Genomic DNA, 91,473 nt, shown 5'->3' with positions numbered 1-91,473 from the left:
ACTACGCAGGCACTGGTGATACTGGCCCGCAAACTTGCCCGGATCGTATTTGCACTGCTGAAAGGGCAGAGCGAATACCAACCAAAAGCAGGTTGAGGGCTTTCCCTCAACCATAGAATCTCCCACAGGGATTGTGTTGTTTAGTTAGCGGGGCTGTAACGCCGGACACCGGATTCGGCCACCGGAATCTGCGCCGCCGTGCTGCCGGACGCCTGGAACAGCACCAGGTGTTCAGCTGCGACACGAATACCCACCTCCGTCCCAACCTGACGATCGACATGGCTCGGGAAAATCGATTCCAGCTGTGCGCCTGTCGGCAGTTGCAAGCGATACAGGGTCGATGCGCCCAGGAACGTCTTGCCGGCGATTCGTGCCTTCAGTGCGCTGTCCGGTGCATAGACGATATCGTCCGGGCGCAGCAGCACGTCCACAGCGCCGCCTACCGGCCAGGTGTAGGCCCGATTGCCGCGCAACTCACCCAGCTCGGTTTGCACCGATTCGGGGCTGCTCAACTGACCGCGAATGAAATAGCCCTGGCCGATGAAACTCGCCACGAAGGGGGTCAGCGGTTCGTGATACAGGTTGTAGGGCGTATCCCACTGCTCCAGGCGACCTTCCTTGAACACGCCAACGTGGTCGCTGACCGCGAAGGCTTCTTCCTGGTCGTGAGTCACCAGAATCGCGCTGGTGCCACGGGCTTTGAGGATGTCGCGTACTTCATGGCTGAGCTTGCGGCGCAATTCGCCATCAAGGTTGGAAAACGGTTCGTCGAGCAACAGCAGTTGCGGTTCCGGCGCCAGGGCGCGGGCCAGGGCGACACGTTGCTGCTGACCACCGGAAAGCTCGTGGGGGAAACGCTTGCCGAGGTTCTTCAGGTTGACCAGTTCCAGCAACTCTTCGGTCACGCGATCCTTTTGCGGATGCTTGCGAATGCCGAAGGCAATGTTGTCGGCCACGCTCAAATGCGGAAACAGCGCGTAGTCCTGGAACACCATGCCGATGCGACGCTTCTCCGGAGCGAGGGTGAAACCGGCGCTGGAGATGGTCTCGCCAGCCAGCTGGATTTCGCCTTCGTGTACCGGTTCGAAACCGGCAATCGCCCGCAGGGTGGTGGTCTTGCCGCAGCCCGACGAGCCCAGCAGGCAACCGATGTCGCCTGCGTTCAGGTGCAGGTTGAGGTTCTGCACCACGCGCTGGTCTTGATAGCCGCAGGCGAGGTTGCGCAGGTTAAGCAGTAATGGCTGGCTCATGCGTGGTGATACGCCGGTTCGACGAGGAACTCGAGCAGGGCTTTTTGCGCGTGCAGACGGTTTTCGGCTTGATCCCAGGCCACCGAGCGTTTGTCGTCGAGCAGGTCGACGCTGATTTCCTCGCCACGGTGCGCCGGCAGGCAGTGCATGAACAGCACGTCTTCAGCGGCCAGGTCGAGCAGGGCGCGGTTGACTTGATACGGTGCGAACAGTTGCAGACGCTTGGCGGTTTCCTCTTCCTGGCCCATGGAGGTCCAGACGTCGGTGCTCACCAGGTGTGCACCACGCACGGCTTCCTTCGGGTCGCGAACGATGGTGACCCGATCGCCGGCCTTGGCCAGGAACACCGGGTTGGGTTCGTAGCCTTCAGGGCAGGCAACGCGCAACTGGAAGTCGAACTGGATCGCCGCTTCTATATAGCTGTTGCACATGTTGTTGCCGTCGCCGATCCAGGCCACGGTCTTGCCCTGGATGGAGCCGCGGTGTTCGAGGAAGGTCTGCATGTCCGCCAGCAACTGGCACGGGTGCAGGTCATCGGACAGGCCGTTGATCACCGGCACGCGGGAGTTGGCGGCGAATTCGGTCAGGTTGCTGTGGGCAAAGGTACGGATCATCACCGCATCGAGCATGCTCGACATGACGATGGCGCAGTCGCCGATCGGCTCGCCACGGCCTAGTTGGGTGTCACGGGGCGACAGGAAGATCGCCTGGCCACCGAGCTGGATCATGCCGGCCTCGAAGGAGATCCGGGTACGGGTCGAGGATTTCTCGAAAATCATTCCCAGGACGCGGTTTTTCAGAGGCTCGAACAGTACGCCGCGGTTACGCAGGTCCTTGAGCTCAACGCCTCGACGGATCACGCTGACCAGCTCTTCGGGCGTGCAATCCATCAGGGAGAGAAAGTGCCTTGCGCTCATCATTGACTACCTTTTTGCTACAAACCGCAGATGCTCAAAGCCTTGTTTAACGGAACAACGGGCGAGACCTGCGGCGTAAGCCGCACGGGGCGACGAAATAGGGGAAGGCGCGATCTTATAATTAAATGTCGCGCCTTACCAATAGGGCTACAGTTTTTAGGGAGTTTCAGAGGTGCTACGGGTTCACCGAGGTAGCGCTTTTGAAGTCTGTTTCCTGATAGCAGTGGTTCATTTGTACACCGGCCTCTCGGGGCTTGGCAATCAGGCGGGGCGGCAATGGTGCGCTGACAGTCGGTTTCTGACCTGTCATTCATCAGCACCGGGCTCGACGAACGCTGGCGCCTGATCGACGAACTGAGCGGCGTGCAGGGCCCCCACGGGCCGATTGAAACCCTTCAGGAAATCCAGTTGCAGGCGCTGCCCAGGCGGCCTTCGAACTGAACTCTGATGGCTATCGGCTGGCCTGATAACCCTCGATTCACAAGACGAACGTCGCTGGCGCGGTGTCGGGTCTGGCGCCATAGTTTTGTTTCCGCGGCCAACGCTGCCCGCCCATAACAAGACAGAAACTGGCCATGACCAAGACTCTCCATCACCGTGCGTGCCATTTGTGCGAAGCCATCTGTGGCTTGACCATCGAAACCACCAGGGGCGAAGGCGGTAACGTCCAGATCATTTCGATCAAGGGCGACCCCCAGGATACGTTCAGCCGTGGGCACATCTGTCCCAAGGCCGTGGCGTTGCAAGACATTCAGAACGATCCGGATCGCCTGCATCAGCCGATGCAGCGGGTGGGCAATGAGTGGCAGCCCATCGAGTGGGAAGCGGCATTCAATCTGGTCGCCGAACGCCTCGCCGCCATTCAGGAGCGTCACGGGCAAAACGCCGTGGCGGTCTATCAAGGCAACCCGAGCGTGCACAATTACGGGCTGATGACCCACAGCAATTACTTCCTCGGCCTGCTGAAAACCCGCAATCGGTTTTCCGCGACGTCGGTCGATCAATTGCCCCATCACCTGACCAGTCATTTGATGTATGGCCACGGTCTGTTGCTGCCAATCCCGGACATCGATCACACTGATTTCATGCTGATCCTGGGCGGCAACCCGCTGGCTTCGAACGGCAGCATCATGACCGTGCCGGATGTGGAAAAACGCTTGAAGGCGATACAGGCCCGGGGCGGCAAAGTGGTGGTGGTCGATCCGCGCCGTAGTGAAACGGCGGCGATTGCCAACCAGCATCTGTTCGTGCGCCCGGGTGGTGATGCCGCGCTGTTGTTCGGCATGCTCAATACCTTGTTCGCTGAAGGTCTGACCCGCGACAGCCATCTGCCGGTGGACGGCCTGGAGGACGTGCGGGAGGCCGTCGCGTCGTTCACCGCCGAGGCCATGAGTCCGTTGTGCGCCGTACCGGCCGAACAGATCCGCCAGTTGGCGCGGGACTTCGCCGCGGCACCGAGTGCAGTCTGCTATGGCCGCATGGGCGTTTCGACCCAGGCCTTCGGTACGCTGTGCCACTGGGTGGTGCAGTTGATCAATCTGGTTACCGGTAATCTCGATCGCGTGGGGGGGGCCTTGTGCACCGAGCCGGCGGTGGATCTGGTGGCGTCGACCTCGGGTGGGCATTTCAATCTGTGGCAGAGCCGGGTCTCCGGGCGCCCGGAATACGCCGGAGAATTACCTGTCTCGGCGCTGGCCGAAGAGATGCTCACCGAAGGGGAAGGGCAAGTCCGGGCGTTGATTACAGTGGCAGGCAATCCGGTGCTGTCCACGCCCAATGGCCGAAAGCTCGAGCAGGCGCTGGACGGGCTGGAGTTCATGGTCAGTATCGACCTGTACATCAATGAAACCACGCGTTACGCCGACCTGATCCTGCCGTCCACATCGGCGCTGGAAAACGACCATTACGACACCACGTTCAACCTGTTTGCGGTGCGCAACGTCAGCCGTTTCAACCGCGCCATCCTCGCCAAGCCCGAAGGTGCATTGCACGACTGGGAGATCTTCGTCGGGCTGGCCAAGGCATTTGCCGCCAGGACCGGCAAAGAGTTGAAGCCCACCATCGCCCCTGCGCAAATGATCGATCGCGGCCTGCGCATGGGGATGTACGGCGACACGTCAGAGCACAAGCTGTCGTTGGCGACTTTGTTCGATCATCCCCATGGTGTCGATCTGGGAGCGCTCAAGCCTAACCTGGCACCACGCCTGAAGACTGCCAATCAACGCATCCAGGCCGCGCCGGCCGCGATTCTCGCTGACCTGGCGCGCTTCGCAGCCTTGCGGGCGCCGGCTGCCGACGAGTTGTTGATGATTGGCCGTCGGCATGTACGCAGCAACAACTCATGGATGCATAACTATCATCGGTTGGTGAAGGGCAAGCCACGTCACCAGTTGCTGATGCATCCGGACGATCTGGCCAGTCGCGGGCTCAGCGATGGGCAACGTGTGCGGGTCAGTTCACGGGTGGGGGTGATTGAGGTCGAAGTGCTTGGCAGTCTGGACATGATGAAAGGCGTGGTCAGCCTGCCCCACGGCTGGGGTCACGCGCGGCCGGGCGTGCAAATGACGATTGCCAGCAGCCAGCCGGGCTCCAGCGCCAACGACCTGACCGACGACTGCCAGCTTGACGAGCTGTCGGGAAATGCTGCACTCAATGGTGTGCCGGTGACCGTGGCGGCGGCTTGAATCAGTCTGACGGAGAGACCGAGCAGGGCGCTCGGCTTTCCGTTACAATGCGCCACCGTGCCGACCCATGAGTCGGAAAGTTCAGCCGAGGTGCTCCATGGATATCATCGAAACGATTAAAGAGCAGATTGCCAACAACACCATTCTGCTTTACATGAAAGGCTCGCCGAATGCCCCGCAGTGCGGCTTCTCCGCGAAAGCCGCGCAGGCCGTGATGGCGTGTGGCGAAAAGTTTGCGTACGTGGACATCCTGCAGAACCCGGAAATCCGCGCCAACCTGCCAAAATACGCCAACTGGCCAACCTTCCCACAGCTGTGGGTTGCCGGTGAGCTGGTCGGTGGTAGCGACATCATGACTGAAATGGCTGCTGACGGTTCGCTGCAGAGCCTGATCAAGGACGCTGCCGCCAAGGCCGCTGCTCCAAAGACCGAAGCCTGATTCGCTTCTGCCCGGGTTTCGGTAAACCTGAATCCCGGGTAACAAAAAGCCCCGCCACTCGAAAGAGGGCGGGGCTTTTTATTGCATCGAGATTAATGACGTAGAACTTACTCGTCTTCGCCCATCTGCGATTGCAGGTAGTTCTCAAGACCCACTTTATCAATCAGGCCCAACTGGGTTTCCAGCCAGTCGATATGTTCTTCTTCGGACTCGAGGATATCTTCAAGAAGTTCACGGCTACCGAAGTCGCCGACTGTTTCGCAATGAGCGATGGCTACTTTGAGATCCGCGTGACCGATGCGTTCGATACGCAGGTCGCACTCAAGCATTTCCTTGGTGTGTTCGCCGATATGCAGCTTGCCCAGGTCCTGGACGTTCGGCAGGCCTTCGAGGAACAGGATGCGCTTGATCAGCTTGTCCGCGTGCTTCATCTCGTCGATGGATTCGTGGTACTCGTGCTTGCCGAGCTTGTTCAGGCCCCAATCTTCATACATGCGCGCATGCAGGAAATATTGATTGATCGCGACCAGTTCATTGGCGAGGATCTTGTTGAGATGCTGGATGACTGTAACGTCGCCTTTCATGATGGGGTCCTGCCCTGTATTAGCTGTCAATAGAGCAGAGTTTGAGCCGGGTATTTAAGAGTGTCAAACCTAAGTTATTGAAACTTAAATGAAAATTAATCGGAATAAGAATGTTTGTGTTCCGCGTCTAGAGCATAACTAGTTGATTTTGAGGCACAAAAAAAACCGGACATATGTCCGGTTCTTTGAAATTCGATATTTAAGCCGCGGTAAATTCTGCTGGAAAAGGAATTGCAGCCTGGGCCGTTTGCAGTTTGGTCAGGGTCTCGCGGACCACTTCCTTGGCAAGGCAGGCACATTTGCCGCATTGACTGGCAACGCCGGTAGCCACACGGACTTCCTTGTAGCTGCAGCATCCTTCATAGATCGCATCGCGGATTTGACCGTCGGTGACGCCAGTGCAGAGGCAAACATACATAAGGAAGGTCCGTCGCTGATTGTGACTCAATTGCGATGGATCTTAATGTTAACGAGAATGATTGTCAAAGTGGTTTCAGAACACTTTTCGCCATAAGCGGGTATGGCTGACGAACGGTCGGCCTGGCAAATCAGTGATACAAAACCGTCGGGGATTTCATCGTACAGGGAAAAAACAGCTAAGCCAGCTCAAACACGCGGTGTATGATGGCCGGTCTTTTGCGACCGGGGATCGTGTCACAGGGCTGTCGCCTCAGGGTGGCAGGCTGATGCGAACCCTGTTTCTCACGCTATTACACCAGGAGATATCCAATGAGCGTACTCGTAGGCAAGCAAGCCCCTGACTTCACCGTACCGGCCGTACTCGGCAATGGCGAGATCGTTGACAGCTTCACCCTGTCTTCGGCGATCAAAGGCAAATACGGCCTGGTGTTCTTCTACCCACTGGACTTCACCTTCGTTTGCCCGTCCGAGCTGATCGCTCTGGACAACCGCATGTCTGAGTTCAAGGCACGCAACGTTGAAGTGATCGCTGTTTCGATCGACTCGCACTTCACCCACAACGCATGGCGCAACACTCCAGTGAACAATGGCGGTATCGGCCAGGTTCGCTACACCATGGCTGCCGACATCAAGCAGGACATCATGAAGGCCTACGACGTTCAGTCCGCTGACGGCGTGGCTTTCCGTGGCGCGTTCCTGATCGACGACAAAGGCGTTGTCCGCTCGCAGATCATCAACGACCTGCCGCTGGGCCGTAACATGGAAGAGCTGATCCGTCTGGTCGACGCTCTGCAATTCCACGAAGCGCACGGCGAAGTCTGCCCTGCCAACTGGAAGAAAGGCGACAAAGGCATGAACGCTTCGCCAGAAGGCGTTGCGGCTTACCTGACCGAGCACGCTGCCGCTCTGTAAGGCGCACGCTCCAGCTATAAAAAGCAGGTACAAAAAAACCGGCCATCGAGGCAGGTTTTTTTATGGGCGGGATAACGCCGGGACTGTGTAGGAGCAAGCTCGCTCCTACAACACATCAATCGTCGAAATCTTCCCAGCCACCCATCTGCTTCCAGCGATTGACGATGCCGCAGAACAGCTCTGCCGTCTTCTCGGTGTCATAGCGAGCCGAGTGAGCCTCGCGACCGTCGAAGTCGATGTCCGCTGCCTGGCACGCCTTGGCCAGTACGGTTTGACCGTAAGCGAGGCCGGCGAGCGTTGCGGTATCGAAACTGGAAAACGGATGGAACGGATTGCGCTTCATGTCCAGCCGCGCAACCGCCGCATTCAGGAAGCCCAGGTCGAAGCTGCTGTTATGCCCGACCAGGATCGCCCGTTTGCAACCATTGGCCTTGAGGGCCTTGCGCACGCCGCGGAAGATATCGTTCAGGGCAGACTCTTCACTCACGGCCATGCGCAGCGGGTGATCGAGCTTGATCCCGGTGAATTCCAGGGCAGCCGCTTCGATGTTCGCGCCTTCGAACGGCTCGACACGGAAGAAGTAGGTGTGATCCGGATAAACGAAACCCTTTTCATCCATGGCGATGGTGGTCGCAGCGATTTCCAGCAGGGCGTCGGTGGCCGAGTTGAAGCCACCGGTTTCTACGTCGACGACAACCGGCAGGTAACCACGGAACCTGGCAGCCATTGGATGACGAGGACCGCCTCCGCCGCCATTGCCTTCCAGTTCGTCGTCGAAATGGTCTTCACTCACGCGTGTTCCTCCAGCAGGCGCCAGCGCAGTTTTTCACCGGCGCGCAGCGGGATAACGGTCAGCTCGCCAAATGGCAGGCTGGTCGGGGCGGTCCACTCTTCGCGGACCAGGGTGATGCGATCGGTGTTGGCCGGCAGACCATAGAACCGAGGGCCGTTGAGGCTGGCGAAGGCCTCGAGCTTGTCCAGCGCATTGCGCTGTTCGAAGGCTTCGGCGTACATCTCGATGGCCGCATAGGCGGTGTAGCAACCGGCACAACCGCAAGCAGCTTCCTTGGCGTGCTGGGCATGGGGCGCCGAGTCGGTGCCGAGGAAGAACTTCTCGCTGCCGCTGGTGGCGGCGTCGAGCAGGGCTTCCTGGTGGGTATTGCGCTTGAGGATGGGCAGGCAATAGAAGTGCGGCCGGATCCCGCCCACCAGCATGTGGTTACGGTTGTAAAGCAGGTGGTGAGCCGTGATGGTCGCGCCGACGTTGGCCGAAGCCGAGTTGACGAACTGCACGGCGTCCGTGGTGGTGATGTGTTCGAAGACCACTTTGAGGGTCGGGAAACGTTCGACCACACGGCGCATGTGTTCATCGATGAAGATTTTTTCGCGGTCGAACACGTCGACATCACCACGGGTGACTTCACCGTGAACCAGCAACGGCATCCCGACTTCGGCCATGGCCTCGAGTGCAGGGAAGATCTTGTCGATGCTGGTGACGCCAGAGTCCGAGTTGGTGGTCGCGCCGGCCGGGTACAGCTTGGCGGCGTGAATGAATCCGCTGGCCTTGGCCTCGCGAATTTCTTCAGGCTGGGTGCGGTCGGTCAGGTACAGGACCATCAGTGGCTCGAACAGGCTGCCGGCCGGGCGGGCAGCGAGAATCCGCTGGCGATAGCCGTCGGCTTCGGTCGCGTTGCGCACCGGTGGAACCAGGTTGGGCATGATAATGGCGCGGCCAAAGGTGCGCGCGACATCCGCGACGGTATTGGTCAACACGGCACCATCGCGAAGATGAATATGCCAGTCGTCGGGACGCAGCAGGGTCAGGCGGTCGGACATGAGGGGATTCCAGGCGGGTCAAACTCAAGGGAATGCTACCGGAAAAGACTCTTGCAGGCACTCGCTATCAAGTTTTGCAGGAAGCTTCCGATATCCAACGGGTATGCCGTAAACATGTGTGTGTCGGTCTTTTTGTTGTAGAAGCCAGTGGAGCCTCCCGTGCGCCAGCGTTTTTTAGCCTTGCTCAGTGTGTTTGCCAGCCTTCCCGCGATGGCGCTCACTTTCCAGACCCGTCTGGAGAGCATTGAGTGGACGGTCGAGGGTGACAAGTTCGAATGCCGCCTGACTCAGCCGATTACCGACTTCGGTTCGGGCGAGTTCGTGCGTCGTGCCGGCGAACAGGCGACGTTTCGTCTGAAAGCCTACAACCCGATGATTGGCGGTGGCTCGGCGACGCTGCTGGCCGCTGCCGCGCCGTGGCAACCGGGGCGTGACGATATCAACCTGGGCACGGTGAGAATCGGCAGTGGCAACGTTTTGTTCAACAGCTCACAGGTTCAGGCCGGGCGTCTGATCAGTGGCCTGATGGACGGTCGCAGCCCGGTCGTTCGACATTCCTCGGGGGATGGGCGGGTGTCGGAAGTACGCTTGTTGCCGGTCAGGTTCACCAAAGCGTTTGCGGACTATCAGGGTTGTGTGGCGAAACTGTTGCCACAGAATTTCGAACAGGTGAAGCAATCCGAAATCGGCTTCCCCGGCGGCGGAATCGAACTCGACAGCGCCGCGAAGGCCAGGCTGCAGGTGATGCTGGAGTACATGAAGGCCGATCCGACGGTCAATCACATCGAACTCGACGGTCACTCCGACAACAGTGGCAACCGCCTGACCAACCGCGATCTGTCGCGGCGCCGAGCCCTGGCAGTGCTGGAGTTCTTCAAGGCCAACGGCATCCAGGAGTCGCAAATCACCGTGCGTTTCCATGGCGAACGTTATCCGTTGGCGCCTAATACCAACAACACCAACCGCGCGAAGAACCGTCGAGTAGCGGTGCGCCTGGAGCGTGGAGCACCAGCGGAACAAGTCGCCCCGCAAGCGACGAAAGCGGCCACTACGGCCACTTCCTGACCCGGCTGTAATCGTCGCGCCCTCGACAGAATCTGTCGCTTCGTCGTCATAAGCTGTCGCGCCCCTGTAAATTATTCTGTATGAGCGGTAGACTTCCCCGCTTTCCGTAGAACCCCGTGGAGTGATGGCATGGCGGACGTAAACAAGGTCGTTCTGGCGTATTCCGGCGGCCTGGACACTTCGGTGATCCTCAAGTGGCTGCAGGATACTTATAACTGTGAAGTGGTGACCTTCACCGCTGACCTGGGTCAGGGCGAAGAGGTCGAACCTGCACGCGCCAAGGCTCAGGCCATGGGCGTGAAAGAGATCTACATCGACGACTTGCGCGAAGAGTTCGTGCGCGATTTCGTTTTCCCGATGTTCCGTGCCAACACCGTTTACGAAGGCGAGTACCTGCTGGGTACTTCCATCGCTCGTCCGCTGATCGCCAAGCGCCTGATCGAAATCGCCAACGAAACCGGCGCTGACGCCATTTCCCATGGCGCCACCGGCAAGGGCAACGACCAGGTTCGTTTCGAACTGGGCGCGTACGCCTTGAAACCTGGTGTGAAAGTGATTGCCCCTTGGCGCGAATGGGACCTGCTGTCCCGTGAAAAGCTGATGGATTATGCCGATAAGCACGCGATCCCGATCGAGCGCCACGGCAAGAAGAAGTCCCCGTACTCCATGGATGCCAACCTGCTGCACATCTCCTATGAAGGCGGCGTGCTGGAAGACACCTGGACCGAGCACGAAGAAGACATGTGGCGCTGGACCGTTTCCCCGGAAAACGCTCCAGACAAGGCGCAGTACCTGGAACTGACCTACCGCAACGGCGACATCGTCGCGCTGGACGGCGTCGAAATGACTCCGGCCACCGTGCTGGCGACCCTGAACCGTATCGGTGGCGAACACGGTATCGGCCGTCTCGACATCGTCGAGAACCGCTACGTGGGCATGAAGTCCCGTGGCTGCTACGAAACCCCTGGCGGCACCATCATGCTGCGTGCCCACCGTGCGATCGAATCGATCACCCTGGACCGCGAAGTGGCTCACCTCAAAGACGAGCTGATGCCCAAGTACGCCAGCCTGATCTACACCGGCTACTGGTGGAGCCCAGAGCGTCTGATGCTGCAACAGATGATCGATGCTTCCCAGGTCAACGTGAACGGCGTTGTGCGCCTGAAGCTGTACAAGGGCAATGTGATCGTCACTGGCCGTAAGTCCGACGACTCGCTGTTCGATGCCAACATCGCTACTTTTGAAGAAGATGGCGGCGCGTACAACCAGGCGGATGCTGCGGGCTTCATCAAGCTCAACGCCCTGCGCATGCGCATTGCGGCGAACAAAGGCCGGAAGCTGTTCTGAGACCTTTGAAATCGTGATGGATACCTGACCTCGTCCTCGACGAGGTCAGGTACCTGAAAACGGGGTGTGACGCCAGTTACTACGTTGTCGGGTGTTTTCGTTTCCGCGGATGATTTCCTGTTTTTCTCCTTCTCGATGGTCTGACCTGTACTACACGTTGTTGTTCGCCGGTTGCCCGGCCTGATCAATGACCGACAACCTGTGCGAGTCCAGATTGTAGGCAACATAAAAGGCGGCACAGCGCTTCCTGGTCTGCTTTGAATATTTAAGCGCACTGGCTTTCAGTAAAGTCTCCGAAACGGCACAAGTGACAAACAGAGTCACGTACGCCGTCTTTTCCCGTGGCCTCTGGAGGTTTTCCAGCAGCGCTCCAAACTCGACCTCCTTGCTCATCCAGCGTGCATCAACGATGTACAGGTCTTTTATAAGCTCCGGTAACTGAAGCTGATGCTGAACAGAGACAGTGGTTTGCAGACCAATCTCGGTTGGCGGGTCCTGTGCGCCGCAGGGCGTCCGAGTTGACTGCGGGTCATTCATTGATGTTTCCAGTGCGGGATTTTCAGACGACTTCCCGGCCGCTTTTTTTTCCGGCCGCCCAGCATCATCCATGACCTTCATGAAGTGTTTTCCCTTTTCAAAGTCGGAGGGCGCATAAAGGGATTTGTAGTTGAAGTTGAGTGTCGCGAAAAAAAGCAAAAGTAAATAAAACGGAAAGCTGATCAGAAACCAGACGTAGAGTTCTCTTTCCTCTTGGTCGAGGAAAGGTAGAGAAACAGCTGCCGAAGTTTCAGAGAGTGCTGCGAATATCGCGATAATTGTCATTGGGTTGGTGATTCGTTTTTTTATCATGTTCTGTACTCATGCCGGGTTGTCTTTTCTCGAATGGTTTATGAGGTTGGTTTGATGTGGTAATTATTGTAGTGTTTTTTATTGCTTGTTGGTTTTGATAAGCGTTTTTATTCGTTTGTTGTATTGCTCTTCGTTTTTTGGAATGTTAGTGGTGTTTTAATGATTGCTCAAAAAATATTATTTGCTGTAAGAGTAATTGGATGCTTGGTGTGTGATATGTCTGGTGTGAGTGTTTAGTGCGTAAATATCAGTTACGTTTTAACAGAGGGGTAGAGGCTTATGTTTGTCAGGGCGCTACCGCTCAGGCTGACTCTCGGAAAATTTTGGTCGTAAATCGATAGAGGTGACGGCTGGAAAGTGCGACACACTGACGCTGATACAGTTTTCAATTCATTCCGTTCGAGGGATTTTTGTAGGAGGAATCCGTGTTGTTTGTAGGGGATGTCTCTTGGTGTGGGTGGCTGGGAGGGGCGACATGCCATGGGTGAAACGACTAGGCTATTGTGCGGGCTCTAAAAATTCGAACAGCGAAAATTGGACTTGCCCATGAATAAAGTGCTGATCGTGGATGATCACCCCGTCATTCGTCTTGCGGTACGTATGCTAATGGAGCGTCATGGCTACGAAGTTATTGCAGAAACCGATAATGGTGTGGACGCACTGCAACTAGCCCGTGAACTTATGCCGGATATTGTCATTCTGGATATCGGGATTCCGAAGCTGGACGGGTTGGAAGTCATCGCGCGTTTGTCTTCGACCTCAATGCCTATGAAAGTGCTGATTTTGACTTCCCAGGCGCCGGGGCATTTTTCCATGCGTTGCATGCAATCCGGTGCAGCCGGTTATGTCTGCAAACAACAAGACCTGACGGAGTTGCTCAGTGCAATAAAGGCGGTGTTGTCAGGCTACAGTTACTTTCCTAACCAAGCCTTGCATACCGTGCGTTGCAGTTTGGGAAATGCCAGTGAGGCTGATATGGTTGATCGCTTGTCAGGACGGGAAATGATGGTCTTGCAACAGTTGGCCCGAGGAAAGACCAATAAAGAGATTGCCGATGGAATGTTTCTCAGCAATAAGACAGTCAGTACTTACAAGACCCGCCTGTTGCTCAAACTGAATGCGCGGTCTCTGGTCGATCTGATCGAGCTGGCACAACGCAATGGTCTGGTGTGATGACGTAACTGTGCGACAAGGGGCGTCTACCGGAGTATGGCACTTAGAAAAAAAGCCTCCGTTTCGGGAGGCTTTCAGGTGTCATAAGTCAAAATCGTAATCGGCCAATTGCTTTTGCAGTCGGCGCTCCTCCAGCAGGTTGTCGATGGTGCGGCGTTTGCTCAGATTAGTTTTCGCTACTTCAACCACCGGCTCAGCGTCATCGGTTTCGGCGGTGGTGAAGTCGTCTTCTACGTCCAATTGCTCTTTGCCAGTACTCATTTAGTTACTCCAGGCTAAGAAGGCCTTTGGCGCTCCTTATATCGACAATCTCCCGGCGGGTAAAAAAGATTTTTTCAATCGATAATTCAATAAACCTAATAGCGCCTCAATCGTCGGAGGTTTTGTGCTTGTATTCGCACAAGTCCTCGATCCGGCAGCTCCCGCATCGGGGCTTGCGGGCCAGGCAAACATAGCGGCCGTGAAGGATCAGCCAGTGATGGGAGTCGAGCAGGTATTCCTTGGGCACGAATTTCATCAGTTTTTTTTCGACTTCCACCACATTCTTGCCGGGAGCAATGCCCGTCCGGTTGCTGACCCTGAAAATATGCGTGTCGACGGCCATAGTCAGCTGGCGGAATGCCGTATTGAGTACCACATTGGCGGTCTTGCGGCCGACGCCGGGCAGTGCTTCCAGCTCTTCGCGGGTTTGTGGCACTTCACCGGCGTGACGCTCGACCAGCAAGCGGCAGGTTTCGATCACGTTTTTCGCTTTGCTGTTGTACAGGCCGATGGTCTTGATGTACTCCGACAGCCCTTCGACACCCAGGGCATGGATCGCTGCCGGGGTATTGGCGACCGGGAACAGCCTGGCTGTGGCCTTGTTGACGCCGACATCGGTCGACTGCGCCGAGAGAATCACGGCAATCAGCAATTCGAACGCTGAGGAATAGGCCAACTCGGTCTTTGGTTCCGGGTTGTCCTCGTGCAGTCTGCGGAAAATTTCCAGACGTTTTGCGGCATTCATGGGCGGTGCGTTTCCTCGAAGGCAATCAATGTGTAGGTGTGGGGCGCCAAGCCTGCCAGGCGGCGATCAGCAGTCCGAGCAGTATGAACCCGCCAGGGACCAATGTGGCCAGGCGCAGACCGCCATCAGCCACCAACACCCAGCCTTGCCAGTCAGTTGGCGTTGCGCCGATCGGCCACGATAGATGGTTTCCAAGTGTTCCGTTGCCGATGAGTTCGCGCAGCAGGCCCAGCGCAATCATCAGCGTGGCAAACAGGCCATTGAGTCGCAGGCGTTGGCGCCAACCGTTCTGAAAGAACCCGGTGTGTTCCAGTACGACGCATTGCAAGGCGATCAGGGCGCCATAAAACCCCAGATGCTGCTGCCATTGCAGCGACCAGGCTTGTGCCATGAGTTCCGCGCAACTGGTGAGCGTGGCCGCCAACAGGATGCTGGCCAGCAAACGGGTCGCCGGGACCAGTCGGGTTCGCAGGGCGCCCATGGCCAGACCGAACAACTGGGTCACCACCATGAACATCAGGCACAGGCCAAGTGCAGCCATCAGCGAGTGGGTGGCGCCGATCAGCGGCGTCAGCATCAAGGCGTTGCGCAGAGTCGATGAGTTATCCATGGGCAGGGATTCCGAGCAGTTGTTGCCGGTGTTCATCGAAGTAGCGCAAGGCATCGTGGACGGCATTGATCACCGCTCTTGAGGTGATGGTTGCGCCTGCGATCTGATCGAACTGCCCCTGATCCTTTTTCAGCGCCCAGCCGCCGTCAACGGGTTCTGTTCGAGACTTGCCGGAAAAAACCTGGAGCCAGGTATTGGGCCAGTCGGCGATCCGAGCCCCCAGTCCAGGTGTTTCCGACTGTTTGAGGGTTTTGACGCCCAGCAACCTGCCATTGGCGTCGACAGCGATCAACAGGTCGATGGTACCGGCGTAGCCAAGGGTTTGACTGCGCAGCAACACCGCGATGGGTTGATCGGCCCGGGTCGCCAGATAACCACCCAGCAAGGTGCTGTTGGCCAGTGCGGTTGCTTCAATCTTTATGGGGTGTTCGAGTGGTTGATTGTCGTAGCTGTCCGGCGCGATCAGGTCCAGCAGATTACGGCTGTCGATCAGGCGCTGTTCGGCTGCAATGCGTGGCGCGCTGCCGAGCTGCACGAAGTACGTTATGCCAAGGCCGATCACGGCCAAAAGCACCAGAAGCGCGATGCTTGATGTCCGGCTCATGGCGCCTCCGGCTGTTGCCTGGCCGCCACGAACCGCTCCAGCGCTGGTACGCACAGGTTCATCAACAGCACGGCGAAGGCGATGCCGTCCGGATAGCCACCCCAGGTACGAATCAGATAAGTCAGGAGCCCGACGCCAGCGCCGAATAGCAGGCGCGCGCCAGGGCTTCTGGCGCCGGACACCGGTTCGGTGATGATGAAGAACGCCCCCAGCATGGTCGCGCCGGTCAGCAGATGAAACAGCGGTGAGCCATGGGAGTCGGAGCCCGAACCGTTCCAGCACAGCAGGCTGATGATGAACAGACTGGCCAGCATGCCGACCGGTGCATGCCAGCTGATCACCCTTCGTTGCAGGAGAAACATTCCACCCGCCACAAAGGCCAGATTCAGCCATTCCACCCCTCGGCCGCCAAAGTGGCCGAATGCCGGGTTGCCGGCAAACAGTTCATCCATGGTCAGGCTTTTGTTGATCCGCAGACTGTCCAGTGCCGTGGCCTGTACCCATGCATCCGGCGCATAGCCGACACCGAACACTTGCTGCAAGCCGCTCAGTAGATCCATGCCATGGGAGGATGGCCAATGGGTCATTGATTGGGGAAAGGTCACCAGCACCAGAGCAAAGCCGAGCATCGCCGGGTTGAAGGGATTCGAGCCGACACCGCCATACAAGTGCTTGCCAAACACCATCGCAAAAGTGGCAGCACTGAGGGTCAGCCACCATGGGCAGTAAGGCGGGAGCGCCAGAGCGAGCAACGTGGCACTGACCAACGCGCTGCAGTCACTCAAGGTTGGCCCCGGCGGTCGCTTGCGCAAATGCACGACGGCGGCCTCGACGGCCAACGCGGCAGCGGCCGCCAGAACCAGATTGATCAACACGCCCCAGCCATACAGCCAGAACGCCGCCAGCATTCCCGGCAGCGTGGCCAACAGCACCAGTTTCATCGCCTGTTGCAGGCGATCATCAACTGCGTCAGGGGCTGGCATGGGCGTCCACCAGGCGTTCGGCTTCACCGAGTGCGCGCTCCAGGGCTTCGATTTGCTCCGCCGGTGCTTCGTTGGCCTGAGCCTTCTTGAGTTCGGCGCGGCGCATGGCCACCTGGATCTTGGCCCGTTTCAGATCGGCATCATTTGACGGCGCAGCAATTGCGACTTTCTGCGCTGGAGCGGGTGGGGTGGCGCTTTCCAGTTGCGCCAGGCTTTGTTCGGCGGCTTCGAACTGTTGTTGCAGGACAATCAACTGCGATTGCTGCTCGAAGGTCGGCGGATGCCCAAAGGCCTTCAGCGATTTGTGCAACTGCGCCCGACTCATCGCCACATCGATCTTGGCCTTTTTCAGCGCGGCATCGGCATTGGCGGTTTTCTGTGCGCGGACGCGCTCGAGGGCCGCCTGCACCGGGTCGGCTGTCGTCTCGGCAGGTTGCGCGGCACGCTGCCTTGCCTGTCGCTCGACGATTTTCTGTTGCTCCTCACGCTGCAAGCGGGCATTGCGCTGTTCGAAGCGGCGCCGTGCGTGATCGCGCTTGAGGGTGCGGGCCTGCCGCGCCTGTGGTGTGAGGGCCAGCCCCCCGACAACGGGCAGTACCGTGTTCGGCGGCAGGGGGCGCATTTCGATGCAGTCCACCGGGCACGGTGCCACGCAGAGGTCGCAACCGGTGCACTCATCGATGATCACCGTATGCATCAGTTTGGCCGCGCCGACGATGGCATCGACCGGGCAGGCCTGAATGCACTTGGTGCAACCAATGCACTCGGCCTCGCGGATATAGGCGATCTGCGCAGGTGCCGAGCCACGGCTGACATCAAGCTCCAGCACCGGCACCTTCAGCAGTTCGGCCAGGGCATTAATGGTTTCGTTGCCGCCTGGCGGACACTTGTTGATCGGCTCGCCATTGGCGATGCCTTCGGCGTACGGCTTGCACCCGGGGTGGCCGCACTTGCCGCATTGGGTTTGCGGCAAGAGTGCGTCGATGAGTTGAATCAGACTCATGTTTTGATCAGTCCGCTGAATCCGAGAAAGGCCACTGCGATCAGGCCGGCGCCGATCAGGTCGATCGGCAAGCCGCGAAAGGGCAGGGGAACATCGTTGTCGGCCGTGCGTTCACGTAAATCAGTGAACAGGCTCAGCACCAGCCAGAAGCCCAGCCCTGCACCGAGGCTCAAGGCTGTGGCGTGAAAAAATCCCTTGTCTTCCTGTGCATTGAGCAAGGCCACGCCGAGCACGCCGGCATTGCCCAGCAGCAACGGCCAGAGGCCCTCGAACGGCAGTGTCGAAAACACTCGAGCCAACAACTTCAGCAGCGGGCTGATCAGCAGCACGCTCAATGGCAGAAACACAAACAGACGCAGCGCTGTCAATTGCAGTGGCACCAGCAGCCATTGATAGAGCGCGTAGCCAAGCATGCCCACGCCCAGCATCAGGCAGGTCGTCGCAATGCCCAAGGCATGGACCTGACGGCGCTGACCGGCCAACAGCGGATCGACGGCCAACGGCCAGTGCAACACGAGGTTGTTGATCAGGGCGGTGCTGATAAGCGTAAGCAAGATCTCGGTCATTGTTCGTGCCGGCAAGAACAGGGCTTTTTTAGCGCAGTTGTCTAAAAAGAGTAGGCATTATCCGGCAAGGCGGGAGGGTGGGCCAGACATGAAAATCCCACAGCCGCGCCAGGCACGACTGTGGGATCGATTTGCCGCAGACCTTACTTGATGCGCTGGCCCGGCTTGGCGCCGCTGTCAGGGCTGAGCAGGTAGATTTCTTCACCGCCAGGGCCGGCCGCCATCACCATGCCTTCGGAGATGCCGAACTTCATTTTCCGTGGCTTGAGGTTGGCAATCATCATGGTCAGTCGACCATCGAGCTTGGACGGGTCCGGGTAAGCGCTCTTGATCCCGGAGAACACGTTGCGTTGCTCGTCACCGATGTCGAGGGTCAGGCGCAGCAGCTTGTCGGCGCCTTCCACGTGTTCGGCTTTTACGATCAGGGCGACACGCAGGTCGACGGCGGCGAAGGTGTCGAACTCGATTTCCGGCGACAGCGGATCCTTGGCCAGTTCACCATTGCCGGCAGGTGCGGCTGCGCCGGTGTCGGTCTGGCTGGCGGTCAGGTCTTCCTTCGAAGCGTCGGTCATGGCTTGCACCTTGACCGGGTCGATTCGGGTCATCAACGGCTTGAACTCGTTCAACTGATGGTTGCTGAGCAAGGTCGCGTGGTCGTTCCAGGTCAGCGGCGCGACGTTCAGGAACGCCTCGGCGTCGGCGGCCAGCAACGGCAGCACAGGCTTGAGGAAGATCACCAGTTGGCGGAACAGGTTGACGCCCGTGGCGCAGATGGCCTGGACTTCATCCTGTTTGCCTTCCTGTTTGTTCAGCGACCACGGCGCCTTGTCGGCGATCCAGGCGTTGGCGCGATCGGCTAGGCCCATGATCTCGCGCATGGCGCGGGCGAAGTCGCGGGCTTCATAGGCGTCGGCGATGCTTGGCGCGGCGGCCAGGAAGGCTTCGGTCAGTTCAGGCGCGGCGTTGGTGTCGACCATCACACCGGCATTGCCCTTGTTGATGAAACCGGCACAACGGCTGGCGATGTTGACGACCTTGCCCACCAGGTCGGAGTTGACCTTCTGCACGAAGTCTTCGAGGTTCAGGTCGAGGTCATCAACGCCACGGCCCAGCTTGGCCGCGTAGTAATAGCGCAGGTATTCCGGCGACAGGTGGTCCAGGTAGGTCCGGGCCTTGATGAAGGTGCCGCGGGACTTGGACATCTTCTGGCCATTGACGGTCAGGTAGCCGTGCACGTTGATCCCGGTCGGCTTGCGGTAGCCCGCGCCTTCGAGCATGGCAGGCCAGAACAGGGCGTGGAAGTTGACGATGTCCTTGCCGATGAAGTGGTACAGCTCGGCAGTGGAGTCCTTGCCCCAGAACGCGTCGAAATCCAGCTCCGGCGTGCGGTTGCACAGGTTCTTGAAGCTGGCCATGTAGCCGATCGGCGCATCCAGCCACACGTAGAAGTATTTGCCCGGCTCGTCGGGGATTTCAAAACCGAAATACGGTGCATCGCGGGAGATGTCCCACTGTTGCAGGCCGGCATCCAGCCATTCGGCGATCTTGTTGGCCACGGCATCCTGCAGGGTGCCGCTGCGGGTCCAGGTCTGCAGCATTTGCTGGAAGTCTGGCAGTTTGAAGAAGAAGTGCTGGGAATCCTTGAGCACCGGGGTGGCGCCGGAGATCGCCGACTTCGGATCCTTCAGGTCGGTCGGAGCGTAGGTCGCGCCGCATTTTTCGCAGTTGTCACCGTACTGGTCTTCAGTGCCGCATTTCGGGCAGGTGCCCTTGATGAAGCGGTCGGCCAGGAACATTTTCTTTTCCGGGTCGAAATACTGGGTGATCGAGCGCGTGGCGATGTGCCCGGCGTCGCGCAGCTTCAGGTAGATCTGGCTCGACAGCTCACGGTTTTCTTCGGCGTGAGTGGAGTGGAAGTTGTCGAAGTCCACCAGGAACTCGGCAAAGTCGGCGCTGTGTTCAGCCTGGACATTGGCGATCAGTTGTTCCGGGGTGATGCCTTCCTTTTCCGCGCGCAGCATGATCGCCGAACCGTGGGCGTCGTCGGCGCAGACATAAATGCATTGATTGCCGCGGTGCTTCTGGAAGCGCACCCACATATCGGTCTGGATGTATTCCAGCATATGGCCAAGGTGGATCGAACCATTGGCATAGGGCAGGGCGCTGGTGACGAGGATCTTGCGTGGCTCGGACATGGGGCTCGGCTACTTGATGAAACGGAGGTCGGCCACTATAAAGCGCCGGCGCATATTTTTCACCCTGTGAGCCTGTTTCCGGATGCATAGCTGGTGAAACCTGTGGCGAGGGGATGCGTTCACAACAAATGATCTACAAGCATGCCGCCTCGGGCGCGGAACAGGTACGATACCCACTATCTTTTCCAGTCCTGTTTTCGGAGTTGCCCATGAGCGCCGTCAATCGCGCAGCGGTGGAAGCCGTCCTTCGCCAATACACCGACCCTTACCTGAACCAGGACCCGGTCAGCGCCGGGTGCGTGCGCAACATCGAGATCCAGGGTGACCGCGTCAGCGTTCAGCTTGAACTGGGTTACGCCGCCGGTCTGTTCAAGAGTGGCTGGGCGCAGATGCTGGAAATGGCCATTCAGGGGTTGGATGGCGTGGCAAGTGCCAAGGTCGAAATCACCAGCGTGATCGCTGCGCACAAGGCTCAGGCGCAGATTCCGGGCCTGGCGAACGTGAAAAACGTGGTGGCCGTGGCATCCGGCAAGGGCGGCGTGGGCAAATCCACCACGGCGGCCAACTTGGCCCTGGCCCTGGCCCGCGAAGGCGCCAAGGTCGGGATTCTCGATGCGGACATCTACGGTCCGAGCCAGGGCATCATGTTCGGCATCCCCGAGCGTACCCGCCCCGAGGTCAAGGATCAGAAATGGTTCGTTCCGCTCAAGTCCCATGGCGTCGAAGTGATGTCCATGGCGTTCCTCACCGACGACAACACGCCGATGGTCTGGCGTGGTCCGATGGTCTCCGGCGCCTTGCTGCAACTGGTGACCCAAACCGCGTGGGGCGATCTGGACTATCTGGTCATCGACATGCCGCCAGGCACCGGCGATATCCAATTGACCCTGGCGCAGAAAGTCCCGGTGGCCGGTGCGGTCATCGTTACCACCCCGCAGGACCTGGCATTGCTGGACGCGCGCAAGGGCGTGGAAATGTTCCGCAAGGTCAACATTCCGGTGCTGGGCGTGGTGGAAAACATGGCCGTGCACATCTGCTCCAACTGCGGACATGCCGAGCATCTGTTCGGTGAAGGCGGTGGCGTGAAGCTGGCCAACCAGTATGGCGTCGAGCTGCTGGCTTCGCTGCCGTTGTCGATGGTCATCCGCGAACAGGCCGATGGCGGCAAGCCAACGGTGATCGCCGAACCTGACAGCCAGATTGCGATGGTTTACCAGGAATTGGCCCGCCATGTCGGTGCGCGGATCGTGTTGCAGGAAGCTTTGACGCCGGCGATGCCGAATATCAGCGTCAGCGACGATTGATATTCGCCAGATAAACGCTGACCAAATGTGGGAGCGGGTCGGGCTTAGATGCGCAACCCGCCATCCATCTCCAGAATCCGACCGGTGTAATAGTCGTTCTCAAAGATGTAAGCCGCCGAATGGGCGATTTCCTCAGGCCTGCCCATGCGCTTGAGCGGGATCCCTGCAGTCATTTTTTCCAGTGCTTCAGGCTTCATGCCCAAGGTCATTTCGGTTTCGATGAAGCCCGGTGCAATGCCGGCGACGCGAATGCCGTAGCGCGCCAGCTCCTTGGCCCAGGTCACGGTCGCCGCAGCAACACCGGCCTTGGCGGCCGAGTAGTTGGTCTGACCGACGTTGCCGGCGCGGGAAATCGAAGAGATATTGATGATCGCGCCGCTGTTGTTCAGCTCGACCATTTTCGCCGCGACTTCACGGGTGCACAGGAACACGCCGGTCAGGTTGACGTCGATGACCGCCTGCCATTGGGCCAAGCTCATCTTGGTCATTTCGCCATCCTTGACCTTGAGCAACAGGCCGTCGCGCAGGATCCCGGCATTGTTGATCAAGCCATGGATCGCGCCGAAGTCTTCAGCGACCTGGGCAACCATGTGGGTCACTTGCTCTTCGTTGGCCACGTTGCACAGGTAGGCGCGGGCCTCGACACCTTGGGCCTTGCAGGCCGCGACGGCGTCGTCGAGTTTTTCCTGGTTCAGGTCCACCAGCGCGAGTTTCGCGCCCAGGCCTGCGAAATACTCGGCCATGGAGCGGCCTAAACCCTGGCAACCGCCAGTGATAATGATTACTTTGTCAGTGAGTTGCATTCGCATGCCCCGGTAGCAGGTCTGAGTGGTTTCCTTTAGAGAGCCTCTCGATCTGCGCCTGACCTGGCTTGGCTGCACATGAGAACTGCCCCGATGGCTTGCTGGGACTTTCACCAGCAGCTCGTCCGTTTTTCTGACGGATTCTATTTAAGGAGTCATAAATTGAGCGTTGAAGCGGCTAAGCATGCACGAGAATTGCTCCTCAAGGAATACCGTGGGGTGCTCTCGACGCACTCCAAATCAATGCCCGGTTTTCCGTTCGGCTCCGTGGTTCCGTACTGCCTGGACGAGCAGGGCCGGCCGCTGATCCTGATCAGCCGCATCGCCCAGCACACTCATAATTTGCAAAAAGATCCGAAGTGCTCGCTCTTTGTCGGCGAGCGTGGCGCCGAAGATGTCCAGGCCGTTGGTCGACTGACTTACCTGGCTGAGGCGCAGCAGCTCGAAGACGAAGCCGCCATCGAAGCCGCCTCCGAGCGTTACTATCGCTACTTCCCTGAGTCGCAGGGTTATCACAAGGCCCACGATTTCGATTTCTGGGTGCTCAAGCCTGTACGCCACCGTTACATCGGCGGTTTTGGCGCGATTCATTGGGTCAACGAGCTGACCCTGGCCAACCCGTTCGCTGGCAAGGCCGAAGTGAGCATGGTCGAGCACATGAACGCCGATCACGCCAAGGCCATCGCCCATTACGTCGATCTGGCCGGGCTGCCGAAAAACGCGCTGGCGCAAATGGTCGGTATCGATACCGAAGGCATGCACCTGCGTATCGGTCAAAGCCTGTACTGGTTGCCGTTTCAAGTGCCTTGTAATACGCCGACACAAGTCCGCGAAGCCTTGGTTTCTCTGGCTCACGCCGAGCATTGGCCGAAAAATGAAGTGGCCGACGCTTGAATTCACGAAACGGCGACGTCATCTAAGGTGAACTGGCAAGGCATTCTTGCGTTGAGGAACCATTTGATGCGCCCTTTTTTGTTGCTCTTTCTGCTGTTCCCGGTGTTGGAGCTGTTCGTATTCGTCAAGGTGGCAGGGTCCATCGGGTTTTTCCCGGCCCTGCTGCTGATCATTCTCGGCTCGATGTTCGGTGTTTTCGTGCTGCGCGTCGCCGGCCTGGCCACGGCCCTGCGTGCCCGTGAGAGCCTGAACCGCGGCGAGCTGCCGGCCCAGACCATGCTCGAAGGCCTGATGCTGGCATTGGCTGGCGGCCTGTTGATTCTTCCGGGTTTCATCAGCGATGTGATCGGCCTGTTCATGCTGCTGCCGTTCAGTCGTCGTCTGCTGGCCAATAAAATGCGCCAGCGCGCCGAAGAGCAGGCCATGCGTCAGCGAGCGTTCGCCGACGACCTCCAGGCCCGTGGCGGCCCGGCGCCTCGCGAGCCGCTGGGCCGCGAGCCCAACGTGATCGAAGGCGAGTTCGAACACCGCGATACCAAGTAATGCGCACATCGACACGGCACCTTCGGGTGCCGTGTTCGTTTGCGGGGCAGCGAACTGAAAATTTTTCGATCCCCGCCCTTGTAATAAGCTTATGTGCCCTTATGTAACGGTCACCGCAAGGTTTCTGGCGATTACGCCAGACAGACTTCCGCGGTTCGCTTGACGAACCGCAACCGGCACCGCCGGCCTTTGTTAAACCCGCCGGGACTACACCGGCCGATGAAAACCACAATTAGGAGAGATCGACAATGAAGCTTCGTCCTCTGCATGACCGCGTCGTCATCCGTCGCAGCGAAGAAGAAAAGAAAACCGCTGGCGGTATCGTCCTGCCAGGTTCGGCTGCTGAAAAAGCCAACAGCGGCGAAATCCTCGCTGTAGGCACCGGCCGCGTACTGGAAAACGGTGAAGTGCGTGCACTGTCCGTGAAAGTGGGCGACAAGGTTGTGTTCGGTCCTTACTCCGGCAGCAACACTGTGAAAGTCGACGGCGAAGACCTGCTGGTAATGAGCGAGAACGAAATCCTCGCTGTTATCGAAGGCTGATTACCCGTTCATTTTCCGCTACTACAAAGTATTTAAGGAATATCGATCATGGCTGCTAAAGAAGTTCTGTTTGGCGATTCCGCCCGCAAGAAAATGCTCAAAGGCGTCAACGTCCTGGCTGACGCGGTAAAAGCGACCCTGGGCCCGAAAGGCCGTAACGTGATCATCGAGAAGAGCTTCGGCGCTCCGACCATCACCAAGGACGGCGTTTCCGTCGCCAAAGAAATCGAACTCGAAGACCGTTTCGAAAACATGGGCGCGCAGCTGGTCAAAGACGTTGCCTCCCGTGCCAACGATGACGCTGGTGACGGTACTACCACCGCTACCGTTCTGGCTCAGTCGATCGTCAACGAAGGCCTGAAAGCCGTCGCTGCCGGCATGAACCCGATGGATCTGAAGCGCGGCATCGACAAGGCGACCATCGCCATTGTCAAAGAGCTGAAAAACCTGTCCAAGCCATGCGCTGACACCAAGGCCATCGCTCAGGTTGGTACCATCTCCGCCAACTCCGACAACTCCATCGGCGACATCATTGCCGAAGCCATGGAAAAAGTCGGTAAAGAAGGCGTGATCACCGTTGAAGAAGGCACTGGCCTGGAAAACGAACTGTCGGTTGTAGAAGGCATGCAGTTCGACCGTGGCTACCTGTCCCCGTACTTCGTCAACAAGCCGGAAACCATGGTTGCCGAGCTGGACAACCCGCTGGTTCTGCTGGTCGACAAAAAGATCTCGAACATCCGCGAAATGCTGCCAGTGCTGGAAGCCGTTGCCAAAGCCGGCCGTCCACTGCTGATCGTTTCCGAAGACGTTGAAGGCGAAGCCTTGGCGACTCTGGTCGTGAACAACATGCGTGGCATCGTTAAAGTCGCAGCCGTCAAGGCTCCAGGCTTCGGCGACCGCCGCAAGGCCATGTTGCAGGACATCGCCGTTCTGACCGGCGGTACCGTTATCTCCGAAGAGATCGGCCTGAGCCTGGAAGCAGCCACCCTGGAAAACCTGGGCAGCGCCAAGCGCGTGACCATCTCCAAGGAAAACACCATCATCGTTGACGGTGCTGGCGTAGCAGGCGACATCGAGTCCCGCATTGCTCAGATCCGTGCTCAGGTTGCCGAAACTTCCTCGGACTACGACCGTGAAAAACTGCAAGAGCGTCTGGCGAAGCTGTCCGGCGGCGTTGCAGTGATCAAGGTTGGCGCTGGTTCCGAAGTAGAAATGAAAGAGAAGAAAGCCCGCGTTGAAGACGCCCTGCACGCAACCCGTGCAGCCGTTGAAGAAGGCGTGGTACCTGGCGGTGGCGTTGCGCTGATCCGCGCTCTGGAAGCAATCCTCGACCTGAAAGGCGACAACGCCGACCAGGACGTGGGTATCGCCGTTCTGCGTCGTGCCATCGAAGCACCGCTGCGTCAGATCGCTGCCAACAGCGGTGACGAGCCAAGCGTTGTGGTCAACGAAGTCAAGAACGGCAAAGGTAACTTCGGTTACAACGCTGCGACTGGCGAATACGGCGACATGATCGAAATGGGCATCCTGGACCCAACCAAGGTCACCCGTTCCGCGCTGCAAGCTGCATCGTCGATCGGCGGTCTGATCCTGACCACCGAAGCTGCTGTTGCTGATGCACCGAAGAAAGACGGCGGTGCTGGCGGCGGTATGCCAGACATGGGCGGTATGGGCGGCATGGGCGGCATGATGTAAGCCAGCCTTACCCCTGTACGAAAAAACCCCGCCTGCGAAAGCAGGCGGGGTTTTTTATTGCCTTCAATTTGGGGTTGGCTGGAGATCGCGTCGCGCCCATCGCGGGCAAGCCACGCTCCTACAGGATCTGCATCGTCTCTGTGGGAGCGTGGCTTGGTCCGGGCGGCGCTCCGACGAAGGCGTCAGATCAGGCGCTGACAGGTTCTGCAGTGGTCCCGCGTTCAGCCCTCAAAGCCGGTCGATACAGAACGTAGTAGTACGACCCCAAACAAATCAGCCAGCAGAACACCGCCGTCCACACGTTGTGCGAGAAGAAGTGCGCGCCCTGCATCATCCGCCCGATGGAAAACACCGAGCCGAGGGCGAAGGCGAAGACAAACGCTGCGCGAGCCATGCGCGGGCGACGGTCACGCAATACGAAAAACAGGGCAAACAGGGTGAAGCCGGTGGCCGCATGGCCGCCGGGCCAGCAACGACCTGGTTTTTCGGTAGCCGGGCGATGGCTCAACAATTCGCTGTAGGTCTCGTGACCGCCAAATTGCTCAAGGCTCCAAGGACATTGCACCGCGGTCACCGCTTTCATCGGGGTGACAAAGGAAGTCGCCAGACCCAGGGACAGCACCAGGCAACCCAGTTCCCGCTTGAACGGTTTGAGCTTGACCATGAAAAACGAGGCAACGTAGACAATGATCGCGAACACCGAGAAGGCAATGACCACTTGCTTGGCGCGGGTATGCAGGATGTTTTCCAGGAAGTAACTGTGCCGTCCGATGAAGTCACCCGCGACCGGGTCGTAGAACAGCTTGGCAAGGTCCATGTCCAGTGAAGTCAGTTCGAGCAACACCAGAATGATCGCCGCAACGGCGGGAACCCCCAGGCACACCCAGAAGTTGAGCGGGCGCGGGGCAGGGCGGACAGCGGTTGATGACATGGTGGATCCTGAACAAAGGAAAAAGCCCCGGGGCATCAGCCCGGGGCGATTCGGTTAACGTTCGCCGACTTGACCGGCACCCTCCTTGGGCGCCTTCCAGCCAAGCAGCTGTTGCTTGAAGCCATAACTGGCGGTTTGGTAATAGGTGATGGCGCGGGTAATCAGCGGGTCATCGGCGGTCGACCGGGACTCGCGGCTTTCGGTCAGTGCGTCATCGTGACGACGCAATCCCTGGCGTGGGCTCAGAATCGCCAGGTCCTTGCCGTCGAACAACCCCAGGTGCTGGTAGTTGCCGACCACCACCCGTGGCGGCAGCGGGTTATCCTGCAACAGGTTACGGCCAAAGAACGTCGACTCATAATCCAGATTGAGCAAACCGAGCAGCGTCGGTGCCAGATCGATCTGGCTGGCCAGCTGTGCTGTTTCCCGAGCTTCGATCAACTTGGGCGCATAGATGAATAGCGGGATCTGATAGTTGGCGATAGGCAAGTCTTCCTTACCGGCGCTGCCTGCGGTGTGGTCGGCGACAAAGATGAAGATTGTATTGTCAAACCAGGGTTTTTGACGCGCCTGATCGAGAAACTGACCGATGGCGTAGTCGGTGTATTTCACCGCGCCGTCACGACCGTTGCCGGACTTGATGTCGATCCGGTTGTCCGGATAGGTGTAAGGGCGGTGGTTGGACGTCGTCATCAGCTGCAGCAGGAATGGCTGCTGCTTGGCATAGTCGGCATCGGCCAGTTTCAGTGTCTGGTTGTAGAGATCCTCGTCTGCCATGCCCCAGGCATTCTTGAAGTGAATCTCCGACTCCTCGACGCTGCTTTGGTCCACGACGCGGTAACCATTGCCGCTGAAGAATGCATTCATGTTGTCGAAGTAACCGCGGCCGCCGTAGACAAACACACTGTCGTAGCCCACGGCATTGAGTTGCTGACCAAGGCTGGCAAAGCCGCTTTCACGACCCACACGCTTGACGATCGAGCGACCGGGGGTTGGCGGGATCGCCAGGGTAATGGCTTCCAGGCCGCGGTCGGTGCGGGTGCCGGTGGCGTAGAAATTATTGAAATACAGGCTCTGCTTGCGCAAGGCATCAAGGTTGGGGGTCAGGTTACGGTTGTCACCGTTGCTGCCCATGTACTTGGCGCTGAAGCTTTCAATGGTGACCAGCACGATATTGGGTTTGCGCGGTGCGCCCGGGTTATCGATCTGCCGGCGTATGTCCTGCGGGTCTTCACCTACGAAGCGGGCATTGGGTTCTGCCAGTTCGGCGCGAATCTGTTGGGCAACCACGGCCGCCGGCAGTGTGCTGTAGAACTGCGGGTAGTCCAGTTCGTTGTTACGGAACGCGGCGAAGAACTGGTAGGGACCGTTGCTCGCCAGTTCGTTCTGATAGGCGTTGCCGCCCTGGGCGCGCGGGGCATCCTGGCTGAGCAACTGCATGCTCAGGCCGGCGACGATCAACAAACCGAGTGCATTCAGCAAGCGGCCACGTAGCGGCGGCAACGGCGCAGCGAGCGCAGCGTTGAAGGGTTTGCGCAATGCAAGACTCAGGACCACGGCCAGCACGGCGAGAATGCTCAGCAGCGTGCCGATCGGGTATGACTCCAGCAGGTTGTTCAGTACTTCGTCGGAATACACCAGATAGTCGACGGCGATGAAGTTGAAGCGCACGCCGAATTCATCCCAGAACAGCCACTCGGCCACCGAGGTGAACAGCATCGCGAACAGACTGACCGTCAGCAGACCCTGGAGAAACCAGCGGTGGCCACGAGTGCGCCAAAGGGCCGGTGGGCACAGTAATAGGTAGAGCCCCATGGGCAGTGCCGCGTAGGCAATGAAACCCAGGTCGTAGAGCAGGCCGATACTGAAGACGGACAGAAACCCGCTACCGGCCTCATCCAGATGCGTGAGGAGCAGGACGGTTCGAGTCAGAAAAAAAATTGCCAGCCAGGAGCCGGTTACCAGCAGCAAAAAGCGCATGGGTGCCGTCTTCAAATAGTCCATTTTCTATATTCCTTATTATCAATCGCGTGACAGTCTTCACCGCCTGCTGTAGGCAGCGTGTGAATCGATAGTGAAAAACTTGTCAATCATACCTGTTGGTTGAGCGAATTGATCCATGCACAGCCTTCCCCTAGCCGTGAGCCACACTTGGCCTTAAGCTGCGCGGGCCATGACGGCCGTTACTGTGGACGGAGAGATACCCATGCGAATTCTATTGGTTGAAGACAACCGCGATATCCTGGCCAACCTGGCCGATTACCTGGGGCTCAAAGGCTATACCGTGGATTGCGCGCAGGATGGTCTGTCTGGCCTGCATCTGGCGGCCACCGAGCATTACGATTTGATCGTGCTCGATATCATGCTGCCCGGCATCGATGGCTACACCCTGTGCAAACGCCTGCGCGAGGATGCCCGTCGCGAAACGCCGGTGATCATGCTCACGGCCCGTGATCAACTGGATGACCGTCTGCAAGGCTTCAAGTCCGGCGCCGATGACTACCTGATCAAACCGTTCGCCCTGTCTGAACTGGCGGCGCGTATCGAAGCGGTCATGCGCCGAACCCAGGGCGGCGGGCGGCGGACGTTGCAGGTCGGCGACCTGAACTATGACCTCGACACCCTGGAAGTCACTCGCGAAGGCCGGTTGCTGAAACTCAACCCGGTCGGCCTGAAGTTGCTGGCCGTGTTGATGCAGAAAAGTCCTCATGTGCTGCGCCGTGAAATTCTTGAAGAAGCGCTCTGGGGCGACGACTGCCCGGACAGCGACAGCCTGCGCAGCCATGTCCACCAACTGCGCCAGGTGATCGACAAGCCGTTCGCCAAGCCATTGCTGCAAACCGTGCATGGTGTGGGGTATCGCTTGGCCGAGGGCCGTGATGGAGTTTAAGCAGAGCCTTGCTCAACGCATCATCATTGCCTTTGCGCTGATGAGCGCACTGGTGGCGGGTGCCTTTGCCATGGGCATCGTGGCGACCGTGCACCTGGTGGAAGAAAAACTGATTTCGGCAGGTCTGGGTGGCGATTTGCAGCGCCTGTTGCTGATGGATAATGTCACGGACTGGAGCCATCGTCCCGAACCGGACCAATTGTTCTACTTCAGCGGTGGACCGGGCGATTTCCAGCTGCCCAAGGATTTGCGGCACCTGGAACCGGGTTTCCACGAAGTGTTCCGTGAAAACCTGTCGTACCACGCCATGGTCGAAATCGTCGACGGCCGGCGTTATGTGTTATTGCAGGACCAGAGCGACTTCGAAGAGCGTGAACGGGTGCTGTTTGCCGTGGTGCTGGTGGGTTTCGTACTGAGCCTGGCGCTGGCGGTGTTTCTCGGCTGGGTCCTGGCGCGCAAGGTCATGGCGCCGGTGGTGCGGCTGGCCCGCCAGGTACGCCATCGCGATCAACTGCTGGGTTTGGCTCCCCCTTTGGCGCCGGATTATGCCGCCGACGAAGTGGGCGAACTGGCCGTGGCCTTCGACGCCACCCTCGGGCGCTTGCGTCAGGCCCTGACCCGCGAGCGGTTGTTCACCAGCGACGTCAGCCACGAATTGCGTACGCCCCTGATGATCCTGGCCAGTTCCTGCGAACTGTTGCTGGAAAACCCAGGTCTCGATCAGCGCGGTCGAGCCCAGGTCGAGCGCATTGCCAGGGCGTGTGAAGAAATGCGCGAGCTGGTGCAAACCTTCCTGATGCTGGCCCGCGCCCAGCGCGAAGACGCCAGCATGTCGCCGCAGCAGTCCCTGGGCCAGATAGCCGAGGGCCTGCTCGGTCTGTGGCGCGAGCCCATAGAAGAAAAAGGATTGAAGTTGATCTTCGAACCGGGCAACCCTGAGGCCAAGGGCTACAACGCGACATTCCTGCATGCGGTGATGGGTAACTTGCTGCGTAATGCCTTGCATTACACCGAACAGGGCTTCATCCGCTTGACCCTGACGGGTACAGGCTTTCTGGTCGAAGACAGTGGCGTGGGCATTCCCGAGGAAAAACGCGAGGCGATGTTCGAACCCTTCGTTCGGGGCACTGAAAAACGCGGTGAAGGCTTGGGCCTGGGGCTTTCACTGGTGCAGCGGATCTGTGAAAACCAGGGCTGGAGCGTCAGCCTGACGACCATGGAACCCAATGGCTGTCGTTTTCAGGTGGAATTGTCCCGAACTTGATCGGTTGAGTCAGGCGTTCAGCAAACCCTGCCAACTCTGTAAAACCCTGTAATACTTCTTGGTTTCCCATCATAAAATTTTCACAAGTGGATCACCTGTCACCAACACCACGAAACCTAAGGTAGTTGCTATCAGAAGTTCAGGAGACCTGATGATGGACGGTCCGATCAAACTCGATTTTTCGGAAAAATACGACGATCAACACGCCCAACGCTATTTGCGCAAACACCAGGAAGGTCTCGGCCGTCGATTGTCCCATTGGCGTGACGAACAACTGGCACGCAAGGCGCTGTCCCTGGCTGGCGAGCCTGGCCTGGTCCTCGATTTGCCTTGTGGTGCAGGGCGTTTCTGGCCCTTGTTGGCGGAAAAATCCAACCGCGTGATCATCGGTGCCGATAACTCGCAGTCCATGCTGAAAATCGCAACCCAGGCGCAACCTGCCGATGTGGTGAAACGGGTACAACCCTTGCCCACGTCTGCATTCGACATCGCCTTGCCGGACAACTCCGTCGACAGCATTTTTTGCATGCGCTTGCTCCACCACATCGGTGAAGCCGAGCATCGCATGGCTATTTTGCGTGAATTCGAGCGGGTTTCCCGTGACAGCGTGATCATTTCGCTGTGGGTCGATGGCAACTTCAAGGCTTGGAAACGCAAGCGTTCGGAGAAAGCCCGTGGGCAGGTAGGTTACCAAAACCGGTTTGTGTTACCGGCCGCTACCGTAGAAAAGGAATTTGAGCAGGCGGGTTTCCGCATCCAGGAACAACTGGACTTTTTACCGCTCTATGCCATGTGGCGAGTTTACGTATTACGCAAGAGGTAACAGGATGGCAGTGCAGTGTGCAGCAGAAACGGAAGTCGCTCCCCCGGACCGCTTCGATTACTTTTGGAATCAGCGCGGTGAATGGGTAGAAGAACCCAACGTCCGTCGCGGCGGGGAAAGCGGCGTTCAACGCCTGATGGGCAGTGATGGTCAACTGCTCTACGTCAAGCGCCAGACCGGGCATATCCATCGTAGCTGGCAGCACCCATTCGGGCGGCCTACGGTACTGCGCGAGCATGCTGCGCTCATCGGTGTGACCGCGCTTGGCGTACGGGTTCCTGAAATCGTTTTCTGTGGCGCACAGCGCGATCCTGTGCACAAGTGGCGTGCCTTGCTGGTCACCAAGTCATTGGACGGCTACGAGGAAATCGATCGCTGGTACGCCGGTGGCGGTCGAGAGCGTCATGGTGAAGCCATAAACGAACGAGTGCTTAAGGACCTGGCCGAAAACCTGGCTCGCATGCACAAGGGCCGCTGGCAGCACGGTTGCCTTTACGACAAGCACGTATTCGTTCGCGTGACCGGTGAGGGCGAAACGGCCAAGGTCGAGGTTGCCCTGATCGATCTGGAGAAATGTCGACAGCGTTTGACCGCCAATCGCGCAGCTGTCCATGACTTGAAGCAGTTGCGTCGCCACTCGTCGTTCAGCGACGCAGACTGGAAAAAACTCATCTACTTTTATGAGACGGCGTTTGGCAGCGCTATCAAGGATTTATAGCGATGAAACTCGAAATTGCACGAGGTTTGTTTCTGGTAGGAGCCTTGGCAGTTGCATCGATCGCGATGGCAACCTGGGAGCAACCGCGCCCCCAGGTTCTCAGCTCGATAAGCGCAGAAGAACATTGTCCATTACCACGGGTTGCAAAGGCATCCGTGGCCACCCGACCCGATCATGACTTATTGTTGTTCATGTTCGGACTTTCTCAGGGATTGAGGCCGCAAAATTGAACCGATTGAAGCCCAAATGAAAGGCCTCGCTGATGCGAGGCCTTTTTTTATTGCCCTGACTTTCAATACAACAGGTTCATCTCATACAGATACATCTGTTTCAGCGCTTATCGGGTTTAGCCAGCAACGTGTAGACGCAGGGCAACACAAACAGGGTGAACAACGTCCCGATCGACATGCCCGTCGCGATGACCGTGCCGATGTCGAACCGGCTGACTGCGCCAGCACCGGTGGCGATGATCAATGGCACCATGCCGAACACCATCGCCGCAGTGGTCATCAAGACCGGACGCAGCCGGATGGCCGCCGCTTCCTCCACCGCTTCCCGTGCCGTCAGGCCCTTGTCCTTGCGCAGCTGGTTGGCGAACTCGACGATCAGAATGCCGTGCTTGCTGATCAGCCCGATCAACGTCACCAGCCCGACCTGGGTGTAGATGTTCATGCTCGACCAGCCCAGGAACAGCGGAATCAATGCGCCGCAGATAGACAACGGCACGGTGACCAGGATCACCAGCGGGTCGCGGAAGCTTTCGAACTGGGCCGCCAGCACCAGGAAAATGATCGCCAGTGCCAGGGCAAAGGTGACCCACAGGGCGCTGCCCTCCTGAACGTACTGCCTCGATGCGCCGGCGTAGTCGAAGGCAAAACCGGCGGGTGCCTCTTCCCGGGCGATCTGGCGCACGAGGTCGATGGCTTCCCCCATGCTCACCAGCGGCACGCCGGACAGGATGGCCGAGTTGAGTTGCTGGAACTGGTTCAGCTGTCGCGGTCGAGCACGGTCGGTGACGGTGATCAGGGTCGACAACGCCAACAGTTCGCCGTCGGTGTTTTTCACGTAGTAATTGTTCAGCCAGTCCGGATTGTCGCGGAACGGCCGCTCGACCTGGGCAATGACTTTGTAGCTGCGACCTTCAACGGTGAAACGGTTGATCTCGCCTTCACCCAGCAGGGTCGCCAGGGTTCCCCCCAGATCCTGCATGGAAACCCCCATCTGCGCGGCCTTGGCGCGGTCGATATCCACCACCACTTCCGGCTTGTCGAAGGCCAGGTCAACGTGGACAAACGCAAACTTGCCGGATTCCTTCGCACGTTTTTTTACCCGGTCGATCACCTGCAGCAGCAATTCGTAATCGTTGGCGGAGTTGATGACGAACTGGAACGGCACGCCTTCGCCGGTGCCCGGCAGTGATGGCAGGTTGAAGCCGAAAATCTGCAACCCCGGGATCTTTTCCAGTTTGGCCTGCACCTCGGGCAGGATCGCCATTTGCGTGCGACTGCGCTCGTTCCATGGCTTGAGCAGGAAACCGCCGATGCCCGATTGCACGCCATTGAAACCGTTGATCTGGAATGACGAGTAGTACTCGGGAAACGCCTTGAAGATCGAGACGAACTCGTCGGTGTAGGTGTTCAGGTAGTCGAGGTTGGTCGGTTGTGGGGCGTTGGCTATCATGAAAATGATGCCCTGGTCCTCATCCGGCGCCAGTTCCGATTTAGTGAATTTGAGAAGAACCGGAATCAGGCACAACACGATCACGGCGAACACCAGCACCACCGGCCGGGTGTTGAGGGTGCCGTGAAGCAGGCTCTGGTAGCGGCGCTTGAGGTTTTCGAAAATCATGTCCAGGCGATGGGCCAGGCCGCTGGGATTCGCGTCGTGACGCAGCAGAAACGCACACATCATCGGCGACAGGGTCAGGGCGACGATACCGGAAATCACCACCGCGCCGGCCAGGGTCAGGGCGAACTCCTTGAACAGAGCCCCGGTCAGGCCGGTCAGGAAACCGATCGGTGCATACACCGCCGCCAGGGTGATGGTCATCGAGACCACCGGCATGGCGATTTCCCGGGCGCCTTCAATGGCGGCGTTGAGCGGTGTCTTGCCTTCCTCGATGTGGCGGTGAATGTTTTCCACCACCACGATGGCGTCGTCCACCACCAGGCCGATGGCCAATACCATCGCCAGCAGGGTGAGCAGGTTGATCGAGTACCCCATCATCTGCATGAAGAACATGACGCCGATCATCGACAGCGGGATGGTCACCACCGGGATCACCACCGACCGCAGGGCGCCAAGGAACAGGAACACCACCACGATCACGATCAGCACCGCTTCGAACAGGGTTTTCACCACTTCGTCGATCGAGGCCTGGATGAACAGGGTGGAGTCGTAGGCGATTTCACTCTTGAGGTTCGGCGGTAGTTGGGCCTCAAGGTCCGGCATGATCTTGCGCACTTCCTTGATCACTTCCAGCGGGTTGGCACCGGGTGTCGCCTTGATGCCGATGTACACCGAAGGGGTGCCACCGAACGAGCTGATGGTGTCGTAGTTTTCCGCCCCCATTTCCACACGCGCCACATCGCGCAGCAATACACGGCTGTCGCCATCGACCTTGAGCGGAATCGCGCCGAAGGCTTCGGCGGACTTGAGTTCGGTATTGGCGTTGATGCTGGTGACCACATATTCGCCCTTCACCTCGCCGGCGGCAGAGAGGAAGTTGTACTGGCGCACCGCGTTGGTCACATCGCTGGCACTGAGGCCGAAACCCGCCAGCTTCATCGGGTCCAGCCACAGGCGCATGGCAAATACCTGGTTACCGAGGATCTCGGCTTCGGCCATGCCGGGCAAGGTCGCCAGTTTGGGCTGGATCACCCGTGACAGGTAATCGGTAATCTGCGGGTTGTTCAATTCCTTGCTGAAGTAACTGATGTACATCAGCACTGACGCATTGGCAGACTCTTTGCTCAGTACCGGATCTTCAGCGTCCTGGGGCAGTTGGTTCTTGACTTCGTTGGCCTTGGCCAGCAGTTCGGTAAACAGACGGTCGCTATTGGAGCCGATGCGCGCGTAGATCGAGATCACCGAAAAGTTCTGGCGACTGACCGAGGTCATGTAGTCGATGCCCTCGGCGCTGGCCAGGCTTTGCTGCATCGGTTGGGTGATATAGCCCTGGATGGTCTCGGCGTTGGCCCCGGGGTAGGCGGTGGTCACCGTGATCAGGGCGTTTTCCATTTGCGGGTACTGGCGTAGCGGCAGCTTGCTCCAGGCCTGGAAGCCCAACAGCACGATCAACAGACTGATCACGGTAGCGAGAACCGGACGGCGGATGAACGGGTCGGTAAAAGCCATGGGAATTCCTTGATCAGTCCGCGCGTGGCGGGCTGTTCTGCCCGGCCAGGGTCTTGTCGTCGCTGATGGCAACGCGTGAGCCGTTATCCAGTTTGAGCTGGCCGGCGGTCACCACTTTCTCGCCGCTCTGCACACCTTTGGTGATCATCACTTGCCCATCGCGGCGTTCGCCGGTCTCGACAAAACGCCGTTCGGCGATCAGCACCGGTTGGCCCTTGTCGTCCTTTACCAGGCTGCCATCCTCGGCCTTCTTTGGTACGGCCACATACACCGAGTTGCCGTAGAGCGTGTAGGTAATCGCGCTTTCCGGCACCACGATGCGCGGCAGCGGGTCGGGCAGGAGCACCTGGAGGCTGGCGAACATGCCTGGCATCAACTTGCCATCGGGGTTGGCCAGGGTGGCGCGGACCTGCACGTTACGGGTGCTGTTCTCGACTTTAGGGTTGATTGCACTGATGGTGCCGGGGTACTCCAGGGTCGGATACGCCGCGACAATGACCTGCACTGGCTGGCCGAGCGCAATCTTCGGCACCGACTGCTCGGGCACGAAAAAGTCGACATACAGGCTACTGAGGTCTTGCAGGGTGGCGATCATGGTGCCGCTGGCCACATAGTCGCCGACGTCCACCTGACGAATGCCGATGGTGCCGCTGAACGGCGCGATGATGCGTTTTTTCTCGAGTGCAGCCTTGAGCTGATTGACCGTGGCCCTGCTCTTTTTCAGGACCGCCGAGAGTCGGTCGAATTCACCTTTGGAAATCGCCTGGCTGCCCACCAGCTGGCTGCCACGGTTGTAGTCCAGTTGGGCCAGCCCGAGGTCGGCCAGGGCGGTTTCGAGCAAGGCACTTTCCACGGCGCTGTCGAGCCGGACGATGGGTTGACCGGCCTTGACCTTCTGCCCTGACTCGAACTGGACATCGATGACGGTGCCATCGGTCTCCAGGCTCAGGTCCACGCCCTGCAATGCCTTGAGCGTGCCAACGGTAGGCAGGCGGGCTTGCCATGGGCGCTCGGTGGCGGTGGCCACGGCAACGCTGATGGCCGGTCTGGGCGCAGAGTAGCCTTGAACCATCGTGTAGATCGACAAGGCTTTGTACGCGGCCAGGACCAGCACAATCAGTAGAACAACACCCAACATGATCAGCATGCGGCGACGCAGCATATCCAGTTCCTTGGAGAAAATCAGGTGAGACAGCGGGGAACATTACCGGGAGTGTAGAGGGTAATCCAACTGCCGTTTTTACAGGTTGTGAGGTATTAGAGAGGTGAAAGCCTGAAAAGATTCGCCGCGTTGGGTCGCGCCTGTGGGGTGTACGTCATCCCGATGCAGGCGCGGCTCAAAGCGGCGATTTTTTCAATGATTCAGGCCATCAGATGCAGATGGTTGTCCCAGAGCCCTGCGGGTAGCTCAAGCGGTTTTGCAACAAGGTTTGTCTGGCGGCAGTCGTAGTACCGGCAGCGTCCCTGGCCCGAGGTCACGACAAAACCATCGGCCACGGCGCCGACCCCGGCGCAATCGGGCAGTGGCGCGTCCAGGCGTACTTCACCGCTGTCCAGGTCCCAGATGAAAAAACGGTTGCCCCGTGGTGCGGTCAGCGCCACCAGGCGCAAGTCGCTGTGTACCGCGACGCTGGCGGTGTAGTGCCCCATGGCTTGCAACTGGTGCTCGGGCACCGGGAACGCGACGAAGGGCTGACCGGGCCGCTTGATCGCCAGCAACTCCGACGACTCGTGGGCTGCGCCCATGAACTGCTGGCTGGCGACGATGGTTCCGTCACTGGCGATTGCCAGATGACGCACGCTGTTCATCTGCTGGGCGAGGGTTTCCCTGCTCAGGAGGGTGCCGTCGCGGTGCATCAGGACCAGGCTCGGTTCCATGGCGTTGAGGTTCATCTCCACCCGGCTTTCGGCCTCGGTGCGAATCCCGCCGTTGGCCACCACCAGGGTTTCGCCATCGGGCATCCACGACACCTGGTGCGGACCGAGGCCGTGGGTGGAAATCTCACCGCTGTGCACCAACCGTTCACCTTCGAATCTGTACACACCGAGCAGGCCGCGACCCGGATCGGTGGTGTCGTTTTCGGTGGCGTAAAGCCAGTCGCCGCTGTGGTGAATGACCGCGTGACCGTAGAAGTGCCGGTTCGGCTGTGACACCACGGTTTGCAGGAGCGTGCCGTCGCGCAGGTCGATCAGATAGCTCTCGGTGCCCGGACGGCGGGCGACAAACAGCGCAATCGGCAGTGTCGGGTGGTTGATGATGTCGTGGCACCGCTGGCCGACCCGGGTGGCGAACACCTGGGTGCCATCCAGCCGAAATCCGACGGCGTAATGCTGGCCGTCGGTATCGTCCCGTGCCGAAAGCAACAACGGACTCTTGTCCTTTTGCTTGAACAGCTTCCAGCCGCCCAGTGTCACTGCACCCAGCAGCAAACTACCTAATGTCAGAACCTGGCGTCGCAGCATGGAACTGGCCCTCATCAGTCACCGTCGTTGGCGTTGAAGCCCAGTTGGATGCCCAGTGCCTTGGCCAGATCAGCCTCGTGCAGGCGATGGACGACGTTGAGGCTTTCGTACAGGTCGTTGAGCTGCTGGCGGCCGGCCTCGTCATTGAGCATGTCGGTCAGCGAACGCTGGTTACCGGCGAACAGTTTCAGCGAGGCGGCATAGGCCGCATCGATCTTGTCGGCCAACGGTTTCTGCTCGCTCGGCAACAGGCTGCGCAGGCCTTTGTTATCCACACCTTCCCAGACGGTCTTGGCGGCCGCGAGGCTGGCTTCGAGGCTGGTCAGGGACGCCTGGCTGCGCCATGCATCGGCCTGGAACGGTTGCGGCACGCCCTTGCTCTGGCGGCCCATCGGCGTGCCGAGTTTTTTCTTCAGGGTGTCGATGGCGGTGACTTGCACACGCAGCAGATCGGCGATCGCTTCGTGGGAGTCCGCATAACGCTGGTTCGGGAATTTGCTCATTTGCGCGAGCATGCCGTCGGTGTTGTTCCAGGTTTGCAGAATCTCTTCGGCCAATTGCTTCTGGCGTTCGCCGATGGCGATCAGCAGCGGGCAGTATTTGCTCTTCTGCTCAGCGTTGGCCACGTCAGGCTTGCTGTCGAACAGAATGTATTCGTAGGCCGAGAGGCCCTGTACCACAACGCTGGACTTGGCCAGTGCAGCGGCATCGATTTGCGGCTGGGCGGTGACCAGTTGCTCGACCTGACGGCCGACCAGGTTTTTCTTGTCCGGCCAGAACTGCACTTGCCACGACCGGTTGCCTTCGGCCAATGGCCCGATCAGCAGCGGTTGCAGTTCGGCCCAGGCTTTTTGCGCGTGCAGGAAATCGGCACGGGCGGTTTCCAGGTTTTCCTTGCCTTCGCAGTAGGCGAGGGCGCTGACCGCCAATTGACGGTCGGCTTCAACCCAGCGGGTGTAGGTCGGCAGGATCACCGACTTGGCGATGGCCGCCGACGTGACCGCTTGCGGGTCCTGGGGCGAGCAGGCGCCCAGGGCAAGTGCGGCAAGGCTGGTGAACAACAATTTGGGACGGAACATGTCGGGCTCCCGCGAGTGGAATGCGTGTTAAAGGGAATTCAGGAACGCCAGCAACGCAGCGCGTTGCTCGGCATTGAAAGACAAAACCTGTTGCTGCGCCGCTGCCGCCTCGCCGCCATGCCAGAGCACGGCTTCGAGCAGGTTGCGGGCGCGGCCGTCGTGCAGGAACTGGGTGTGGCCGCTGACCGCCTGTGTCAGGCCGATGCCCCACAACGGCGGGGTTCGCCATTCGCGGCCGCTGGCCTGGAATTCGCTACGGTTGTCGGCCAAGCCGTCACCCATGTCATGCAACAGCAGATCGCTGTACGGGCGAATCACTTGATTGGCCAGTTCAGGTTCGGCAGCGTTGGCGGCGGTGGTGTATTTCGGGGTGTGACAGGATTGGCAACCGGCCTGATAAAACAGGGTCTTGCCGGCCAGCACTTCAGGTGCACTGACGTCACGACGTGCCGGTACGGCGAGGTTTCGGCTGTAGAACAGCACCAGGCGCAGGATGTTGTCGCTGACTTCCGGCTCGCCATTCGGGCCGTTGCCACTGGGTGCCTGTTTGCAGGCCGTTTGCGCGTCCGTGCAGTCATCAAAGGGTCTCAGGCTGGTCGTGAGTCCCATATCCCCCGAAAACGCGTGAACATTTTGTTGATTGAGGTTCGGTTGTCCGGCTTTCCAGCCAAATCTTCCCAACACTGTCTTTAGTTGGGCGTCGTCCCACACCTGGTTCGGGCGTCCGGCAATGCCGTTGTTCGCCTTGGCCTGGGCCTCGGCGTTGGCCAGGATTGCTTCCTCGGGGATCGCTTCGAGCAAGCCCAGGCCAATCATTGGCGGCGCCACGCGGGCCGAGAAACGGGTGTCGGGGTGCATCGGGCCGTAGCCCAGCTGGGTGATGTTCAGGCTCGGTTTGCGCAACTCGACTTCGGTGCCGTCCTTGAAGCGAACCGGCACGGCGGTGTAATCGACCCGCACTTTGCCTTCGGGGGCCACGCCGGGTACGGCCATGTCCTGGAACTGGCCGCCGTAGACGGGCTCCGGCACCACGCCGAGCTGTTCGATGACCTTGGCATACGCCGGGGCGTCGGGAATCGACAGGCGTACCAACATCGACACGGCGTTCACATCGTCGGGAGTCGGCGGATGGCCGCGGCCGTCCTTGATGTGGCAGCCCTGGCAGGCATTGGTGTTGAACAGTGGGCCGAGGCCATCGCGAGCGGTCGTCGTCGACGGCGCGATCACCCAAGGGCTGCGGAAGAAGCTGTTGCCAACGCTGAAATCCACGCGCCGCGACGGCGGCAGATTCGCCGAGGGCATGGAAAACGCGTTCTGATCGGTCTTGCGCACCGTCGCACTGCCGCCGGAGCGGGCTTCACCGGGTTCGGCCTGGGTGAATTTCGGGGCGTCATCGCAGGCACTCAGGCCCAGGGCCAGAAACAGTGCGGACAAGCGAAGAGGCAGCGAGGGCATCAGACATCCTGCAAGACGAGCAAAACAAGGGCGCAAAGTCTAACAGGGGATGGGAATTTGAATAAGAGGAATTATCGTTTGCTTGATGTGGGACAGGATTTTCACTTGAGACCGCGATGAGGCCACCAGCATCACCCTAAAAGCTGATATGAAAAAGGCGACCCGAAGGTCGCCTTTTTCACTCAGCCAGCGTTGATCAGAATTCGTGATCAGCGTTGTCCGGGTTCAGGTCGTTGATGCCCAGTTTGCCAGCGGCGGCTTCGATCGAACCGGTCTGCTTGACCAGAGACGCGATGGCGTCACGGACGATCTGGTTGCCCGCGGTGTTGCCGGCAGCGATCAACTGGTCGTAGTGCTCACCCTTGTTGGCGTGGTCGACCATGACCTGAAGCTTGGCTTCGGTGGCGGCCAGGTCGGCTTTCAGCGCGGTGTCGGCAGCCGGGTCGGCTTTGGCCACCAGGGACGACAGGCTGGCGCCGGTCATTTTGGTGCCGTCGACGCGGGTGTATTCGCCCAGGTACACGTTACGAATGCCCTTGGCATCGTAGAAGTGCGAGTTGTGGGTGTTGTCGCTGAAGCAATCCTGTTCGTCTTCCGGGGAGTTGGCTTCCAGGGAAACCTTCATGCGCTCGCCCGCCAGTTCGCCCAGGGACAGGCTGCCCATGCCGAACAGCATTTTGCGCAGGCCGGTTTCAGCCGGTTCTGCTTCCAGGGTGGCGCGGTAGTTGTCAGCCACGTTCGGCTTCCAGTTACCGACCATTTCTTCCAGGTCGCTGACCAGCAGCTGAGTCACAGACTTCAGGTAAGCACGACGACGATCGTTGTGACCGCCGGTAGCGCCTTTGCCTTCCAGGTAGTCCGAAGCCGGACGGTTGCCGGCGCCAGGGCCGGTGCCGTTCAAGTCCTGGCCCCAGAGCAGGAATTCGATGGCGTGGTAGCCGGTGGCGACGTTGGCCTCGGAACCGCCCAGCTCGTTCAGGCTGGCGAGTTTTTCCGGGGTGATGTCTTTGACATCGACCTTGTCTTCGCCGATCTGCACTTCAGTGTTGGCGATGATGTTGGCAGTGGCACCCGGGTTGCCCAGTGCGTGTTCGTAGGATTTGTCGACGTAGTCGATCAGGCCTTCGTCCAGCGGCCAGGAGTTCAGCTGACCTTCCCAGTCGTCAACGATGGTGTTGCCGAAGCGGAACACTTCGCTCTGCAGGTAAGGCACGCGAGCGGCAACCCAGGCAGCCTTGGCGGCTTTCAGGGTGTCGGCGTTCGGCTTGGCGAGGAAGGCGTCTACGGCGGTTTGCAGGGTCTTCGCGGTGGATTCGGCATCGCTGTAAACGGCGAAAACGATGTCGGCGTAATGGGCGACAACGGCTTTGGCGGCGGCTTCGTCGACTTTACCGGCAGCGGCAGGCGCTGCGGCTGGAGCAGCCGGGGCAGCCGCAGTGCTGGCAGCTGGCGCAGGCGCGGCAGCTTTTTCTTGGTCTTTACCTTCGCCACAACCGGCGAGGGAAATAGCGATGGCCAACAGACTGGCGGTAGCCAGAGGCATACGAATCATGGCGAACATCCTGCTTCGATAGGGGTGGAGTCGTGCTATGCGCACGCAAAACTGCGACATAATGCAAATCTTTCGCATTATGTGTAAAGGGTTGTACCTGTAAATATTTCTTATTCAGCGGGTGGTTTGCTGCAAATCAAAAGATCGCCCGAGCGGGTAAGCGTCGCCGTGCGGTTTTTGACGATTCAGAGGATGACCGCATTACTGCGTTGGGCCTGCTTGAGGTAAACGCCCAGTTCCCGTGCCGGCAACGGCTTGCTGTAGTGATAGCCCTGACCTTCGTGGCAGCCTTCGGAGATGATGTAGGCCTCTTGCTCGGCGGTTTCCACGCCTTCGGCAATCACTTGCATGCCCAGGCTCTTGCCCAGCTGGATGATGGCGCGAACGATGGTCGCATCGTCGTCGTCATCGAGCAGGTCCTGAACGAAGCTCTTGTCGATCTTGATCTTGTCCAGCGGCAGGCTCTTGAGATAGCTCAAGGACGAATAGCCGGTTCCGAAGTCATCGATGGCGATCAGCGCGCCGGAGCGGCGCAGGCTGAGCAGGTGCTGGGCTGCGGTGCTGATGTCTTCCATCAGGCCGGTTTCGGTGACTTCCAGCTCCAGGCTGCGTGGCGGCAGGCGATACATCTGCAGCAGGTTGTTGACCACCCGTGGCAGTTCGGCGTGGTGCAATTGAACCGTGGACAGGTTCACCGCCATGCGCAGGTCGCTGAAGCCCTGGTCATGCCACTCGCGTAGTTGCTTGCAGGCCTGGTCCAGTACCCACTCGCCGATGGCAATGATGGTGCCATTCTGTTCGGCCAGGGGGATGAACAGGTCCGGCGGCACCATGCCGTGCTCGGGGTGTTGCCAGCGAATCAGGGCTTCGACGCCCACCACGCGGTTGTCGCGGTAGCTGATCTGCGGCTGGTAGACGAGGTAGAACTGATTGCGGATCAACGCATCGCGCAGGTCTTTTTCCAGCTCGCGGCGGCGGCGCATTTCGGTGTCGACGCTGGCGATATAGAACTGATAGCGGTTGCGCGAACGGGTCTTGGCCAGCGTCATGGTCTGCTCGGCCTTTTGCAGCAACTTTTCGGTGCTGTTGCCGTCCTCGGGGAACAGGGTGATGCCGATGGTGGCGCGCAGGCGGATCTCCTGATGGTCGAGGGCAAACGCCGCTTCCAGGTCATCAAGAATGCTTTGCGCCAGCTCGGCGGCTTCGTAGGGCTGCTCGATGTCGGCCTGGACCAGGGCGAACTGGTCGCCACCGAGACGGGCGAGGGCGCCCAGGCGACCGCTGTGACCGCGCAGGCGATCGGCCAGGGCCAGCAACAACTGGTCGCCGGTCTGATAGCTGAACTGCTCGTTGATGCCCTTGAAGTCATCCAGGCCGACACACAACACTGCGACCCGGCGCTGTAATTTGCCGGCGTCGACGAGGATCTTGTCCAGTTGCTGCTGCAACTGCTGCCGGTTCGGCAGCCCCGTCAGGAAATCGTACTGGGACATGCGCAACAGGCTGTTTTCCGCTTCGTGGCGCAGATGGGTATTGCGTTCGATGGATTCGAGCAACTGGTTGGCGGTGTTGATCCAGATGCCCAGTTCGTTATTCTCGTGCCCCTTGAGCAGCGGAATCTTGTGTTCGCTGGGACGATCCGGATTGATTTCCGTGAGGTGCTCGATGATCCGCGACAACGGCTTGGTCAGCAGCCAGTGGTAAACCAGATACAGCACCAGCCCCATGGCGAGCGCGCGCAGTACGCCGGAAATGAAGATGATCACCGAGCTGACAATGAACCCTTGGCCGTAGGTGGCGGTATCAAGGGTGATGCTCAGGTCGCCGTAATACTCGCTGTAAGGCCCGCGACCGACCAGCTGGGTGGTGAAGGTGCGTTCCTTGCCAAGAATCAGGTCGGTCAGCCAGCGACTGTGGGAGTGCTGCAACTCGCGGGTTTTTTGCGCGAGCATGGCTTCGTTGGGATGGCCGATGGAGGCCTGGCGCACGGCGGCGTCCTGAAACAGGCCTTCGATCACCTGCATGCCCATTTCCCGATCCAGGCTGTAGACGGCCTGGGTCGAGGGGTCGCGAAACATGTCGAGGATGCGCTCGGCATCGTTGGCGACGGCCTGGTGTGTTTTATAGGCATCGAACACAATCTGCGCGCAGCTCAAGACCACGCCGACGATCAATGCCGACAGGAGCACGACCCGGAGCAACTTCACCGACAAGCTGTTCTTGAGTTCCAGCTTCAAAGGGTTATTCCTTGTTCCGTGCGGGGGGCATCAAGTTGCCATGAGTATTGGCAATCCCTTAATGGCAGTCAAAGGGACAATCATCCTTGGGGGATTTTGCCTTCAGCCTGGCCGATTTGCAGTTGTCTTGACGAGTTAGCCTATTAGCACTGTGTCGGTTGTCGAGTCCTTCAACTTGAGGGGCGGGGGTGGAGATATTTTCCTTTTGTTGATGTTAGTCGCCCGCGGCGGGGGAGCAAGGCCCGGAAGTCTTGTTTCATCGTCGAAAAATGCCTTGGATTCTGTAGGTTGTTTTGGAACTTTAACGGAGTACATATCCATTTCTTCGGTAACGGCGGCTTATGGTTTCGCCCTTACGGCGAGTCACTTTTTTTACAAGCGCCTAAAAAAAGTAACCCAAAAAACGCTCGCCCCGAACGTACGGCCCCTCGCCTGGGCTCGGGGTTCCTTCGCTCCGGCATTCATCCGGGGGGCATCGCCTCCGGTCGGCTTCGCTCGACCTCCTCTCGATGTGTTCGGCTTCGCCGAACGGCGCTGCGCGCCCACCCCCGGATGAACACCTCCACTCAGCCTTCCGAGGGGGCGGGTGGATCAAGATCAAGAGCTGCAGGCGAGCTAACGCTCGGCCTGATGAGTGGTGAGGAGCGACTGTGTACACCGACCTGTCTTTGCTTTTCTGTGGGGGCGAGCTTGCTCGCGATGGCGGCCTGACAGCCGACCAATCTCCCACGCCTCTAAGCTGATCGTTCCCACGCTTCCCGCGTGGGAATGCTGCCAGAGACGCTCCGCGTTACGTTTTTGCGGGTTAACGCGGTGTAGGAAAGCGCCAGAAGTTTCCCACGCAGTTTTCAGGTTGCCCGTCGGAAGCGGGCTGAATAGCCTTTGGCTGTCGCTGAATACTCAGCGATCGGGTGTGAGAACCCGGCAAGTCATAGTCATCCAGTGCCAGTATCCGCATAATTGCCGCCAGCTTATCCGCTGTCTGTAAATGCGTTATGGCGGCTGTGTGCGGGCAGACTTTTGTCTGGCCGGGTGTCTATGACCGGTTTTCTCACCTCGCACATAGCTGCCACCTCTTTGCCGAGTGAGAACGGCAATGGGTGGCACCCACCGCATAGGAATATTTCAGTGGATAAGTTAATCCCCGATCCCCCTTACAACACCACCAAACCCTACAGCCCCCGCACCATGTTCACGATCGTCCCCGACATGGACACTGAAAGCCTGCTGGCCCACGCCTGTGAATCACTGGCTTCAGCCAACGTCATGGCGAGTGATTTCGCCACCTTCCTGACCGGCCCTCAGCGCAACACGGCGTTGGCCATTGCGCAGATCATCATGCTGGCGAAGGCGGCGGAACGATCGCCACCGTCCCGTTGCTCATATCCTTCCATAAAAAAACCCGGCATAAGCCGGGTTCTTTTGACTGGCGTCGAGCTTAAGCGGTGAAGGTTTTGCCTTCGAACTGCTCAGCCACGAATTTCCAGTTGACCAGGTTCCAGAACGCTTCGACATACTTTGGACGCAGGTTGCGGTAGTCGATGTAGTAAGCGTGCTCCCAGACGTCGCAGGTCAGCAGCGGGGTGTCGCCGTTGGTCAGCGGGTTGCCGGCGCCGATGGTGCTGGCCAGGGCCAGGGAACCGTCAGCCTTCTTCACCAGCCAGCCCCAACCGGAACCGAAGGTGCCGATGGAAGTCTTGCTGAACTCTTCCTTGAACTTGTCGAACGAACCGAAAGCCGCGTTGATGGCTTCAGCCAGAGCGCCGGTTGGTTGACCGCCGGCGTTTGGCGCCAGGCAGTTCCAGTAGAAAGTGTGGTTCCAGACCTGAGCGGCGTTGTTGAAGATACCGCCCGAGGAAGTCTTGACGATTTCTTCCAGGGTCTTGCCTTCGAACTCGGTGCCTGGCACCAGGTTGTTCAGGTTCACGACGTAGGTGTTGTGGTGCTTGTCGTGGTGGAACTCCAGGGTTTCCTTGGAGATGTGCGGCTGCAGGGCATCGTGTGCGTACGGCAGTGGCGGCAATTCGAAAGCCATGATGATTCTCCTAATCAGGTCAGTTGCGGTGAGCGCAAGGCCGATCACGGGCGGCCAGACAAGCGCCGGGGAGTTTGTACTCTTTGCGGCGCAGGGAGTCGGATCATAGCACCGGGGGGACGGCATAACCACGCAACAACTGTGTGGAATAGAGGTTCCGCGAATCAGCTGGCCGCGATCAACTGCAGTGCTACGGCAAACATCATCACCGCCACCAACAGATCGAGAATTCGCCAGGTGCTGGGGCGGGCGAGCCACGGTGCCAGCCATGCCGCACCGAGGGCCAAGGTGAAAAACCACAACAGCGAGGCACTGGCCGCGCCGACTACATAAGCGCCGGGCTCGGTTTGTTGAGCGCCCAGGGAGCCGATCAGCAAAACGGTGTCCAGATAGACGTGTGGGTTGAGCAAGGTCACTGCCAGCGCGCTGAGCATGACCGCCCGCAACGAGCGTACGGTCTGGCTTTCGCCCTGCTCAAGGCTCTGCTTCGAAAAGGCCCGGCGCAACGCCTGGCTGCCATACCACAACAGAAACGCTGCGCCGCCCCAACGGGCGATGGCCAGCAGTGTCGGATTTTGTGCCAGTACCGTCGCCAGGCCGAATACCCCGGCTGCTACCAACAGGGCGTCGCAAGTCACGCAGAGTGCTGCCACCGGCAGGTGATGTTCACGCCGCAGGCTTTGCGCCAGGACAAACGCATTCTGGGTGCCGATCGCCATGATCAGGCCGAAGGCCACCAACAGGCCGTTCACATAACTTTGCCACATGATTTTTTACTCCGCGTTGGCTGCCAGATCCCGCAACACTTGCAGGGCACGGTCGGCGTCGGCCTGGCCGACAAACAAATGGTCGTGGTAGTAGCCGGCAATCACGTTGCAGCTGATTCCTGCCTGGCCAAGCGCCGTGGCGAATGCGGCGGTCAGGCCGACCGCTTCGAGGGCCGAATGTACGTTCAAGGTGATCCAGGCGGCGATGTAGTCGAAGCTGAATCCGGCTTTTTCGGCGTGGGAACGTTCGAGGATCACGGTCAGGCCTTCCTGCTCGCGGAAGCTGCCGACAATTTCCAGATCCGTAGGCAACTTGCCGTCGCGCAAAGTGCAGAACACGTATTCGCCCGCGTTGAGTTGTGGGCTCATGCTGCGCAGCAGCGTTGCCAATGAAGTTTCGCCAGCCATGTGGGTGATCCTTGTTCAAGAGTTCTTGCTGGTCATTGTCCTTGTGAAGGCTGTATAAGAAAAACCAATCTTGCTGATCGCTCATTAGGAAAACTGATGTTCGACTATAAATTGCTTTCTGCCTTGGCCGCCGTGGTCGAACAGGCCGGTTTTGAACGGGCGGCCCAGGTGCTGGGCTTGTCGCAATCGGCGATCTCCCAGCGCATCAAGCTGCTGGAAGCGCGGGTTGGCCAGCCAGTGCTGGTGCGGGCCACGCCGCCAACGCCGACGGAAATCGGTCGACGGCTGCTCAACCACGTGCAGCAGGTGCGCTTGCTTGAACGGGATTTGCAAGGCCTGGTGCCGGCGCTGGATGAAGAGGGCCTGCCGGAACGCCTGCGGATCGCCCTGAACGCCGACAGCCTGGCCACTTGGTGGGCGCAGGCCGTGGGGGCGTTTTGCGCCGAACAGCATCTGCTGATGGATCTGGTGGTCGAAGACCAGACCGTCGGCCTCAAGCGCATGCGCGCCGGTGAAGTGGCGGCCTGCGTCTGCGCCAGCGAGCGTCCGGTGGCGGGTGCGCGCAGCGTGTTGCTGGGGGCCATGCGTTACCGTGCGCTGGCCAGCCCTGCGTTTATTGCCCGGCATTTTCCGCAGGGCGTACGCGCCGATCAGTTGGCCCGAACCCCGGCGCTGGTGTTTGGCCCGGACGATTTCCTGCAGCATCGGTACCTTGCGTCTCTGGGCGTCGAGGGCGGTTTCGAACACCATTTATGCCCGTCCTCCGAAGGTTTCATTCGTCTGACGGAAGCCGGGCTGGGCTGGGGGCTGGTTCCGGAACTGCAGGTACGCGAGCAACTGGAAAGGGGCGTATTGCAGGAGCTGCTGCCAGATAAGCCGATCGATGTGCCGCTGTACTGGCATCATTGGCGTAATGGCGGCCAGTTGCTGGGTTTACTCACCGATCAATTGGTACGCGCATCGAAGCAATGGCTGGTGCCCTTGGAGCAGCAGTAAGCGTCAAGCTGCAAGCTGCAAGTGAAGCGCTTGCGGACCGTTTTTAATTTGCAGGGTGCAGCTTGAAGCTCGCCACTGCATTGGTTGGAGCAATTCATGAAGATTCTGGTTACCGGCGCAAGCGGCTTCATTGGCGGACGCTTTGCGCGTTTTGCCCTGGAGCAGGGCCTGGACGTGCGGGTCAACGGTCGCCGGGCCGAGAGTGTGGAGCATCTGGTACGCCGCGGAGCCGAGTTCATTCAGGGCGACTTGAGCGACCCGGAACTGGCGCGCGAGCTGTGTTCGGACGTCGAGGCCGTGGTGCATTGCGCCGGGGCAGTCGGTTTGTGGGGACGTTATCAGGACTTCCATCAGGGCAACGTCCAGGTCACCGAGAACGTGGTCGAAGCCTGCCTGAAGCAACGGGTTCGGCGGTTGGTGCATTTGTCGTCGCCGTCTATCTACTTCGATGGTCGCGATCACCTGGGCCTGACCGAAGAACAGGTGCCCAAGCGCTTCAAGCACCCTTACGCCGCCACCAAGTACCTGGCCGAGCAAAAAGTCTTCGGCGCCCAGGAGTTCGGCCTCGAAACCCTGGCCCTGCGCCCGCGTTTCGTCACCGGGGCCGGCGACATGAGCATCTTCCCGCGCCTGTTGAACATGCAGCGCAAGGGGCGCCTGGCAATCATCGGCAACGGTCTGAACAAAGTTGATTTCACCAGCGTGCAAAACCTCAACGAAGCGTTGCTCAGCAGTTTGCTGGCCAGCGGTTCTGCGTTGGGCAAGGCTTACAACATCAGCAACGGCACGCCGATTCCCCTGTGGGACGTGGTCAATTACGTCATGCGCAACATGGAAGTCCCACAGGTAACCCGCTACCGTTCCTACGGCCTGGCCTACAGCGTGGCGGCGCTCAACGAGGGTGTGTGCAAGTTGTGGCCGGGGCGTCCCGAACCGACGCTGTCGCGTCTGGGCATGCAGGTCATGAACAAAAATTTCACCCTGGACATCAGTCGCGCCCGGCATTATCTGGATTACGATCCCAAGGTCAGCCTCTGGACGGCCCTCGATGAATTCTGTGGCTGGTGGAAGGCTCAGGCTATTCGATGATGTCAGGACAACGACCCCTTACTGAACCGGAAACGGGACTTCAGGGTCAATGGTTACGGCTGCGGGGTTTATACTGCGCGGCATAAAGCCATCATGTGTTTCACTAAGGTTTATTCAATGTCCATGCGTAACGATGCCAACGACGACTTCGACGATGTACCGAGCCTGCGTGCAGACGTTCTCGACGACGATTTTCCGCCTACTGCGCGCACGGTCGTGCATTCGCGCCCGGCGCCGGTGGTGAAGGTCAAGGCGGCGAGCACCGGCCCCCTGTGGGCGTTGGTCGGGGCGCTGATCTTTGCGTTCGCGGGCCTGGCCTGGTGGAGCTTTCAGCAGATCTCCCTGATGGAACAGCAACTGGTGGCGACCCAGGAAAGCTTCGCGCGAATCAGTGAGGAAGCGGCAGGGCGCCTGCAGGATATTTCCGGAAAGGTTGTCGCCAGCCAGACCAGTGTCAACACCGACAGCGAGGCCTTGAAGCTGCAAATCCGCCAGCTGGAAAGCAAGCTCCAGGACCAGAGCGCCCAGCAGCAAGGTGTTGCCGGCCAGGCCTCGGACCTGGACAAGCGACTGGCACAGATGACCGCGCAAACCACCGAACTGGACAAGCGCCTGGTGCAGTTGACTGCCCAGGACACCGAACATCAGACGGTCAACACGCAGTTGCAGGCCCAGGTCAAAGCCTTGAGCGCTGAATTGGCCGCCCTGAAAAGTGCCCCGTCCGACGCCGAAAAACTCGATGCACAGCTGAAAAGCCTGGGCGCCGATATTGTCTCGCTGAAAAAGCAAGGCAACCCGAGCGCCGCCATCGAACGTCTTGAGCAAGACATGATCGTGCTCAAGAGTGAGCAGGACAACCGTCCGGCCGCCGCGCAGGGTTCGACCAACACTGCCGAGTTCGATGCCTTCCGCAGTCAGGTCACCCGCAACATCAACACACTTCAAGCGCAGATCCAGAACCTTCAACAGCAACTGCGCGCGCGGCAGTAATCGTCAATGGTGTGAGTATTTGTGGCGAGGGAGCTTGTCGGATCGCCGCACCGTCCCGCTCGGCTGCGCAGCAGTCGTAAATCGGGCACCGCGGTTTACCTGTGCAATCGCGGTGAATGGATTTGGGGCGGCTGCGCCACCCAGCGGGAGCAAGCTCCCTCGCCACACAAGCCCATCGCACCACAGCACTCCGTGTTTTCCTGAATATCCATGCACCCCCATTGCCGTCTACGCTCTTCAAACACCACCAGGAACGAGGGATGCGCAATGGGGTTTCTGCATAGGTTCGCCTTGTTGTGCGGCATTTTTTTGTTGTGCCTAGGCCAGACGCAAGCCGCCGGGACGGAAAAGGATGACAGCAAGGCGGCCATCGCCCTGCTGGAAAAAGCCCTGGCTTACTACCACGAGAATGGCGACAAGGCCTTTGCGGCGTTCAGCCGACAGGGAGAGTTTGTCGACAAGGACCGTTATGTTTTCGTGCTCGACACCAAGGGCGTGATGCTCGCCAGTGGCGGGCCGTCGTCGGCGCTGATTGGTCGGGACGTGTCGCAAGTGCTTGGGCCGGATTTGCAGAAAACCTTCAAGGACGCCCTGAAAGTGCCGGAAGGCAATGGCATTCAGCAGGCGGAATATCGCTGGCAGAACTGGAGCGACGGCAAGGTCGAGCGCAAGCATGTCTACTACCAGCGCATCGGCCAGCGGATTCTGGCGGTCGGTTATTACCTGCCACGAGCCTCCGCCGAACAGGCCATGGCCTTGCTGAACAAAGCGGCAACCGATCTGGCCAAAGACGAAAAAGGCACCCTGACGGCGATCAATTCCCTCAAGGGCGGCTACCTGCAGGATGACCTGTATGTGTTCGTCGTCGACCTGGACACCCAGTGTTACGTGGCCCATGGCACCAACCTGCGGCTGATCAATACCGACTTCAGCAAAATCCTGGACCCGGAAGGCAAGCCGGTGGGCGAGCCGATTCTGGCGTTGATGGCCCAGCAGGATGATGGCGAATACGAATACCGCTGGAAAAACCCGGTGACCGGCAAGGTCGAGAACAAACATGCCTACCTGAAGAAGGTCGGGCATTTTCTGGTGGCTGTCGGGTATTACAGCCCTTGAATGGTAGTGGCTGTTAGATCGCCTTCGCGAGCAAGCCCGCTCCCACAGTTGACCGAGTTCTTCATGAGCACGCGGTCAACTGTGGGAGCGGGCTTGCTCGCGAATACAGGCGACGCGGTCTATCTATCGAACCTTGTCCTCGCGCCCGCGCAACAACATGTTCGGCATCGCAATCGCCGCCGCCAGCCCCAGCAATGAAACGGCCGCACTCACCGTCAACAAATGCCGGAACGTCAACAACAACTCGGCACGCAAAGCGTTCTGCGCGTCACCCGGTGCGGCGTTCAAACCGTCCAGCAACACATTCCCCGAGCTGCCTTCGGCAATCAGTGACGAACTGGTCAGGTGCGCAAAACTCGAATCCTGTAACAACGCCAACAGCAGCGCCGACATCAACGCCACACCCACGGCACCACCCAGCGAACGGAACAGATTGGTGGTGCTGGTGGCCACGCCGATGTCCCGCTGCTCCACCGAGTTCTGCGTGCCGACCAATGACGTCGGGAACTGCATACCGGAGGCAATCCCGCAGAGCAGCATAAACAGACTGCTGACGACGAACGCCTGCGGCGGGCTGAATGCCATGCCGATAATCGCGACGGGCATCAGCGCAGCACCGGTAAGGATCATCGGTTTGTAGCGCCCGGTCACCGAGGTGCGGCGGCCGGCGAAATACGCGCCAATCGGCAAGCCCATGGCCAGCGGTAGCAGATGCAGGGCGGCACTGTCGGCACCGGCACCGGTGACGCTCTGGAAGCGCAGCGGCATCAATACGATCAGCGAGATGGCCTGGAAACTGGTGAAGAAAATCGTGCACCAGCACAGGATCGCGTTGCGGTTGGCGAACAGATGCATGGGCAACAACGGCTCCCGTGCCCGCCGCTCGTGAACGACGAACAGCCCCAGCACCAGCACCGCACTAGCCAGCAGCGCCAGCACTTCGGCGCTGCGCCACGAATGGCCCTGACCGACCTGGGTGATGCCCAGCAACAATGCCGTGAGCCCGATGATCATCAGCACGGTGCCCAGGTAATCGATGATCGGTTTGCGTTGCGGAATCGGCAGGCCCACCAGCGTGCGATGGGCCACCAGCCAGGCACCCAGGCCCAGCGGCAGGTTGATCAGGAACACCCAGCGCCAGGACAGGTATTCGGTCATGTAGCCGCCGAGCACCGGGCCGGCCACGCTGGCCACGGCATACATGCTGCTGAAATAGCCCTGGTAACGACCGCGCTCCCGTGGCGGCACGATGTCACCGATGATCGCCTGGCTCACCGAGATCATTCCGCCGGCGCCGATGCCCTGGAGGATCCGCGCCAGCACCAGTTGCTCCATGCTCTGGGCCATGCCGCAGAACACCGACGCCAGGGTGAACAGGCCCATGCCGAACAGCATCAGCTTGCGCCGCCCGTACAGGTCGCCCAGTTTGCCGTAGATCGGCACCGCCACGGTCATGGCCACCATGTAGCCGGAAATCACCCAGGCCAGCAGGCTGACATCCTTGAATTGCGCGGAAATGGCCGGCATCGAAACGGCGACGATGGTCTGGTCCAGCGCGCCGAGAAAGATTGCCAGCATCAGGGCGATCAGCACGCTGCGAATGGCCGGTTTGGGCGTTTCAGGCTGGTGGAGATTGGTCACGGGAAAACCTGCGGGCAGTGATTGACCCGCAAGTAGCAAGGCGAGCGGGGATGCTCGCCAGTGTAAGTCGGTAGGAAGCTATTCGATAGCCTCATAAGGAAGCCCGACGTAGTTTTCTGCAATGGTTTTTCGACCCGCCTCGGAGCCGACAAAATACTCCAGCTCCGACTCAGCAATGCGCTGGCTAAAGGCATCGTGATCTTCGAAACGGTGCAGCATCGAGGTCATCCACCAGGAAAACCGCTCGGCCTTCCACACCCGGCGCAGGCAGATCTGCGAGTATTTCTCCAGCAGATCAAGGCGATCTTCGCGGTAAACCTTGAGCAGGATATTGAACAGCGTACTGACGTCACTGGCCGCCAGGTTCAGGCCCTTGGCGCCGGTGGGCGGGACGATGTGCGCGGCATCGCCGACCAGGAACATGCGCCCGTATTGCATGGGTTCGACCACGAAGCTGCGCAGTGGCGCGATGCTTTTTTCGATGGACGGCCCCGTTACCAGTTTGTCCGCCAACGCTTGTGGCAGTCGCGACTTGAGTTCGTCCCAGAAGCGTTGATCCGACCAGTTATCGACATGATCGCTGGTGGGCACCTGCAGGTAATAACGGGTGCGTGTCGGCGAGCGCATGCTGCACAGCGCGAAACCGCGCTCATGGCGGGCGTAGACCAGTTCTTCATGGACCGGTGGGGTATCGGCCAGGATCCCGAGCCAGCCAAAGGGATAGATCCGTTCGAAGACTTTCAGGCTGTCGACGGGAATCGATTGCCGCGCCACCCCATGGAAGCCGTCGCAACCGGCGATGTAGTCGCAATCGAGACGATACAGCTCGCCGTCTTTCTCAAAAGTGACAAACGCTTCGTCGGTTTTCATGCCGTGGGGAACGACGTTGTCGGCTTGATAAATCGTCTGCGCGCCAGCCTCCCGACGAGCGGCCATCAGGTCGCGGGTAACTTCGGTCTGGCCGTAGATCATCACCGTCTTGCCGCCGGTCAACGCTTGCAAATCGATGTGCACCTGACGTCCGTCGAGGGCCAGTTCAAAGCCGTCATGCACCAGTCCCTCGGCGTCCATGCGCTGACTCACGCCGGCCTGACGCAACAGCTCTACCATGCCTTGTTCAAGCACGCCGGCGCGGATTCGGCCGAGTACATAGTCTGGGGTCTGACGTTCGAGAATGAGGGTGTCGATTCCGGCGTTGTGCAGCAATTGGCCGAGCAACAAGCCAGAAGGGCCGGCGCCAATGATGGCGACTTGGGTTTTCAGCGTTTTCATTGTTTTTATGACTCGCAAGCTTCACGCGACCAGGGCCGGTGAATGATTTTTATGGATCGAGTGCTTGCATTTTTCCCTTGCGGGTCTGTCAATTGAAGGTGAAAACTGAGCCGATAGCTGTACATTCTGCCAATCGGTGCGATTATCGCCCGTCATCTACTCCGAGGCCTGGATTGAAGTGATGAACAAGCCTGACCTGCCTTCGATTCCGGTGTTCAAGCTCTACGGTGAAAGCCTGGATTGGCCGACCCCGGACTTGCTGCACTGTGAAACCATTTCCAAACGCAGTCGCGAACATCATTGGGAAATCAAACCGCACCGCCACGCTGATTTGTGCCAGTTGCTCTTCGTGTTCAAAGGTCAGGCAGAGCTTGAAATCGAAGGCAAGCGTACGCAACTGGTGGAGCCGGCGATCCAGATCCTGCCTCCGCTGTCGGTGCACGGCTTTCGCTTTTCCGAAGACGTGGAAGGGTTTGTCGTGACCCTGGCCGCGCCGCTGATTGCCCACCTGCAGATGCAGTTGGGGCACTCGGTCAATGCCCTGGCCCAGGCCGAAAGTTACCCGGCAGGCAAGGACGCCGAGTACCTCAGCAGCCTGTTCAGTGCCCTGCAGAATGAATACACCAGTCATCAACCGGCGCGGGAAATGCTCATGCATTCGCTGGTCAGTGTGATCGTGGTGTGGGTCAGCCGCCAGGTGATCCAGCGGCGCACCGCCATGGCGCGACCGCAGCGGGCCCGGGAATACCTCAACGGGTTTATTCAGCTGGTGGAAGAGACCTATCGCCAGCACGTCAAGGTCGAGGACCTGGCCCATCGGTTGGGGATTTCCGTGTCGCACCTCAACGGCACCTGCCGTGAGTTGGCGGGGCAACCGGCGTTGCAAATCATGCACGAACGGCAATTGCTGGAGGCCAAGCGTTTGCTGACCTACACCAGCATGACCATTTATGAAATGTCCGACGTGTTGGGGTTTTCCGATCCGACCAACTTCACGCGCCTGTTCCGGCGTCGTGTGGGGATTTCGCCTAAGGCGTTCCGCGACCGCTTGAAGGCCGATCAGGACAACGAAGCCTGACCCCCTTCGTTACCGGAGGGCGTTGAGGGTAGCGTTGTGGGGGATGCAGCGCTCGAAGTTGCAGCTCGCGTATTCACGGGGCAGGTTGCGCAGTTGCTCGACGCGCCAGGCGGCAGCGCCATACAGCCCGAGCGTGACCGCACAGGTGATGAAAATCGCGAGGTATCTTCTTGTTCTGATGTTCATGGCGTTGACCTCTGAACCAATACCTTTCGGTATTACTTTGAGCATAGGTCAGCGCGGGTGAGTTACCAGCAAAGCGGGTACGGCAATTGACGCGGTATTCAGAACATTGATGCCCCCTTGTGGGAGCGGGCTTGCTCGCGAAAGCGGTATTTCACGCGCAAAATCTACGTCGGATGTACCGACCTCTTCGCGAGCAAGCCCGCTCCCACATTTTCGATCCGGTCACAGGCCGATATCCCACTCCGGTTCTTCCGGAAATCTAAGCACCAGAAAATCCAGCAAGCTGCGCAACGCCGCCGGCATGTGCTTGCGCGAGGCATACACCGCATACACGTTCATTTGCCGGGGTTCGGCCGCCGGCAGCAGGCGAATCAACTCGCCGCTGTGAATGTGCACGCCGGCCTGGTACGTGGGCAGCATCGCCACCCCGGCACCGGCGATCGTTGCGCGCAGCAGCGTGCTGGCCTCGTTGGCGCTGATGTTGCCCTGCACCGGTACAGAAACCTGCTCGCCGTCCTGCTCGAAATGCCACAGGCTTTTGCCGAAGTAGGAGTGGGTCAGGCAATTGTGCAGGCTCAGTTCCTCGACCCGTTGTGGCGCCGGATGCTCGCGCAAGTAAGCGGGGGAAGCACAGATCACCGAGCGGCAAACCGTCAGGCGGCGGGCGATCAGGTTCGGGTCCAGATCGTTGCTGGTGCGGATCGCCAGGTCGATGCGCTCATCCACCAGGTTCACGGTGCGGTCGAGCATCTGCATGTCGATGCTGACGCCGGGGTAGCGTCGGACATAGGCGGCCATGGCATCGGCGAGTTGCGCCTGGCCGAATGAGGTGCTGACGCTGATCCGCAGCAGGCCGCGTGGTGCGTCATCCGGTTCGCTGACGGCGGCTTGCATGTCGGTGGACAAATCGAGCATCTGCCGACAGCGGGGCAGGATCTCGTTGCCGGCGGCGGTCAGGCTCAACTTGCGTGTGGTGCGATGCATCAGGCGCGCGCCGACCCAGTCTTCCAGTTCCGCCAGATACCGCGACACCACCGGCCGTGACAGCTCCAGATGATCGGCGGCGGCCGACTGGCTACCGAGGTCGACCACTGTGACGAACACGCGCATTGCTTGAAGACGATCCATGATTTGCCCGCTTTCAGAAACAAACTATGTTCAAGCATCGCATTTTTTGTACTGAGTCAGGCAACTAAGCTCTGTTCCATCGCCAAACAAGGCATTTGGACAACGGAGCAACAGATGATCGGTTTCACCACTTTAAAGCGGGTTTTGCTGGCAGGCGCCGCCCTCGGTTTCGCCGCCCATGCAGCCGCCTCGACCCTGACGCTGGATGTCTATAACCCCGGCGAAAAAGCCATCTTCCCGGTGACCTCGGTGCTGGTCAGTGGCGAGAAAGAAGCGATCCTGGTGGATGCGCAATTCGGCAAATCCCAGGCCGAACAGGTGGTGGAAAAAATCCGCGCCAGCGGCAAGCAGTTGACCACCATCTACATCAGCCACGGTGACCCGGACTACTACTTCGGCCTCGATACCCTGACGGCCGCGTTCCCCAAGGCCAAGGTCCTCGCCTCGCAACCGACCGTTGACCACATCAAGCGAACCGTCGACGGCAAACTGGCGTTCTGGGGCCCGAAAATGGGTGCCGATGTGCCGGCTAAAACCATCGTGCCACAGGTACTCAAGGGCGACAGCCTGATCCTCGAAGGGCAGAAGTTGCAGGTGATTGGTCTTGAGGGCCCGCAGCCGGATCGCAGCTTTGTGTGGATTCCGTCGATCAAGGCCGTGGTTGGTGGTGTCGTGGTGGCGCAAAACATCCACGTGTGGATGGCTGACACGCAAACGCTACAGTCCCATGCCGATTGGTTGGCTACGCTGCATTCCATTGAAACCCTGAAGCCGCAGACCGTGGTGCCGGGTCATTACCTTGGTGAGAGCGATCGCTCCCTGGCAGCCGTGCAGTCCACCGCCGCTTACATCAAAGCCTTCGACGAAGAAACCGCCAAGGCCAAGGATTCTGCCGCGCTGATCGCGGCGATGAAAAAACGCTTCCCGACCCTGGGTGATGAAAGCTCCCTGGAGCTGAGCGCCAAGGTCGCGAAGGGCGAGATGAAGTGGTAACCCGCCTCAACTGAAATCCAAGAAGCTCAACCCACTGGAGAACGTCATGAGCAAAATCGCAATCATCGGTGCCACCGGTCGTGCCGGTAGCCAACTGCTGGAAGAAGCCCTGCGTCGCGGTCACAGCGTTACCGCCATCGCCCGCGACACATCGAAAATCGACCCTCGTGAAGGTGTGGTCAGCAAGGCCGTCGATGCCCTTGATGCCGCTGCGTTGCAAGCTGCAATTGCGGGCCATGACGTGGTTATCAGCGCGGCGCATTTCGCCACGCTACCTGCCAGCGCAGTCGTTGGCCCGGTGAAAAAATCTGGGGTCAAACGTCTGCTGGTGGTGGGCGGGGCGGGTTCGCTGCTATTGCCCGATGGCACTCGAGTGATCGATAGCGAAGGTTTCCCTGAGGCTTACAAGGCAGAGGCCAGTGCCGGTGCCGAATTCCTCGCAAACTTGCGTGAAGAGCGGGATCTGGACTGGACCTTCCTGTCGCCATCGGCCGAATTTGTCGAGGGAGAGCGCACCGGGAAATTCCGCCTCGGTCAGGATGATTTGCTGGTGAGCAGTGAAGGGCGCAGCTGGATTACCTTTGCCGACTACGCGATTGCAATGCTCGACGAAGTGGAAGCGCCGAAGCATTCGCGACAGCGGTTTACAGTCGGTTATTGATGGCGTGGTTTAAACCATTCGGGAGCAAGCCCGCTCCCACACTTGATCACCGTCGTACACAAATAGTGTGTTCACGAGAGATCTACTGTGGGAGCGGGCTTGCTCGCGAAGCTTTTCAGCGGCTCTGCGCCTGCTCCACCAACCAGCCCATCAATTCCATCAACTTCGGCGAAGGCCCGGGTTTTTCGGGGAACACCAGGTAATACGCCAGTCCTGTTGTCACCTTCAATTCGAATGGCATGACCAACCTCCCGGCGTTCAGGTCATCGCCGATCAGCGACCAATCGCCAATCGCCACCCCCGTTCCCTGGGAAGCCATCGACATCGCCAGGTCCAATGTTTCGAAATGCTGGCCCTTGCCGACATTGGTCAAATGCACATCCGCCGCTTTCAACCAGGCCTTCCAGTCCCGTTCATCGCGGGTCGGGTGCAGCAGCAGGTGCTGTTGCAGATCGGTCGGTGTCTGCAGGGGCATGGGGCCTTCGAGTATCGGTCTGGAACACACAGGCGTGAGTTGTTCGTCGAAGAGTTTTTGCGACATCAATGAATCGTCCGGCGGTGCGCCATACATCACCGCCGCATCGAACTGCTCGCGATGAAAATCCACCCCGTGCTTGACCGTGGTGGTCAGTTCCACCGGCACGTCCGGGCGTTCCCGTTGCCATTGCAACAGACGCGGCAGCAACCAGCGCATGACGCAGGTCGGTGCCTTGAGTTGCAGGGTTTCGCGCTTCTCGCCGATCTGTTCAACGGCCTCGTCGATCAGGCCGAAAATCTGCTGGACCCGTGGCAGCCATTCCCGTCCCTCGGCTGTCAGGTCCAGGCCTCGGGCCAGGCGAATGAACAGCTCATAACCCAGATGATCTTCCAGCCCGGCGATCTGCCGACTCACCGCGCCCTGGGTGATGTGCAGCTGTTCGGCGGCCCGGGTGAAGTTGCAGCACTGCGCGGTAATCAGAAAGGTATGTAGCGCCGGCAGGGGAGGCAGTCGTTTCATTGGGATCCAAGGTATGACGTGAGGACATGGCTAGTATGACTTTTTATCCATTGTTGCGGCTACGTGTCGCCCGTTCCAATGAGGCCATTCCCGGGCCTGCGAATCCATCATAAACACAGCGCACGCCCGGCGTCTCAAACGAACAAAAAGGGCAAAGACATGGCGACGTGCGGCGAAGTATTGGTCAAGTTACTCGAAAACTACGGGGTCGAGCAGGTGTTCGGCATTCCGGGGGTGCATACCGTGGAGCTGTATCGCGGGCTGGCCCGTTCGAGCATCAACCACGTCACGCCGCGCCATGAACAGGGCGCCGGCTTCATGGCCGACGGCTACGCCCGCACCAGCGGCAAACCGGGTGTGTGCTTCATCATCACCGGCCCAGGCATGACCAACATCACCACCGCCATGGGCCAGGCCTATGCCGATTCGATCCCGATGCTGGTGATCTCCAGCGTGCAATCGCGCAGCCAGTTGGGCGGCGGTCGCGGCAAGCTGCATGAGCTGCCGAACCAAGGCGCACTGTGTGCCGGTGTGGCGGCGTTCTCCCACACCCTGATGTCGGCGTCGGAATTGCCGGGCGTGCTGGCTCGCGCCTTTGCACTGTTCCAGGCCGGCCGTCCGCGTCCGGTGCACATCGAAATTCCATTGGACGTATTGGTCGAAGAAGCCGATGACCTGCTCAGCAGCCTGCCGGTCAACATCGACCGCGCCGGTGCTTCGCCGAGTGCTGTGTCGCGCATGACCGATTTGCTGGCCGGCGCCAAGCGTCCGCTGATTCTCGCTGGTGGCGGTGCCATCGACGCGGCTGTCGAGCTGACTGAGCTGGCCGAACTGCTGGACGCGCCGGTCGCCCTGACCATCAATGCCAAGGGCATGCTCGCCTCCGGCCACCCGTTGCTGGTCGGTTCGACCCAGAGCCTGGTCGCCACCCGTGCGCTGGTCGCCGAGGCCGACGTGGTACTGGCCATCGGCACCGAACTGGCCGAGACCGACTACGACGTGACCTTCGCCGGTGGCTTCGAAATTCCTGGCAAGTTGCTGCGCGTCGATATCGACCCGGACCAGACCGTGCGCAACTACCCGCCGCACGTGGCATTGGTGGCCGACTCGCGTAACGCCGCCCAGGCTTTGCTCAGTGCCCTGTCGCACAAATCCCTGGCCGAGCGTCGCAACGATTGGGGGCAAGTACGTGCTGCTCGTCTGCGCGAAGACCTGGCCGCGACCTGGGACGCACCGACCCTGGCCCAGACCCGCTTCCTCGAAACCGTTCTGCATGAATTGCCGAACGCCGTATTCGTCGGCGATTCGACCCAGCCGGTGTACACCGGCAACCTGACGTTCAATCCGGAGCGTCCGCGTCGCTGGTTCAACTCGTCCACCGGTTACGGCACCCTCGGCTACGCCTTGCCGGCGGCGATTGGCGCCTGGCTGGGTGGCAGCGTCGAAGGTGGCGCGCGTCCTCCGGTGGTGTGCCTGATCGGCGACGGTGGCCTGCAGTTCACCCTGCCGGAACTGGCCAGTGCCGTTGAAGCGCGCACCCCGGTGATCGTGCTGCTGTGGAATAACCAGGGCTACGAAGAGATCAAGAAATACATGGTCAACCGCGCCATCGAGCCGGTCGGCGTGGACATCTACACCCCGGACTTCATCGGTGTGGCCAAGGCATTGGGTTGCGCCGCCGAAGCGGTCAGCAGTGTCGAGCAACTGCGCGGCGCATTGCGTGTCGCCACCGATCGCCAGGGCCCGACCCTGATTGAAATCGACCAGACCCAGTGGATGCAGGCGGTGTCGAAATGAGCTTCCCTACGACCCTGGATGGCCTGTACATCAACGGCCAATGGTTGGCCGGCAACGAACACTTGCGCGTGATCAACCCGGCGACAGAAGCCCTGTTGACCACCGTCAATGGCGGCGATGAGCGTGCGGTTGATCAAGCCGTGAGCGCGGCGACCCAGGCGTTCGCCGACTGGTCGAAAACCACGGGTGCCGAACGCGGTGCGATCCTGCGCAAAATCGCGGCGGGCGTGCAGGCCAATCGTGAAAAGTTGATGCACTTGCAGTCGAGCAACAACGGCAAGCCGCAATTCGAAGCCGCGATCGACGTCGATGACGTGATTGCCACGTTCGAGTATTACGCCGGTCTGGCCGAAGGCCTGGACGCGAAACAGGACAGCGCCATTGAGCTGCCGACAGACGATTTCAGCGCTCGCCTGCGCCGTGAGCCGTGCGGTGTGGTCGGCCTGATCGTGCCGTGGAATTTCCCGATGGTCACCACCGCGTGGAAACTCGCGCCGGCCCTGGCCGCCGGTTGCTGCGTGGTGCTCAAGCCTTCGGAAGTGACGCCGCTGCCGGAACTGGAGCTGGCGGCAATCATCGCTGAAGCCAGGTTGCCTGCGGGCGTGTTCAACCTGGTGTGCGGCACTGGCCTCGCGGTTGGCGCGCCCCTGTCGGCTGACTCGCGCATTGCGAAAATTTCCTTCACCGGCAGCAACGCGGTCGGCGTGCAGGTCATGCAACGGGCGGCTGAAACCGTCAAGGGCGTGAGCCTGGAGCTGGGCGGCAAATCCTCGCTGCTGGTGCTGGCCGATGCCGATCTCGATCTGGCGGTGGAAGTGGCCTGTGGCGGTGGTTTCTTCAACGCCGGGCAGATGTGTTCCGCCACCAGCCGCGTGCTGGTCGCCGATGAACTGGCCGATGAATTCCTGATCCGTGTGAAGGCCCGTGCCGAAGCCATTCGCGTGGCCGACCCGTTCGATCCGAACGTGGAAATGGGCGCGCTGGTCAATCAGGCGCAATACCAGCGCGTGCTCGGTCACATCGATCGCGGTTTGAGTGCCGGCGCCAAACTGGTTTGCGGTGGCAATCGCCCGCCCGACCTGCCGCGCGGATATTTTTTGCAGCCGACGGTTTTCACCGAAGTGCCCCTCGACAGTGCGCTGTGGTGTGAAGAGATTTTCGGCCCGGTGATCTGCGTGCGCAGTTTTGCCTCTGAAGCCGAGGCGATTGCCCTGGCCAACGACAGTCAATTTGGATTGGTCGCCAGTGTGGTGACGCGCAATGCACAGACCGCTGACCGCGTCGCCAACGCTTTGCAGGCGGGGCTTGTGTGGATCAACGCGCCGCAGGTGATCTTCCCGCAGACCGCCTGGGGCGGCTACAAGCAGAGCAGCATCGGCCGCGAATTGGGCCCGTGGGGCTTGCAGGCTTTCCAGGAAATCAAACACGTGATTCGGGCTGTCTGAAGGCACGAAAAAGGTGAGTGCATGCCTCCTGTTGAGGCATGCGCTGGCGTCATGGCTTCAATGAGTTTTTATCGATAGTCAGGTGTTTTACACGACCTCAGGATGAACTCGCTGGCTCAGCCAAGCCCCCGAAAATACGAGGGCTAACGCTGGTCCGGCCGCGCGGATGCAACAGTTTCGACCTGCCTCATACCTACAAAAACAAAGGGAGTCCGTAATGGGCGAGCATGATCTGAACAGACGTCAATTTATCAAGACCGTGGGCGTAGCCTCGGTTGCAGCGGCAGCCATGAGCATGCCGTTCATCAAGGCCAATGCCAGCGACACACGTTTTGCCGGCAAGACCCTGCGTTTGCTGACCTGGTCCGATGACACCGGCCTGGCCGCACTGCGCAACATCGCCGCGACGTTCGAAGACAAGTACAGCTGCAAGGTCATCGCTGACCGCACCGGCAGTACCTCGGAAATGGTCGCCAAGCTCAAGGCCGGCGGTGATCGTCCGCAGTACGACATCATCACCCTGGCAGGCGTCGGTGCCGAAGGTTTGGCCGCCGCCAACCTGCTGGAAAAACCCGACCTCAACCGCATTCCCAATCTCGTCGATGTACCGGAGAAATACCGCACCGGCGCCAATGGCCACGGTATCGGTTACCTGCTGTGGTGCAACAGCCTGGTCTACAGCACCCGCACCCAGAAACAAGCGCCGGACAGCTACGCGGCCCTGTGGGATCCAGAACTGGCCCCGAACATCTTCCTGCCACCGCCGAACTGGACCGAGGCCATGGACCTGATCATCATCGCCGCCAAACTGGCCGGTGGTGACGAACACAACATCGAGCCTGGTTTCAAGAAACTCGCCGAGCTGAAAGATCGCGTGGTGACCCTGGGCGAAAACCCGAACCAGATCGCCGAACTGTTCCGCACCGGTTCCCTGGACATGGGCGGCCTGTACGCACCGGCCTTCTTCCCGAAACAGATCCGCGATCCGAACTACGGCCTGGGCGCCACGTTCGGCATGAAGGAAGGTTTCTACACCGACCTGATGCTCTCGGTGATGCCGAAGAACCGTCCGGGCGATACCGACATGGCTTACGCCTTCATCAACCACTCCCTGGACCCGCTGGTGCAGGGCAAGATGGCTGAAGACATCTACAACGGCCCGGTCAACGCCAAGGCGATCATCTCCGCCGAAGCACGCAAGAGCCCGTACATCCTCACGCCGGAGCAGATTGCCGAGAAGGCGATCATGCACGACAACGCCTTCCTGGCGACTGTGCATGACCAATGGATTCGTCGTTACACGGAAATCTTTTCTTCCTGATCTGTAGGAGCGAGCTTGCTCGCGATGGACGTTAACGATGACGAGGGCTGCCTGAATGAACGCGGCGCCTTCACGTCCTTCGCGAGCAAGCTCGCTCCTACAGGGGCCGGGGTTGACACCCCGCTTCCGTGTGCCATTGATCCTCCATTGACGAGACCCTTTGCTATGGAACACCAACCTCTGACTCATCCGGTGAGTGCCGCCCCCGTGCGCGCCGCTCGGGGTGTTTCGCCAACGACGCGCGCCTGGCTTTTCCTCTCGCCGTCGATGCTGTTTCTTGGCGTACTGATTGCCGCGAGCCTCCTGGTACTGCGCATGAGCGTGGGCACCAAAGGCGCGGAATGGTCCGGGTTCAGCCTGGCCAGTTACGCCCAGTTGCTGGAACCCTATTACCTCAAGTCGCTGATGCTGACCCTGCGCCTGGCGCTGATCAGCGCGGTGATCGCAGTGATTCTGGCGATCCCGGTGGCCTACACCATGTCGCGCCTGACCTCGCCGTTCGTGCGCCGGATCTTCCTTGCGGCGGTGTTGCTGCCATTGCTGGTCAACCTGCTTCTGCAAAGCTACGGCTGGCTGGTGATCCTCGGCCCCGGTGGCATGCTCAACCAGACCCTGATGGGCCTGGGCCTGATCAAGCGCCCGATCATGCTGTTGTACAACCAGAACGGCGTGTTGATGGGCCTGGTGCAAACCGCCTTCCCGCTGGCCGTGTTGCCGATTGCCAGCGCCATGCGCGGCGTCGCCCGCAGTTACGAAGAAGCTGCTGCCACCCTCGGCGCCAGTCGCTTCCAGGTGTTCCGCCAAGTGGTATTGCCAATGAGTCTGCCGGGGATCATTACCGGTGCGACCCTGGTGTTCGCCTACAACGCCAGCAGTTTCGTGGTGCCCTTGCTGCTCGGTGGCCGGCGCGTGCCGATGCTGGCGGTGATGGTGCATGACCAGATCGCCCCGCTGATGAACTGGCCCGCCGCATCCGCTGCCGGTGTGGTGCTGATCGTCACCACCCTCGCGATCATGACCCTGTCCGAATACATCACTGGCCGCCGTCGCCGCATGCTGGAGGCTTCGCAATGAGTACCCTGATCAAGAAGCGCCAGTCGCTGTTGCCGGGTGATACCGGCAAGTTTGCCGGCATCCTCTCGGGCTTCATCCTGCTGTTGGCGGTGTTGCCGATCCTGACCATGATCGTGATGTCGTTCAGCGGCGCGTCGAACCTCGACTTCCCGCCGAGCAGCTACAGCCTGCAATGGTACAAGGCCGCCTGGCACACCTTCGTGTCGCCGGACGCCAGTGATGTACTGAGCCTCGGCCAGGCCATGAGCACCAGCCTGCTGGTGTCGTGCCTGACCATGATTTTCGCCACGATCATCGCGGTGCCGGCGGCCTACGCGCTGACTCGTTGCGAGTTCCGCGGCAAGGCCGTGGCGCTGCAACTGATGTCGTTGCCGCTGGTGTTCCCGATGGTGGTGTTGGGTCTGGCGTTGCTGCTGGTGTTCGACAGCCTGCCGTTCCACATGACCACCTCGCGCCTGGTGATTGCCCACGTGATCCTCGCGTTGCCGTTCGTGGTGAAGAACTGCACGGCGGCGATGCTCTCCATCGGCAGCGAAGTCGAAGAGGCCGCGCAAATGCTCGGTGCTTCACCGCTGCGGGCGATTGTCGATGTGGTGGTGCCGTTGATGAAGTCGGGGATCCTGGCGGGCATGCTGCTGGCGTTCATCGTCTCGTTCAACGAATTCACTGTGACCTATTTCCTCTACACCATCGACGTCATGACCGTGCCGATCTGGATGTACAGCCGCACCGTGTCTTCGCTCGACCCAACCGTATTTTCGTTTGCCGTGCTGATCGTGTTGATCGACTTTGTCCTGATTTGGGCACTCGAAAAACTGGTTGGTGAAGGTGGCGTTTCGTTCTGATTTCTTGAGGTGATTCACATGTCTGGTCTGATTCTGGAAAACGTCGAGAAACATTACGGCTCGGCCTGCGCGGTAACGGATGTGAACCTGCATTTGCCCGAGGGCAAACTGGTGTGTTTCCTCGGCCCTTCTGGCTGCGGCAAAACCACCTTACTGCGTATGATCGCCGGCCTTGAAACCCTGACCGGCGGCGAGATCCGCCTGGACGGCGAAGACATCGGCAACACCCCGGCGCACCTGCGCAACTTCGGCATGGTGTTCCAGTCCCTGGCGTTGTTCCCGCACATGACGGTCGGGGAGAACATCGCCTATCCGCTGAAACTGCGTGGGGTCAGCAAGGCCGATCAGCAGGCGCGGGTGGTGGAGTTGCTTGAGCTGATCCAGCTGCAAGCGATGATCAATCGCCCGGTGGCCAAGCTGTCCGGCGGCCAACGCCAGCGCGTGGCGATTGCCCGGGCGATTGCCTCGCACCCGAAAATCCTCCTGCTCGACGAACCGCTGTCGGCACTGGATGCCAAGCTGCGCGAGTCGATGCAGGTGGAAATCCGTCAGCTGCAACAGCGCCTGAACATCACCACCATCATGGTGACCCACGACCAGCGCGAGGCCATGACCATGGCCGATATCGTGGTCGTATTGGGTGAGCACAAGGTGCAGCAGGTGGGCACGCCGATCGAGATCTACCGCCATCCGGCCAACGAGTTCGTCGCGGACTTCATCGGCTCGGGCAACATCTTCCCGGCCACGGTGCTGGGTAACGGCAAGGTCAGCTTGCCGGGCGGCGATGCGCTGCAGGTGCCGATCTGCAGCAGCATTGTGGCCGGTGAAAAGGTGAAGATGCTGATTCGCCCGGAAGACCTGCAACTGTCGGCTCCGCAGGCGACCGCGGGCAACCGCTTGCTGGGCAAGGTGACGTTCGTGCGCGATATCGGCGCGACCATCGAGACCACGGTGGAGTGTTCCGGGGTGTCGTTTACCGCGCTGAGCACGCCGTGCCAGGGCTTTGGCCTGAGCGTTGGTCATCCGGTGTCGGTGACCTTGCCGGTGGAGGCTTGCCGGGTACTCGGGGCCTGATCCAAGGCTTGTATTGCCTGAACTGGACTCTTCGCGGGCTTGCCCGCGAAGGCATCAGTAGCCGCACCACCGGATCCGGATCAAACCGTCAACCGCAACCGCGCCAGATCCCGCAATGGCGGAGCCCCGAACAACCGGCTGTACTCACGGCTGAACTGCGACGGGCTTTCATACCCGACCCGATACCCCGCCGCCGAAGCCTCCAGTCCTTCGGCCAGCATCAGCCGGCGTGCTTCCTGCAGGCGCAACTGCTTCTGATACTGCAACGGACTCATCGCCGTCATCGCCTTGAAGCGGTGATGCAGCGTCGACACGCTCAGGTTCACTTCCTTCGCCAGATCATCAATGCGCAACGGCTGTTCAAAATTGCCATTGAGCCATTTGATCGCCTGGCTGATGCGATGGCTCTGACTGTTGGCGATGGCGATTTCGTACAACCGATGCCCCTGTTTGCTGCGCAACAGACGATAGAGGATCTCCCGGCGAATCAGCGGCGCCAGCATGGCGATGTCTTTTGGCGTGTCCAGCAACCGTGCCAGGCGCAGTACGGCGTCGAGCATCGCGCTGTCGAGTTTTTCGACATACAGCCCGCGCCCGGTCGGCCGGGTGGGCACGCCGAGGGGCCCGGCGTCGGCGATCAGTGCGGTGATTTCCGCCGGGTCGATGTCCAGGCGCAAGGCCATGATCGGTTCCTCGGCCGAGACATTCACCACCCGTCCACTGAGCGGCATCGAGACCGAGACCACCAGGTAGTTCAACGGGTCGTAGTTGAAGTACTCGTTGGCCAACTGAACTTCCTTACGCCCTTGGGCCATGATGCACAGCGCCGGTTGCGCGAGCACCGGGGCGAACTCGTGGGACTGGCTGTGGCGGGACATGAACAGCGAGCCGATGGCCGTGGCATAACTGCCATCTTCGGCGGTGTTGCGGCGGATGATCGCCGCCAGTTCCGCACGCTGCTTTTCCATGTCGGTGTCCAGCGGGGCTTGAAAGTGATCGAGCGACGACATGCGAGGCATCCTCGGCAAGGCATGGAAGGAATGGAGCAGAGCATAAGTTTGTGCAAGTGGCAGCGGTAGACACATCCTGTCAAATGCTTGCCTGATTCTGCTCGGGGTCGACCGGCGGTGTTGTCACTAGAGCCCTGTGCCTGAAAAACTTGCTTGAAACTCGTGTGGCAGAACCGTGACAGGGTTTTACCGCTTGTTACAGGCTGTCGATGCAGTTTCGCAGGATTGTGCAACGCGCCGGCAGGAATCGACTAACGAGACAGGCGTCGCGGCCCTTAACCTTTGATCCTGTCGCAGCCCGTCCCCCGGCTGCCACGCGACTCCCCGGGAGGGTTGAACATGTCCACGCAGATCCCCGTCAGTCATATGGCCTTCGTTCGAGCGCGCGCCGGGCGTTCGGCGGAACTCGGTGTGCGCCTCAGCGCCCTGATCGAACCGTCCCGCGCAGCGCCAGGCTGCCTGAGCTTTGCCTTGCAGCATTCGCAGTGCGACCCGGAACTGTGGTTGGTGTCCGGTTTCTGGAGTAATCAACAGGCCATGACCGCGTACTTCAGCACGCCGGCGATGGAGATTTTTGCCGAGCTGGTGCAGGAGCTGGTGGTCAATAGCCTGGATTTCCACACCTTCAAGGATGTCTCGGCGGCGCAGGCCCTCGGTCAGTCCGCAGCGGCGGTACACAAACTGGCCGGTTGAGGGTTTAATGGCAGCATTCTCAACCAGCCAGGATTCGCGACATGGCAAGAAAAGCCTTTGATCACTTCGAAGCTGTTTCCGCTGTAGTACCGGGCGAGGGTGGTTACCACGCCGCTATCGCCGTCAAAGCGCTGGGTGGTGCCGGCGCCCCGCGTTTTCACAAAGTGCTGGAAGGCCAGATCTTCAAGACCGCTCACGAGGCCGATGATGCGGCCGCCAAGGAGCTGACCCGACTCAAGGACGTCAAGGAAAACACCGACCTGCTCTGGTGATTCTCACCGCCCCGGGCGGTACATCTTGAACAACGCCTCAGGCCCCAGCTGGAAATAATCCGCTGGCCCGCCGCCGCGCAGAATCGGTTCTGCCGCGGCGGTGTCGTACACCCCATCCTTCAACAGCCATTTGGCGATATGCACGGCGACCACTTCGCCGAGAATCAGCCAAGTCGGCACCACATTGCCGTCCGCCCGTTGCAACTGGATGATCTGCGTGACCTTGCACTCGAAGGACACCGGGCTCTCGGCCACCCGTGGCACCTGAATGACCTTCGAGGCAGCGGTCGTCAGCCCGGCCAGTTCGAACTCGTTGACCTCAGGTTTGACCATGGCGCTGCTCTGGTTCATCTGCTCGGCCAGCGGCCGGGTGGCCAGGTTCCAGGCGAACTCGCCGGTTTGTTCGATGTTGTTCAGGCTGTCTTTGCGTCCGACGCTGGAAAAACCAACGATCGGCGGGATGTAGTTGAAGGCGTTGAAGAAGCTGTAGGGCGCCAGGTTCAAGCGGCCCTCGGCATCCTGTGAAGAGATCCAGCCGATGGGGCGCGGGCCGACGATGGCGTTGAACGGATCGTGGGGCAGGCCGTGGCCGTTGGCGGGTTCGTAGAAGTGGATGTCGTCGGGCATGGGGATTTCCAGAACTTGCGGGAGACGCTCATGGTGCAAGCACGCGCCGCAGATTTCCAGTCGGATTCGGTACTTGAGTTGATGAGATCCAATGTGGGAGCGGGCTTGCTCGCGAAAGCGATGTGCCAGTCACATTGATATTGGATGTGCCGCCGTCTTCGCGAGCAAGCCCGCTCCCACAGGTTTTGTGGTCTGCCGGAAGAATTGTATTACCCCAAAAACGACTAAGCCCGGCCGAAGCCGGGCTGTGAGTTTCCCTCCACGATCAGCCGATAGCTTCAGCGCTACCGGTTTTGTCGAAACCGTCGGCAGCGACAGCGCCCGCAGTGCCGGTTTTATCGAAGCCGTCAGAGGCATAGGTGCCCGAGTGGCTGCGTTCGATGGCGGCGCTGGCACCGGACTCAAAAGAGGCCGAGCCGGTTTTGTCGTAGCCATCGGCGGCGAACGTGTTGGCAGCCAGTACGGAAAGGGCCAGGGCAAGGATCAGTTTGGTTTTCATGGTGGTGACTCCCGTCTCGTTGGCGTTTTGTGAAAAAAAGCCAAGACGCCAGATTAATCGATTGAATTTCGCAATTAAATCTTGATAGTGATCGATTAATTAGATGTTAAGGCCGACAGGCTTTTCCGCTTTCAAGGACTGAGTGAGCGCATCGCAATGAATCGATCAGGCCGTTAAAGGTTGGGCGGCGAGTATTAACGCGTGATTAATCGGCTCTTTCGCCTGCGTGACAGATTTTTCATGAAGCTCTTGCCCATTTTTACTACGGCAGCACCAATCCGGGCGCGGGCCGAATCTGGATTTGGTTGTGGTGGTGATTGCGGGATGGGGGCTTCGATCGCGCAGAACAAGCTTGGCAAACGAGAGGTTGGCGAACTGACTTGGTACCGAGTCGGCTCCATTCGCGAGCAAGCCCGCTCCCACATTTAACCGGGTTGTTCCAGAAGGAACGCGGTCGAATGTGGGAGCGGGCTTGCTCGCGAAGAGGCCAGTACAGCCAGCTTCGATCTATCTGTCAGTCAGTGACAATCCGCGAATGCTTGCGGGTGTCTTTCATGGTGACGTACACCAGCAACGACACGGCAATACACGCGGTAACGTACCAGTAGTAACCCGTCTCCATGCCGATGCTCTTGAACCACAGCGCGATGTATTCAGCGGTGCCGCCGAAGATCGAGACGGTCAGTGCGTACGGCAGGCCCACGCCCAGGGCGCGGATTTCGGTCGGGAACAGTTCGGCTTTCACCACGGCGTTGATCGAGGTGTAGCCGCTGACGATGATCAGCGCCGCCATGATCAGGAAGAACGCGCCCCACCAGGTCTGGATGGTGTGCAGGGTGGTGAGGATCGGCACGGTGAACAGCGTCCCGAGGATGCCGAAGGCGATCAGGATCGGCCGGCGACCGATCTTGTCCGACAGCCCGCCGATGATCGGTTGCAGGCACATGAACAGGAACAACGTGGCAGCGGAAATGGTGGTGGAGTCGGAAATGCTCATGCCGACGGTGTTCACCAGGTATTTCTGCATGTAGGTGGTGTAGGTGTAGAACGCCAGGGTACCGCCCATGGTCAGGCCGACCACGGTCATCAGTTCCTTGGGGTGACGCATCAAGGTGCGCATCGCGCTTTCCTTGGCTTTTTCTTTCTTGGTGAACGACTCGGTTTCTTCCATGCCACGACGCAGGTACAGCGCCACCACGGCACACAGCGCACCGATGGCGAACGGGATGCGCCAGCCCCAGGCGTAGAGCTCCTCGGTGGTCAGGAAGTTCTGCAGGACAATCAGCACCGCCAAAGCGATGAGCTGGCCGGAGATCAGGGTCACGTACTGGAAGCTGGAGTAGAAACCGCGACGCTCCTTGGTTGCCATCTCGCTGAGGTAAGTGGCGGAGGTGCCGTATTCGCCTCCCACTGACAGGCCTTGCAGCAAGCGCGCGAACACCAGCAGGATCGGCGCGCCGATGCCGATGACTTCATAACTCGGGCTCAGGGCGATCAGCAGCGAGCCGAAGCACATCAGGTACACCGAGGCCATCAGGGCCTTTTTGCGCCCGACCTTGTCGGCATACAGCCCCATCAGCCAGCCACCGATCGGACGCATCAGGAAGCCCACGGCGAAGATTGCGGCAGTGTTGAGCAGTTGGGCGGTGGTGTCGCCTTTGGGGAAGAAGGTCTTGGCGAAGTACAGGGAGAAGGCGGCGTAGACGTACCAGTCGTACCACTCGACCATGTTGCCAACGGAACCGCTGAAAATCGATTTGATGCGGCTGGAAGTGGTTCTTTCTTTGGCCGGCACGGCAGCCGACCCAAGCGGCAGGGAGTTGGAGTTATCCATTGAAGGATCCTTCATTTAATTGTTTTTGTGGAGCGCGATTAAACGCAGCCTGCAGGGGCTATAGCAGGAGCTGTGCCAAGGGGAAGAGGGCCGGTTTAGAGGGGTGAGGGTGTTTTGGTGAGCGGAAATCCGCTTATTCGTGGCGGGTGGTGGGCGGAAAATTGCTTATGGTTTTGTTGTTTGCTTTGCCTGTACAGGCCTCATCGCGAGCAAGCTCGCTCCCACATCTGTGGATCTGTGTACGCCGAACATTGTGGGAGCGAGCTTGCTCGCGATGGGGCCGGAGCAGACACCAAAAAAATCAGGTCTCGGGCAAAAACATCTCCCGACTCAACCCATGCCGCTGCATCTTTTCATTGAAGGTCCGGCGCGGCAGTTGCAGTTCTTCGAGCACCGCTTTCACATCGCCCTTGTGCCGGGTCAATGCCGCGCGCAGGCATTGCGCTTCGAACGCTTCCTGCTGCGCCGCCAGTGACTGGCCGGGCTCGATGCCCAAGGGCTCCGGCTCACCGAGCCCCAATACCTGACGCTCGGCGACGTTCGCCAGTTCGCGTACGTTGCCCGGCCAGTCGTGACTCAGCAGGTGACTCAACTGCGCGCCGCTCAACGGTGGAAATTTACGTCCCAAGCGTTCGGCGGCGTTTTGGGCAAACGATTCGAACAGCAAGGGTATGTCTTCACGGCGTTCGCGAAGCGGCGGCAAGCGCAGCTCGGCAACGTTCAAGCGATAAGCCAGGTCTTCGCGAAAACGTCCGGCGCGCGCCTCGTCAAGCAGGTCCGGTTTGGTCGCGGCAATGATGCGCAAATCCACGCGGATGCTCTGGTTCGAGCCCAGCCGTTCAAGCTTTTGCTCCTGTAACACCCGCAGCAGTTTCACTTGCTGGGCCAACGGCATGCTTTCGATTTCATCGAGAAACAGCGTGCCGCCGTCGGCGTACTCGAGCTTGCCGATGCGCTTGCCGGACGCCCCGGTGAACGCGCCGCTCTCGTGACCGAACAGCTCGGCCTCGAACAATTGCTCGGGAATGGCCGCGCAGTTGAGTGCGACAAAGGGCTTGTCGGCCCGCGGCCCGAAGTCGTGCAGGCAACGCGCGACCAGTTCCTTGCCGCTACCGGTTTCGCCGCGAATCAGCACGTTGACCGGCAGTGCTGCCAGGTCCAGCACCTGCCGCCGCAGGGTCTGCAAACCCCGGGACACGCCGAGCAACGTGGCATCGAGCTTGGCGCGGTTATCCGCCTGCTCGTGCAGCGCGCGGTTTTCCAGCACCAGCCGGCGCTTGTCGAGGGCGCGGCGCAGGCTGCCGAGCAGGGTTTCCGGGCTGAAGGGTTTTTCGAGGAAGTCGTAGGCACCGTCGCGCATGGCTTCGACGGCCATCGGCACATCGCCGTGGCCGGTCAACAGGATCACCGGCAAATCGGCATCCCGGCGTTGCACCTCGGCCAGCAGTTCCAGGCCGGTCATGCCAGGCATGCGCACGTCGCTGAGAATCACCCCGGCAAAATGCCTGGGCAATTGTGCCAGGCACTCATCGGCGCGGCTGAACAGCTGAACCTCGAAACCCGACAGGCTCAACCATTGCTCGACGGCACTGCGGATGCTGCTTTCGTCGTCGACCACGATCACTGAGTTCAGCATGGTTCATGCACCTCCAGGTCGATGGGCAAGGTCACGGTAAACACGGCCCCTTTGTCATGATTGTCGGCGCTCAGGCGTCCGCCGGATTCGTGAACGATGGCGAACGACACCGCCAGTCCGATGCCCAGGCCTTCGCCCACCGGTTTGGTGGTGAAGAACGGATCGAAGACTTTGGACAGGTTCTCTTCGGCGATACCGCCACCATTGTCGATCACGCTCAGGCGCCACAATTGTTCGTCGGCTTCGAGACGAATTTCCAGGCGTTTGCAGGGTTTATCCTGCATCGCATCGAGGGCATTGCGCAGCAGATTGATCAGCACCTGTTCCAGGCGAATCGCATCGCCACGCACCCAGGCCGGGCGGGTCAGGTGCAGCACGGTGCTGACCTGTTCGTCGCGCAACCGGGTGTCGAGCAGCTGCAGCGACTGGTCCACCACGGCCGCCAGGTCCAGGCGTTCGCGCAAACCGCTGGGGCTTTTGCGGGCGAAGGTTTTCAGGTGGCCGGTGAGGGCCGCCATGCGGGTGAGCATTTCATCCACCGGTTTGAGCGCCTTGTAGGCGTCGTCGATGCGACCGTGGTCGAGCAGCAGCCTCAGAGTAGCAAGCTGCATGCGCTGGGCAGTGAGCGGCTGGTTGATCTCATGGGCCAGGGCGGCGGACATCTGCCCCAGCGCCGCGAGTTTGGCCGACTGCACCAGGCCTTCCTGGGCGGTGCGCAGGTCGCGGGTGCGTTCTTCTACCAGTCGTTCGAGTTCTTCGCGACTGCGCTGACGCAGTTTGGCCAGGCGCCAGCGCTGGTTGAGAAACAGCAGCAGGAACACCAGGGTCAGCCATAGCCCGGCCGCGGCAAGCGCGGCGTTGCGGCTGTCTTCGAAGGCGACCTGCGGGCGACGCAGCAGGTGCAGGGTCCAGCCCTCGGTACTCAGCGGCAGGGATTCCCACAGGTAATCCGCCTTGCCGTCCGGGCCATCGACCCGAGCCAGGTCACTGTTGTCGTCGAAGCGCCGCAACGATTGAAACTCAAGCGGCGTCAGTGGCTGCTTGTCGTACTGGCGCGTGGTCTTGAGTTCGGCATGATCGCTGTCGCTCAGCGGCTTGAGCAGGCGATAGCGCCAGCCCGGCTGGTTGGCGATGAAGATGATCCCGCGCGCATCGCTGACCAGTAGCGTGTCGCTGCCCTGACGCCACTCGCGTTCCAGTTCGGGGAACTCCAGTTTCACCACCATGGCACCGAGGAACTGGCCGTCGTCATCGCTGACCGCGCTGGAGAGGAAGTAACCGGGAATCCCGCTGGTCACCCCCACGGCATAGAAGCGCCCGGTGCCCTGGGTGCGGGTCTGGTTGAAATAGGGACGGAAACCGTAGTTGTGGCCGACATAACTGCTGGGCAAACGCCAATTGCTCGCCGCTACGGCGAGGCCGGTGCGATCGAGCAGTTCCAGGGTCGAGGATTCGGCGGCGCCGTTGATCTTTTCCAGCTTGCGGTTCAGCGCATCCTGCTGCTCGGGGCTCACCGGGCTTTTGAGCGCGTCGCGCAACTGCGGGTCCAGTGCCAGCACCGAAGGCAGGGCGCGGTAACGTTCGATCAGGGTATGCAGGGACGTGGCATACAGCGCCAGTTGCTGGTTGGCGCGAGCCGCGTCTTCGACCATTGACTGGCGCACGGTGTGGCGCATGGCCAGGGTCGCGGCGATGGCAGCGCCGGCGATGATCAGCAGGGTATACAGCGTCAGGCGCAGGAATCTGGAGGTCGGGAGCATGGAACCGAAATCGGACTGAAGACAGGAGGCGCAAGATAGCATGTGAACCTTCTTGCGCCAGTTCTCATCGCGCTGCGCCCTGGTGGATACCTTGAGCTTTCAACGATTCATGTTTCGTCTCATCTGTTCCAGTTCATCTGTCAGTTTCCCCAACGAAACTACCGAGTTCCCGGAGTTACTCAGATCATCATTGTTCAAGTGTGCTTCATGCATTCTGTTGGCTAGCCCGGTCTGTTCAGACGGGCTGTCTCCAGGATCCTGAATGGCTCCACGGGTTTGGTAAAGGGCGAGCCGGTGAAAACGCATGAGTGTTTCACGGAGAAACGTTTCCCATGCTAAGGGGGAAACTCGACGGGTAGATGGCCGCTGATGAGTCACCTTGTGCGGCGTTACCCCGAGAACATTCCCAAGCGTTTCACTGTGAAACGCTTCGAATGACCAGCACCTCACGCGCGGCACCGCCCTCGAGCATGGCGCGCATCAAAACAACCCCGCTTGGATTTTCTGCTGCAGCAGCGTAGCCAGTTCCCGACTGGGGTATTGGGCTTGCAGTCCCCAGGCTTTACAGCCGAGTGCATGCCGAAAAGCGCCGGCGTCCGTGAGGTCCTGAACGCTCCCACACAGCCGACAGCGCACCAGCGGGCCGTCGAGTGTCCAGTGTTTATTCCAGGATTCCAGCGGCAGGTAGGTCACGGACATTCAAAGCTAGGCCTTTGGCGAGGTACGACAGGAGCTGCGTGCGTGTAAAACCACTTATTACAAGTGATGGTAGGCCAGTCCCCGGGGGGTGGTGACCAGCAGGTACAAAAAAAGCCGCGCTGTCGTACAAACAGCGCGGCTCTTTTTTAATCAGCGGTTAAGTGCTTACTGCACTTCCACCGCCAGGCTTTCACTGATCTTTTTCTGCCAGATGGCAGGACCGGTGATGTGTACCGACTCGCCCTTGCTGTCGACCGCAACGGTCACAGGCATGTCTTTCACGTCGAACTCGTAGATCGCTTCCATACCCAGTTCGGCGAAAGCTACCACGCGGGATTTCTTGATCGCTTGCGCCACCAGGTAAGCCGCGCCGCCGACTGCCATCAGGTAAACGGCTTTGTGGTCCTTGATCGCTTCGATTGCGGTAGGGCCGCGCTCGGATTTGCCGATCATGCCCAGCAGGCCAGTCTGCTCGAGGATCTGACGGGTGAACTTGTCCATCCGCGTGGCGGTGGTAGGACCTGCCGGGCCAACCACTTCGTCACCGACCGGATCGACCGGACCGACGTAGTAGATGAAGCGACCCTTGAGGTCCACCGGCAGGGTTTCGCCCTTGTTCAGCATCTCGACCATGCGCTTGTGCGCGGCGTCGCGACCGGTGAGCATCTTACCGTTGAGCAGGACGGTTTCGCCCGGCTTCCAGCTCTGTACTTCTTCCGGGGTCAGGGTGTCGAGGTTGACGCGGCGGGCCGACGGACCGGCTTCCCAGACGATTTCCGGGTAGGCGTCCAGCGGTGGTGCTTCCAGCGAGGCCGGGCCGGAACCGTCGAGCACGAAGTGCGCGTGACGGGTGGCGGCGCAGTTCGGGATCATGCACACCGGCAGCGAGGCGGCGTGGGTCGGGTAGTCCATGATCTTCACGTCGAGCACGGTGGTCAGGCCACCCAGGCCCTGGGCGCCGATGCCCAACTGGTTGACCTTCTCGAACAGCTCCAGGCGCATTTCTTCAATGCGGTTCTGTGGGCCACGCGCCTTCAGCTCGTGAATGTCGATGGATTCCATCAACACTTCCTTGGCCATGACCGCGGCTTTCTCGGCGGTGCCGCCGATGCCGATGCCGAGCATGCCCGGTGGGCACCAGCCGGCGCCCATTTCCGGGACGGTTTTCAGCACCCAGTCGACGATCGAGTCGGACGGGTTGAGCATGGCCATCTTCGACTTGTTCTCGGAACCGCCGCCCTTGGCCGCCACGTCCACTTCCACGGTGTTACCCGGAACGATGGAGTAGTGGATCACGGCCGGGGTGTTGTCCTTGGTGTTTTTACGAGCGCCCGCCGGGTCGGCGAGGATCGAGGCACGCAGGACGTTTTCCGGCAGGTTGTAGGCGCGACGAACGCCTTCGTTGATCATGTCGTCCAGGCCCATGGTGGCGCCATCCCAGCGCACGTCCATGCCGACACGCACGAACACGGTAACGATACCGGTGTCCTGGCAGATCGGGCGGTGGCCGGTGGCGCACATGCGCGAGTTGATCAGGATCTGTGCCATCGAGTCGCGGGCCGCTGGCGATTCTTCGCGCAGGTAGGCCTCGTGCATCGCCTGGATGAAATCCACGGGGTGGTAATAGGAAATGAATTGCAGGGCGTCGGCAACGCTCTGAATCAGGTCGTCTTGCTTGATCACGGTCATGAGTCGCGCTCCTCTAAAAGACGGGAACATTCAATAAGGTGCTTGCAGCTTGGGTGCATCGGTCGGTTGCAAGCACCTTTCAAGGCACGCCGGGCAAGCTGGCGCGACGCTAAAAAGGCGCGGCAGTATAACGCGCCTTGCGGACAGGCACACGCGCCGACAGTCAATCGTTGGTCGCATGGAAGGCGCTTAAAGTGGCAAGTTACGAGCGGCAAATGTGTGGTGAAGGCTTTTGTGGCGAGGGGTGTGCAAGGCTCGGACCGTCGATCCCGAAAATTGAATGGTCATTTATCGGTCTTGCCACTAAAGTGACATACGGTCTGTAGAGTAGGACGCTCTGTCAGTCTCCTTTCATTTGGTGAGTCAACGATTGACCCATAACGCCATCCAGCGCCTTTTGCTTAAACGTTTCGCCCTCGCGGCCGGCACCTATGCCCTGGCATTGTTGCTGCTGTGGCTGGCGTTTTTTACCGGTCACTACGATGCACCGCTTTCCAATGTCGCCATCGGCAGCGCGCTGGTGGTGATCAGCCAGGTCACCCTGTTCGCGGTGTTCTACAGCGGCTACAACCTGCGTTTCGCCGACCCCAGCCTGACCGAGGCGCAAGTGTTGCTGGGGCTGGGGTGGCAAACCTGGCTGATCGCCCACCTGGATGAAGCCCGGGGCGCATTTCTGGTGTTTTACGTGCTGATCCTGCTGTTCGGCCTGTTCCATCTGTCACGCCGATCTTTAGTACGATGCGCGCTGCTGGTGTTTTTCAGTTTCAGTGCGATCACGCTGTGGGAGGTCTACCACTTCCAGCTGCCTGACCCGGCCATGGCGGTGTTGCAGGTCTGTGTGCTGTTCATCGTGCTGGTGTGGCTGGTGCTGTATGCCCGCTATGTCCAGGCCTCGCGACAACGCATGCGTCAGCGGCGTTTTGCCTTGCAGGCGCACCAGGACACATTGCGCGGGATGATGCGCCAGCTCGAAGACCTGGTGGCTACCGACGAGCTCACGGGTCTGTTCAATCGCCGGCATTTCCTGCGCCTGGCGTCCCGTGAGCTGAACGCCATGGACGCGGGTGTCGTGCATGGCCTGGCGCTGATCGACCTCGACCATTTCAAGCGCATCAACGACCTGTACGGTCATGCCGCCGGCGATCAGGTGCTGCAAGCCTTTGCCGGCGTTGCCAGCGCATGCCTGCGCGACGGTGATGTTCTGGCCCGTTACGGCGGTGAAGAGTTCGTGGTGCTGCTGCCCGATTGCGATGCCGACAGTTTGACATCGTGCTGCGAACGGCTGCGCATCGCGTTCACCGATGTCGAGTTGATTGGTCTGAATGTGCGCAACCTCAGTCTGTCCGCCGGCATGACCCTGCTGGAACGGGGCGACGACCTCGATGACGCCCTGCAACAGGCCGATCAGGCGCTTTATCGCGCCAAGCGTGACGGCCGCAACCGATGCGCGGCAGCGTGGGAGAACGTCGATGCCTGAGCTGCGGGTCGGCGAGCGCCACTGGTCGGTGGCGGCGGGTAGCAATTTGCTCGACGCGCTGAATCAGAACGACGTGCCGGTGCCTTACAGTTGCCGCGCCGGCAGTTGCCATGCGTGCCTGGTGCAGTGTGTGCGGGGGCTGCCGAGCGACAGCCGCCCCGATGCCCTGAGTGAACAGCAGCGTGAACAGGGTTGGCGCCTGGCATGCCAGTGCCAGGTGGTCGAGGACTTGCAGGTGCACGCCTTCGACCCGCAAACCGATGGCCGACCGGCCGAAGTGTCTGCCGTCGATTGGTTGAGCGCCACGGTCCTGCGTCTACGCGTAATCCCCCAGCGACCGTTGCGCTATGGCGCCGGCCAGCACCTGGTGTTGTGGGCGGGCATCGTGGCGCGGCCGTATTCTCTCGCCAGCCTGCCGCAAGAAGACCGTTTTCTGGAGTTTCATCTCGATTGCCGCAAGCCCGGGGAATTCAGCGATGCAGCCAGGCAATTGCGCATCGGCGATCCGATCCGTCTCGGTGAACTGCGCGGCGGCGCCTTGCATTACGACCCTGACTGGCACGCCCGGCCGTTGTGGTTGATGGCGGCCGGCACCGGATTGGGGCCCTTGTTTGGTGTATTGCGCGAAGCGTTGAGGCAGGATCACCAAGGCGCCATCCGCGTCATCCACCTGGCCCATGATGCCGATGAGCACTATCTGGCCAAACCTTTGCAAGCCATGGCCGCCAGCCGTCCGAACCTGAATATCGAACTGTGGACCCCGGCCGAGTTGCCAGCGGCTTTGGCGCAACTGCGGCTTGTTTCCCGGCAAACCCTGGCCTTACTCTGCGGAGCCCCCGACAGTGTCGACGCCTTTGCCCGGCGCCTGTACCTGGCGGGATTGCCGCGCAATCAACTGCTGGCCGATGTATTCCTGCCCCGTGGTTGAGCGCTGACTTTTCAGACGCGAGACCTGCCATGACCGATGCCATCCAAATTGAACGCGAACACGGCCTGTTGACCCTGCGCCTGAATCGCCCGGACAAGAAAAACGCGCTGACCCGCGCCATGTACAGCCACTTGGCCGAGGCGTTGAAACAGGCCGACAGCGACCCGCAGATCAACGCCGTGCTGATCACCGGTTCTGCCGAATGTTTCACCGCCGGCAACGACATCGCCGACTTCATCCAGCAACCGCCGAACGGCCTCGACAGCCCTGTATTCCAGTTCATGCGGGGCCTGCTCGAATGCCGCAAACCGGTGATCGCCGCCGTGGCCGGAGCTGCAGTGGGCATTGGCACGACGATGTTGCTGCATTGCGACCTGGTCTACGTCAGCCGTGACGCACGCCTGCGCATGCCGTTCGTCAACCTTGGTTTATGCCCGGAGTTCGGCTCCAGCCTGATCCTGCCGCGCTTGCTTGGGCAGGCCAAGGCGGCGGAGTTATTGTTGCTCGGTGAAGGCTTCAGTGGTGAACAGGCGGCCGCGTGGGGCATTGCGTCCGAAGCGCTGGGCAGTGGCGAAGAAGCCTTGGCCAAGGCGCGGGAGATGGCGCTGCGCTTCGAGTCGCTGCCACCGGAAGCGGTGCGCATCAGCAAGCAATTGATGAAGGCGCCGGATCGGGAGCTGTTGCGCAAGGTAATTGAAGAGGAGGGGGCGTTGTTTACTCAACGGCTGCGTTCGCCGGAGGCGTTGGCGGCGTTGACGGGGTTTATCAAGCGGCACTGAGTCTTCGCTGACTGGGCCGGCCCCATCGCGAGCAGGCTCGCTCCCACAATGGCCGGCGTTTTCAGCAAATTATAGGATCACCACAAGTCCCCTGTGGGAGCGAGCCTGCTCGCGATGAGGTCGGCCTGGACAACACAACTATCGGATCAGAAAGCAAAAAGCCCCGCCATTCACATGGCGGGGCTTTTGTTTTTCAGCAACCGGTCACTCAGACCATCGGATCGCCAACGTGCAGGATCTTCATGCCGTTGGTGCCGCCGGTGGTGTGGTAGCTGTCGCCTTTGGTCAGGATGACCCAGTCGCCTTTCTGTACTACGCCGCGCTTGACCAGCTCGTCGATAGCTTTCTGGCTGACTTCGTTCGGCGCCAGCGAAGCCGGGTCGAACGGGATGGTGTACACGCCACGGAACATTGCCGCGCGAGCCTGGGCTTCGCGGTGTGGGGTGAACGCGTAGATCGGCACCGAGGAGCGGATGCGCGACATGATCAGCGGGGTGTAGCCACTTTCGGTCAGGGCGATGATAGCTTTCACACCCGGGAAGTGGTTGGCGGTGTACATGGTTGCCAGTGCGATGCTTTCGTCGCAGCGCTCGAACTCTTTGCCGATGCGGTGGCTGGAGGTCTTGCTGGTCGGGTGCTTTTCGGCACCGATGCAGATGCGCGCCATGGCCTGAACGGCTTCCAGCGGGTACAAGCCAGCGGCGCTTTCGGCCGAGAGCATCACGGCGTCGGTGTAGTCGAGCACGGCGTTGGCTACGTCGGACACTTCGGCGCGGGTCGGCATCGGGTTCTGGATCATCGACTCCATCATCTGGGTCGCGACGATCACCGCCTTGTTGTGGCGGCGTGCGTGCAGAATGATCTTCTTCTGGATGCCCACCAGCTCGGCGTCGCCGATTTCCACGCCCAGGTCACCACGGGCAACCATCACCGCGTCGGACGCCTTGATCAGGCCGTCGAGGGTTTCGTCGTCGGCCACGGCTTCGGCGCGTTCGATCTTCGCCACCAGCCAGGCAGTGCCGCCGGCTTCGTCGCGCAGTTGACGGGCGTATTCCATGTCGGCGGCGTCACGCGGGAAGGAGACCGCGAGGTAGTCGACTTCCATTTCCGCGGCGAGCTTGATGTCGGCCTTGTCTTTTTCAGTCAGGGCCGGAGCGGTCAGGCCGCCACCGCGACGGTTGATGCCTTTGTGGTCCGACAGCGGGCCGCCGATGGTCACGGTGCAATTCAGTTCGGTGGCCGTGGCGGTATCGACGCGCATCACCACGCGACCGTCGTCGAGCAGCAGCTCGTCGCCCACGCCGCAGTCCTTGACCAGGTCCGGATAGTCGATGCCGACCACTTGCTGGTTGCCTTCGGTCAGAGGATGGCTGGTGGAGAAGGTGAATTGATCACCGATCTTCAGCTCGATCTTCTTGTTGGCGAATTTGGCGATACGGATTTTCGGGCCTTGCAGGTCACCCAGCAGGGCGACGAAGCGACCGTGCTTGGCCGCGAGGTCACGCACCAGCTTCGCGCGAGCCTTGTGCTCGTCGGGGGTGCCGTGGGAGAAGTTCAGGCGGGCGACGTCCAGGCCAGCCAGAATCAGCTGTTCGAGAACTTCCGGCGAGTTACTGGCCGGGCCAAGGGTGGCGACGATTTTGGTACGACGGACGGACATGCAAAGACTCCTGAGTTCAAGCGCTGAGTGAGGCTACTATGCTCCGAGGGTGTAGTCATTGTTCGTTTGCACTACTTTTTCGTGAAGAGCTTGGTTTTCGTGAAGAGCCTGGTTATTGCCTTCTTTATTGAGCCTGGCAACTTCTCGCTCCTGCAGCCTGAAGATTTCCGACCATGGGTCGATACAGGGTTCAAGACAGGAGATCCCCCATGCGATTCGTGCTCATTGCCGCCCTTGCCATCATCGCCCTTAGTGTCACGGGCTGCACCCGTTGGTCGACGAACCATCATTTGAACAATGCCTACAGCGCCTATGACCGTGGTAATTGCGAGCAGGTGATGCTCGAGCTGTCCAAGGTCGAACGCGACAGCCGCGCGCGGCCTTACGTGTGGCCGGAAGTGTCGATGATGCGCGGTCTGTGCCTGGAGCGACAGAAGATGTTTATCGACGCGGCCCAGACCTATCAGTTCATCATGGCGTCCTATCCGCAGAGCGAATATGCCTACCGCGCCCGTGCCCGCATTGAAACCCTGCAGAGCCTGGGCCACTACCCGACGCGCAGTGCGGCGGCAGTTAAACCGACGCAGTTCTGATGGTGATAACCCTCCAATCGCTGGCTCACCGGCGGTGCTGAGCTATAGTCCAATGAACCGGTTTTAGAGCCTTGTCTCTGAACCGGGGCAACACCTGTGACCGGCACAAGCAGGACTCAGCGCTGTCAGGATTGGCGCACCGGAAGCGGGGAGAGCGGGCAAAGACTTATGCATACCCGTTCCGAAGCAGTAGTGCGGCTCTGCTTAAGAGCCTTGCATAGCGAAATTGCACATGTTCACCGACCGCCGAATCGAGCGGCATCAACTGCCGTACTTCCTGAAAGTGTTCAACGGCATCACCGGCAAACCCATCGGCTACCTGGGCAATGTCTCCGAAGACGGGCTGATGTTGATCAGCCTGCTGCCGATGATGATCGGCGCGGACTTCACCCTGCGCCTGAAAATTCCTGCCAGCGAAGGTGGCCAGCGGATCATCGACCTGCAGGCCTGTTGCCTGTGGTGCCACGAAGACGCGACCCCCCAACATTACGACACCGGGTTCAGCCTGCAACGGGTGCCACCGGAGTATGGGCAACTGGTGGAGGCGTTGAAGCAGTATTTCAGTTTTCTGCCGTTGCCGGCTTCGGCTTGAGATCACTGGAAAACCGGCAGTGGGTGATTGCTCAGGCTCAGAGTCCAGTTCTTTTCCAGCCCAGGTACCGAGTCACCAACTCTGCCCCCAACTCACCGGGCCGCGCATCCATCACCAACACTCCATGAGCGTTCAAGCGCTCATGGAGTTCGGCGCGTGCATTCAGGTAGTCCACGGTCCCGCAATAGGCCAGCGCCTCGGGCAAGGTCTGCACCGGTGACTGACGCAGGGTGTCGAGCACGTCTTCACGCAGGCTCGCGACCAGCACCTGATGCTGCCGGCTCAGGCGGTTGACCGCCGAGAGCAATTCATCGTCGTCCTCTTCGCGCAGATTGGTCACCAGCACCACCAGTGCCCGGCGTTTTTGCCGTGCCAGCAGTTGCGTTGCCGCGGCTTGATAGTCGGCGCTGCGTTGGCTGCTGTTCAAGTCATAAACGCTGTTGAGCAGGGTGTTGAGATGGCTGGTGCCTTTTACCGGCGCGAGGTAGCGCGGCTGCTCGCTGGCAAAGGTACTCAGGCCTACTGCATCGCCCTGACGTAGCGCGACGTAGCTGAGCAACAGACAGGCGTTGAGGGCGTGATCGAAGTGCGACAGTTCATCATCCTGGCTGCGCATGTGCCGGCCGCAGTCGAGCATGAAAATGATCTGCTGATCGCGTTCGTCCTGATACTCCCGGGCAATCGGCGTGCGCTGGCGGGCGGTGGCTTTCCAGTCGATCTGGCGCAGGCTGTCGCCCTCACGAAATTCGCGCAATTGATGGAATTCCAGGCCCAGGCCCCGTCGTTGTTTCTGGCGGACGCCAAGCTGGCTGAGCCAGTTGTCCACCGCCAGCAACTGCCCTCCATACAAGCGGGCGAAATCTGGGTAGACGCGGGTGGCATCGGGCAGGTCGAGCAAGCGTCTGTCCGACCAGAGCCCCAAGGGGCTTGGCAGGCCGATTTCGCAGTGTTCAAAGCTGAAGTGGCCGCGCTTGAGCGGGCGCAGGCGATAACCGGCCAGGCTGTGCTGGCCGGGTTGCAGTTCGACCGTCAGGGGCAGGTTTTCGAAGCCCAGGCCTGGTGGCACGTGGTCGAAGACTTGTACGTTCAGCGGTTGTGCAAAGTCGTGTTCGACTGTCAGTTGCACCTCGCTCCATCGACCCAGCGCCAGGCTGCCGGGCAACTGGCGTTTCAGCCGGGGCGAAGGCCGGCGCTTCACGCGCACCGCATCCAGCAGGGCCAGAACCAGCAGCGCCAGGAGCAACCCCCAGTTGATCGCCATGAGATTCGCCGGAACCGCGAACTCCAATGCCCGCAAAGTACCCGACACAATGCCGCAGGCCAGCAGGATCAACAGCCAGGCGAGCATCAGGCGCGAGGGTTTCACAGGCGCGGCGCCGGCACTTGGTCGAGCATCTGCTGGAGTACCTGATCGACATCCAGGCCCTCGATGTCCAACTCCGGCGCGATGCGCACACGATGGCGCAGCACGGCCAGGGCGCAACCCTTGATGTCATCCGGAATCACGAACTCACCACCACGCAGCAGTGCTCGGGCCCGGGCACATCGCACCAGCGCGATGGACGCTCGTGGGCCGGCGCCGAGAATCAAGCCGGGCCAGCTGCGGGTAGACCGTGCCAGGCGCACGGCGTAATCGAGCACCTGATCGTCCAGCGCCAGGTCGCTGGCAATGCGTTGCAGGGCCAGTACATCCTTGGCCTGCAACAACGTGCGCATCGGTTGAACGTCGAGCATGTCGGCCCGGGTCGAGCGGCTGACCTGACGCACCATGTCCAGCTCTTGCTCGGCGTCGGGGTAATCCATGCGCACTTTGAGCATGAAGCGGTCCAGTTCAGCTTCCGGCAAGGGGTAAGTGCCTTCCTGTTCGATCGGGTTTTGAGTGGCGAGCACCATGAACGGTTGCACAATCGGCAATGGCTGGCCTTCGAGGGTGACTTGCCGTTCCTGCATGGCTTCGAGCAGCGCGGCCTGGGTTTTCGCCGGGGCACGGTTGATCTCGTCGGCCAGTAGCAGGTTGGTGAACAACGGCCCCTTGCGCAGCTTGAACTGCTCGGTCTGCAAGTCATACACCGCATGCCCGGTAACGTCGCTGGGCATCAGGTCCGGGGTGAACTGGATGCGCGCGAACTCACCGCCGAAGCAACGGGCGAGGGCACGCACCAACAGGGTCTTGCCCAAACCTGGTACGCCCTCGAGCAACACGTGGCCGCCGGCGATCAGCGCGGTCAGGACGTCGTCGATCACGCGGTCCTGGCCAATCACTGCTTTTTGCAATTCTTTGCGTACGGCCTGGGCCAGATGGCCGGCACGCTGACGTTGTTGAGCGGCGTGGCTCGGTACGTCAGGCTCGATCGGTTGACTCATAGGGCGTTCCTCAAGGATTGCAGGTGGGCGACCTGATGGCTGAATTCAACGCTGGAAAGCCGTTGCTTCGGTCGCGGGCTCATGGCCTGGCTGATAGCGCGTGTGGGTTGGCCGGTCAGGCGCGCGAGCACCAGCCATTGTTCGGCAACGCCGAGTTGTTCAAAGCCGGGATGACGACGCCGCACACGCCGCAGGATGTCTTGCTGCAAGGCTTGCAACAGGCCGGCCTGACCGTTGCGGCGCAACAGGAAATCGGCGCTGGCGCGCAGGTGCTCCTGCAATTGCCGACGCGCTTTTGGTGCCGGTTCCAGCAGTGGCCCCTGACGCACGCCAAAGTGCCAGAAACCCAGGCCGATCAAGGCGAACAACGCGACCAGCGCCTGGGGGAAATAACGCAGCAGCAAGGTCAGCAGGCTGTCGTGATCGGTGTTGAAGATCAGCGTCACGCGGGTATCGGCGGTCAGGTACCAGAGCAACCAGGCGTTGTCGTACCGGTCGATGGCCGGGGTTTTCCACAGGTCGGCATCGGTGACCACGATGATCGAACCCAGCCCGTGGTTGAGTTGCATCATGTGCGTGGCCTTGGCGCTGTTGGCCCAGGCCAGGGCGAGGTTTTTCGGGTCTTCGAGATGGAACGCCGTATCGAAACCGGCGTAGGCCGGGGCGTCTTCGTTTTCCAGATAGAGCTTGGTCAGTTGCGGGTACGGATCTGCGCCGACATTCGGCGGCGGGTCTTTGAGGTCTTTGCTCAAGGACTGGTGCAGTTGCACCCGGTCGAGCAGCAGGTCATTGCTATGGCCGAGTTTTTCATCCCACAGCGACTCGGCGACGAACAGAAGCCGCCCGCCGGCCCGGGTCCAGTTCATCAGCTGGTCGATCTGCCGTGGGGTCATGTTGTAGCGGTCCCCGAGCAACAGCAGGCTGCGTTGACGTGGGTCGAGACTGGGCAGGATGTCGAGGCCATTGGCATGGTCGACGCTCAGGCCTTGTTTGCGTAAAAAGAGCTCCGCCGCCAGATAAGGGTTAGCCCTGGCTTCGGGGGCCGGACCGTGGTCGATTTCGGTCTGGTAGGGGGTAGCCTTGAGGTACAGATAAACGCTCAGCGCAGCCAGCAACACGGCGATCAAACCACCGGCCATCGAGCCCCAGCGCCGACTCAACGGACAGCCTCCGGGCCGAACAGAACACGCCAGCCGTTACACAGTTCCTGCTGCACCTGAGCGGGTGGCAGGCGATGACCGTAGGCCATGTTTTGCCAGTGCCCGGTCAGGTTTTGGCTGTAGGCCAGCAAGGCCGGCTGCTGCAGTAGCTCGACACGCCGAAGCACCTGGCCTTCGGTGTCGGCGGCTTTGAGCGCGATGTTGAAATCGTGCAGCAGGCGGCTGAGCAGGGCGCGATAGAGCAATCCGAGCGCTTCGCGCGGATGGGTCTGCCAGAGGCTTTCAGCGCGGGCGGCGATGTCCGCGGGCAGGGACTCGGGCTTGAGGTCCAGGCCGAATGCCTGCTGCGGTAACGGTCGCGTGGCTTTGATGTCGGGGATCGGTCGTCGGCTGACGAACGCCTGCAACCAGTCGCGATAGCGCCAGATCAACAGGCCGATGGCGCCAATGACGATGCCCCACAGCACGATTTCAATCAGGGTCGCCAATGCCCCGAAACGTTGCCCCTCAAACAGCTTCAACAGTGCCTTCAACCATTGTGGTGTCTTGCCATCGTCCGCGGCTTCAGCACTCGGTTGTTCTTCGCCAAAGCGGTAGCGCGTGACCGATTCCCGGTTCTTGAAAGGCGGCTGTTCGAGGATCGCCTTGATGCTGTTCATGGAGGCTTGGCTGGTCAGGGGCTGGTCCAGCAAGCGCGGGCTGTCGGGTGAGATGGCCCGTTCGGCGGCCCACGCGCTGTGGGCGGGCGGCATCAGCAAAATCACGGCCATCAACAGGACAGCGCCTGCACTGACGAGGCGCTGGCGCATTCGGCGGAACACCAGTTCGATATCCCAGGCCTCCAGCACGGTGCGCCGGTTCAGGTACAGACTGAAACCGCAGGCGACATAGATCGGTTCCCAGACCACCAGCACCAGTGCATAAAAGGCGTTGGTCAGGTGTTCCAGCCAGTACCAGTCCTGGTTGGCCGCGGAGATCAGCGACTGCCAGCTCCAGTCGAGCGCGACCTGTTGTGGCAGCAGCAGATAGAACAACACCATCAAGCCGATCCACAACGCGCCTTCCAGGTGCGCGCCGATGATCGTCAGCCAGCGTGCGGCGCCGGCGTCTCGCTGCAACAGCACCTGTAGGCGCTGTTGCCGTTGCTGGCCGTTGAGCCCTTCGAGTTGCACCACCGGCATCATGAAACTGCGGGGCAAACTCAGGCGTCGCCAGGTCAGGCTGGCCAGCAATTGCGGTTTGAGCAGGCGTGGCCATTGGTGCAGCGCCTGCTTGAGCGTGGGCGTTTCACCGAACATCGCCTGGGACAGGATGTATAAGGGCAGGCGTTCGAACGCCGGCTTCAGCCACCAGAAAATGAACACGGCGAGCGAGGGCGAATCCCAGAATCCCCAACTGAGCAGCGCGAAAACGGGCAAGGTGACCAAGGCCCAACTGGTCATCAACAGACGTCGGTGGCGTTGGCTCAGGAGCACCCCGAGGTCCATGGCTTCCCAGGTCGAGCGCGGGCGAATCACCACCGTGGCGTCACTCAGGCGCATGGCGGCGACGTCCGGCAAATACGAGATAAACCACCATCAGCAACCAGAGCGCCGCGCCGACCAGGTACTTGGTCTGGTGCGAAGGGCCGGTCATTGACGACCAATAAGCTTCGATAAACGCCGCGATCAACAGAAACAGCATGACCCCGCAGATCAGCAGCACACTCTTGCGCGCAGCCAATCGCAAGGCCTCGGCCCGTGGCAGGCGCCCCGGGGCGACCAACGCCCAGCCCAGCTTCAGGCCGGCGGCACCGGCCAGGGCAATGGCGCTGAGTTCGAAAGCGCCATGGCCGATCACGAATGACCAAAAGGTTTGCCCGTAGCCGACGTAGGTCAGGTGCCCGGCCACCGCACCGATCATCAGGCCGTTGAAAATCAGAAAAAACACGCTGCCCAGGCCGAACAGCAAACCGCTGGCGAAGGTCTGAAAGGCAATGCCGATGTTGTGCATGATGTAGTAGCCGAACATCGCCCAATCCTCACTGGCGGCCCGTTCCGCCGTGCGCCCGAGGTGACCGGCAACGGGGTCGTACATGCTTTGCATTTCACTGACCTGCTCGGCGGGGATCAGGTTGTAGACCAGGTCCGGGTACAGGTACACCAGCAGCGCGAAACCGACCAGGCTGCCAAAGAACATCAGGCTGGCGGCGAGGACAAAACGCCACTGTTCGCGCACCAGTCGCGGAAAGTCGGCCAGGATGAATGCCAGCACGTTGGCCCCCAAACGGCTGCGATGTCGGTAAAGCTGTTGGTGTCCGCGCAGCACTTGTTGCTGCAAGGAATCGATCAGAAAACTGCTGTAGCCACGCTCCCGTGCCAGTGCCAGGTGTTGGCAGAGGCGTCGGTAGTCCTTCGGGAAACTGCCGGCCCCGGTGCCTTTGCCGTCCCGTTCCAATTGCTCGAGCAGGTGGGAGAAATGGTCCCATTCGGCCTTGTGCCGGCTTTCAAAAAGGCTTTGCTTCATGTCGGCCCCAACAAGCCGCGGGCGATGCCGTTGAGCTCGGTCACCGCCTGCGGGGGCTGGACTTGCAAGGGTTGGGCAAGAATCGAAGCCAGTTCATTGACTCGCGCTTCGGAGAGTTCACCCTGGCGCTCGGCAAACCCGAGGATGGCCCTTTGCTCGGTGAGTGTCAGGACAAAGGCCGGGCGACGCGGCTGGGCTTCGGGGAGTTCGGGGCGGGTATGCGATTGTTCGCGGTAGATCACCAGGGTCCCGGCGGCGATATCGCCGAGGCGCTTGAAGTGGGGATGTTGCAGGCAACTGATGGCCCCGAGGAAGTAACCGAACGGCAGCAGGTCGACAACGCGCAGCAGGTTGCGCAGCAGCGATGCGGACCAGCCGACCGGGGTGCCATCGTCGTGCACCACCCGCAAGCCCATCCATTGCTTGCCCGGCGAGCGGCCGTGGTTCAGCGCCTCGAACAGCACCATGTACCACCAGCTCACCACGAACAGCAGGATCGAACCGAGCCCGGCCCCCAGTTTGCCGAGCATCGCCAGTGCAATGAACAGCACGCCCAGGACCAGGCCGCGCAAACCAAGATCGATGGAGAATGCCAGCGCACGGACCATCAACCCGGCCGGGCGCAGTGGCAGGTCGACGCCCTCCGGCGTTTCGACCCGGTACCGCGTATCCAGCGGTGGTGACAGCGGCGCAGTCCCTGGCAGTGCTGTGGTCTCGAGCATGGGCAACCTGATGATGTGGCCTTATTCGGGATTGTGTATCCATTCGATGCTAGCAGCCTATTCGAGGG

At 60.1% G+C, this 91,473-nt stretch carries 85 protein-coding genes and 1 pseudogene; 38 read left to right on the top strand and 48 right to left on the bottom strand.

The window, feature by feature from the left end; all coding sequences use genetic code 11:
* Positions 1 to 96: pseudogene (locus KGA85_RS11495) on the top strand (IS110 family transposase); the annotation flags it as partial.
* A 44-nt stretch (positions 97 to 140) separates the two neighbouring features.
* Here the strand turns inward: KGA85_RS11495 and KGA85_RS11490 are convergent.
* The gene (locus KGA85_RS11490; RefSeq protein WP_223459684.1) at positions 141 to 1,250 is read right to left on the bottom strand and encodes an ABC transporter ATP-binding protein; all 1,110 of its coding nucleotides are present in this window, start codon (positions 1,248 to 1,250) and stop codon (positions 141 to 143) included.
* On the bottom strand, positions 1,247 to 2,167 hold the full coding sequence (argF, locus tag KGA85_RS11485; protein WP_223532204.1) for an ornithine carbamoyltransferase: 921 nt from the start codon (positions 2,165 to 2,167) through the stop codon (positions 1,247 to 1,249). The genes KGA85_RS11490 and argF overlap by 4 nt, the downstream gene beginning before the upstream one ends.
* 575 nt (positions 2,168 to 2,742) lie before the next feature.
* Here argF and KGA85_RS11480 point away from each other — a divergent pair.
* The gene (locus tag KGA85_RS11480; RefSeq protein WP_223459680.1) at positions 2,743 to 4,851 is read left to right on the top strand and encodes a molybdopterin oxidoreductase family protein; all 2,109 of its coding nucleotides are present in this window, start codon (positions 2,743 to 2,745) and stop codon (positions 4,849 to 4,851) included.
* 97 nt (positions 4,852 to 4,948) lie between these two features.
* The gene (gene grxD / locus KGA85_RS11475; protein WP_007971318.1) at positions 4,949 to 5,290 is read left to right on the top strand and encodes a Grx4 family monothiol glutaredoxin; all 342 of its coding nucleotides are present in this window, start codon (positions 4,949 to 4,951) and stop codon (positions 5,288 to 5,290) included.
* 107 nt (positions 5,291 to 5,397) lie between these two features.
* Here grxD and bfr read toward each other — a convergent pair whose 3' ends face one another.
* Both bfr and KGA85_RS11465 read right to left on the bottom strand, forming a co-directional pair.
* Positions 5,398 to 5,874 (bottom strand): bacterioferritin, encoded by a 477-nt coding sequence (gene bfr, locus KGA85_RS11470; protein WP_046026484.1) that lies wholly within the window; start codon positions 5,872 to 5,874, stop codon positions 5,398 to 5,400.
* A gap of 199 nt (positions 5,875 to 6,073) precedes the next feature.
* Positions 6,074 to 6,292 (bottom strand): bacterioferritin-associated ferredoxin, encoded by a 219-nt coding sequence (locus KGA85_RS11465; protein WP_008053520.1) that lies wholly within the window; start codon positions 6,290 to 6,292, stop codon positions 6,074 to 6,076.
* Between the two features lie 311 nt (positions 6,293 to 6,603).
* Here KGA85_RS11465 and KGA85_RS11460 point away from each other — a divergent pair, with 311 nt between their 5' ends.
* Entirely contained in the window at positions 6,604 to 7,206 is a 603-nt protein-coding gene (locus tag KGA85_RS11460; RefSeq protein WP_007985868.1) for a peroxiredoxin, read from the top strand.
* A 115-nt stretch (positions 7,207 to 7,321) separates the two neighbouring features.
* Here KGA85_RS11460 and rnt read toward each other — a convergent pair whose 3' ends face one another.
* Both rnt and pyrC read right to left on the bottom strand, forming a co-directional pair.
* Positions 7,322 to 7,999, bottom strand: a complete 678-nt coding sequence (gene rnt, locus KGA85_RS11455) for a ribonuclease T (protein ID WP_046043606.1) — start codon at positions 7,997 to 7,999, stop codon at positions 7,322 to 7,324.
* Positions 7,996 to 9,042, bottom strand: coding sequence for a dihydroorotase (gene pyrC, locus KGA85_RS11450; RefSeq protein WP_223459678.1), 1,047 nt, complete (start codon positions 9,040 to 9,042; stop codon positions 7,996 to 7,998). Before pyrC ends, rnt begins: the two co-directional genes overlap by 4 nt.
* Positions 9,043 to 9,201: 159 nt before the next feature.
* Here pyrC and KGA85_RS11445 point away from each other — a divergent pair, with 159 nt between their 5' ends.
* Together KGA85_RS11445 and KGA85_RS11440 are read left to right on the top strand one after the other, a co-directional pair.
* Complete coding sequence (locus tag KGA85_RS11445; protein ID WP_223459676.1) at positions 9,202 to 10,107, top strand: flagellar protein MotY; 906 nt, start codon at positions 9,202 to 9,204, stop codon at positions 10,105 to 10,107.
* Between the two features lie 129 nt (positions 10,108 to 10,236).
* Positions 10,237 to 11,454, top strand: a complete 1,218-nt coding sequence (locus tag KGA85_RS11440; RefSeq protein WP_046043604.1) for an argininosuccinate synthase — start codon at positions 10,237 to 10,239, stop codon at positions 11,452 to 11,454.
* A 150-nt stretch (positions 11,455 to 11,604) separates the two neighbouring features.
* On the opposite strand, the gene KGA85_RS11435 is transcribed toward KGA85_RS11440, so the two are convergent.
* Positions 11,605 to 12,303 (bottom strand): hypothetical protein, encoded by a 699-nt coding sequence (locus KGA85_RS11435; RefSeq protein ID WP_223459674.1) that lies wholly within the window; start codon positions 12,301 to 12,303, stop codon positions 11,605 to 11,607.
* 546 nt (positions 12,304 to 12,849) lie between these two features.
* Between KGA85_RS11435 and KGA85_RS11430 the strand changes: the two genes are divergently transcribed.
* Entirely contained in the window at positions 12,850 to 13,476 is a 627-nt protein-coding gene (locus tag KGA85_RS11430) for a response regulator transcription factor (protein WP_008053528.1), read from the top strand.
* A gap of 81 nt (positions 13,477 to 13,557) precedes the next feature.
* Here KGA85_RS11430 and KGA85_RS11425 read toward each other — a convergent pair whose 3' ends face one another.
* The 8 genes from KGA85_RS11425 to metG form a co-directional block, all read right to left on the bottom strand.
* Positions 13,558 to 13,737 (bottom strand): PA3496 family putative envelope integrity protein, encoded by a 180-nt coding sequence (locus KGA85_RS11425; RefSeq protein WP_007972325.1) that lies wholly within the window; start codon positions 13,735 to 13,737, stop codon positions 13,558 to 13,560.
* A 106-nt stretch (positions 13,738 to 13,843) separates the two neighbouring features.
* Complete coding sequence (nth, locus tag KGA85_RS11420) at positions 13,844 to 14,482, bottom strand: endonuclease III (protein ID WP_095943834.1); 639 nt, start codon at positions 14,480 to 14,482, stop codon at positions 13,844 to 13,846.
* Between the two features lie 25 nt (positions 14,483 to 14,507).
* Positions 14,508 to 15,092 carry an Rnf-Nqr domain containing protein gene (locus tag KGA85_RS11415; RefSeq protein ID WP_223459672.1) on the bottom strand — a complete coding sequence of 195 codons (585 nt, stop codon included), beginning with the start codon at positions 15,090 to 15,092 and terminating at the stop codon, positions 14,508 to 14,510.
* Positions 15,085 to 15,696 (bottom strand): RnfABCDGE type electron transport complex subunit G, encoded by a 612-nt coding sequence (locus tag KGA85_RS11410; protein ID WP_223532200.1) that lies wholly within the window; start codon positions 15,694 to 15,696, stop codon positions 15,085 to 15,087. The genes KGA85_RS11415 and KGA85_RS11410 overlap by 8 nt, the downstream gene beginning before the upstream one ends.
* Positions 15,693 to 16,679: an RnfABCDGE type electron transport complex subunit D gene (locus tag KGA85_RS11405; RefSeq protein ID WP_223459668.1), complete on the bottom strand. Its 987-nt coding sequence runs from the start codon at positions 16,677 to 16,679 to the stop codon at positions 15,693 to 15,695. Before KGA85_RS11405 ends, KGA85_RS11410 begins: the two co-directional genes overlap by 4 nt.
* Entirely contained in the window at positions 16,666 to 17,682 is a 1,017-nt protein-coding gene (rsxB, locus tag KGA85_RS11400) for an electron transport complex subunit RsxB (protein WP_223459666.1), read from the bottom strand. The genes KGA85_RS11405 and rsxB overlap by 14 nt, the downstream gene beginning before the upstream one ends.
* Positions 17,679 to 18,248 (bottom strand): electron transport complex protein RnfA, encoded by a 570-nt coding sequence (locus tag KGA85_RS11395; protein ID WP_223459664.1) that lies wholly within the window; start codon positions 18,246 to 18,248, stop codon positions 17,679 to 17,681. The genes rsxB and KGA85_RS11395 overlap by 4 nt, the downstream gene beginning before the upstream one ends.
* Positions 18,249 to 18,391: 143 nt before the next feature.
* Entirely contained in the window at positions 18,392 to 20,443 is a 2,052-nt protein-coding gene (gene metG, locus KGA85_RS11390; protein ID WP_223459662.1) for a methionine--tRNA ligase, read from the bottom strand.
* Between the two features lie 209 nt (positions 20,444 to 20,652).
* On the opposite strand from metG, the gene apbC reads away from it, so the two are divergent.
* On the top strand, positions 20,653 to 21,747 hold the full coding sequence (gene apbC / locus KGA85_RS11385) for an iron-sulfur cluster carrier protein ApbC (RefSeq protein WP_223459660.1): 1,095 nt from the start codon (positions 20,653 to 20,655) through the stop codon (positions 21,745 to 21,747).
* Between the two features lie 44 nt (positions 21,748 to 21,791).
* Here apbC and KGA85_RS11380 read toward each other — a convergent pair whose 3' ends face one another.
* Entirely contained in the window at positions 21,792 to 22,550 is a 759-nt protein-coding gene (locus KGA85_RS11380; RefSeq protein WP_150728303.1) for an SDR family oxidoreductase, read from the bottom strand.
* Positions 22,551 to 22,712: 162 nt separating this feature from the next.
* Here KGA85_RS11380 and KGA85_RS11375 point away from each other — a divergent pair, with 162 nt between their 5' ends.
* The 4 genes from KGA85_RS11375 to groL all read left to right on the top strand — a co-directional run bounded on the left by KGA85_RS11375 (position 22,713) and on the right by groL (position 26,224).
* Entirely contained in the window at positions 22,713 to 23,444 is a 732-nt protein-coding gene (locus tag KGA85_RS11375; RefSeq protein ID WP_223459658.1) for a HugZ family protein, read from the top strand.
* A 66-nt stretch (positions 23,445 to 23,510) separates the two neighbouring features.
* Positions 23,511 to 23,987, top strand: a complete 477-nt coding sequence (locus tag KGA85_RS11370; RefSeq protein ID WP_218426941.1) for an FxsA family protein — start codon at positions 23,511 to 23,513, stop codon at positions 23,985 to 23,987.
* Positions 23,988 to 24,235: 248 nt separating this feature from the next.
* A complete protein-coding gene (locus KGA85_RS11365; RefSeq protein ID WP_007985847.1) occupies positions 24,236 to 24,529 on the top strand; it encodes a co-chaperone GroES in 294 nt (97 codons plus the stop codon).
* Between the two features lie 48 nt (positions 24,530 to 24,577).
* Positions 24,578 to 26,224: a chaperonin GroEL gene (gene groL / locus KGA85_RS11360; RefSeq protein WP_150728305.1), complete on the top strand. Its 1,647-nt coding sequence runs from the start codon at positions 24,578 to 24,580 to the stop codon at positions 26,222 to 26,224.
* A gap of 187 nt (positions 26,225 to 26,411) precedes the next feature.
* Here groL and KGA85_RS11355 read toward each other — a convergent pair whose 3' ends face one another.
* A complete protein-coding gene (locus KGA85_RS11355) occupies positions 26,412 to 27,155 on the bottom strand; it encodes a phosphatase PAP2 family protein (RefSeq protein WP_223459656.1) in 744 nt (247 codons plus the stop codon).
* Positions 27,156 to 27,209: 54 nt separating this feature from the next.
* Positions 27,210 to 29,159, bottom strand: a complete 1,950-nt coding sequence (locus KGA85_RS11350) for an LTA synthase family protein (protein WP_223459654.1) — start codon at positions 29,157 to 29,159, stop codon at positions 27,210 to 27,212.
* Positions 29,160 to 29,361: 202 nt separating this feature from the next.
* Between KGA85_RS11350 and colR the strand changes: the two genes are divergently transcribed.
* The 5 genes from colR to KGA85_RS11325 all read left to right on the top strand — a co-directional run bounded on the left by colR (position 29,362) and on the right by KGA85_RS11325 (position 33,080).
* Entirely contained in the window at positions 29,362 to 30,045 is a 684-nt protein-coding gene (gene colR, locus KGA85_RS11345; protein ID WP_007978572.1) for a two-component system response regulator ColR, read from the top strand.
* Positions 30,035 to 31,309 carry a sensor histidine kinase gene (locus tag KGA85_RS11340; RefSeq protein ID WP_223459652.1) on the top strand — a complete coding sequence of 425 codons (1,275 nt, stop codon included), beginning with the start codon at positions 30,035 to 30,037 and terminating at the stop codon, positions 31,307 to 31,309. The genes colR and KGA85_RS11340 overlap by 11 nt, the downstream gene beginning before the upstream one ends.
* A gap of 154 nt (positions 31,310 to 31,463) precedes the next feature.
* Positions 31,464 to 32,132 (top strand): class I SAM-dependent methyltransferase, encoded by a 669-nt coding sequence (locus tag KGA85_RS11335; protein ID WP_223459810.1) that lies wholly within the window; start codon positions 31,464 to 31,466, stop codon positions 32,130 to 32,132.
* 4 nt (positions 32,133 to 32,136) lie between these two features.
* A complete protein-coding gene (locus tag KGA85_RS11330) occupies positions 32,137 to 32,850 on the top strand; it encodes a lipopolysaccharide kinase InaA family protein (RefSeq protein ID WP_223459650.1) in 714 nt (237 codons plus the stop codon).
* A gap of 2 nt (positions 32,851 to 32,852) precedes the next feature.
* The gene (locus KGA85_RS11325) at positions 32,853 to 33,080 is read left to right on the top strand and encodes a hypothetical protein (protein WP_223459649.1); all 228 of its coding nucleotides are present in this window, start codon (positions 32,853 to 32,855) and stop codon (positions 33,078 to 33,080) included.
* A gap of 100 nt (positions 33,081 to 33,180) precedes the next feature.
* On the opposite strand, the gene KGA85_RS11320 is transcribed toward KGA85_RS11325, so the two are convergent.
* The 7 genes from KGA85_RS11320 to KGA85_RS11290 all read right to left on the bottom strand — a co-directional run bounded on the left by KGA85_RS11320 (position 33,181) and on the right by KGA85_RS11290 (position 44,993).
* The gene (locus tag KGA85_RS11320) at positions 33,181 to 36,207 is read right to left on the bottom strand and encodes a multidrug efflux RND transporter permease subunit (RefSeq protein WP_223543119.1); all 3,027 of its coding nucleotides are present in this window, start codon (positions 36,205 to 36,207) and stop codon (positions 33,181 to 33,183) included.
* A gap of 13 nt (positions 36,208 to 36,220) precedes the next feature.
* Positions 36,221 to 37,369 carry an efflux RND transporter periplasmic adaptor subunit gene (locus KGA85_RS11315; RefSeq protein ID WP_223459645.1) on the bottom strand — a complete coding sequence of 383 codons (1,149 nt, stop codon included), beginning with the start codon at positions 37,367 to 37,369 and terminating at the stop codon, positions 36,221 to 36,223.
* 200 nt (positions 37,370 to 37,569) lie between these two features.
* Positions 37,570 to 38,670 carry a DUF1513 domain-containing protein gene (locus KGA85_RS11310; protein WP_223459643.1) on the bottom strand — a complete coding sequence of 367 codons (1,101 nt, stop codon included), beginning with the start codon at positions 38,668 to 38,670 and terminating at the stop codon, positions 37,570 to 37,572.
* A gap of 14 nt (positions 38,671 to 38,684) precedes the next feature.
* Complete coding sequence (locus KGA85_RS11305) at positions 38,685 to 39,749, bottom strand: imelysin family protein (RefSeq protein ID WP_223459641.1); 1,065 nt, start codon at positions 39,747 to 39,749, stop codon at positions 38,685 to 38,687.
* A gap of 27 nt (positions 39,750 to 39,776) precedes the next feature.
* On the bottom strand, positions 39,777 to 41,204 hold the full coding sequence (locus KGA85_RS11300; protein WP_223459639.1) for a di-heme oxidoredictase family protein: 1,428 nt from the start codon (positions 41,202 to 41,204) through the stop codon (positions 39,777 to 39,779).
* 196 nt (positions 41,205 to 41,400) lie between these two features.
* Positions 41,401 to 42,756 (bottom strand): imelysin family protein, encoded by a 1,356-nt coding sequence (locus tag KGA85_RS11295; protein ID WP_223543118.1) that lies wholly within the window; start codon positions 42,754 to 42,756, stop codon positions 41,401 to 41,403.
* A 185-nt stretch (positions 42,757 to 42,941) separates the two neighbouring features.
* Positions 42,942 to 44,993 (bottom strand): putative bifunctional diguanylate cyclase/phosphodiesterase, encoded by a 2,052-nt coding sequence (locus KGA85_RS11290; RefSeq protein ID WP_223459635.1) that lies wholly within the window; start codon positions 44,991 to 44,993, stop codon positions 42,942 to 42,944.
* A gap of 1,128 nt (positions 44,994 to 46,121) precedes the next feature.
* Between KGA85_RS11290 and KGA85_RS11285 the strand changes: the two genes are divergently transcribed.
* Positions 46,122 to 46,442, top strand: coding sequence for a DUF6124 family protein (locus KGA85_RS11285; protein WP_223532193.1), 321 nt, complete (start codon positions 46,122 to 46,124; stop codon positions 46,440 to 46,442).
* Here the strand turns inward: KGA85_RS11285 and KGA85_RS11280 are convergent.
* The 3 genes from KGA85_RS11280 to KGA85_RS11270 form a co-directional block, all read right to left on the bottom strand.
* Positions 46,432 to 47,028, bottom strand: coding sequence for a superoxide dismutase (locus KGA85_RS11280; protein WP_008022038.1), 597 nt, complete (start codon positions 47,026 to 47,028; stop codon positions 46,432 to 46,434). The two genes, KGA85_RS11285 and KGA85_RS11280, sit on opposite strands and share 11 nt — an antisense overlap.
* 164 nt (positions 47,029 to 47,192) lie before the next feature.
* Positions 47,193 to 47,795, bottom strand: a complete 603-nt coding sequence (locus tag KGA85_RS11275; RefSeq protein ID WP_223534393.1) for a LysE/ArgO family amino acid transporter — start codon at positions 47,793 to 47,795, stop codon at positions 47,193 to 47,195.
* 6 nt (positions 47,796 to 47,801) lie between these two features.
* Positions 47,802 to 48,203, bottom strand: a complete 402-nt coding sequence (locus tag KGA85_RS11270) for an ACT domain-containing protein (RefSeq protein ID WP_223459629.1) — start codon at positions 48,201 to 48,203, stop codon at positions 47,802 to 47,804.
* A 96-nt stretch (positions 48,204 to 48,299) separates the two neighbouring features.
* On the opposite strand from KGA85_RS11270, the gene KGA85_RS11265 reads away from it, so the two are divergent.
* The 4 genes from KGA85_RS11265 to KGA85_RS11250 all read left to right on the top strand — a co-directional run bounded on the left by KGA85_RS11265 (position 48,300) and on the right by KGA85_RS11250 (position 52,394).
* A complete protein-coding gene (locus KGA85_RS11265) occupies positions 48,300 to 49,199 on the top strand; it encodes a LysR family transcriptional regulator ArgP (protein ID WP_223459627.1) in 900 nt (299 codons plus the stop codon).
* Positions 49,200 to 49,295: 96 nt separating this feature from the next.
* Complete coding sequence (locus KGA85_RS11260; protein ID WP_223459625.1) at positions 49,296 to 50,288, top strand: NAD-dependent epimerase/dehydratase family protein; 993 nt, start codon at positions 49,296 to 49,298, stop codon at positions 50,286 to 50,288.
* A 117-nt stretch (positions 50,289 to 50,405) separates the two neighbouring features.
* A complete protein-coding gene (locus tag KGA85_RS11255; RefSeq protein ID WP_223459623.1) occupies positions 50,406 to 51,278 on the top strand; it encodes an ATPase in 873 nt (290 codons plus the stop codon).
* Between the two features lie 267 nt (positions 51,279 to 51,545).
* Positions 51,546 to 52,394: a cache domain-containing protein gene (locus KGA85_RS11250; protein WP_223532190.1), complete on the top strand. Its 849-nt coding sequence runs from the start codon at positions 51,546 to 51,548 to the stop codon at positions 52,392 to 52,394.
* Positions 52,395 to 52,517: 123 nt separating this feature from the next.
* On the opposite strand, the gene KGA85_RS11245 is transcribed toward KGA85_RS11250, so the two are convergent.
* Together KGA85_RS11245 and pobA are read right to left on the bottom strand one after the other, a co-directional pair.
* Positions 52,518 to 54,035 carry an MDR family MFS transporter gene (locus tag KGA85_RS11245; protein ID WP_223459619.1) on the bottom strand — a complete coding sequence of 506 codons (1,518 nt, stop codon included), beginning with the start codon at positions 54,033 to 54,035 and terminating at the stop codon, positions 52,518 to 52,520.
* A 78-nt stretch (positions 54,036 to 54,113) separates the two neighbouring features.
* Positions 54,114 to 55,298: a 4-hydroxybenzoate 3-monooxygenase gene (gene pobA / locus KGA85_RS11240; RefSeq protein WP_411741613.1), complete on the bottom strand. Its 1,185-nt coding sequence runs from the start codon at positions 55,296 to 55,298 to the stop codon at positions 54,114 to 54,116.
* 190 nt (positions 55,299 to 55,488) lie between these two features.
* On the opposite strand from pobA, the gene KGA85_RS11235 reads away from it, so the two are divergent.
* Positions 55,489 to 56,385 (top strand): helix-turn-helix domain-containing protein, encoded by an 897-nt coding sequence (locus KGA85_RS11235; RefSeq protein ID WP_223459615.1) that lies wholly within the window; start codon positions 55,489 to 55,491, stop codon positions 56,383 to 56,385.
* 9 nt (positions 56,386 to 56,394) lie between these two features.
* On the opposite strand, the gene KGA85_RS11230 is transcribed toward KGA85_RS11235, so the two are convergent.
* Together KGA85_RS11230 and KGA85_RS11225 are read right to left on the bottom strand one after the other, a co-directional pair.
* Positions 56,395 to 56,571: a hypothetical protein gene (locus KGA85_RS11230; RefSeq protein ID WP_007986083.1), complete on the bottom strand. Its 177-nt coding sequence runs from the start codon at positions 56,569 to 56,571 to the stop codon at positions 56,395 to 56,397.
* 222 nt (positions 56,572 to 56,793) lie between these two features.
* The gene (locus KGA85_RS11225) at positions 56,794 to 57,699 is read right to left on the bottom strand and encodes a LysR family transcriptional regulator (RefSeq protein WP_223459613.1); all 906 of its coding nucleotides are present in this window, start codon (positions 57,697 to 57,699) and stop codon (positions 56,794 to 56,796) included.
* 114 nt (positions 57,700 to 57,813) lie between these two features.
* On the opposite strand from KGA85_RS11225, the gene KGA85_RS11220 reads away from it, so the two are divergent.
* Together KGA85_RS11220 and KGA85_RS11215 are read left to right on the top strand one after the other, a co-directional pair.
* Positions 57,814 to 58,692 carry an MBL fold metallo-hydrolase gene (locus KGA85_RS11220; protein ID WP_223459611.1) on the top strand — a complete coding sequence of 293 codons (879 nt, stop codon included), beginning with the start codon at positions 57,814 to 57,816 and terminating at the stop codon, positions 58,690 to 58,692.
* A gap of 46 nt (positions 58,693 to 58,738) precedes the next feature.
* Complete coding sequence (locus tag KGA85_RS11215; protein WP_223459609.1) at positions 58,739 to 59,353, top strand: NAD(P)-dependent oxidoreductase; 615 nt, start codon at positions 58,739 to 58,741, stop codon at positions 59,351 to 59,353.
* A gap of 115 nt (positions 59,354 to 59,468) precedes the next feature.
* On the opposite strand, the gene KGA85_RS11210 is transcribed toward KGA85_RS11215, so the two are convergent.
* A complete protein-coding gene (locus KGA85_RS11210) occupies positions 59,469 to 60,350 on the bottom strand; it encodes a LysR substrate-binding domain-containing protein (protein ID WP_223459607.1) in 882 nt (293 codons plus the stop codon).
* A gap of 159 nt (positions 60,351 to 60,509) precedes the next feature.
* On the opposite strand from KGA85_RS11210, the gene KGA85_RS11205 reads away from it, so the two are divergent.
* The 6 genes from KGA85_RS11205 (at position 60,510) to KGA85_RS11180 (ending at position 67,906) form a co-directional block, all read left to right on the top strand.
* Positions 60,510 to 62,147: a 5-guanidino-2-oxopentanoate decarboxylase gene (locus tag KGA85_RS11205; RefSeq protein WP_223543117.1), complete on the top strand. Its 1,638-nt coding sequence runs from the start codon at positions 60,510 to 60,512 to the stop codon at positions 62,145 to 62,147.
* Positions 62,144 to 63,592 carry an aldehyde dehydrogenase family protein gene (locus KGA85_RS11200; protein WP_223459603.1) on the top strand — a complete coding sequence of 483 codons (1,449 nt, stop codon included), beginning with the start codon at positions 62,144 to 62,146 and terminating at the stop codon, positions 63,590 to 63,592. Before KGA85_RS11205 ends, KGA85_RS11200 begins: the two co-directional genes overlap by 4 nt.
* A gap of 217 nt (positions 63,593 to 63,809) precedes the next feature.
* Entirely contained in the window at positions 63,810 to 64,913 is a 1,104-nt protein-coding gene (locus KGA85_RS11195; protein ID WP_223459601.1) for an extracellular solute-binding protein, read from the top strand.
* 165 nt (positions 64,914 to 65,078) lie between these two features.
* Positions 65,079 to 65,987 (top strand): ABC transporter permease, encoded by a 909-nt coding sequence (locus KGA85_RS11190; RefSeq protein ID WP_046042160.1) that lies wholly within the window; start codon positions 65,079 to 65,081, stop codon positions 65,985 to 65,987.
* Positions 65,984 to 66,832 carry an ABC transporter permease gene (locus KGA85_RS11185; protein WP_223532186.1) on the top strand — a complete coding sequence of 283 codons (849 nt, stop codon included), beginning with the start codon at positions 65,984 to 65,986 and terminating at the stop codon, positions 66,830 to 66,832. Before KGA85_RS11190 ends, KGA85_RS11185 begins: the two co-directional genes overlap by 4 nt.
* A gap of 18 nt (positions 66,833 to 66,850) precedes the next feature.
* Positions 66,851 to 67,906: an ABC transporter ATP-binding protein gene (locus tag KGA85_RS11180; RefSeq protein WP_150757246.1), complete on the top strand. Its 1,056-nt coding sequence runs from the start codon at positions 66,851 to 66,853 to the stop codon at positions 67,904 to 67,906.
* An 80-nt stretch (positions 67,907 to 67,986) separates the two neighbouring features.
* Here KGA85_RS11180 and KGA85_RS11175 read toward each other — a convergent pair whose 3' ends face one another.
* A complete protein-coding gene (locus KGA85_RS11175; RefSeq protein WP_223532184.1) occupies positions 67,987 to 68,916 on the bottom strand; it encodes an AraC family transcriptional regulator in 930 nt (309 codons plus the stop codon).
* 339 nt (positions 68,917 to 69,255) lie between these two features.
* On the opposite strand from KGA85_RS11175, the gene KGA85_RS11170 reads away from it, so the two are divergent.
* Positions 69,256 to 69,609, top strand: coding sequence for a putative quinol monooxygenase (locus tag KGA85_RS11170; RefSeq protein ID WP_150728062.1), 354 nt, complete (start codon positions 69,256 to 69,258; stop codon positions 69,607 to 69,609).
* Between the two features lie 41 nt (positions 69,610 to 69,650).
* Positions 69,651 to 69,881, top strand: a complete 231-nt coding sequence (locus KGA85_RS11165; RefSeq protein ID WP_223532182.1) for a hypothetical protein — start codon at positions 69,651 to 69,653, stop codon at positions 69,879 to 69,881.
* Between the two features lie 3 nt (positions 69,882 to 69,884).
* Here KGA85_RS11165 and KGA85_RS11160 read toward each other — a convergent pair whose 3' ends face one another.
* The 7 genes from KGA85_RS11160 to KGA85_RS11130 form a co-directional block, all read right to left on the bottom strand.
* Positions 69,885 to 70,508 carry a flavin reductase family protein gene (locus KGA85_RS11160; protein ID WP_223532180.1) on the bottom strand — a complete coding sequence of 208 codons (624 nt, stop codon included), beginning with the start codon at positions 70,506 to 70,508 and terminating at the stop codon, positions 69,885 to 69,887.
* 265 nt (positions 70,509 to 70,773) lie between these two features.
* A complete protein-coding gene (locus KGA85_RS11155; RefSeq protein ID WP_046042167.1) occupies positions 70,774 to 71,007 on the bottom strand; it encodes a hypothetical protein in 234 nt (77 codons plus the stop codon).
* Between the two features lie 514 nt (positions 71,008 to 71,521).
* Positions 71,522 to 72,841, bottom strand: coding sequence for an MFS transporter (locus tag KGA85_RS11150; protein ID WP_223532179.1), 1,320 nt, complete (start codon positions 72,839 to 72,841; stop codon positions 71,522 to 71,524).
* A 301-nt stretch (positions 72,842 to 73,142) separates the two neighbouring features.
* Positions 73,143 to 74,477 (bottom strand): sigma-54-dependent transcriptional regulator, encoded by a 1,335-nt coding sequence (locus tag KGA85_RS11145; protein WP_223459589.1) that lies wholly within the window; start codon positions 74,475 to 74,477, stop codon positions 73,143 to 73,145.
* Positions 74,471 to 76,237: an ATP-binding protein gene (locus KGA85_RS11140; RefSeq protein ID WP_223543116.1), complete on the bottom strand. Its 1,767-nt coding sequence runs from the start codon at positions 76,235 to 76,237 to the stop codon at positions 74,471 to 74,473. The genes KGA85_RS11145 and KGA85_RS11140 overlap by 7 nt, the downstream gene beginning before the upstream one ends.
* Positions 76,238 to 76,717: 480 nt before the next feature.
* A complete protein-coding gene (locus tag KGA85_RS11135; RefSeq protein WP_223534401.1) occupies positions 76,718 to 76,936 on the bottom strand; it encodes a hypothetical protein in 219 nt (72 codons plus the stop codon).
* A 165-nt stretch (positions 76,937 to 77,101) separates the two neighbouring features.
* Entirely contained in the window at positions 77,102 to 78,625 is a 1,524-nt protein-coding gene (locus tag KGA85_RS11130; protein WP_223459575.1) for a fumarate hydratase, read from the bottom strand.
* 370 nt (positions 78,626 to 78,995) lie between these two features.
* Between KGA85_RS11130 and KGA85_RS11125 the strand changes: the two genes are divergently transcribed.
* Genes KGA85_RS11125 through KGA85_RS11115 form a run of 3 tightly spaced genes read left to right on the top strand, consistent with a single transcriptional unit; the run spans position 78,996 to position 81,809 of the window.
* A complete protein-coding gene (locus KGA85_RS11125; RefSeq protein ID WP_223459573.1) occupies positions 78,996 to 80,102 on the top strand; it encodes a GGDEF domain-containing protein in 1,107 nt (368 codons plus the stop codon).
* Entirely contained in the window at positions 80,095 to 81,030 is a 936-nt protein-coding gene (locus tag KGA85_RS11120) for an iron-sulfur-binding ferredoxin reductase (protein WP_223543115.1), read from the top strand. The genes KGA85_RS11125 and KGA85_RS11120 overlap by 8 nt, the downstream gene beginning before the upstream one ends.
* 29 nt (positions 81,031 to 81,059) lie before the next feature.
* Positions 81,060 to 81,809 carry an enoyl-CoA hydratase-related protein gene (locus KGA85_RS11115; RefSeq protein WP_223459569.1) on the top strand — a complete coding sequence of 250 codons (750 nt, stop codon included), beginning with the start codon at positions 81,060 to 81,062 and terminating at the stop codon, positions 81,807 to 81,809.
* Positions 81,810 to 82,017: 208 nt separating this feature from the next.
* On the opposite strand, the gene pyk is transcribed toward KGA85_RS11115, so the two are convergent.
* Entirely contained in the window at positions 82,018 to 83,469 is a 1,452-nt protein-coding gene (gene pyk / locus KGA85_RS11110) for a pyruvate kinase (RefSeq protein WP_150726740.1), read from the bottom strand.
* Between the two features lie 209 nt (positions 83,470 to 83,678).
* Here pyk and KGA85_RS11105 point away from each other — a divergent pair, with 209 nt between their 5' ends.
* Together KGA85_RS11105 and KGA85_RS11100 are read left to right on the top strand one after the other, a co-directional pair.
* Entirely contained in the window at positions 83,679 to 84,062 is a 384-nt protein-coding gene (locus KGA85_RS11105) for a tetratricopeptide repeat protein (RefSeq protein ID WP_223459567.1), read from the top strand.
* A gap of 232 nt (positions 84,063 to 84,294) precedes the next feature.
* Positions 84,295 to 84,654, top strand: coding sequence for a PilZ domain-containing protein (locus KGA85_RS11100; RefSeq protein WP_223459565.1), 360 nt, complete (start codon positions 84,295 to 84,297; stop codon positions 84,652 to 84,654).
* Between the two features lie 37 nt (positions 84,655 to 84,691).
* Here the strand turns inward: KGA85_RS11100 and KGA85_RS11095 are convergent, their stop codons facing one another.
* The 6 genes from KGA85_RS11095 to KGA85_RS11070 are packed head-to-tail and all read right to left on the bottom strand — an operon-like array spanning position 84,692 to position 91,405.
* Entirely contained in the window at positions 84,692 to 86,020 is a 1,329-nt protein-coding gene (locus KGA85_RS11095; protein ID WP_223543114.1) for a DUF58 domain-containing protein, read from the bottom strand.
* Positions 86,017 to 87,018, bottom strand: coding sequence for an AAA family ATPase (locus KGA85_RS11090; RefSeq protein ID WP_223459561.1), 1,002 nt, complete (start codon positions 87,016 to 87,018; stop codon positions 86,017 to 86,019). The genes KGA85_RS11095 and KGA85_RS11090 overlap by 4 nt, the downstream gene beginning before the upstream one ends.
* Positions 87,015 to 88,157, bottom strand: coding sequence for a DUF4350 domain-containing protein (locus KGA85_RS11085; protein WP_223459806.1), 1,143 nt, complete (start codon positions 88,155 to 88,157; stop codon positions 87,015 to 87,017). The genes KGA85_RS11090 and KGA85_RS11085 overlap by 4 nt, the downstream gene beginning before the upstream one ends.
* Positions 88,158 to 88,174: 17 nt before the next feature.
* On the bottom strand, positions 88,175 to 89,719 hold the full coding sequence (locus KGA85_RS11080; RefSeq protein ID WP_223543113.1) for a DUF4129 domain-containing protein: 1,545 nt from the start codon (positions 89,717 to 89,719) through the stop codon (positions 88,175 to 88,177).
* Positions 89,706 to 90,683, bottom strand: a complete 978-nt coding sequence (locus tag KGA85_RS11075) for a stage II sporulation protein M (protein WP_223459557.1) — start codon at positions 90,681 to 90,683, stop codon at positions 89,706 to 89,708. Before KGA85_RS11075 ends, KGA85_RS11080 begins: the two co-directional genes overlap by 14 nt.
* Positions 90,680 to 91,405, bottom strand: coding sequence for an RDD family protein (locus tag KGA85_RS11070; RefSeq protein ID WP_223543112.1), 726 nt, complete (start codon positions 91,403 to 91,405; stop codon positions 90,680 to 90,682). The genes KGA85_RS11075 and KGA85_RS11070 overlap by 4 nt, the downstream gene beginning before the upstream one ends.
* Between the last annotated feature and the right edge of the window lie 68 nt (positions 91,406 to 91,473).

Source organism: Pseudomonas sp. GL-B-12, from assembly GCF_019955895.1.
Classification (GTDB): domain Bacteria; phylum Pseudomonadota; class Gammaproteobacteria; order Pseudomonadales; family Pseudomonadaceae; genus Aquipseudomonas.
This window is presented reverse-complemented; position numbering and strand designations above follow the sequence as displayed.

Coding starts and splice junctions, on each gene's coding strand:
- KGA85_RS11235 (WP_223459615.1), top strand. CDS start 55,489: ATGAACAAGCCTGACCTGCCTTCGATTCCGGTGTTCAAGCTCTACGGT.
- KGA85_RS11330 (WP_223459650.1), top strand. CDS start 32,137: ATGGCAGTGCAGTGTGCAGCAGAAACGGAAGTCGCTCCCCCGGACCGC.
- KGA85_RS11300 (WP_223459639.1), bottom strand. CDS start 41,204: ATGCCCTCGCTGCCTCTTCGCTTGTCCGCACTGTTTCTGGCCCTGGGC.
- KGA85_RS11135 (WP_223534401.1), bottom strand. CDS start 76,936: ATGTCCGTGACCTACCTGCCGCTGGAATCCTGGAATAAACACTGGACA.
- KGA85_RS11205 (WP_223543117.1), top strand. CDS start 60,510: ATGGCGACGTGCGGCGAAGTATTGGTCAAGTTACTCGAAAACTACGGG.
- KGA85_RS11105 (WP_223459567.1), top strand. CDS start 83,679: ATGCGATTCGTGCTCATTGCCGCCCTTGCCATCATCGCCCTTAGTGTC.
- KGA85_RS11100 (WP_223459565.1), top strand. CDS start 84,295: ATGTTCACCGACCGCCGAATCGAGCGGCATCAACTGCCGTACTTCCTG.
- nth (WP_095943834.1), bottom strand. CDS start 14,482: ATGAATGCCGCAAAACGTCTGGAAATTTTCCGCAGACTGCACGAGGAC.
- KGA85_RS11225 (WP_223459613.1), bottom strand. CDS start 57,699: ATGGATCGTCTTCAAGCAATGCGCGTGTTCGTCACAGTGGTCGACCTC.
- KGA85_RS11415 (WP_223459672.1), bottom strand. CDS start 15,092: ATGGATAACTCATCGACTCTGCGCAACGCCTTGATGCTGACGCCGCTG.
- KGA85_RS11255 (WP_223459623.1), top strand. CDS start 50,406: ATGTCCATGCGTAACGATGCCAACGACGACTTCGACGATGTACCGAGC.
- KGA85_RS11340 (WP_223459652.1), top strand. CDS start 30,035: ATGGAGTTTAAGCAGAGCCTTGCTCAACGCATCATCATTGCCTTTGCG.
- KGA85_RS11200 (WP_223459603.1), top strand. CDS start 62,144: ATGAGCTTCCCTACGACCCTGGATGGCCTGTACATCAACGGCCAATGG.
- KGA85_RS11350 (WP_223459654.1), bottom strand. CDS start 29,159: ATGGACTATTTGAAGACGGCACCCATGCGCTTTTTGCTGCTGGTAACC.
- KGA85_RS11280 (WP_008022038.1), bottom strand. CDS start 47,028: ATGGCTTTCGAATTGCCGCCACTGCCGTACGCACACGATGCCCTGCAG.
- KGA85_RS11365 (WP_007985847.1), top strand. CDS start 24,236: ATGAAGCTTCGTCCTCTGCATGACCGCGTCGTCATCCGTCGCAGCGAA.
- KGA85_RS11250 (WP_223532190.1), top strand. CDS start 51,546: ATGGGGTTTCTGCATAGGTTCGCCTTGTTGTGCGGCATTTTTTTGTTG.
- KGA85_RS11335 (WP_223459810.1), top strand. CDS start 31,464: ATGGACGGTCCGATCAAACTCGATTTTTCGGAAAAATACGACGATCAA.
- KGA85_RS11140 (WP_223543116.1), bottom strand. CDS start 76,237: ATGCTCCCGACCTCCAGATTCCTGCGCCTGACGCTGTATACCCTGCTG.
- KGA85_RS11080 (WP_223543113.1), bottom strand. CDS start 89,719: ATGCGCCTGAGTGACGCCACGGTGGTGATTCGCCCGCGCTCGACCTGG.
- KGA85_RS11355 (WP_223459656.1), bottom strand. CDS start 27,155: ATGTCATCAACCGCTGTCCGCCCTGCCCCGCGCCCGCTCAACTTCTGG.
- KGA85_RS11310 (WP_223459643.1), bottom strand. CDS start 38,670: ATGCTGCGACGCCAGGTTCTGACATTAGGTAGTTTGCTGCTGGGTGCA.
- KGA85_RS11405 (WP_223459668.1), bottom strand. CDS start 16,679: ATGCCAGCCCCTGACGCAGTTGATGATCGCCTGCAACAGGCGATGAAA.
- KGA85_RS11160 (WP_223532180.1), bottom strand. CDS start 70,508: ATGCCCGACGACATCCACTTCTACGAACCCGCCAACGGCCACGGCCTG.
- metG (WP_223459662.1), bottom strand. CDS start 20,443: ATGTCCGAGCCACGCAAGATCCTCGTCACCAGCGCCCTGCCCTATGCC.
- argF (WP_223532204.1), bottom strand. CDS start 2,167: ATGAGCGCAAGGCACTTTCTCTCCCTGATGGATTGCACGCCCGAAGAG.
- KGA85_RS11380 (WP_150728303.1), bottom strand. CDS start 22,550: ATGCAACTCACTGACAAAGTAATCATTATCACTGGCGGTTGCCAGGGT.
- KGA85_RS11265 (WP_223459627.1), top strand. CDS start 48,300: ATGTTCGACTATAAATTGCTTTCTGCCTTGGCCGCCGTGGTCGAACAG.
- KGA85_RS11130 (WP_223459575.1), bottom strand. CDS start 78,625: ATGACCGTGATCAAGCAAGACGACCTGATTCAGAGCGTTGCCGACGCC.
- KGA85_RS11295 (WP_223543118.1), bottom strand. CDS start 42,756: ATGATTCGTATGCCTCTGGCTACCGCCAGTCTGTTGGCCATCGCTATT.
- KGA85_RS11090 (WP_223459561.1), bottom strand. CDS start 87,018: ATGAGTCAACCGATCGAGCCTGACGTACCGAGCCACGCCGCTCAACAA.
- KGA85_RS11165 (WP_223532182.1), top strand. CDS start 69,651: ATGGCAAGAAAAGCCTTTGATCACTTCGAAGCTGTTTCCGCTGTAGTA.
- KGA85_RS11195 (WP_223459601.1), top strand. CDS start 63,810: ATGGGCGAGCATGATCTGAACAGACGTCAATTTATCAAGACCGTGGGC.
- KGA85_RS11120 (WP_223543115.1), top strand. CDS start 80,095: ATGCCTGAGCTGCGGGTCGGCGAGCGCCACTGGTCGGTGGCGGCGGGT.
- KGA85_RS11230 (WP_007986083.1), bottom strand. CDS start 56,571: ATGAACATCAGAACAAGAAGATACCTCGCGATTTTCATCACCTGTGCG.
- KGA85_RS11460 (WP_007985868.1), top strand. CDS start 6,604: ATGAGCGTACTCGTAGGCAAGCAAGCCCCTGACTTCACCGTACCGGCC.
- KGA85_RS11075 (WP_223459557.1), bottom strand. CDS start 90,683: ATGAAGCAAAGCCTTTTTGAAAGCCGGCACAAGGCCGAATGGGACCAT.
- KGA85_RS11315 (WP_223459645.1), bottom strand. CDS start 37,369: ATGCTGCGTCGCCGCATGCTGATCATGTTGGGTGTTGTTCTACTGATT.
- KGA85_RS11170 (WP_150728062.1), top strand. CDS start 69,256: ATGTCCACGCAGATCCCCGTCAGTCATATGGCCTTCGTTCGAGCGCGC.
- KGA85_RS11490 (WP_223459684.1), bottom strand. CDS start 1,250: ATGAGCCAGCCATTACTGCTTAACCTGCGCAACCTCGCCTGCGGCTAT.
- KGA85_RS11270 (WP_223459629.1), bottom strand. CDS start 48,203: ATGGCTGGCGAAACTTCATTGGCAACGCTGCTGCGCAGCATGAGCCCA.
- KGA85_RS11395 (WP_223459664.1), bottom strand. CDS start 18,248: ATGACCGAGATCTTGCTTACGCTTATCAGCACCGCCCTGATCAACAAC.
- grxD (WP_007971318.1), top strand. CDS start 4,949: ATGGATATCATCGAAACGATTAAAGAGCAGATTGCCAACAACACCATT.
- bfr (WP_046026484.1), bottom strand. CDS start 5,874: ATGAAAGGCGACGTTACAGTCATCCAGCATCTCAACAAGATCCTCGCC.
- KGA85_RS11410 (WP_223532200.1), bottom strand. CDS start 15,696: ATGAGCCGGACATCAAGCATCGCGCTTCTGGTGCTTTTGGCCGTGATC.
- KGA85_RS11085 (WP_223459806.1), bottom strand. CDS start 88,157: ATGGCCGGTGGTTTGATCGCCGTGTTGCTGGCTGCGCTGAGCGTTTAT.
- KGA85_RS11260 (WP_223459625.1), top strand. CDS start 49,296: ATGAAGATTCTGGTTACCGGCGCAAGCGGCTTCATTGGCGGACGCTTT.
- rsxB (WP_223459666.1), bottom strand. CDS start 17,682: ATGAGTCTGATTCAACTCATCGACGCACTCTTGCCGCAAACCCAATGC.
- KGA85_RS11305 (WP_223459641.1), bottom strand. CDS start 39,749: ATGTTCCGTCCCAAATTGTTGTTCACCAGCCTTGCCGCACTTGCCCTG.
- KGA85_RS11145 (WP_223459589.1), bottom strand. CDS start 74,477: ATGCTGAACTCAGTGATCGTGGTCGACGACGAAAGCAGCATCCGCAGT.
- KGA85_RS11370 (WP_218426941.1), top strand. CDS start 23,511: ATGCGCCCTTTTTTGTTGCTCTTTCTGCTGTTCCCGGTGTTGGAGCTG.
- KGA85_RS11150 (WP_223532179.1), bottom strand. CDS start 72,841: ATGGATAACTCCAACTCCCTGCCGCTTGGGTCGGCTGCCGTGCCGGCC.
- KGA85_RS11425 (WP_007972325.1), bottom strand. CDS start 13,737: ATGAGTACTGGCAAAGAGCAATTGGACGTAGAAGACGACTTCACCACC.
- groL (WP_150728305.1), top strand. CDS start 24,578: ATGGCTGCTAAAGAAGTTCTGTTTGGCGATTCCGCCCGCAAGAAAATG.
- KGA85_RS11185 (WP_223532186.1), top strand. CDS start 65,984: ATGAGTACCCTGATCAAGAAGCGCCAGTCGCTGTTGCCGGGTGATACC.
- pyk (WP_150726740.1), bottom strand. CDS start 83,469: ATGTCCGTCCGTCGTACCAAAATCGTCGCCACCCTTGGCCCGGCCAGT.
- colR (WP_007978572.1), top strand. CDS start 29,362: ATGCGAATTCTATTGGTTGAAGACAACCGCGATATCCTGGCCAACCTG.
- KGA85_RS11115 (WP_223459569.1), top strand. CDS start 81,060: ATGACCGATGCCATCCAAATTGAACGCGAACACGGCCTGTTGACCCTG.
- KGA85_RS11180 (WP_150757246.1), top strand. CDS start 66,851: ATGTCTGGTCTGATTCTGGAAAACGTCGAGAAACATTACGGCTCGGCC.
- KGA85_RS11215 (WP_223459609.1), top strand. CDS start 58,739: ATGAGCAAAATCGCAATCATCGGTGCCACCGGTCGTGCCGGTAGCCAA.
- KGA85_RS11320 (WP_223543119.1), bottom strand. CDS start 36,207: ATGGCTTTTACCGACCCGTTCATCCGCCGTCCGGTTCTCGCTACCGTG.
- KGA85_RS11175 (WP_223532184.1), bottom strand. CDS start 68,916: ATGTCGTCGCTCGATCACTTTCAAGCCCCGCTGGACACCGACATGGAA.
- KGA85_RS11190 (WP_046042160.1), top strand. CDS start 65,079: ATGGAACACCAACCTCTGACTCATCCGGTGAGTGCCGCCCCCGTGCGC.
- KGA85_RS11325 (WP_223459649.1), top strand. CDS start 32,853: ATGAAACTCGAAATTGCACGAGGTTTGTTTCTGGTAGGAGCCTTGGCA.
- KGA85_RS11435 (WP_223459674.1), bottom strand. CDS start 12,303: ATGATAAAAAAACGAATCACCAACCCAATGACAATTATCGCGATATTC.
- KGA85_RS11210 (WP_223459607.1), bottom strand. CDS start 60,350: ATGAAACGACTGCCTCCCCTGCCGGCGCTACATACCTTTCTGATTACC.
- pyrC (WP_223459678.1), bottom strand. CDS start 9,042: ATGTCCGACCGCCTGACCCTGCTGCGTCCCGACGACTGGCATATTCAT.
- KGA85_RS11465 (WP_008053520.1), bottom strand. CDS start 6,292: ATGTATGTTTGCCTCTGCACTGGCGTCACCGACGGTCAAATCCGCGAT.
- KGA85_RS11220 (WP_223459611.1), top strand. CDS start 57,814: ATGATCGGTTTCACCACTTTAAAGCGGGTTTTGCTGGCAGGCGCCGCC.
- KGA85_RS11480 (WP_223459680.1), top strand. CDS start 2,743: ATGACCAAGACTCTCCATCACCGTGCGTGCCATTTGTGCGAAGCCATC.
- KGA85_RS11070 (WP_223543112.1), bottom strand. CDS start 91,405: ATGCTCGAGACCACAGCACTGCCAGGGACTGCGCCGCTGTCACCACCG.
- KGA85_RS11275 (WP_223534393.1), bottom strand. CDS start 47,795: ATGTGGCAAAGTTATGTGAACGGCCTGTTGGTGGCCTTCGGCCTGATC.
- KGA85_RS11440 (WP_046043604.1), top strand. CDS start 10,237: ATGGCGGACGTAAACAAGGTCGTTCTGGCGTATTCCGGCGGCCTGGAC.
- apbC (WP_223459660.1), top strand. CDS start 20,653: ATGAGCGCCGTCAATCGCGCAGCGGTGGAAGCCGTCCTTCGCCAATAC.
- KGA85_RS11430 (WP_008053528.1), top strand. CDS start 12,850: ATGAATAAAGTGCTGATCGTGGATGATCACCCCGTCATTCGTCTTGCG.
- KGA85_RS11155 (WP_046042167.1), bottom strand. CDS start 71,007: ATGAAAACCAAACTGATCCTTGCCCTGGCCCTTTCCGTACTGGCTGCC.